The sequence below is a fragment of the Amycolatopsis sp. NPDC051102 genome, assembly GCF_040682815.1.
Taxonomy (GTDB): Bacteria; Actinomycetota; Actinomycetes; order Mycobacteriales; family Pseudonocardiaceae; genus Amycolatopsis.
Genome location: NZ_JBFBBT010000009.1, coordinates 165,856 through 279,772, shown reverse-complemented (window position 1 = coordinate 279,772; position 113,917 = coordinate 165,856). Strand labels below are relative to the sequence as shown.

Below are 113,917 nucleotides of genomic sequence, written 5' to 3'. Positions count from 1 at the left end.
AACGAGGCGCGGAAAGGAGTTCCCTCGGTGTCGCGGAACCAACCGCCGCCGGCGTGGGCGGCCGAGAACTCGGCCATGACGCCCTTGGCGGGCAACCGGTCGTTGCCTTGCTTGCCGCCGTAGGCGTAGGTGATCGCCGAGAGCTTTTCGAGATCGCTCTTCTTGTAGCCGATGGTGATCCACGGCGCCAGGATGGCGGCCAGAGCCGCGGCGTCGGCTCCGCTGACCGAGAGACCGAGCAGGTTCTTGTGGCCGTCCGGCTTCGGATTGGTCCAGTGGTGACCGTGGATCCCGAGGTCCGCGAGCATCGCGTAGACCTGCCGGATCAAAGCCTCGCTCGTGCTCACGTAAACGAGCTCGCGGTGGTTCTTGCGGATGTGGCCGTCGCCGTCGAAGATGCCCGCGAGGAACGGCGCCCAGCTCGAACGGTCCGCGAGAACCTCCGCCGGGACGACCTTCGCGTCGCTGAGCGGGCTTCCCGCCGCGAGAAGGCCGTCGTGCCGGGCGAAGGTGAGGATGTGCTGATCACGCCAACCCGGCTTCGCCGCGGTACGGGTTCCCCGGGACACGCCCAAGCCGTGGGCCGTTGCCCATTCGTACACCGAGTCGAGCGGCTCCACGTCGCACATGTGGATCCGGACCCGGCCGTCCGCGTCGCGGTTGCGGTCGACCGCGAAGCCTTCGGCCGTGATCAGGCCGAGAAGGTAGGCGTAGCGGTCTCCGCCCGCCGGCCGGTTCTCGCGGCGGGCTGCCCCGTAGGCGACGGTCCGGCGCCCGGTGAGGTCGCGGGCGTCCGTCCACGTCAGACTCGAGTCTTCCGCCACGGTCCGGAACCGCTGGCCCGGCGTCACGAGCATGGTGTGCCCGTTGGCCCAGGTGACGCGCACCAGTTCGGAGACCGGGTTCTCGTAGACCTCGGTGACCGGCACGGAGGCACCGCGACGGTCGAGCACGCGGTCGCCGACCTCGATCTCTTCGATCGGCCGCAGCCCCTCCGGGGTCGAGACCAGCGCCCCGCGGACGAAGCAGTCACCGACGACGCGGGACGACTTCACATACGCGTGCGTGGGCCGGTAACCCTGCTCGTGCATGGAAAACAGGATCCGGCGGTGCACCGGCTTCAGCCCGTCCCGCGCGTCCGGGAGGGCGCGCGAGTGGATGACCGAATACGCGTACTCCAGGTACGAGTCTTCGATCTCCGTCTTCAGCGAGTTGTCGAAGACGTTCGCGCCGGCGCGGTCGAACGCGCTGGGATCGACCTTGGTGGTGGTGCCCTTGCGGCGTGCCACGGCAGAACTCCTTGGTAGCTGAGAAAATTAAGCGTCGATGGCGTCGCGGTCGATCCGGTCCGAAGAGGCGACCAGCCAGTTCCGCCGGGGCTCGACCTTCTCGCCCATCAGCAGCTCCAGCGCGCCCTCGGCGGCCTCGGCGTCGTCCATGGTGATCCGGCGGACCGAGCGCGTGGCCGGGTTCATCGTGGTCTCCCACAGCTCGTCGGCGTCCATCTCGCCGAGACCCTTGAACCGCGGCACCGGCGTGACGATGCTCTTGCCCGCCCGCTCCAGCTCGGCGAACTTCGTCTCCATCTCCTGCTGGGTGTACGTGAAGTACGTCTCCGAGTTGCGGCCCTTGGTGACGAGCTTGTGCAGCGGCGGCATCGCCGCGTACAGCCGGCCGTCCTCGATCACCGGGCGCATGTACTTCGCGAACAGCGTGATCAGCAGCGTGCGGATGTGCGAACCGTCGACGTCCGCGTCCGCCATCAGGATCACCCGGCCGTAGCGCATGGTCGTCAGGTCGAACGTGCGCCCGGTGCCCGCGCCCAGCACCTGCACGATCGACGCGATCTCGGCGTTCTTCAGGGTGTCGCCGAGCGACGCCTTCTGGACGTTCAGGATCTTGCCGCGCAGCGGGAGCAGCGCCTGGTACTCCGAGACGCGCGCCATCCGCGCCGACCCCAGCGCGCTGTCGCCCTCGACGAGGAACAGTTCGCTGCGGGCGACGCCGGTGGTGCGGCAGTCGACCAGCTTCGGCGGCATCGCCGCGCCCTCCAGCGCGGTCTTGCGCCGGGCGGCGTCCTTCTGCTGCTTCTGGGTGAGCCGGACGCGGGAGGCGTCGACCACCTTCTGCAGCACGACCTTGGCCTCGGACTTCGTCTTGCGGTCCTCGGTCCACGCCTTGACGTGCTTGTCGACGATGCCCTGCAGGACGCGGGTGATCCCGGCGGTGGACAGCTCGTCCTTCGTCTGCGAGGTGAACTGCGGCTCCGGCAGCCGGACGTGCACCACGGCCGTCATGCCCTCGAGGACGTCCTCGATCGTCGGCATGTCCTCCTTGGGCTTGAGCAGCCCGCGGGTCTTGGAGATGGCCTCCTGCAACGCCTTCGTCACCGCGCGGTCGAAGCCGCGGCGGTGGGTGCCCCCGTGGACGTTGCGGATCGTGTTGGTGAAGCACTCGACCGTGCGCTCGTAGCCGGTGCCCCAGCGCATCGCCACCTCGACCTCGGCGTGGCGCTCCACATTGGACTGCATGACGCCGGCGGCGTCGGCCGCGTTCTCCTTGTACGTGCCTTCGCCGGTGATCAGCAGGGTGCCGCAGACCGGCTTCTCGCCCGAGGGCGTCAGGAAGTCGACCATGTCGACGAGGCCGTTCGGGAAGTGGAACGTCTCTTCGTTGATCGTGTCTTCGATCGCCGTGCGCAGCACGTACGTGACGCCCGGGACGAGGAACGCGGTGTTGCGCAGCTTCGTCCGGACGCCTTCGACGTCGAGCGCCGCGCCGGACTCGAAGTAGCGCGCGTCGTACCAGTAGCGGATCGAGGTGCCGCTGCGCTCGCCGCGCTTCATCTTGCCGGTGACGTTCAGCCCGGAGCGGCGGGTGAACTTCGCCTTGGGGCCGGGCGCGTCGAACGTGCCGGGGATGCCGTGCTTGAACGACATCTGGTGGACTTTGCCCTCTTGCTTCACCGTGACGTCGAAGCGGTGTGACAGGGCGTTGACCGCCGAAGCGCCGACGCCGTGCAGGCCGCCGGAGGTCTTGTAGCCGGAGCCGCCGAACTTGCCGCCGGCGTGCAGGCGCGTCAGCACCAGCTCGACGCCGGACAAACCGGACTTGGCGTGGGTGCCGGTCGGGATGCCGCGGCCGTCGTCGTCCACCTGGACGCTGCCGTCGGCGTGCAGCGTGACGACGATCTTCGTCGCGTAGCCGGCGACACCCTCGTCCGTGGAGTTGTCCACGACTTCGGAGAAGAGGTGGTTGATGCCCCGGCTGTCGGTGGAGCCGATGTACATCCCGGGTCGTTTGCGGACGGCTTCGAGACCCTCGAGATGCGTCAGGTCGTCGGCCCCGTACAAGGTCTCGGCAGTCACAGGGTCGTTCTCCCGGATCGTGGCTCGCGAAAGTGCTGGTGGTGGTGCGGACTCGCCTGCACCGTAGTGCAGGATATCCGCCGACCCCGACAACTTTCGCGCGCTGCCCTCCCCGGAGTGGCGAGCACCGCCCCCTAGCGGGGGTCGTAGCCCAGGTCGGGCCACAGGCCCAGCAGGGCTTCGATCTTCCGCGGGACCTGGAAGCTGTTCCGGAAGTTCGGCTTCTCGCCGATCGCGGCGAGGGCCTTGCGGAGGTCGCCGAAGGACGGCCGGGCGGCCGACTGCCGGGTCAGGACGTAGCAGTAGGTGCGCCGGGGGTAGGCGAACTCGTCGATGTACGCCTGCAGGACCAGGCCGGGGGCCTCGATCCGCGATCCGACGAGGGGCCGGCCCTGCTTCTGGCTGTAGACGGGGATCACGTGCACGCCCTGGCGGAGCGTGCGCGGCGGGTCCTGGCCCTGGCCGTCGTCGGCCCACAACAGCTCGACGCGGAACGGTGATTCGCCGTTCTCGCCGGGGTGGGTGTACTCGCGCTGCAGCTCTTCGAGCCGGTACGCGGCTTCGGCGTTCGGTTCGCCGCCTTCGACGAGGCTGACCAGGTACAGCTCGGCCGGCCGCGGCCAGGACGGGCGGGGCACGTCGGTGGCCTCGGTGGCTTCCGACGCTTCGGTGGCTTCGGGCTCGGCCGCAACCGGTTCCGGGGTTTCCGCTGCCACGGTGGCGGCCGGCGTGGTCGTCTCCGGGGTCTCGGGCTGCTCCGCGGGTGCGGCGGCCTCCGCCGGGCGCTCCGGAGCCGCGGCAGGCACGGGCGCCGGGGCCGGGGTGGCCGGGCGGACCGGCGACGGCGCGGGGGCCGCGGGCCGCACCGGGGACGGCGGCGGCGCCACGGCCGCGGGCCGCACCGGTGTCGGCGGGCGGCTGGTCACCACCGGCCGGGCGGGCGCGGCGGCGGGCCGGGCGGGCGCCGGCGGGCGGGCCGTGACCGGCTTGCCGGCGCCGTACTGCTCCAGCAGCGGCTCCAGGTCACCGGCGGTCAGCGACGGGCCCGCGAGGTCACACCACTCGAGCCAGGCTTCCTGAGCCTCTTCGACGGTGTGCCGCTCGTGGGAGAGCGTGACTGCCTCGAACAGCTGCCGCGGGCCGGCGGCGGTGACGTCGGCCGAGCCGACCACCACGAACGACGGGTCGTCCTCGGCGATCACCAGCTTCGCGTTCAGGCCGCGCAGCGAGTGCACGATCACGCCGGCCTTCACCCAGTGCAGCAGTGCGTGCGGGCTCGTCGCCCCGGACAGCACGGTGTCCAGGCTCGCGTCCGTGATCAGCGTGTCGCCGGGTTCCAGCGGCAGCAGGGCAGCCGCGCCGGGACCGACGTGGCCGAAGGCGGCCACCAGGTTCCGGCGCGGGGCGAGCAGGGGGGTGATCGAGGCCCAGATGTCGCGACCGGCGAGTAGTCGTACCGAACGTTCTGCCAAACCCAGCCGAGCGAGCTCCGCGTCCATGCCCAAAACCTTAGCCGGTGCCCCTGAGGGGCCTGACGGCCGGAATATCTCTTGCTTGGAAGTAGTTGAACGCGCATGTAAGATGGTGCTCGCGAAGGGAGCAGGTCATGCAGTTCGGAATCTTCACGGTGGGCGACGTCACGACCGATCCCACGAACGGAACCACGCCGACGGAACACGAGCGGATCAAGGCGATGGTCCGGATCGCGCTCAAGGCCGAAGAGGTCGGCCTCGACGTCTTCGCGACCGGCGAGCACCACAACCCGCCGTTCGTCCCGTCGTCGCCCACGACGATGCTGGGTCACATCGCGGCGCGGACGTCGAAGCTGATCCTGTCGACGTCGACGACGCTGATCACCACGAACGACCCGGTGAAGATCGCCGAGGACTTCGCGATGCTGCAGCACCTCGCCGACGGCCGGGTCGACCTGATGATGGGCCGCGGCAACACCGGCCCGGTCTACCCGTGGTTCGGCCAGGACATCCGCCAGGGCATCCCGCTGGCGATCGAGAACTACGCGCTGCTGCACAAGCTGTGGCGCGAGGACGTCGTCGACTGGTCCGGCAAGTTCCGCACCCCGCTGCAGGGCTTCACGTCGACCCCGCGGCCCCTGGACGGCGTCCCGCCGTTCGTCTGGCACGGTTCCATCCGCAGCCCGGAGATCGCCGAGCAGGCCGCGTACTACGGCGACGGCTTCTTCGCCAACCACATCTTCTGGCCCAAGGAGCACTTCCAGCAGCTGATCTCCTTCTACCGCCAGCGGTTCGAGCACTACGGCCACGGATCGGCCGACCAGGCGATCGTCGGCCTCGGCGGCCAGGCGTTCATCCGGCCGAAGTCGCAGGACGCGTGGAACGAGTTCCGGCCGTACTTCGACAACGCGCCGGTGTACGGGCACGGCCCGTCGCTGGAGGAGTTCACCGAGCAGACGCCGCTGACCGTCGGCAGCCCGCAGGAGGTCATCGACAAGACGCTGACCTTCCGCGAGCACTTCGGCGACTACCAGCGCCAGCTGTTCCTGATGGACCACGCCGGCCTGCCGCTGAAGACGGTGCTGGAGCAGCTCGACCTGCTCGGCGAGCAGGTGATCCCGGTGCTGCGCAAGGAACTCGACGCGCTGCGCCCGGCGCACGTGCCGGACGCGCCGACCCACGAATCCCTGAAGGCCGCGGCGCTGGTCGGGAGTGAAGCATGAAACTCGCAGTGGTGACAGCGGGGTTGTCGGTTCCTTCGTCGACCCGCCTGCTGGCCGACCGGCTGGCCGCGGCGACCGTCGCCGCGGCCGGGGAACCGGTCGAAGTCTCCGTGGTGGAGCTGCGGGACATCGCGTTGGACGTCACGAAGAACCTGCTGACCGGCTTCCCCGGCCCGGAGCTACGCGCGGCCATCGAGACGGTGACCGGTGCGGACGCGCTGATCGCGGTGACCCCGGTGTTCACCGCGGGCTACAGCGGGCTGTTCAAGTCGTTCTTCGACGTGCTCGACACGGATTCGCTGGCGGGCAAGCCGGTGCTGCTCGCCGCGACCGGCGGCACCGAGCGGCACTCCCTGGTCCTCGACTACCAGCTGCGGCCGCTGTTCGGGTACCTGAAGGCGGATCCGGTCGCGACGGGCGTGTACGCGGCTTCGTCCGACTGGGGCAGTGGTGAGGCTTCGGGGGCGTTGCAGCGGCGGATCGAGAAGGCGGGCGCGGAACTGGCTTCGCTGACGGCGGGCCGGCCCGCCGCGTCCGGGGGACCGGCGTTCGTGCCGTTCGAACAGCTGCTGGCGCAGTAGTCCCTCGTCAGCGGTAGTGAACGCGGTACCGCAGGTGGGTCACGCCGGCCCCGGCGACGACCTCCGCCTGTTCCAGTTCGGCTGAGCAGGCACCGAGGTCGTCGAAGTACCGCACGCCTTCCCCGAGGAAGACCGGCACCAGGTCGATCCGCACCTCGTCCAGCAGGCCGAGGTTCAGGCACTGCTGGGCGACGGCCGGCCCGGAGACGCCCACGGTGCCGTCTCCGGCCGCCTTGGCCTGCTCGATCGCGCTCCCCACGTCGGGGCAGAAAGTGAAGGGCGCCTTGTCGACACGGTGCCGAAAGTAGGGGGTGGCACCCGTCGTCCGGCAGCAGTCACCGAGCGTGCCCGCCGCCTACTTTCACCGGCATGACCAGGCTTTTCCTCCTCCTCGCGGCCCTGCTGCTCGCCACGGCGACGCCGGCGCACGCGGCGCCGCGGGACGTCGACGGCTACGTCCGTGCCTTCCTCGACCGCACCGGCCTGCCCGGTGCGGCCGTCGCGATCACCCACGGCGACGACGTCGTCCGCGTCGCCGGCTACGGCCACGACGCCGCGGGCCGGCCCCTCACCGCGTCGAGCCGGCTGCCGATCGCGTCGCTGAGCAAGTCCATGACCGCCTTCGCCCTGCTGCAGCTCACCGAAGCCGGCCGGATCGGGCTCGACGAGCCGGTGACGCGGTACCTGCCCGGCTTCCGGCTCGCGGACCCCCGCGGCACGCGGATCACCGTCCGGATGCTGCTGGACCAGACGTCCGGGATGGCCGATTCGGCGTTCCCCGATCTGAAGCTGCCGCAGCCGCACACCCTCGCCGAGGCCGTCACCCGGCTGCGGGACGCGCCGCTGGCGAGCGAGCCCGGCACCGAATTCCACTACCACAACCCGAACTACGAAGTGGCCGCGCGGATCGTCGAAGTCGTGGCCGGGCAGCCGTTCGCCGAATATCTGAAGGCGAAGCTGTTCACCCCGCTCGGGATGACCGCGAGCACCACCGTGGACACCCCGCCTGCCGGGACCGAGGGGTACGTCCGGGCCTTCGGGATCGAGGTGCCGGTGTCCGAACCGGACTGGTTCACCGGCGGCAGCCACGGCGTCCTCAGCACCGCGGAAGACCTGGCGAGGTGGCTGCGAGCCCAGCAGGACGGCGGCGGCGTGCTGTCCCCGGCGTCGGTCCGGCAGGCGCACACGCCCGCGCCCGGACGTGACTACGCGCTGGGCTGGCGCGTCCGGGACGGGCGGACGTCGCACACCGGCGAGCTGTTCACCCACACCGCGGCGCAGGTGCTGCTGCCCGGCGGCTACGGCGTCGCCGTGCTGGCGAACACCGGGATGGCGCTGGACAACGACGCCGAGCTGCTGGCTCAGGACCTCGCGAGCCTGCTGGAGGGCGGTACGCCCGAGCCGGCCCGGTCCGCCGGGGTGGTCGCGGACTGGGTGCTCGGCGCGCTGGCGCTGGTCGCGGTGGGCCTGGCGATCCTCGGTGTCCGGCGAGCCCGCCGGAAGCCGCGGTGGTGGCGGATCGGGCCGCCGCTGCTGCCGCTCCTGCCGCTGGTGTTCCTGCCGCAGCTGCTCGGGTGGGTATTCGCCGGACGGCGGGGTACCTACGGCCAGGTGCTCTACGTCTGGCCGGGGCTCGTGGCCGCGCTCGGCGTGGCCGCGCTGGCCGGCCTGACGGTGACCGTGGCCAGGGCGCGGGCGCTCGCGAGTGGCACGCGAGGGCGTGACCGGGAAGAATCGGACGAAACGAGGGGAGACGCCCAGTGGGCCTCGGCAAACAGGCGAAGCGGATCCTGATCACGGTGGCCGGTGCCATCTTGCTGGTGGTCGGGGTGCTGCTGCTCGTCCTGCCCGGCCCCGGGCTGCTGCTCGTGCTCGCCGGGTTGCTGCTGCTGGCGTCGGAGTTCCCGGCGCTCGAGAAGTACGTCGACCCGGTGCGCGACCGCGCGATGAAGGCGGCCGAGGAAAGCGTGTCGTCGCCGCTGCGGATCGCCGGCTCGGTGCTGGCCGGGCTGGCGCTGCTGGCCGCGGGGATCGTCTGGGGCACGGTGAAGTCGCTGCCGTTCAGCGGCTGGAGCACCGGGTCGAGCCTGATCCTGTCGTCGGTGGTGCTGTTCGCGCTGCTGGGCTGGAGCTACCACCGGGTCCGGTCGCGCCGCGAGTCCGGGACGAAGGCGTCCACGGATCGGTAGCCTCGGCGCCATGAGCGCTGGATTCCAGCGCGCCCGCCGTCCCGAGCAGGTCGAGGCGCGCCGGAGCGCGATCCTCGCCGCCGCGCGCGAACTGCTCGCGCAACGGCCGGTCGCCGAAATCAGCCTCCGGGAGCTCAGCTGCCGGGTCGGGCTGGCGAAGTCCAATGTGCTCCGCTACTTCGACAGCCGCGAGGCGGTCTTCCTCGAGGTCCTCGACAGCGCGTGGACGGCCTGGCTCGACGACCTGGAGGAAGCGCTCGGATCCGCGCGCGAGGAAGACGTCGCCGGCACGATCGCGGCGACGCTCGCCGGACGGCGAGAGCTGTGCGAACTGATCAGCGTGCGGGCGCCGGTGCTGGAACGCAACATCTCCGCGGACTACGCCCGCAGCTTCCACCGCCGCGCTTCGGCGAACACCGGACGGCTCGCCGAGCTGGTCCGGGGCCGGGTGCCGGAGCTGCCGCCGGAGGCGGTCCGGCACTTCGCGGGTGACGTGCTGGCGCTGGTGGCGGGCTCGTGGCCGGCCGCGAACCCGACGGCGGCCGTCGCGGCCGCGGGGGAGCCGCCGTCGTTCGCGGCGGGGCTGGCGGAGAGCCTCACGAACCTGCTGGCGGGGCTGGTCGCGCGGCAGCTGTGACCGGGAGCAGACCGCGCTCGGCGAAGACCTTCTTGGCCGCCGAGGTCGCGTTGAGCGCCTTCGGGAATCCACAGTAGACAGCCGAGTGCAGCAGGGCCTCGACGATCTCCGCCGGGGTCAGCCCGACGTTCAGCGACGCGTTGACGTGCCACTCCAGCTGCGGCTCGCACCCGCCGAGCGCGGTGAGCATGCCCAGGGTGACGAGCTGGCGGTCGCGCGGCGGCAGTTCCGGCCGCGCGTAGACCTCGCCGTAGCCCCACGAGACGACCGCTTCGGCCAGCGCGGGCGAGACGTCGGCGAGGCTCTCGAGCACGCGGCCGCCGTCGCTGTCGATCCCGGTCAGGGTCTTCAGGCCACGTTCGAAGCGTTCGTCGGTCATTGCGGGTCCTTTCCCCAGTGCGTCCGGAATCCGACGCTAGGGGCTGGAGCGCGCTCCAGGGCAACCGTGACGGCCACCACGGCGGGCTGCCGCGGTGGCCGTCACGCCGGAACTCAGACCGCCGTCGCCGTGCCGCGGGCCGACGCGCCCGTGTTCACGTAGACGTAGAAGCTCGTGCCCGCCTCGTCCGACCTGGTGCCGGCCGTGTTCGTGCTCCACGCCCGCAGCTGGACGTACGAGCCGCTGTTCCGGTCCGCGGGCACGTCGAAGCCGAACGTCGCCGTGCCGTCCGGGCCCGGCGCCAACGTCGTCTCCGGGCCGGAGTCCACCCGGTAGCCGTAGGCCGCCAGGTTCGCCTGGACCGGCGACAGGGTGCACTGGATGTGCTGCCCCGGTGCCACCGACCAGCCGGTCGCGTCACACGCCAGGCGCGGCGACGAGTACGCCACGTAGAACGTGTAGCCGCCCTGTTCGGACGTCGTTCCGTCGGCGAACTTCGTCGTCACCGAGATGCCGTTGATGTAGCTCTGCGTCGGGGTGAAGACCACGCTCGCCGTGCCGTCCGGGCCCGCGGGCACCGTGCCGTGCACGCCGGCGCCGAAGTCGTAGGTGTAGCTGACCGCACCCGGGACCGGCGAGGAGAACACGAACGTGCCCGGCGTGCCCACCGCGCCGCTGGTCTGGCCCTCGGGGTACTCCGCGCTGGTCACCTTCGGCTTGTTCGACGCCACCGGGACGTTGAGGCCGCCCCAGCCGGACTGCACGCCCGACGCGGTCGTCGTGTAGCCGTACAGCGAACCGTACGACGACGTCGCAGGCGTGACCGTGACGATCGCCGTGCCGTCCGCGTCGAGCGGCACCGTGATCAGGTCCTCCTGGTTCCAGTGGTAGGTGAACGAGACCGAGCCGGGCAGCACGGCGTGCACCCGGAACTGCACCGGCAGGCTCTGCGTCGGGTTCGCGGTGAGCTGCTCGACCTCGGGCTCGCCGGGCTCGCTGATCAGCTCGGTCGAGTGCTCCGCGGTCAGGTACCCGGTCGCGAGCCGGGACCGCACGGCCACCTGGACGTAGCCGAGCTGCGGGTCGGACGGCGTCACCGTCACCGTCGCCGTCCCGTCCGGGCCGGCCGGCACGGTCTCGTCCGGCTGGTTGGTCAGGTGGTAGACGTAGCCGGTGACCGGGGTGGTGCCGTACGGCGTGAAGGTGCACGTCCGGGTCACGCCGACGTAGTCGTCGAACGGCGTGCAGGTCACCCCGGGCTGGTTGTCCGCGACCCAGAACCGGTAGGAGCCGGTCGGCCCCTGGTTGCCCGCCGCGTCGACGGGTGTCGCGCTGATGCTCACCGGACCGTTCCACGTCGGCGCGTACCGCACGGTCGCCTTGCCGCCGCGGCGGTCGGCCGCCGCGTAGCCGCCGTCCCACTTGAAGCCGACGACGTCCGTGTCACCCTTCGCGTCGAAGACGAACGTCCCCGGCACGCCGGTGCCGCCGGACCCGGGCGGCGCTTCGGCGGTGTAGTCGGGGGAGGTGATCGCCGGCTCCGCCTTGGGCGCGGTGAAGTCGGTGGTGAACTTGCAGGTCGCGCTCCACGGTCCGAAGAGGCCGCTGTCGTCCTTGCCCCGCGCCTGCCAGGCGTAGGTGACGCCTTCGCTGACGCGCGAAGTGATCTCGACCCACGTCAGGCCGGTGCCGGCCAGGGTCGTGCGCTGGTCCGGGTGGTCGGCGGGCCAGAACGCGAACTCCGTGCCGGGGTAGTCGTCGTCGGGGTCCGTGACGTCGGCGCCCAGCACCACCTGCCGGGACACCACGAGCGGCTTCGCGGTGCACGCCTGGTACGTGACCTTCAGCCCGGTCGGCTTGGCCGGCGGCCGGTCGTAGTTGAGGAACAGCTTCGCCTTCGGGTCGTACTCGCGGCCGAACTCCGGGTCGCTTAGCTGGTCCTCCGGCAGCCGCAGGACGAACGTCGCCGTCGTGCGCCCGGCGTCGAGCGCGTTCTGGATCGCCGCGGTGGCCGTCCAGGTCAGCCGGTCCGACGGGCACGACGAGTCGAGGTACGGCCCGTTGACCTTGAGCAGCTCGGCCGGCTGGGTGTTCCACGTCGGCTTCTTCGCCGGGGCGGTCAGCCAGAGTTCCGTCGAGCGCGCGTTGGCGCAGTCGGTGACGGCGGTTTCGCCGGTGCTCACGTACGCCGACTGCAGGCGGTTCCCGCGCACCGCCGAGAGGTCGAACGTGACGTAGGACTTGGACACGTGGTTCGTGCCGCCGGCGTAGGTGTGCGCGCCGACCGGCGCGTCCCCGGCCTGGTCGACGAAGCTGGCCTTCGGCACGGCCGAGTCGATGTAGGCCCACGACGAGGCCGCGATCTCGGTGCTCGATTCCGCCGCGGCCGGGGCCGCGGTGAGGACCGCGGTGCCGGCCGCGACCACGGCCGTGACGAGTGTGAGAACGCCCGCTCTCGCGGGCAGGTTCGATCTTCCGGAGCCCAAAACGGCTCACCCCCTGTGCGTGTGCACCCGATGGCCGTGGAGTACGGCCATACCGCTATCGCACACGCACAGGGGGTGTTACCGGTTGCCCTACTTACCGCTGGAATACAGCGCGCTCACGTCCGCATCGGACAGAGCGCGGTCGTAGACGTGCACCTGGTCGACGGCTCCGTTCAGGTAGTCGACCGGGCCGCCGCCGTACTTGCCGCGGCCGATCACCGTGTGCCCGGTGGACGCTTCGCCGAGGCAGACGCTCTTCGTCGCGGCCAGCTGGCCGTCCACATAGAGCTTGAGCGTCCCCGCGGCCGCGTCACGGACGCCGACCACGTGGTACCAGCGGTTCGCTTCCGGAGCCGTGGGCGCCAGGGCCCGCGTGCCCACGAAGCTCATCGCCAGCCGGTGGTCCGCGCCCGAGTACTGCAGGAAGAACGCGCTGTTGCTGTCGCCGTCCTGGCTCACCACGGTCTGGAAGCCGTCACCGACGGCGTTGAACTTCACCCACGCCGCCGCGCTGTAGCTGCCTTCGGTGTTCAGCAGCGCCGCGCCGGTGTCGGCGAACTGGCCGGAACCGTTGGTGGCCAACGCCGAACCGCTCTTGCCCGCGGTCCAGGACGCGCCGCCGACGAGGGTGGCGTCGTGGCTGCCGGCGACGTCCTTCGCCACCGTGCCCGCGTTCTCGTCGAACGGGTACGCCGCGATGCCGTCGATTCCGGGCGTTCCGGCGGGAACGGACGGACCGGACACCGGGACGCCGGTGGCGCCCTTGATCACCGCGAGGTTCGCCGCGCGGACCGCCGCGAAGTCCATCTTCTTCACCTGCCGGTCGTAGGTGAAGAAGCCGTTGACCTCCTTCTCGACGTCGGTGGTCTGCGTGTAGACGCCGGCCGAGACGCCGCACCGCTGGGCGACCAGCAGCAGGCGCTGCTGGAGTTCGCCGTAGCGCCGGGTCAGCGTCGCGCTGTCGGGCTCCATTTCGTACGCGAAGCTGCCTGCCGGGTCGAACTGGTGGCCGTCGACCTTGAGGCCGAGGCCGCCGTACTCGCCGTCGACGGCCGCGCGGGTGCCGGTCTGCGCCGGCGTGCCCGGCCCGGTGTAGGAGTGGTCGTCGTAGATGTCACCGCGGCCGCTGTCCGGTTCGGACCGGCAGCAGTTGACGCCCGACTCGGCGTTCACCAGCCGGGAGGGATCCCACGCCTTGACCTCGTCGGCGATCCGGCCGACTTCGTAGTCGCCCCAGCCCTCGTTGAACGGCACCCAGGTGACGATCGACGGGAAGCTGCGGTGCTGGTCGATCATCCGGTGCAGCTCGGACTCGAAGTTGACGCGCGAAGCCGCGGACGGCTCGACGTCGTCCTTCATCGCCGGCATGTCCTGCCAGACCATGAGCCCGAGCTTGTCGGCGTAGTAGTACCAGCGGTCCGGCTCGACCTTGATGTGCTTGCGGACCATGTTGAAGCCGAGCGCCTTCTCCTGCTCCAGGTCGAACTTCAGGGCCGCGTCGGTCGGCGCGGTGTAGATGCCGTCCGGCCAGAAGCCCTGGTCGAGCGGGCCGACCTGCATGACGAACTTGCCGTTGAGCAGCATCCGCTGCTTGCCGTCGGCGGTCTTGCCGACGCTGATCGACCGGATGCCGAAGTAGGAGCCGACCTCGTCGCCCGAGGGGACGAGCCGCACGCGCAGGTCGTAGAGGAACGGGTCGTCCGGCGACCACAGGTGCGGCCGGTCGACCTTCAGCTTCAACGGCTTGTTCGCGTCCCCGGACACGCGCCCGACCGGGCGGCCGTGGTCGTAGGCGACGGCTTCGACGCGCTGCTTCACCGGCCCGCCGACCACGGCGTTCACCGTGACCGAACCGCTCGCCACGTCCGGCGTGATGTCCAGGCGGTCGATGCGCGCGGACGCCACCGGCTCCATCCAGACGGTCTGCCAGATGCCCGACGTCGGCGTGTAGAAGATGCCGTCACCGGGTTGGCGCTGCTTGCCGATCGGTTGCCCGCCCTGGTCGTTCGGGTCGGCGACGCCGACGATCAGTTCCTGGTCGCGCGCGGTGGTCAGCGCATCGGTGACGTCGACCGAGAAGGCGTCGTAGCCGCCGGTGTGGCGGCTGACGGTCTTGCCGTTGACGATGACCGTCGTGTCGTAGTCGACGGCCTGGAAGTGCAGCAGGATGCGCTGCCCCCGCCAGTCGCGCGGCAGCTGGAACGTCCGCCGGTACCACATGTTCGTCTCGTGGCGCATGATCCCGGACAGCGCGGACTCGACCGGGTACGGCACGAGAATGCGCTCTCCCAGGGAACGGCCGATCGGGGCGGCCTCACCGGGCTTGGCCGAGGAGAACTCCCAGACGCCGTTGAGGTTCTGCCACTTGTCGCGGGTCAGCTGCGGTCTCGGGTAGTCCGGCAGGGCATTGGCGGGGGAGACGTCGTTCGTCCACGGGGTGGACAGCGGCGGGGTGAGCCGCTGCCACTGGGGCGGGGACTCGGCGTGCGCGGCGGGGACCGCGAGTCCGGTGAGGGCCAGCGCCAGTACGGCGGCCAGCCGGGCGGGGCGGAACATCGTTGAACCTCCTGGTGGGGGAGCAGGGTTCAGCGGGTACGAGAGCGCGCGAGCAGGCGCTGGATGACCACGACGACGAGCAGGAAGGCGCCGCTCACCACCGTCTGGTAGTTGGAGTCGAGGGTGCCGATCTGGTTGATGACGTTCTGGATCAGCGTGCGCAGCAGCACGCCGACGAGGGTGCCGATGATGGTGCCGGCGCCGCCGGTGAGCAGTGTGCCGCCGATGACGACGACGGAGATCGCGTCGAGTTCGGTGCCGACGCCGATCACCGTGACGCCGGACTGCAGGTACGCGGCGGTCAGGACACCGGCGAACCCGGCCAGCGCGCCGCTGAGCGTGTAGAGGCTGATCTTGGTGCGGGCCACCGGAAGTCCCATGAGCAGCGCGGACTGCTCGGCACCGCCGATGGCGAACACCGACTGGCCGAACCGCGTGCGGCGCAGCAGCAGCCCGCCGAGCGCGAACAGGACCAGCGTCAGGTACACCGGGACGCCGACGCCGAAGATCGTGCCCTGGCCGAGCCAGAGGAACGCCGAGCCGGGGTCCACTTTGTACGTCGTCGCCCCTTCGGACGTCAGGGCCAGCAGCAGGCCCCTGGCGAACAGCAGCGACGCGAGCGTCACGATGAACGGGGCCATCCCGGTGCGCGCGATGAGCACGCCGTTGACGAACCCGATCAGCGAACACACCGCCAGGGGCAACAGGATCGCCACGACCAGGCCGTACTGGGCGCCGTACGCGGCGAGGACACCGCCGAGCGCGTAGTTCGAGCCGACCGAGAGGTCGATGCCGCCGGAGATGATCACGAACGTCATGCCGAGCGCGATCACCGCGAGGAACGAGCCCTGCAGCACCAGGCTGCGCAGGTTGTCCGCGCTGCCGAAGTGCGGGAACGCGAACCACGAAGCGAAGATGCCGAGCACGAGCACGACGGCCGCACCCTGGCGCTGCAACACGCCGGCGAACGCGGCGTTGCGCGCTGTGGTCTGGGTGGCTGTCATCGGCTGCTCCGCTCGCGCGCGACGTACACCGCGACGATGATGATGGCCGCCTGGACCATCTGCGCGGTGGAGTCCGGCAGGTTGTGCTTGATCAGGGTCGCCTGGACGAGCTGCATGAGCAGGGCGCCGAAGACCGTGCCGAGCACCCGGACCCGGCCGCCGGTCAGCGGGGTGCCGCCGACGACGACCGCGGTGATCGCGGACAGCTCCATGAGCAGGCCGACGTCGCTCGGGTCGCTGGCGGCCAGCCGGGACGTCGCCAGTACGCCGGCCACCGCGGCCAGTGCCCCGGAGATGACGTAGACACTGATGAGCACGCGCTTGACCGGCAGGCCGGCCAGCGTGCTCGCGGCGCGGTTGCCGCCGACCGCCACCAGGTGCCGGCCGAACGTCGTGCGCTGCACGACCAGCCCGGCCAGCACCGCGAGCACGCCCGCGACGATGACCATGATCGGCACGCCCAGGAAGTCGCCGGTACCCAGCTCCAGGAACTCCTGGTTGTGCAGCTGGACGAGCTGGCCGTGGGCGATGACCAGCGCGAGCCCGCGCCCGCCGACGAGCAGCGCCAGCGTCGCGATGATCGGCTGGATCCCCAGATAGGCCACCAGGTATCCGCTGAACAGGCCGGAAACCACGCCGGCGATGACGGCGACGATGATCGCCATCAGCGGGCCCGCGCCCAGGTAGAGCGGGATGAGCGCGGCGGCGATCGCCATCACCGAGCCGACCGACAGGTCGATGCCCTCGGTGCCGATCACCAGCGCCATGCCGAGCGCGACGATGCAGACCGGCGCCGCCTGCACCAGCTGGGTGCGGAAGTTGGCCGCGGACAGGAAGTTCTCGGTGAACGCGATGTTGAACAGCAGCAGCACGACGACGGCCAGGTAGACGCCGTAGTTCTGCAGCCACGCGGTGACTTTCGCGCGGTCCGGGGTCTTGGTCAGGGTGGCGCTAGACATCGTTGTCACCCCCGGGTGCTTCGGCTGCGATCGCGGTCAAGACGTTCTCCTCGGTGATGCGGTCGCCGGTCAGCTCGCCGACGACCGAGCCGTCGCGCAGCACGACCACGCGGTCGGACCCGTCGATCAGCTCTTCCAGCTCGGACGAGATGAGCAGCACGCCGAGCCCCTCCTGCGCGAGTTCGTCGATCAGCGACTGCACCTCGGCCTTCGCGCCGACGTCGATGCCGCGGGTGGGTTCGTCCAGGAGCAGGATCTTCGGGCCGGTGGCGAGCCAGCGGGCGAGCAGCACCTTCTGCTGGTTGCCGCCCGAGAGCTCGGACACCTTCTGCTCGGGGCTCGAGGCCTTGATCCGCAGGCGCTCCATGAAGATCTTGACGACCTTGTCCTGCTTGGCCTTGCTGACCAGGCCGAACGGCGAGAGCGTCGGCAGTGCGGCCAGCACGATGTTCTCGCGGACCGACAGGTTCGGGATGATCCCGTCGGTCTTGCGGTCCTCGGCCAGCAGCGCGATCCCCGCCCGCATGGCTGCCTTGATCTTGCCTTTCTTCAGCGGTTTCCCGGCCAGCAGCACCGATCCGCCGTCCAGGGGAAAGGCCCCGACGATGGCCCGCGCGGTCTCGCTGCGGCCCGAGCCGAGCAGGCCGGCCAGGCCGACGACCTCGCCGGGCCGGATGCTCACCGAGACGTCGTGCAGCCTCCGCAGGCCGCTCAGGTTTTCCGCCTTGAGCAGCGGCTCGCGCTCGACGTCGTGCTCCTCGCCGAACGCCGTGACGCCCTCCTCGCGGATCTGCTTGATCTCCCGGCCGAGCATCTTCGACACCAGTTCGATGCGCGGCAGGGCCTTCAGCGGTCCACTGTGGACGACCCGGCCGTCGCGCAGCACGGTGACGCTGTCGCACACCCGGTACAGCTCGTCCATCCGGTGGCTGACGTAGACGATCGCGATGCCTTCGGCGTGCAGCCGGTTCAGCACCTCGAACAGCGTCTCGACCTCGCGCGGCTCGAGCGACGACGTCGGTTCGTCCATGATGACGACCTTGGCGTCGGTCGAGACCGCGCGGGCCAGGGCGACCATCTGCTGCGCGCCCACGCCGAGGGTGTGCAGCGGGCGCTTGACGTCGTCGTCGATGCCGTAGCCCTTGAGCAGCTCGCGGGCGTCGGCGTACATCTTCGACCAGTCGACGAGGCCGGCCTTCGTGCGGGGTTCGCGGCCGAGGAAGACGTTGCCGGCGATGCTCATCAGCGGGACGAGGTTGACCTCCTGGTAGATCGTGGAGATCCCGGCGCGCTGCGCGTCGATCGGCCGCTTGAACGTCACCGGCTCGCCGAGGTGGCGGACTTCGCCTTCGTCGGGCTGGTAGACGCCGGTGAGCACCTTGATCAGCGTGGACTTGCCGGCCCCGTTCTCGCCGACCAGCGCGTGCACTTCACCCGGGGCCAGCGCGAAGCTGACGTCGTCGAGCGCGAGGGTGCCGGGGAACCGCTTGGTCACCCCGGCCACCTCGAGCACCGGTGCGGTCGTCATGGCGACGTCCTCTTCGGTGGCTGCGGTCATTTGTAGGAGTTCCCGACCTTCTGCGCGGCGTTGGTCTCGTCGTACTGGTCGTCGGTGATCACGATGCTCGCCGGGATCGGCTCGCCGTTCTCGAACTTCTGCAGCGTCTGGAAGGCCAGCGGGCCGAAGCGCGGGTTCGACTCGACCACGGCGTTGTAGCTGCCGTCGACGATGAGCTGCACGGCGTTGCGGGTGCCGTCGATGGAGATGATCTTGACGTCCTTGCCCGGCGCCTTGCCTGCCGTCTTGAGCGCGTTGACCGCGCCGACGCCCATTTCGTCGTTCTCGGCGTAGACGGCGGTGATGTCGGGGTGGCTCTGGATGAGCTGCTCCATCACGGCCTGGCCCTTGGAGCGGTCGAACTCGCCGGTCTGCTCGGCGACCACGGACAGCCCCGGGGTTTTCGCGAGCTCGTCCTTGAAGCCCTTGGTGCGGTCGGTTGTCACGTTGTTGCCGGACGAGCCGAGCAGGATCGCGACCTTGCCGGTGCCGCCGGTGACCCGCGCGGTCTCCTGGGCGGCACGCTTGCCCTGTTCGACGAAGTTGGAGCCGATGAAGGTCAGGTAGTCGCTGCACGGCTGCGACGTCACCTTGCGGTCGATGGTGACGACCGGGACCTTCTTGGCCTTCGCCGCGTCGAGGGCGGGCTGGAGGCCGTCGGAGTTCAGCGGCGCGACGATCAGCAGCTGGGCGCCGCGGTCGAGCATCGACTTGATGTCGCTGATCTGCCGGTTCAGGTCGCTCTGGGCGTTGGTGACCAGCAGTTTGTCACTCGCGATGCCGAGCTTGGCGGCTTCGTCGCGAATGGACTGCGTCTCGGTGATCCGGAAGGGGTTGGCCTCCTTTTCGGACTGTGAGAAACCGACCACCGCGGTCTTGAGGTCGACCTTGGGGTAACCGGTTTTCTCGAGCGTGCAGCCGTCGGCGGACGGGGCGGCGGACTGCGCGCTGGCGGCCGGTCCGCCGCCGCTCGACGGGGCCGCGGGGGATTCCTCCCTGCTCGTGCAGGAGGTGAGGGTCAGTGCGGCGGCGGCCGCGGTGACCAGAACCAGTCGGGGACGGGAGGACAAGAGCACGGCGACTCCAAGGGCAGCGTCGTTGGTGGCCCGCTCGCCGGGGTGATCGGAGTCACCGCGGGAGCCTTGGGGTACTTTTTACATCGTTGGAACAACGTTGTAAACCGGCAGCGGCTCGCTACACTTCGTGCTCACTCTCTGAAGGGACCGCCCGTGACCGTGACGCTCAAAGACGTCGCCACGCTCGCCGGAGTGTCGGTGAAGACGGTGTCGAACGTCGTGAACGGCTACGCCTTCGTCAAGCCGGAGAACCGCCGGCGCGTCGAGGAAGCCCTGGCGGCGACCGGGTACCGGCCGAACGTCGGGGCGCGCAACCTCCGCCGCGGCCGCACCGGCTTCCTGGCGCTGATGGTGCCGGAACTGTCGATCCCGTACTTCGGCGAGCTGGCCGGCCTGGTGATCACGGCGGCGCAGAAGCGCGGCTGGAGCGTCCTGATCGAACAGACGCAGGGCACGCGGCCGCGGGAGCGGGAGACGCTGTCGTCGCTGGGGCCGCACCTGGTCGACGGCGCCCTGGTGCACCCGGAAGCGTTGGAGGCGGCGGACTTCCCGGCCGAGCCGGGCGGGATCCCGCTGGTCATGCTGGGCGAGCACGCGGTGGACGTGCCGATCGACCACGTGGCGATCGACAACGTCCTGGCGGCGCGCACGGCGGTGTCCCACCTGACCGCACTGGGCCGGAAGCGGATCGCGGCGATCGGGCGGAACCCGGCGCGCGGGACGTCGTCGCAGCGCCTGGCGGGGTACCGGTCGGCGCTGACCGAAGCCGGTTTGTCCTATTCGGACGCTTTGGTGGCGCCGGCGGAGAAGTGGCACCGGTCGGTCGGGGCGGCGGCGATGAAGTCGTTGCTGGCCCTGCCGTCGCCGCCGGACGCGGTGTTCTGCTTCAACGACCTGCTGGCCATCGGCGCGCTGCGCGCGGTGGCCGAGCTGGGCCTGCGGGTCCCGGAGGACGTGGCGATCGTCGGGTTCGACAACAACGAAGAGAGCGCATTCTCCCTGCCGTCGCTGACGACGATCGCCCCGGACAAGACGGCACTGGCCGAGGCGGCGGTGGACCTCGTCCACCGCCGCATCACAGGCGACACGACGTCACCCCCGCAGGACATCCAGACCCCGTTCGCCTTGGAGATCCGCGAAAGCACCCGCGGCCGCTGACTCACCCGGCTGGGTACCGGTCAGCGGGCGGGCCAGTGCCAGGACGGGCGGTCCAGTCGGCCCTGGCCGGCGACCTTCGTCTCGCCGTACTCCTTCTCCAGTTCCACCGTGCCCACATCGGTCACCGCGGCCAGGGCGCGGATCAGGGGCTGGGCGTGGGAGACGACCACCAGCTGGGTTTCCTTGGCCGCCGTCGCGATCAGCGTCGCCAGGGCCGGGAGGAGGTCCGGGTGGAGGCTCGTCTCCGGCTCGTTCAGCACCAGCAGCTCCGGCGGGCGCGGGGTCAGCAGGGCCGCCACCCACAGCAGGAAGCGCAGCGTCCCGTCCGACAGCTCCGCCGCCGACAACGGCCGCAGCAGGCCGTGCTGGCGGAACTCGACCGACAGCAGGCCGTCCTCGGAGCGCCGCACCTCCACGGTCGAGCCCGGGAACGCCGCGTCGACCACGTCCGCGAGTTCCGCAGCGTGGCCCACCTCGATGATCGTCTGCAGGGCCGCCGCCAGGTCGGCGCCGTCGTGGGACAGCACCGGCGTGCGGGTGCCGATGCGGGACTGGCGGGCCGGGGCGCCGGCGTCGGTGCGGAAGTGGTCGTAGAACCGCCACGACCGGATGCGCTCGCGCAGCACCACCAGCTCCGGGCACGCCCGCGGGTCCGCGAACTCGCTCAGCATGCTGTCCGTCGACCGGATCTTGAACCGGTCCTCGCCCCAGGCCCCGGACGAGACGCGCGTGCGGACCGACGGGCCCGCCCGGTCCGCCAGCAGGGCGGCCGGCCGCAGGTAGGGCCCCGACCACACCGCTTCCCGCTTGAACTCCGGGTCGAGGTTGAACAGCGTCGCGCCCGGTACCGGCAGTCCCAGGTCGAGCGCGTAGCCGAACTCGTCGCCCGCGAAGCCGAGCCGCAGCCCGACGGCTTTCGTGTGCACCTTGCCCTGAACCCGCGTGGTGCCCCGCCGCACGCCGTTCTCCGGGCCGGCCCACAGCGTCGACGGCAGGCCGCCCTCCCGCGCCAGCGCCGCCACGGCGCCGTTGCGTGACGCGTCCGCCAGGAGCCGCAGCGCCCGGTACAGGCTCGACTTGCCGCTCCCGTTCGGGCCGGTGACGACGGTCAGCCCGGACAGCGGCAACACCAGGTCGCGCAGCGAACGGTAGTTCTCGACGGCCAGCGTGGTGAGCATGGCCAGAACCTAGTCGCCGCAAATTCGTCCGATCTCTGTCCGGTCCAAGTCGTTGACACCGTCGAGCCGCAGCAGTCAGGATCAGCAAATCCTATAGGATCCACGGTTTGTCCGGACCTCGAAGGAGTGGTCATGGCAGCACGGGCTCTCGGTGCCCTCGCCGGGCTCGCGGTCGTCGCGGGCCTGCTCACCGCCCCGGTGGCGGCGGCGGAAGAACCCCAGCTCATAGCGCAGAAACCCTACATGGGCTGGAGCAGCTGGAGCCTCGAGTCGACCAACTACCCCGGCGTCAACCCCACGGGCACGGCCAGCTGGCTCACCGAGCAACACGTCCTCCAGCAGGCCGACGTGCTCGCCGCGAAGTTCAAGCAGCACGGCTACACCTACGTCAACATCGACGCCGGCTGGGCGAATTCATTCGATGAATACGCCCGCCCCGTGGTCAACCCGGCGACCTTCCCGGACGGCATGGAGTACGTCGCCGACTACGTCCACCGCAAGGGCCTCAAGCTGGGCTCCTACCTCGCCGTCGGCCTGGACGTCAAGGCCTACAACGACGGCAATTCGCCCATCGCGGGCACCACGGGCTGCCACACCCGGGACCTCGTCTACCCCGACCTGCGCAAGACCAACGGCTGGGACTCCGCTTACAAGATCGACTTCGCCAACCCCTGCGCCCAGTCCTATGTGGACTCGCTGGCGCGGCTGCTGGCCGGCTGGGGCGTCGACTTCCTCAAGCTCGACGGCGTCGGCCCCGGCTCCTTCAAGGGCGGCGACGACCACACCAACACCGCCGACGTCGAGGCGTGGCACCGGGCGATCGCCAAGACCGGCCGCCCGATGGAGTTCGTCGTCTCCTGGGCGCTGAGCCACCGCCAAGCCGGCGTCTGGAAGGCCAACACGAACGGCTGGCGCGTCGACACCGACGTCGAGTGCTACTGCGACACCCTCGTCACCTGGAACGCCTCGGTCAAGCAGCGCTGGAACGACGTCGTGCAGTGGATCCCCGACGCCGGCCCCGGCCACTGGAACAACCTCGACTCCCTCGACGTCGGCAGCGGCAAGATGGACGGCCTCACCGAAGCCGAACGGCAGAGTTACATGACGCTGTGGGCGATCGAAGCCGCGCCGCTCTACCTCGGCGACGACCTGACCCGGCTCGACGACTACGGCGTCAAGCTGCTGACCAACGACGAGGTCATCGCCCTCGACCAGGCCGGGATCCCGGCCAAGCCGGTGAGCCAGACGACCGACCAGCAGGTCTGGTACAACCGCAACGCCGACGGCAGCTACACCGTCGCCCTGTTCAACCTCGCCGCCGTCCCCGCCCGCGTGACCGCGGACCTCGCGCAGCTCGGCATCGCCGGCCCGGTGCAGATCCGCGACCTCTGGGCCCACAAGGACGTCGGCGACACGACGGCGGACCTGCCGGTGCACGGCTCGCGGCTGTTCAGGGTCACCCCGCGTGACCGCAACGCCCTCGCCGCGCCCGCTGTCGTGCACGGCACCGCGGCCACCGGCACCAGCGTCTCCCTGGCCTGGGACGCCTCGAAGGGCGCGCAGAGCTACGACGTCTACGCGAACGGCCGCAAGGTCGCCGGCACCGGTGGAAGCACCGTGACGGTCACCGGTCTCAAGCCGTCGACGTCGTACGACTTCACCGTGGTGGCGAACCAGCGCTCCGGCCGCCCGTCCGCCCCGAGCCGGAAGATCAGCCTGACGACCCCCGCGGCCGACGGTCCCCGGACGTACGAAGCCGAGAACGGCAGCCCGCAGGGCGGGGCGACGGTCTACGACTGCGCGTGCTCGGGCGGCAAGAAGGTCGGCTACCTCGGCGGCAGCGGTTACGTGGTGCTGCCCACCGTGACGGCGGCCAAGGCGGGCACCTACCTCATGCAGCTGTCCTATGTGGACGGCGATTCCAGCCGGACCGGCATCGTCACGGTCAACGGGACGTCGTTCCCGCTGCCGGTCGCCGGGAGCAACGACGATGACTGGAACACCCCGCAGACGGTGACCGTCCCGGTGTACCTGCAGGCCGGGGCGAACACCGTCCAGGTCGGCAACCAGGCCGGTTACGTCTACGACGTCGACAAGATCACGGTCTAGTGGCGGATCTCCTGCTCTCCTGGCCGCGCCCGGCGGCCGACTGGACCGAGGCCCTGCCGGTCGGCAACGGCCGGCTCGGCGCGATGGTCTTCGGCGGCGCCGGCCGCACCCGGCTCCAGGTCAACGACGCGTCCGTCTGGTCCGGCACCCCGGACGGCCCGGCCGCCGCCCTGGCCGGCATCGACGCCGGCCCGGACCGGCTCGCCGAGGTGCGCGAGGCGGTGTTCGCCAAGGACTTCCGGCGTGCCGAAGCCCTGCTGATGACGTTCGAAGGCCCGTACAGCCAGGAGTTCCTGCCCTACGTGGACCTCTGGCTGACGCTGCCCGAGGGCACCTCGCACGGCCGCACGCTCAACCTGGACAACGGGGTCGTCACCGAGCGGCTGACCATCGGCGGCCACGACGTCGAGCGGACGACCTGGGTGAGCCGGCCCGCGCAGGTCGTCTGCGTCGCCGTGACGTCGTCCGGCCCGCTCGACGTCGGTGTCGACATAACGACACCGCTGCGGGAAGTGGGGCGGAACGGCTTGGACCTGGGCATCGAGCTCCCGGTCGACGGCGCCCCGCGGCACGAGCCGCAGGTCGAAGAGCCGCTGCGGTACGGGACCGCGGACGGGTACGACCCGTTCGGGGCGGTCGCCGTCCGTGTCGCGCGCAACGGCACGCGGACCCTGATCGTGCTGGCCAGTTCGACCGGCGCACACGACGCCTGGACCGGCGAGCGGCCGCGCACCCGCGACGAGCACCGGCGACGCGCGGCCGACCTCGCCGAACGGGCTGTCGCGGCCGGTGCCGAGGAGCTGCGGCGGGCGCACGAGGCAGACCTGCGGCCGCTGCTCAGCACCTGCAGCCTCCGGATCGGCGACCGCCGCGGCGGCACCCACGACGTCGCCGGGCTGCCGGCCGGAACCGACGAACGGCTGATGGCGACGGTGCTCTTCCAGTACGGCCGGTACCTGCTGGCGAGCGCGTCCCGGCCCGGCGCGCCCCCGGCGAACCTGCAGGGCATCTGGAACGACGACCCGCGCCCGGCCTGGTCGTCGAACTACACGATCAACATCAACACGCAGATGAACTACTGGGCCGCCGAGACGACCGGGCTCGGCGAGTGCCACGAGCCGCTGTTCGACCTGCTCGGCAAGCTCGCGGTCACCGGCACGGACGTGGCGCGCGAACTGTACGGCGCCCGCGGGTGGGTCACCCACCACAACACCGACCCGTGGGGCTGGGCGCTGCCGGCCGGGATGGGGCACGGCAACCCGTCGTGGGCGAGCTGGCCGATGGGCGGCGCGTGGCTGGTCCAGCACGCCTGGGAGCACTACGACTTCACCCGCGACCGCGGTTTCCTCGCGTCGACGGCCTGGCCGCTGCTGCGCGGCTGCGCCGAGTTCTGCCTGGACTGGCTGGTCGAACGGGACGGCCACCTCGACACGTGCCCGTCGACGTCACCGGAGAACCTCTTCCGCTCCGAAACGGGGAGCAAGGAGTCGCTGACGTACTCGTCCACAATGGACGTCTCGTTGATCCGGGCGGTGTTCGAGCGCAGCCTCGCCGCGGCGGCCGCGCTCGGCGTCGACGACCCGCTGTGCGCCGAGATCGCGGCCGCGCTGCCGAAGCTGCGTCCGCTGCCCGTCCTGCCGGACGGCCGGCTGGGGGAGTGGGCCGAGGACCTGCCCGAGGAGGACCCGCTCCACCGGCACCTCTCGCCCCTGGTCGCCGTCTACCCGCTCGGCCAGGTCGGCTTGCCGGCCCCGGGCCCGCTCGCCGTCGCCGCCGAGCGGACGCTCGACCGGCGCGGCCCGGGCGCGATGGGCTGGTCCTGGGCGTGGAAGATCGCGCTGCGCGCCCGTCTCGGCGACGGCGAGGCCGCGCGCTCCCTCCTGCGTGAGGCGTCCCAGCCGTTCACCGGCGACCGCCACCGCGACGCCCCGGTCGACGGCTCGGAGTGGGGTGGCCTGCTGCCCAACCTGTTCAGCACGCACCCGCCGTTCCAGATCGACGGCAACCTCGGTTTCCCGGCCGGCATCGCGGAACTGCTGGTGCAGAGTCATTCCGGCACGATCGTGCTGCTCCCGGCGCTGCCCGTGGCCTGGCCGGACGGCGAGTTGCGCGGGCTGCGCTGCCGCGGCGGCGTCACCGTGGACCTGGTGTGGCGCGACGGCGAACCGGACCTCGTCCGGCTGAAGCGGACCGGCGGGGACCCGCACGAGCCCGTCCGCGTCCGGTTCCGCTGCGCCACCGCGGAAGCCCGGCTCGCGGTGGGGGAGTCCACCGTCCTGAAAGGACTGTGATGCTGACGGACCTCGGCCGGGACGCGCTGTGGGAGTACCGCAGCGATTACGCGGCGCCGGCCGACTTCGACACCTTCTGGGCGTCGACGCTGACCGAAGCGCGGGCGCACGAGATCGGCGTCCGGCTCACCCCCGTCGAAACCCCGTTGCGCCTGATCGACGTCTTCGACGTCACGTTCGCGGGCTTCGGCGGCCATCCGGTCCGCGGCTGGCTGAAACTGCCCCGGGGTGTCGAGGGGCCGCTGCCGGCGATCGTCCAGTTCCACGGCTACGGCGGCAGCCGGGGCAGCGAGCTCGAGCAGCTGCACTGGGCGGCCGCGGGTTACGCGCACCTGCAGGTCGACGTGCGTGGCCAGGGTGGCGTGACACCCGACCCGGCCGGCAGCGGACCGGCGTATCCCGGCCACCTCACCCGGGGCATCGAGAGCCGCGAAACCTACGTCTACCGGCGGATCTTCACCGACGCGGCCAGGGCGGTCGACGCGGTCCGGGCGATCAGCTGCGTCGACCCCGCCCGGGTGGCCGTGGTGGGCAACAGCCAGGGCGGCGGGATCGCGCTGGCCGCGGCGGCCCTGGTCCCGGACGTCGCCGCGGTGCACGCCCAGGCGCCGTTCCTCTGCGACTTCCGGCGCGCGAGCCTCGTCGCGGGGCAGCGGCCGTACACGGAACTGACCGGTTACCTGGCCATGCACCGGACCCAGTCGCGGAGCGTCTTCACCGTGCTGTCCTATTTCGACGGTGTCGGGTTCGCGAGCCGCGCGGCGGCGCCCGCGTGGTTCTCGGTGGGGCTGATGGACGATATCGTGCCGCCGTCGACGGTCTTCGGTGCCTACCACGCCTACCGCGGGCCGAAGGAGATCGCCGTCTGGGACTACAGCGCCCACGAGGCCGGCGGGGAAGACGACCTGCGTGCGGTGCTCGACGCGTTCGGCCCGGTGCTGGCCGAGCAGTAGCCTGGAGGGACGAACCGAGAGGGGACCGATGACAGGCGGACGGCGCCTCGAGGCCCTGCCGGGCAGGCAGGTGCTCGCCGACGGCGTCTACGAGCAGATCCGGGCGCTGATCATGAACGACGGCATCGCCCCCGGTGCGCGGATGAACATCGACGAGATCGCCCGCGAGCTCGGCGTCTCGGGCACGCCGGTGCGCGAGGCGCTGGCGCGGCTGGAGTCGGAGGAGCTCGTCAGCCGGCTGCCGCTGCGCGGCTACCGCGTCACGGAACTGCTCGACCGCAAGGAAGTCGACGACATGTACGCGCTGCGGCTGCTGCTGGAGCCGCCGTCCGCGGCGCTGGCGGCCGCGGCGATGTCGGAGGCGAACGTGGCGCTGCTGGAGGCCGAGCTGGCGACGTGCCCGGCGGCCCCGGCGGAGGACGCCTACAGCGACTACAAGGCGTTGACCGCGCACGACGCCCGCCTGCACGAGCTGATCCTGCGCCTGGCGGGCAACGCGGCGGTCGAGCAGGCGTTCGCCCGCACCCACTGCCACCTGCACTTCTTCCGGTTGAACTACAACCAGCCGTTCGGCGAGCAGACGATCACCGAGCACCGGGCGATCGTGGACGCCCTCATCGCGGGCAACCCGGCGGGCGCCCGCCAGGCGATGACCGACCACCTCGAGGTGGCCCGGGACCGTCTGCTCGACCGGCTCTGACGGTCCTGCCTGCCGGAATTTCCAGGTCTGCGCGCGCCGGGTCAGCCGACCGGATCGGCCAGCGGGATCTCGCCCTCGCCGAGCCATGATCCGCGCCACGCCAGATCGCCCCTGACCAGCGGCTTCCCGCAGGCGTCGCACTTCGCGCCGGGCCGGGTGAGCCGGCCGCAGCGGGTGTGGACCAGCGTCATCGGGCCGGGCCCGGCTTCCGACGAAGTGTGGGCGTCGCCCCACGCGCCGAGGGCGTGCAGCACCGGCAGCGCGTCCGAGCCGGCCTGCGTCAGGCGGTACTCGTGGCGGGTGCGGCCGCCGTCGCGGTAGGGGAGCTTCGTCAGCAGGCCGCGGTCGACCAGCTTGGCCAGCCGGGTGGTCAGCACGTTGTCGGCGATGCCGAGCTGGGCGCGGAAGTCCTCGAACCGGGTGGTGCCGGCGGTGGCGTTGCGCAGGATCAGCAACGTCCACGGCTCGCCGAGGACGTCGGCGGCGCGGGCGATCGGGCAGGCGGCGTCCGCCCAGGTGATGCGACGGCTCATCGTGTGATCCCTTCGAGCTGACTTGCTAGGAGAAAGTTTACGCCGTACCGTCGTCCTCAGCTAGCTTGCAACGAGCAAGCCAGGTGCGAGAGGAGTTCGTCATGGACATCACGGGTGCGGTGGCGCTGGTCACCGGAGCGAACCGGGGCCTCGGCCGGCGGTTCGCCGCGGAACTGCTGGCGCGGGGTGCGGCCAAGGTCTACGCCGCGGCGCGCAACCCCGACTCGATTCTTGCGGGGGTCCGGGTGGCGGAGCCCCCGGCCCGGGGCGCAGCCCCGGATGTCGCCGTCGACCTGCCGGGGGTCGTCCCGCTGCGGCTGGACGTGACCGACCCGGAGTCGATCCGGGCGGCGGCCGCGCAGGCGGGCGACGTCACGCTGCTGGTCAACAACGCCGGCTCGTCGACCGGGGCGTCCCTGCTCGGCGGGTCCCTCGAGGACATCCGGCTGGAGATGGACACGCACTACTTCGGCACCCTGGCGGTCACGCGCGAGTTCGCGCCGGTCCTCGAGCGCAACGGCGGCGGCGCCGTGCTCAACGTCCTGTCGGTGCTGTCCTGGTTCACCGCCCCGCGGGTGGCGGCGTACTCCGCGGCGAAGTCGGCGGCCTGGTCGCTGACCAACGCGCTGCGCCTGGAACTGGCGCCGCAGAAGACCCAGGTGACCGCGCTGCACGTCGGGTACATGGACACCGACATGGCCAAGGACGTCGACGGCCCGAAGATCGACCCGGCGGTCGTGGCCGGGCTCGCGCTCGACGGTGTCGAGCAGGGCCGGTTCGAAGTGCTCGCCGACGACGTCAGCCGGAACGTGCGGGCCGGGCTCGCCGGTGATCTCGCCGGGCTGTACCCCGCACTGGTTTCCTGAAGACGCTTTCGCCGACCCCGGAATACCGGGGTGATCGCCGCGGGCGTATGAATGGGCGGGTGGCGGAACGCGTCGAAGCGGGAATGGGCCGAACGAGGAACCGCTGGGGCGAAGGTGAACGGTTGCGCGGCGAGATCCTGGCCGCGGCCGGCCGCCTGCTCGCCGAGCTCGGCGGCGAGGACGGGCTGACGATCCGCGGCGTCGCCCGCGCCGTCGGGATCGCCCCGGCGAGCATCTACCAGCATTTTTCCGATCGTGCGGAATTGGTGCGCGGGCTGCTCGACCACGAATACGCGCGGCTGGCCGAATCGATGCGCGCGGCGGAGGAGTCGCTTGGCGAAACCGACGTCGTCGGCCGGATCCGCGCGCAGATTCACGCCTACTGCGCCTTCGCTATGCAGAATCCGGGGCATTACCGGCTGATGCTCGCGAACGGCGCGTCCGATCTGGAGCCGGGCAGCCGGCCGGAAGGCCCGCTCCTGGACGTGATCGACCGGCTGACGGCGGGGTTCGAGCGTTGCGTGGAGGCGGGTCACCGGTTGCGCGTGACGCCGGGCCGCGCGGCGGCGGTGGTGTTCGTCGGCGCGCACGGGCGGGTCGCGCTGTTCCACAGCGCCCTGAACCGGACCGGGGCCGAGCTGGTGGAGCCGTTCGTCGACGAGCTCGTGTCGCTGGTATTCGCCTGATCGGCGGGGTGGCGTGCCGGCCGGACGATGCTTAGCATAGCTATGTAAATTTCCGGCAGCTCCGAAAGGTATCCGGTGGACGGCGTGCCCGCGTTTCCGATGACCCGGCGGTGTCCCTTCGACCCGCCCGCCGAACTCGCCGAGCTGCCCCCGGTGTCCCGGGTGCGGCTGTGGAACGGCAGCACGCCGTGGCTGGTGACGCGCTACGGCGACGTCCGCGCGCTGCTGCGCGACCCGCGGGTCAGCGCCGACTCGGACCACCCGGGCTACCCGCACCAGAGCGCGGCTTCGGCGGCCCGCCGTCACCGCGCGAAGTCGTTCATCACCATGGACGGCGCCGAGCACGCCGCCCAGCGCCGGCTGCTGACCGGCGACTTCCTGGTCAAGAAGATGGAGGCGCTGCGCCCGGTGATCCAGCGCATCGTCGACGACCTGGTCGACACGCTGCTGGCCGGTCCGAAGCCGGTCGACCTGGTGACGGCGTTCGCGCTGCCGGTGCCGTCGCTGGTGATCTGCGAGCTGCTCGGCGTCCCGTACGAAGACCGTGCGCTGTTCCAGGACATCACGAAGGTGATGGTGTCCCGGACGGCGACGCCGGAAGAAGCGGTGCAGGCCACCGAAGAGCTGCTGGCCTACCTCGGCGGCCTGGTGGAGCGCAAGGTGTCCGACCCGGGTGACGACGTGCTGAGCAAGCTGGCGGTCATGCAGTACGCGACCGGCAAGCTGACCGCCGAAGAGGTGGCTTCGATGGGCCAGCTGCTGCTGGTGGCCGGCCACGAAACGACGGCGAACATGATCGCCCTCGGCACGGTGGCGTTGCTGGAGCACCCGGCGCAGCTGGAGCTGGTGCGCACCGGCGACGCCGGCCTGCTGCGCCGCGCGGTCGAGGAGCTGTTGCGCTACCTGAACATCACGCACACGGGCCGCCGCCGCGTGGCCACGGCGGACATCGAGGTCGGCGGCGAGACCATCCGCGCGGGCGAGGGCATCATCGCGGCGGGCGACGCGGCCAACCGCGACCCGGCGGCGTTCGAGGACCCCGACCGCCTCGACGTGACACGCGAGGCCCGCCACCACGTGGCGTTCGGATACGGCGTGCACCAGTGCCTCGGCCAGACACTGGCCCGGGTCGAGCTGCAGGTGGTGTACGGAACGCTGTACCGCCGCATCCCGGGCCTGCGGCTCGCGGTGCCGGTGGGCGAGCTGGCGTTCAAGGACGACATGCTGGTGTACGGGGTGCACAGCCTGCCGGTCACGTGGTGATCACACCGTCCGCTGGGCCGCGTCCAGGTGCTCCGCCAGCCACGCCGAGACGAACCGCCGCCGGTCCGCGTTCGTGTCCTTCCGGGGCACCATCTCCACCAGCATGATCAAGCCCAGGTACACCCGGTACAGCGTCAGCCGGCGGCGGGCCGGGGCGTCGAAGAGCGCCGGGCCGTAACCCTCCAGCAGGGGTGCGTCCAGGTCGTGGAACAGGGTCAGCGAGACAAACTCCGCCACCGGGTCGCCCCAGAACGCCCGTTCCGCGTCGATGATGCCCGACACCCGTCCGTCCTGCACCAGGATGTTGCCCGGCCACAGGTCGAAGTGGACCAGGACCGGCGTCGTGACCAGCGCCAGCAGCGGCTCGTGGCGGCGCACCAGGTGCGCGATCTCCGCCGCCGGGCGCGGCAGGCGCACGCGATAGCGGACCGCGTCGGCCAGGATCGCGTCCACCATGGCCGTGAACGCCGCAGGCCACGTCGGGTGCAGCGGGTCCTGGAGGTAGCCGAACCCGTCGCCGGTCGTCCCGTGCAGGTCCGCCACGATCTTGCCGAGCTCCGTGCGCAGGTGCGGGCCGGTGCCGGGCGCGCGGTTCCACGGCGTTCCCGGCACCTCCGTCATCAGCAGGAACCCCGGCCCGGCGCCGACCACCGAGGGCAGCGGCCCGGACGCCAGGCGGTAGTACTCCGCCTCCGTGGCCAGCAGGTCGTGTTCGTACGTCAGGCCGGGGGCAGCCGGCGCGATCTTGAGCACCAGCCGCCGCCCGTCCGCGAGCTCCACCCGGACCGCCCGGTTGTACGTTCCGCCGCCGAGGTCCTCGGCCGCCACCACCGAAGCCGGGTCGATGCCCGATGCCGTCAGCTCCCGTTCCACCCGGCCGAGTCTCCCAGCTTTTCCGCCGCGTCGGCCAGGTCCTCCGGGGTCGGGGCGTCGTCCTGGGCCAGTTTCCGCCGCCAATAGCCGGTGAACTCGATGTCGCTCTTGGCGAACCCGCGCTCGCCGACCAGGTGACGGCGCAACGCGCGGACCGTCGACGCCTCCCCGGCCAGCCACGCCGCCACCGAACCGGCCGGCAGGGCCGCTCCGCGCACCGCCTCCAGGAGACGGCTGCCGTGCTCGGCGCCGTCCCGGTGCAGCCAGTGCACCCCGGGCAGCGGCTGCTCCTCCGCCGCGTCCGCGACCTCGAGGAACACCAGTGCATTGTCCACTTCGGACAGAAGAGAGGCGACGGCGGGGATCGCCGTCTCGTCGCCCGCGCAGAGCAGGGTGTCCGCTGTGGGCAGTGGACGGCGGTAGGCCGGGTCCGGGCCGTACCGGCCGAGGACGTCACCCACCGCCGCCCGCGCCGCCCACGCCGTGGCCGGGCCCGCCGGGCCGGTGTGCAGCACGAAGTCCACGTCGATCGTGTCGCCATTCCGGGAGCGCACGGTGTAGCTGCGCATCACCGGGCGCTCGGCCTCGGGGATCGCGAGGTACGCCTGGTACCAGCGCAGCACGTCGTCCTCGGCGGCCGGCAGCCGGACCGGGTGACCCGGCGGCGGAAACAGGAGCTTGAGCTGCTGGTCGGGCCACGGCTCCAGCTCGGCCAACCCGTCGCCGGTGAACGTGACCCGCACCGTCCGCGGCGTCACCCGCCGCACCGCCGTCACTTCGAGCAGACCGGCCGGGTTCACGGCTTCCCCAGGTATTCGCGCAGGTGCCGGGCCGTCAACGTCGAGGCGTCCGCGACCAGCGCGGCCGGGGTGCCTTCGAAGACGACGCGGCCGCCGTCGTGGCCGGCGCCCGGGCCGAGGTCGATCAGCCAGTCGGCGTGGGCCATCACGGCCTGGTGGTGCTCGATCACGATCACCGTGTTGCCCGCGTCGACGATCCGGTCCAGCAGGGCCAGCAGCTGGTCGACGTCGGCCAGGTGCAGCCCGGTCGTCGGTTCGTCGAGGATGTACGTCGAGCCCTTCTCGGCCATCCGGATCGCCAGCTTGAGCCGCTGCCGCTCGCCGCCGGACAGCGTCGTCAGCGGCTGCCCGAGCGTCAGGTAGCCGAGGCCGACGTCGGCGAGGCGGTCGAGCACGGCCCGCGCGGTGCCGCCTGGGAAGAACTCGCGCGCTTCGGCGACGGACATCGCCAGTACTTCGCTGATGTTCTTGCCGCGCAGCTCGTAGGTCAGCACCTTCGGCGTGAACCGCCTGCCCTCGCACTCCTCGCAGACGGACGCCACCCCGGCCATCATCGCCAGGTCGGTGTAGATCACGCCGAGGCCCTTGCAGCGCGGGCACGCACCCTCGGAGTTGGCGCTGAACAGGCTCGCCTTGACGCCGTTGGCCTTGGCGAACGCCGTCCGGATCGGGTCGAGCAGGCCGGTGTAGGTCGCCGGGTTGGACCGCCGGGACCCGCGGATCGCCGACTGGTCGACCACGACGACGTCGTCGCGCCTGCCCAGCGAGCCGTGGATCAGCGACGACTTCCCGGACCCGGCCACCCCGGTGACCACGGTCAGCACGCCGAGCGGGACGTCGACGCTGACGTCCCGCAGGTTGTGCAGGCGAGCGCCGGTGATCGAGACGTGCCCGGTCGGCGTGCGAACCTCCTCCCGCAGGGTCACGCGGTGGTCGAGGTGGCGGCCGGTGAGCGTGCCGGACGCGCGCAGGCCGTCGACGCTGCCGGTGTAGCAGAGCCGCCCGCCCGCGGTGCCCGCGCCGGGACCGAGGTCGACGACGTGGTCGGCGATCCGGATGGTCTCCGGCTTGTGCTCGACCACCAGGATCGTGTTCCCCTTGTCCCGCAGGCAGAGCAGCAGGTTGTTCATCCGCTCGATGTCGTGCGGGTGCAGCCCGACGGTCGGCTCGTCGAAGACGTAGGTGACGTCGGTGAGGCTGGATCCCAGGTGCCGCACCATCTTCACGCGCTGCGCCTCGCCGCCCGAGAGCGTCGCGGATTCGCGGTCGAGCGACAGGTAGCCGAGGCCGATCTCGACGAGCGAGTCCAGGGTGTCGCGCAGGGTGCCCAGCAGCGGCCGGATCGACGGCGCGTCGAGGTTCCGGACGAACTCGGCGAGGTCGCTGATCTGCATGGCGGCGCAGTCGGCGATGTTCTTCCCGTCGATCTTCGCCGACAGCGCGGCCTGGTTGAGCCGCGCGCCGCCGCACTCGCCGCAGGTGGCGAAGGTGGCGGCCCGCTCGATGAACCCCCGGATGTGCGGCTGCAGCGACTCGGTGTCCTTCTGCAGGTAGAGCCGCTTGACCTTCACCGCCAGGCCCTCGTAGGTGAGGTTCTGCTTGCCCACCTTGACCTTGCAGGGGCCCTTGTGCAGCAGTTCGTCGAGCTGTTCCGGGCTGTAGTCGCGGATCTTCGCGTCGGGGTCGAAGAAGCCGGACGCCGCGTAGATCTGGACGTACCAGTTGTCGGGCGCCCAGCCGGGCACGAGGACCGCGCCTTCGCTGAGCGAGCGGTCGAAGTCGAGCAGCGCGTGCACGTCCAGGTCGGACACCCGGCCGAGGCCCTCGCAGGCCGGGCACATGCCCTCGGGCAGGTTGAAGCTGAACGCGCCGGACGTGCCGACGTACGGATCGCCGAGCCGCGAGAAGGCGATCCGCAGCATCGCGTAGGCGTCGGTCGCGGTGCCGACCGTGGAGCGCGAGTTGGCGCCCATCCGCTCCTGGTCGACGACGATGGCGGCGCTGAGGTTCTCCAGCAGGTCGACGTCCGGGCGTGACAGGCTCGGCATGAACGACTGGAGGAAGGCGCTGTAGGTCTCGTTGATCAGCCGCTGCGACTCGGCCGCGATGGTGCCGAAGACCAGGGACGACTTGCCGGAGCCGGAGACACCCGTGAACACCGTGAGCCGGCGCTTCGGGATGTCCAGGTCGAGACCGGTGAGGTTGTTCTCCCGGGCGCCCCGGACCTGGATCACGTCGTGGGTGTCGGCGGCCCGCCTGGGTGAGGTCATACCGTCCTTCTTGATAGTTTAGGCTGTAAAGTGATTGTCCAGCGTACATTACTTTAGGGTGTAAGGAGTCGGCAAGGTGGTCGTCTTCGCGGGTCAGGGCGACGCCCGGCGGTCCATGGAGCTGCTGTGGGGGCCTCGCGTGGTCGCGCCGCGCACGGGCCCGGGCCCCAAGCCGGGCCTGTCCGTCGAGGCGATCGTCGCGGCGGCGGTCGACATCGCCGACGCCGAGGGCATGGCGGCGCTGTCGATGCGTTCGGTGGGCGAGCGCCTCGGCCGGACGGCGATGGCGCTCTACACGTACGTCCCGGGCAAGACCGAGCTGGTCGACCTCATGTACGACCGGACGCTGGGCGAGCTGCCGTCGTCGTTTTCCACCTCGGACGGGTGGCGCCCGGCCGCGCTGGCCCTGGCCGACGCGTTGTGGGACCTGCACCTGCGGCACCCCTGGCTGCTGCAGGTCTCACCGGCCCGGCCGGTGCTGGGGCCGGGGGAGTTCCACGTCCAGGAGACGCTGCTGTCGGTGCTGGCGGCAACGGGCCTGCCCTTGTGGCGGGTCCGCTGGGTGGTGGCGGCGCTGTTCAACATCGTCCGCGGCTCGGTCCAGGCGGCGGCGGAGTCCCGGCAGGCCGCCACCGAGACGGGACAGTCCGAAGAGGACTGGTGGTTCGCGCGGTCGGCGCTGCTCGGCGAGCTGGTGCCGGATCTGGCCGCGCGGTTCCCGACGGTGGCGAAGCTGGGCCCTTCGGTCGAGGAATCCGACGAGCCCTACCTGGAGCGCGAAGCCCGGCTGTCGTTCGAAGCGGGCGTGGAGCTGCTGCTGGACGGCGTCGAAGCGGCGATCGTCAAGGCTTCCGGGCCTCGATGAGGAACCGGGTCGAGTGGGCGACGAACGGGCCGTCGCGCTCGATCCGCTCGTGCAGCTCCCGCAGCTTGCCGCGGTACTGCGCGACCGTGAACCCCGGGACCATCCAGATGACCTTGCGCAGGAAGTAGACCACCGCGCCGATGTCGGAGAACTCGGTGCGGAGCTTCTCGTGGCGCAGGTCGACCACCGTCAAGCCCGCCGCTTCGGCTGCTCGGACGGCTCGGTCCGGGTGCCGGCTGTTGCGTCCCTCCGCCGGCTGCGGGCCGAGGAAGAACTCGACCAGCTCGAACACGCTCGCCGGGCCGACCTGCTGCGAGAAGTACGTGCCGCCCGGCCGCAGGACGCGGGCGATCTCGCGCCAATCGGTCGTCACGGGGTGGCGGCTGGAGACCAGGTCGAAGACGTCGTCGCGAAAGGGGAAGCCTGTGGTGGCCACGACGTCGGCTCCGCGCGGCCGGAGCCGGGCCGAGGCGCGCGCGAGGTTCGGCGGCCACGACTCGGTCGCCACCATTAGCGGTGGCAGGGACGGGCAGCCGTCGAGGACTTCGCCGCCGCCGGTCTCCAGATCGAGCGCCGCCTGCGCCGAACGCAGGCGCTCGCCCAGCAGGCGTTGGTAGCCCCACGACGGCCGGGCCTCGGTAGCGCGGCCGTCCAGCCACGAGAAGTCCCAGCCGTCGACTGAGACCGCCGAGGCTTCGGCCATCAACGCGTCGAACATGGCTTCGATCGTCACAAAGCCGGCGGCGGGCCGCCACCCGATTTCCGCGCCGGCGGCGGGGGCACCGGCTTGGCGAGCGCGATCGCGGAGAACGCCACCACGACCGGCCCGCGCCGGGTCTGCACCGTGCAGGAGACGTCGTCGCGCGCCACCAGGTCGCCCAGTGCGTCGGTGAAACCGTCCTCGATGCGGTAGCGGACCACCACCCGGGTGCCGAGCGGCAGCTCCCGCAGCAGCTTCACAGGCGCGCGCTCAGCTCGTCGTCCGACGGCTCGACCAGGAACGTTCCGTCCTCCCAGACGATCGTCGGGATCCGGCGGGCGCCGTCCTGCAGCTCGCGGACCCGCCGCTCGGCGGCCTCGTCCGCCTCGACGTCCACATAGGAGTATTCGACGCCTTCGCGGTCGAGCAGCGCGCGGCTGCGCTTCACGTCCGGGCACCAGCTCGCGCCGTACACCGTCAGCTTCACGAAACTACCTCCGTAACCGGGGTTTCCGCCGGGGCGTGCCCCAGCTCTGCCAGCCAGCCGCGGAACACCCGGTGCAGGGCCTCCGCGCCGACGACCTCGCCCGGGACCGCGAACTCGCGCGGGTGCACGACGAAGCCGCGCTGCTGCGGCCCGCCCAGCCCGCCGTGCGAGCCCACGTGCGTCTCGAACGGGGACGCCTGGTCCGAATCCGGGTCGTAGCGGCTGTTGATCATCACATCCGCGCAGTGCGGGAACGTGTCGACCCGCCGGATCAGGTCCGCGGCGTGCGGGCCGTACGGCGTCAGCGGGTCCTCGCCGACGACGACCCCCGTCGCCAGCCGGTGCAGGCCGTCGCGGCCCAGCACCACCGGGCCGAATTCGCGGCTGCGCACCAGCAGGAACCCGACGCCCGGGTGGTCCACCAGCGACGGCAGCAGGTCGGGGTGCTCGCGCTCGATCGTCTCCAGCTCGACCCGGCCTTCGTGCTCGGTGAACGACACCATCGCGATGTGCCCCGACACGACCACCACCACGCCGGGCGCCACCCGGGTGACCGCGCCGGGCGAGCCGGACGTCGTGCGCGGCCGGTCTTCGGCGCACTCCGCGTCCTCCACCCGGGCGCGCAGCCGGCGCGCGATCGGGCCGCCGCTCGTCGTCGCCTCCGCCAGCGCCGCGTTGATCTGCCAGCTTTCGGCTTGGCGGCGCTTGCCCGCCGACGGCGACGGCGTGCCACCGCACAGCCGGCCGACGTACGCCTCGATCGTCTCGCCGAACCGCTGCGAGAACGCCTGCCCCTGGGTCTGGCCGTGGTCCGACAGCGCCACCACGTGGTAGCGGCGCGGCGCCAGCCGGCTCGCCCGGTGCAGCCGCGCGATCTGCTGGTCGATCGAGCGCAGCACCGCCAGCGTGTCGAACCGCTCGATGCCGGAGTGGTGCGCGACTTCGTCGTAACCGAGGAAGTCCGCGTACACCACCGGCCGCCCGGCGAGCATGTCGCCGAGGATCGCCGACACGACGACGTCCCGCGCGATCACCGTCGTGCCCGGCCGGGCCAGCGGGTACCAGCCGCCGCGCGGGACTCGCGGCACCACACCGGCGCGGCGCTGGCGCACGGACGCGTTGATCTCGCGGAAGACGTCGGCCAGGGCGACGGCGAACGTGCGCAGCGCGTTGACCGGGTTCGCGAAGTAGGCGTAGTAGCCCGCGCCGAGCCGGTCGCGGTGCCGGCGCAGCAGCTTCTTCGGCACCAGCACCGGGATCGAGCTCATGGTGAGGCTGACGTGGTCCGCGTCGCCGGAGAACAGGTTGCCGCGGCTCGCGCCGTCGCCGGACAGCAGCCCGCGCCCGTCCGAGTGCCGCCGCTCGATCTCCGCCGCGTCGGCCGGGTGCGCGCACGCCATCACGTGGTCGCGGTCCTTTTCGTACCAGCGGAAGCCGAGGATGTCGTGGTTGGAGCCGTGCAGGATACCGCAGACGCTCGCGCCGGTCTGCGAGCTCCAGTCGGTGTGCCACCGGGTCAGCGCGTGACTGCCTTCGGCGAGCCACGTGGCGAACGTCGGCATGTCGCCGTCGCGGATCGCGCGGCGGACGGTGTCGAAGCCGAGGCCGTCGATCTGCAGGAACAGCACGCCGGGCGGCTGGTCCGCCGCACCGGCGGCGGGGGCGTGCCGACGGCGGCGGCGCGCGGCCCGCCGGAAGAAGATTTCGTCCTCGTCGATGGCGAGCAGGCCGGAGATGAGCACGCCGACCGCGGCCATGCCGAGCGTGACGATCACCGCCGTCCGGAAGCCGGCGACCTCGACCCCGGGCACCGTGCGGAACACCGCCAGCGTGCCGGCGCCGAGCAGCAGGAACCCGAAGAGACCGAAGGTGAAGAACGCCAGCGGGTAGGCGATCCGCATGACCAGCGGCCAGCCGACGGCGGCGAGCAGGCCGAGCAGCAGCGCGCAGACCGTCGGCTGCCACCAGTGCGTCATCCGGAAGCCGGGCAGGAGCACGTCGAGCAGGCGCAGCGCCCCGGTCACCGCCACCCACACCAGCAGCGCGCGGGCGACGGCCCGGCCGCCGCGCAGCAGCCGGCCCTTCGGCGCCGCCGCCGTCACACCTGCTCCTTGGTCTTGCGCCGCCAGCGGGCGATCACGTTCGTCAGGACGGTGACCAGCAGGACCAGCACCGTCGCCAGCAGGGTGGCGACGAGCGGCGAGTCGAAGATGCCGCCGCTGACGATGCCGAGCACGGCGTACGCGCACGCCCAGAGCAGGCACGCGCCGAGCGCGGCGGGCAGCAGGCGCCGCCACGGGTAGCTCAGCGCGGCCGCCGCGAGCAGCACCGGGATGCGGCCGGCCGGGACGAGCCTGCCGATCACGACGAGCTGCCAGCCGCGCCGGGCGAACTGGTCGCGGGCCTTCTCCAGGCGTTCGGCCGGCTGGCGGCGGCTGATCCAGCGGAACGCGGCTTCGCTGCCCAGGCGCGGGATCCCGAACGTCACGACGTCGCCGAGGTACGCGCCGAGCGTGGCGAGGACGATCACGAGCGGCAGGGACAGGTGGCCGGTCGTCGTCGCGACGGCGGCCCCGGCGCCGACGACCGCGCCGGTGGGCACGATCGGGACGATCGAGCCGAGCAGCACGCCGCCGAACACCGCCGGGTACCCGACGGCGGCCGGGTCCGTCCAGTTCACGCGCGGTCCGTCGAAGCGGGGAGCACGACGCCGTCGCCGGGCTCGGTGAACAGCACTTCGGTGGTTCCCCCGGCGGCTTTCACCTCGGCGGCGAACACCCGCGGCGGATCGGCCAGCAGCCGCCGCATCCGCGCGGTGCGCCGGACGCCGGGGAGGGCGAGCGTGCCCCAGTGGACCGGGACGGCCGCCCGGGCCCGGACCAGCGCGGCGGCCTGGGCGGCGCGGGCGGGATCGAGGTGCCCGGGGCCGAGGTTCGGCCCCCAGCCCCAGACGGGCAACAGGGCGACGTCGACCGGGCCGAACCCGGCCATGCCGTCGAAGAGGTCGGTGTCGCCGGCGTGGTAGACCTTCCGGCCGTCGCCTTCCAGCAGGTGCCCGAGGGCGGGACTCTGCGGGCCGTGGGTGAGCCGCGGCCCCCACCGGTGTCCGGAGTGGACGGCTTCGGTGGCGGTGACGGTGAGCCCGCCGTCGGTGAGCGTCTCGCCGGGCGCGATCTCCTCGACGCGCTCGAAGCCCTTCTTGGCCAGCCAGGAACCGGCCCCGCGCGGCACGACGATCCGGGTGCGCGTGCCGAGCAGCCGCAGCGACGGCAGGTGCAGGTGGTCGCCGTGCAGGTGCGAGAGCAGGACGAGGTCGACGCCGGCGTAGCTCGCGGGCGCCGGCGTCGGAACGACCCGGACCAGCCCGCCGACGCGCGCGGTGAGCACGGGATCGGTCAGCACGACCCGGCCACCGAGTTCCAGGCGGACGGTCGAATGGCCGAGGAAACGCAGGTTGAAGCCGCTCACGCCCCGAGTATCACCTTCGCCGGAGCCGGACGCCCGGCGGAGTGGCCAGGGCAACGCCGTTCAGCGACCCCGAGGGGTCAACTCGCGTGATTGAAGGGCCGACACGGCGGGCGTGCGGTGTGTCGACCCTCTAATCACGCGTGTCGGCTTCCGGATCACGTGTGTTGACCTGCTGATCACAGGTCAGGGGGTGGGCAGCAGGGCCGAGATGCGCAGCGAGGAAGTGCCGATGCCGGTCGGGCCTCCGAAGGCCGGGGCCGGGGCCGGGGTCGGGTGGTAGCCCAGCTCCGGTTCCGCGTAGCGGGCCGAGTTCTCGTGCCAGTGCAGCGTTCCCGCCATCCGGTCGCGCAGCCCTTGGACGAACCCGAGCAGCGCCTCCTCGGTGGCGTCGTCGCGGTAGAGGGCCGGCAGCTCGGTCGCCACCGAGTGCTCGAACTCCGCCACGCGGGCGTGGACCAGGTCCGTCACCACCTCGAAGGCGCGCTCCTCCGTGCAGTTCAGGAAGTTCCGCACCACCAGCACCGCGTTGTGCAGCTCGCCCTCGTACTGGATCTCCTTGCGGTAGGAGTACAGGTCGTTGACCAGCCAGGTCACGTCCGTGGCCGTGTGCTCGATCGTCTGCACCGGCCGGGTGCGGTACAGCTCGGGTGGCACCGCGTGGCCGCGCGAAAGGCTCGTCGTGAGGTCCGCGCCGGACGTGTGGCGTCGCATCCCGACGTAGTCGATCGGGTCCGGGATGCGGTTCTGGGCCTGGTTCGCCAGCTCCCAGAGCCAGCTCGACGTCATCGTCTCGACCGCCCGGCGCACGGCGGGCCTGCGCTCCGCCGCGGTCCGGGGCCAGAGGTCGGCCAGGCCGGCTTCCAGCGGTGTCGCCGGCGCCGGCATCGGCGCGCCCTCCGCCGGCATGAACGCCGGCAGGCGGAAGGTGGCCGCCTTCGCGCCCGCGAGGTCGCGGGTCGCGCCGAACACCAGCGGGTAGTAGTCGTCGGCGTAGCTGCGCCAAGTCAGCCAGTCGCTCGTGACGTCGAGAGCGTCGGCCGTCGCGTCCGGGTGGGTGCCCGCCGCGCACAGCGGCAGGTCGGCGGCCCGCAGCTTCCGCTCGTCCCACACCACGCCGTCGAGCAGGCCGGTGCGCCGCGCCCAGTCGACATTGCGGCGGCGGCAGGACTCCAGGTGCGGGCTGAGCCGCAGGGGCACCGGCAGTTCGAGCGACGGCCGCGGCACATCGGCCATGGAAAACGGCGTCGAGTGGTAGGCCCGCAGCCGTTGCGGGGCGGTCGCGAGCACCGACCCGAAGATCCGCGCCGCGGAGGTGCCGAACCCCTGTCGGCCGGTCACGGCGTCGTCGTTCATGTACCGGCTGGACCGCAAGTGCCATTCGTGCCCGCCGGCCTGCCAGTCCTGCAGACCCTTCACGTAGGCGAACGTCGCCGCGCGGGCGGCCGCGTCGACGCAGTGCTCGTCGAACAGCGCGGGCACCTCGGTGAGCGCCGTGTGCTCGAACTGGTGCAGCCGCGAGGTGATCAGGTCGTTGACCGCGTCGGCCGCCTGCTGGGTGCTCAGCCCGAGGAACTTCTCGAACACGAGCACACCGTTGGACAGCTCGCCCTCGTCTTGGACTTCGCGCTGGTAGGAGAACAGGTCGTTGCGCAGGTGGACGCTGTCGGCGAAGCAGTCGCGCAGGACCTCCATCGGCCGGGACGCGGCGATCGCGTCCGGCACCTCGGCGTGCACCGAGTGCTCGACCAGGTTCGCCGACCACGGCGCGCCGCCGACCTTCCGCCGCATCTCGACGTACTCGATCGGGTTGGCCAGCCGGCCTTCGTTGATGTTGGCCAGCTCCCACAGCGACTCGTCCAGCAGCGCCTTCGTGCTGTCGGCGAACCGGCGCCGCCAGCCGGCCGACCGGTGCGGGACCGTCCGGTTCCACAGGTCGGCGAGGCCGCGCTCCACCGGGTTCTCCGGCGTCGCGGTGATTTCCCCTTCGACCGGCATGAACTGCTCGAGCCGGTCGAGGTAGGTGCGTGCGCTGTCGATGTCGCCGGTGCGCTTGTAGAGCTCGAGGAAGTGGTCGTCGAAGTAGAAGACCCAGACGTACCAGTCGGTGATCAGGTCGAGCTCGTCGGCGCCGGCGTCCGGGTGGGTGTACGCGCAGAGCAGCGCGTAGTCGTGGGAGTCGAGGTCGCGCTCGGTCCAGATCACCGTGCCGTGCTGCGGCACGTCGATCATGTCCAGTTCGCGCGCCCACGCCTTGCTGTGCTCGCGGGCACGGTCCAGGTGCGGGTTCAGGCGCGCCGGGTAGGGCAGGTAGAACTCGGGGAGGAGGAACGGCTGCTCGGGCACACCGCGAGGCAACCAGCCGGGCGCGGTGTCCGCCAAGGGGAACAGCCGCGAAGCACACGAACGGGACGGCCGCTTCCCCCGGCCGGCCCAGCGGCGTTCCGGCCCGATCGGCGCGCCGTGGCGGGCCGTCGCACGATGGTGGGTGTCCCCGAGCGAGGAGAGCTGATGACCGACGAAAACCGGGTGGTCGACAACCCGGACGAGGACCGCTACGAGCTGTGGGCGGGGGAGAAGCTGGCCGGGATCGCGCAGTACGACGTGCGCGGCGACCTCACGGTGTTCACCCACACGGAGATCGACGACGCGTTCTCCGGGCAGGGCCTCGGCAAGGTGCTGGCGGCGGGCGCGCTCGACGACGTCGTCGCCCACGGCCGGACGATCGTGCCGGTCTGCCCGTTCATCGCCGGGTACCTGAAGAAGCACCCGGGGTACGAGGACCACGTCCGCTGGCCGCGGGAGTAGGCCGGAAGCCGCACCGGCACTGGGCCGTCCGGGTGATCTGAGCGGTATGTCCGGTTCCCTTGGTTATTAACCAACCTTCGTCGGTGGTGCGTTGGTTGCCTGGCAACGAAAGTGTCGGCACAGGCTTCAACGGCACCCCTGGAGGAAGTTGATGACTCCCCGGAAGACCGCCCTCAAGACCCTCGCCGTCTTGTCGGCCGCCGCGCTGACCAGCGGCGTTTGCGCCTCGGCGGCCACCGCGTCCCCCCTGGCCTTCGCCGGACTGCAGGCCCGCGCGATCGCCAGCGCCACCCAGGTGGCGAACGCGCTCGGCGACGCGTCCGGCGGCGTCTACCTGGAAAACGGCAAGGCCGTCGTGAACGTCGTCGACGACGCCGCGCTGCAGCGGGTGCAGGCCGCCGGCCTGACCGCGAAGAAGGTCAAGCACACCTTCGCCGCGCTCACCGGCGTCAAGAACCAGCTGGACGCGGTGAAGAACGTGCCGCAGACCGCGTGGGGCATCGACACCAGGACCAACCAGGTCGTGGTGAAGGTCTACGACGCGGCCAGCAAAGAAACCGCCGAAAAGGTCTCCGCGGCCGCCGCGAAGTACGGCGACAGCGTCCGCGTCGAGCACCGCACCGGCAAGCTGTCGCTGTACATCGCCGACGGCGACGCGATCCAGAACAGCCAGGGCCGCTGCTCGCTCGGCTTCAACGTGACGCGCGGCGGATCGCCGTTCCTGCTCACCGCGGGTCACTGCACCAACCTCGGCGGCACCTGGTCCGGCGGCGACGTCTCCGGCGCGCAGGTCGTCGAAAGCGACTGCCCCGGCGCCGACTCCGGCCTGCTGACCCGCCCGAACGGCACCGGGCCGGGCGAGATCAACACCGGCCAGCCGATCACGAGCGCGGCCGCCCCGACCGTCGGCGAGCAGATGCAGAAGCAGGGCTCGACCACCGGCGGCGGCAGCGGCGAGGTCACCTCGGTCGACGAGTCGGTCAACTTCGACGTCGGCGTGCTCAACCACGAGTTCGGCACCACCGCGCACACCGACCACGGTGACTCCGGCGGCCCGGCGTACGACGGCTCCACCGGCCTGGGCACGCTGTCCGGCGGCGACACCGTGACCAGCTACTTCTACCCGCTCACCCTCGAGCTGCAGGCCTACGGCCTCGAGCTCGCCTGAGCCCGGGCGAGGGCCCGCTCACCGCCGTCGGGGGAGGTGAGCGGGCCCTCGCTCCGTCACGCTTCGAGCCGCCGCGCGCGGTAGACGGCGTCGGTGTGGTGGCCCTCCCCGCGCGTCTCGCACGTCTCGACCAGCCACTGCCACGCGTCACCGAGGTAGGTGGTGATCTCTTCGGGCTCGAAGTACAGCTCCTCCGGCGGCTTCTGGCCGTCGAACTGCCGCATGGCCTTCGGCGAGTGCCCGACGACCAGCAGCGAACCGCCGGGCCGGATCGCCGCCGCGGCCGCGGTGAACACCTTGCGGCGAAGGTCCGGCGGCAGGTGCATGTACTGCGCCGAAACCAGGTCGTACTGCGCTTCCGGCTGCCATTCGAGGATGTTGCGGTGCAGCCAGTTCACCGTCACGCCCGCCTCGGCGGCGGCTTCCGCCGCGCGGGCGAGCGCGGTGGTCGAGATGTCGACGCCGTCGACCGTCCAGCCCTGCTTGGCCAGCCAGATCGCGTCGCCGCCCTCGCCGCTGCCGAGGTCGAGGGCGTGCCCGGGTTTCAGCCCTTCGGCCTCGGTGCGCAGGTTGACGTTGACGTTCCCGCTCCAGATCCGGTGTTCGTCACGCTGGTACATCGCTTCCCAGAAGTCCTGCTTGAGCATGGCGTCGACGGTCATCGGGTGGTCGTGGGGCATGGTTCCTCCTCGGGGACGTCCTCCGAGCATGCGGACGACGTCCCCGAGAAGGCAAACTTCGTTGCCGGTTCGGCAACTCAGGCCGTGCCGTACACCTGCATTTCATACAGCGAGTAGCCGTACGACGTGCCGCGCGTGACGCCGTTCATCCGCACGTACCGGCCGGTGCCGGACAGGCCGGTGAGGTCGTCCGTGCCGCCGTTGCCGGTCGTCGTGCTGTAGATCGTCGTCCAGCTCGTGCCGTCGGCGGACGTCTGGAGGCTGTACGCCTTCCCGTACGCGGCTTCCCAGCTCAGCTTGACGTGCGAGACGGACTTCGTGGCGCCGAGGTCGACGCGCAGCCACTCCGCGTTGCTCCCTTCCTTGGACGCCCAGCGCGTGCTCGTCAGGTTGCCGTCGAAGGCCGCGCCCGCCGGGTAGGACGACGACTCGGTCGACGACGCCGTCGCGGTCTTGCCCTGCGAGAGCAGGGTTTCCGAGTCGCCGGTGCCGGTCACCGTGACGCCCAGCGACGCCGTCTTCGTCCCGCCGGTGAGGGTGATCGTCGCCGTGCCGGGGGACGCGGTCGCGGCGGCGCTGACGGTGACGGTGGACGTCCCGCCGGCCGGGACCGACGCGGGAGCGAAGGTCACCGTGACCCCCGCCGGGGCGCCGCTCGCGGACAGCGTGACGGCGTCGGCCGAGGTCACCGTGGCCGTCGCCGAAGCACCCGGCGCGACCGACACCGACGACGGCGTCACGCTCAGGCCGGCCGCGCTCGCCGCGGTGAACGTCCAGCGGGCGGCGGTGCCCGAGCAGCTGCCCGCGGTGAGCGTGCTGCCCGACGCGCGGAAGCACTTCTTGCTCGTCTGGATGTCGGAGATGGTGCCGTCGGGGTTGATCGACCACTGCTGGGCCGGCCCGCCGGTGCAGGTCTGCAGCACGATCGAGCTGCCGGAGATGCCCGCGCACTTGCCGTTGATCACGAGGAAGGCGCCGTGGAAGGTGAACCGCTGCGCGTCGCCGCCGGTGCAGGCCGCGACTTTCAGCGTGGTGCCGCTGCTCGGCGCTTCGAGGCAGGTGCCGGTGGAGTCGTTGCGGTACTGGCCGACCGTGGTGTTCGGCTGCGCGCCGCCCCAGCACTCACCGGTGCTGGTGTTGAAGATCGGCGTGGCGTCGTAGGGCTCGTCGGACGGCGGGTCGACGACGACCGGCTCCATGACCGGGGTGTTGTCGGGGTTGTAGTGCGTGAGCGCGTCTTCGCAGTCGATCGCGTCGAAGGCGCTGCCGCCCTTGCCGCCGAGCCAGAGGTCGATGTGCCGCAGGCCGGGACCGCCGTTCGGGCCGTGGCTGTTCCAGTCGTCGGAACACTCGTCGCAGCCGTCCTCCATGATGAAGTACTTCTTCACCCGCGGCACCCACACCTTGGTGCCGGGCTTGAGTTCGTCGCTGCTGCTGGCGAAGGTGATCGGGTCGGCGTAGCTGCCCTTGCCGCCCGCCGTGCCGTGGATCTGCGGGTACGAGATGTCCCCGCCGGGCGGGGTGTTGTCCCACCAGCCGTAGAAGGTGAGGAAGGTCGGCTGCGTGGTGGCCGCGCTCGCCGCGGACGCGCCGGCGAGCGCGGCGGTCACGGCGAGGAACAGGGTCACGACGAGCACGAGCGCGCGCCGGGTCATGCTGCCTCCGGGGGATCGGGCGGACGATGACTGCGGCGTGGGTCCAGGTTCGCCGGGCGCCGTCGCGCCGTCAAGACTTATTCGTAAAGTTTCCTAACGAACCGGGTCGGATGTTCCGCTGCGCGGGAAATCACTCCTGGCCAAGGCTTCCCTCGGCCAGGATGGCGGCATGAGCGAACAGCGGGAAATCGTGGTGACCGGCGGCGGCACGGGCATCGGGCTGGCGATCGCCGCCCGGTTCACGGCGGCGGGCGAGCGGGTCACCGTCACCGGCCGCCGCAAGGACGTCCTCGAAGCGGCGGCGGAGAAGATCGGCGCGCGGGCGGTGGCCTTCGACGCGAGCGACCCGGCGGCCGTGCAGGCGGCCCTGGCCGAGCTGCCCGGGCGGGTCGACGTCCTGGTCAACAACGCCGGCGGCAACACCGACCGGGTCCGCGAGGCGCCCGCGCCCGGCGACCTGGCGGGCCTCGCCGACGCGTGGCGGGCGAACTTCGACGCCAACGTCCTGTCCGCCGTGCTCGTCACGGCGGCGCTGAAGCCGCGGTTCGCGGACGACGTGCGTGTCGTGACACTCGGCTCGATCGCGGCGAAGCAGGGCTCGGGCTCCTACGGCGCGGCGAAGGCGGCGATCGAGGCGTGGAACACCGACCTCGCGCGGCAGCTGGGCCCGGCCGGCGGAACGGCCAACGTCGTGGCGCCCGGCGTCATCCTCGACACCGAGTTCTTCCACGGCACGCTCACCGAAGAATGGCTGAGCTCCCGGATCTCCGTGGCGTTCAACCGGCGTGCCGACCGCCCGGAGGAGGTCGCGGACGCGGTCCGGTTCCTCGCCGAGCCGGGGGCGGGGCACATCACCGGCCAGGTCGTGCCGGTCAACGGCGGCGCGCACGGCGCCCGCTAGGCCATCCGGGTCGAAGGGGCGGCGCGCGGCGGCGGTCGTCTCCAAGGTGGAAGTGTCCACACCACCGGAAAAGAGAGTGTGATCCGCCGTGACGGCAGCACCCGCAACCCCGGCCCTCCCGACGACCCGACCGGCCGGCTGCCCGTTCGACCCGCCCGAGGACTACGCCACCCGCCGGGAAACCGCGCCGACGTCGAAGGTGCGGTGCCCGGCGGGGATGGACGCGCTCCTGGTGACGCGCTACGCCGACGTCCGCGCGGTGCTCGCCGACCGCACGATGAGCTCGCGCGGCGCGTCGTCGGTGCACGTGAACCCGGACGCCGACCTCGACGAGGAGGTCAGCCCCGGCTCGATCATCCAGCTCGACGGCGCGGCCCATTCGCGGCTGCGGAAGAAGGTGATGGCCGAGTTCACCGTGCGGCGCGTCGAAGCGCTGCGCGGGTACGTCCAGGAGCTGGTGGAGAGCCACCTCGACGCGATGCTCGCGAAGCCGGGCCGGGCGGACCTGGTGGCGGACTTCGCGTTGCCGATCCCGTCGCTGGTGATCTGCGAGCTGCTCGGCGTCCCGTACGCGGACCGCGGGCGGTTCCAGTCACAGAGCACCACGCTGGTCAGCACCGACGCCACGCGTGAGGAGAAGCAGCAGGCGTACGACGAGCTTTCCGGGTACCTGGCGGAGTTGTTCGCGGAGAAGCAGCAGAATCCGCAGTCCGACCTGTTCAGCAGGCTGATTTCGGCCGGGGCCGGCGACCCGCTGACGATGGAGGAGCTGGTCGTGCTCGGCCTCAGCCTGCTGGTGGCGGGCCACGAGACGACGGCGAACATGATCGCGCTGAGCACCCTGGTCCTGCTGGAGCACCCGGGGGAGCGGGACGCGGTGCTCGCGGCGCCCGAGCGGGCCGTGGAGGAGCTGCTGCGGTACCTGTCGGTGGTGCAGTTCGGGGTGCTGCGGTACGCGACCGCGGACGTCCGGGTCGGGACGCAGGAGGTGCGCGCGGGGGAGTGGCTCGTGGCGGCGTTGAACTCGGCCAACCGCGACGAGGAGGTGTTCCCGGGCGCGGACAAGCTCGACTTCGGCCGCGAGTCACCGCGCACGCACGTCGCCTTCGGGTTCGGGGCGCACCAGTGCATCGGGCAGCAGCTGGCCCGCGTCGAGCTGCAGGAGGCGTTGACGCGGTTGTTCCGGCGGGTGCCTAGGCTGCGGCTGGCGGTGCCCCGGGAGACGTTGGTGTACAAGCACAACACGCTGGTGTACGGGCTCCGGGAGCTGCCGGTGGCCTGGGATTAATGTGGACCGGTGAGGATCGAACGCCGGCTCTGGGCGGCCGTGGAACCGTTGCACGCCGTCGTCTACTTCGCGCCGGAGACGGCCGAAGCGGCGAAGGCCGTCGGCTTGCGCGGGTACTGGATGGGGTACTTCGCGGGACGGCTGGCGCCGCTCGGCCCGATCGGCCCGGAGCCGGCGACGGCGGTGCTGTTCGGGTTCGCGCCGGCGATGGTGGCGCGCGCCCTGCCGGACGCGTGGACGTTCGCTGCTCCGGCCGACGTCGTCGCGTCCCGGCTGGCGGCGGTGTCGGCGGCGTTGCGGCGGGTGCTGGGCGACGGGCACGAGGAGCCGGCCGCCCTCCTGGAGCGGGCGGCGGACGCGTGCCGGTTCGACGGCCGGCCGCTGGCCGCGGCCTGGGCGGCGGTGCCGAAGCCCGCGGACCCGCTCGCCCGGCTGTGGCGGGCGGCCACGATCCTGCGCGAGCACCGCGGCGACGGGCACGTCCTCGCGGCGGTCCACGCGGGCCTCGGCGGCCTGGAGACCACCCTCACCCACATCGGTGACGGAGTGCTCGGTCAGGCGGACATCCAACCTCATCGCGGCTGGTCGGCGGCGGACTGGACGGCGGCGGCTGGGGGCCTGCGCGACCGCGGCCTCCTCGACGACGACGGCCGCCTGACGGAGTCCGGGACGGCCGTGCGCAGGCGCATCGAGGAGGACACGGACCGCTTGGCGGCGGCACCGGCGGAGGCACTGGGCAGCGAGCTCGAGCGGCTGCTGGAGCTGGCGGAGCCGCTCAGCCGGGCCGTGATCGACGCGGGTGCCGTGCCGGTGCCGAACCCGATGGGGGTCTCCCGGCCGTAGCGGTCGACGACTGCGGGAATGGCGAGGCGTTGACGAGGCACAGTCAGCGGCGCAAGTTCTTTCGCGCCCAGGCTTCAACTTGCTTGAGGGCGTGGTACCACGCGAGGTCGGGCCCCAATCGGCTCGGTGCGGCCGCCCACGGCGGGCCGGCGGGAGCTGCGATCAGCCGGCCGCTCACGGGGTCCTTGAGATCCCCGGGCCCTTGCTGGCCTTCCTTGATCGGGTAGAAAGACTGACTGATGTACTCGCCTTCGGCGCTGAACAGCACCGGCGGTCGGGGACCGGCCTGCGAATCGACAACGTAGGCGCCGCAGATCGTCCTCTGCGAAAATCCGTCAGGGGAAGGGCGCAGGTCGGGCATCGGGCCGCCGTGTCGCAGCACGACGTGCCACCGGGCGCTGTCGATCTCGCCGCGACGGACACCTCCTCGTTCCAGCGCCAGGGAATCGGCGATGCCGTGGTTCTGGAGCAGCGACTCGGCCAGCTCGACCAGCAGCGGGTAGGGGTGACTGAGCCAGAACAGGTGCTCCGCGCTTGCTTCGAACGTCGCGACCTGCTGCCGTTCCGCTGAAGGGACCGAGGAAATCCATGCCTCTTCGTCGCGGAGCAGCTGTGGCATCTCCTTCTCGTAGCGGATCCAGCGCCGGATGAGCCACTCGATCAGCGGCATCTTGTGGAGATCGTCGACGAAGTGGTTTTCGACCTGATCGATCCGCAGGATGGCCAGCGTTGCCTTCGCGCAGATGCGGTTCTTCTTGATATCCCGGGCGCGCTGCTTCGGGTCTTGGTGTCCAGGCCCGTCGAACTCGACTGCGCAGAGCGGATGCCTGCGCCGCTGACTGTGAATGGTGAAGTCGAAGTGCGCGAACGGTGACCTCAGGAAATCGACGGCTTCCTTGTCGTTTCGCTCATCGTCCAGATCGGTCTCGAACACCTCGGACAGGTGGGTTTTGCTGTTGATCCAGTAGTCCTCTATGACATAGTCCGGGCGGGTGCTGACCGCCCGGCTCAGCACTCGATGCAGCTGGGACTCGGGCTGGTTGTGGAACGGCTTGAATCGCACCGCCCAGTCTAACCAAGGCAGGGGCAACTGTGGCCGCGGTCCGTGTCGAATCCGGGCGCGCCCGTTCGACGCAAGGGTGAACGGCACTCGGGAGGACTTCATGACGTTGCTCAACGGCAAGAACGCGATCATCTACGGCGGAGGCGGGCGGATCGGCGCGGCGGTGGCCGCCGGTTTGGCGGCGGAAGGCGCGCGGGTGTTCCTGGCCGGCCGCACGCGCGGGCGCCTGGACGAGGTGGCGGCCCGCCTCCGCGCGGCCGGCGGCCGCGCCGAGACGGCGGAGGTCGACGCCCTGGACGAGCGGGCGGTGGACGAGCACGCGGACGCGGTCGCCGCCGAGGGTGGCGTGGACATCTCGGTCAACCTGATCGCCCACGGCGACGTCCAGGGCACACCGCTGGTGGAGATGGCGCTCGCGGACTACGAGCGCCCGGTGGTGACGGCGGTCCGCACCCAGTTCCTGACGGCCCGGGCGGCGGCTCGCCACATGATCCGGCAGCGGTCCGGGGTGATCCTGTTCTTCGGCGGCGCGGCCGACCCGGTGCGCGAGTTCACGGTCGGCGGGCTGCAGGTGGCGTTCCACGCGCTCGAGGCGATGCGCCGCCAGCTGGCGGCGGAGCTGGGGCCGCACGGGATCCGCACGGTGACGCTGCGGACGGGCGGGGTACCGGAGACGCTGCCGGCGGACTTCCCGGGCCGGGCGGAGCTGGAGGAGAACATCGCGGGCAAGACAATGCTGGGCCGCGCGGCGACGTTGTCGGACGTGGGCGAGGTGGCGGCCTTCGTGGCGTCGGACAAGGCCCGCACGATGACGGCGGCAACGGTCAACGTCAGCTGCGGCGCACTGGTCGACTAGCGCGGCCGCGGGGTTCCGGCCCGGCCTTGCGCACCGGCCGGAACCCGTTAGCGCGAACCATCGCGTTGTTCCACCACCAGCCGCTGATGCCGCGCCGCCCGGACCCGATCCCCGCAGGTCGTCGAACACCAGCGGCGTCTCGCGTGCTCACGGACGAAATACCGCACACACCCGTGCGCCTCGCAAGCCCGCACCAACAGCCCGAGCTCTCCGCCCACCACATCGATCGCGTCACGCGCCAGCGCCGCCAGAGCCGCGTCGAAACTCCCCGGCCGGGCGCTCTGCCACTCGACAAGCGGCCCATCCCCCCAGACGAGCTGCGGTGCCGCCGCATCGGCGCGAGCCGCCGCGTTCACCGTCTCCACCGCGCCCACCTCCGGGGCCCGCTCCTCCGCCAGCGCGCCCAGCAGCTCGCGGACCGCCGCACGCAGTTCCGTCAAGCGACCCAGCTCGTGAGCGTCGACCGCAGCCACCCTCAGCCACGAGGCCGCCCCGGCCGGTGAGGCCAGGTCGTCCACCTGGCCGCCCGCCGTCAGGCGCCACGTGTTGACCAGCGCCAATGCCGGTGACCGGTCCTCGCCCGGTGCTGCTGTGACCACCCTTGCCTCCCGGAATCCGGCCCCCAGTGTCCCCGAACGTTGACAGCCTACCGCGTCTCATGGATAAATGACCAAATAACCATGAGAGGAGAAATCATGCACCACCGCTACGCCACCGTCGACGGGCATCGGCTCTTCTACCGGGAGGCCGGCCCCGCCGACGCGCCCACCGTCGTGCTGCTGCACGGGTTCCCGACGAGTTCGCACATGTTCCGGCACCTCATCCCGGCGCTCGCCGACCGCTACCACGTCGTCGCGCCGGACTACCTCGGTTCGGGCGCCTCGGACGCGCCGCCCGTCGGCGAGTTCACCTACACCTTCGACGCGCTCGCCGAACTCACCCTCGGCCTGCTCGACCGGATCGGCGTCGGCCGCTTTTCGCTCTACATCCAGGACTTCGGCGCGCCCGTCGGCCTGCGCATCGCCTCCGCCAACCCCGGACGGGTGAGCGCGATCGTCACCCAGAACGGCAACGCCTACGTCGAGGGCCTGGGCGCCGGGCTGCCGCAGAAGCTCGCCGCCGGCACGCTGACCGGCGACGACCTGCGCGGCATGGTCACCCTCGAAGCCACCAAGGCGCAGTACCTCGACGGCGTGCCCGACCCGACGCTGGTCAGCCCGGACGTCTGGATCCACGACCAGGCGCTGCTCGACCGGCCCGGTGCCGCCGAAATCCAGATGGCGCTGCTCGCCGACTATCACCACAACATCGGCCTGTACCCGAAGTTCCACGAGTACTTCCGGACCAGCCAGGTTCCGCTGCTGGCCGTCTGGGGCGGCAACGACGAGATCTTCGTCGCCGACGGCGCCCGGGCCTACGCCCGCGACCTGCCCGACGCCGAAATCCACCTGCTGGATTCCGGGCACTTCGCGCTGGAGACGCACCTTGACGCCATCGCCGGGTACATCCGGGGCTTCCTCGGGCGGGTCCTGCCCGTTGACCGGGACGCCGGTTGACCACCGGGCGGGCGCGCTCGTAGGGTCGGTCCGAACTCCGCCGTCGTCATCAGCCATGGAGGACGGTATGAGTCGACTGATTCGGGCGGGGGCGATCGCGCTCCTGCTCGCCGCCGGGACGATCACCCCGGCGGCGGCCGCGGATCCCCTGCTGTCGCAGGGAAAACCCGTCACTGCCTCGTCGTCGGGCGGTTGCTGCCCGGCGGCGAACGCGGTCGACGGCGACCCGGCGACCCGCTGGGCGAGCGCGGCCGGAGTCGATCCACAGTGGATTTACGTCGACCTCGGCGCGCCCGTGCACGTCAGCCGGGTCCGGTTGCAGTGGGACGCGTCGTGCGCCACGGCCTACGAGATCGACACCTCCGCCGACCACGGCACCTGGACCAAGATCTACGCGACCACCACCGGCAAGGGCGGCGTCGAAGACCTGACCTCGCTGGACGGCACCGGCCGGTACGTCCGCGTGTACGGCACCAAACGCTGCCGCACCGACGCGTCGAAAGGCTACTCGCTGCAGGAGTTCGGCGTGTACGGGTCGGCCGGGGACGTCGTGCCGCCGTCGCCGCCCGGCACGCCGACCCTGACCGGGGTCACCCCGACCAGCGCGACCATCGCGTGGACCGCGGCCACCGACGACGTCGGCGTCGCGGGCTACGACGTCTACCGCGACGGCCAGCTCTGCGCGAGCACGACCGGTGCCCTGACGGCGACCTGCGGCAACCTCAGCCCCAACGGCAGCTACGGCTTCTACGTCAACGCGCGGGACGCGGCCGGGAACGTGTCGCAGGCCAGCGGCACCCTGATCGTGAAGACGCCGCCGTCCGACGACCACACGCCGCCGTCCGCGCCGTCGAACGTGCACACGACCGCGGTCAACAGCACGTCGATCGGCCTGGCGTGGACCGCCTCGACCGACGAGGTGGGCGTCGCCGGCTACCGGATCTACAACTCCGGCACGCAGATCGGGACGTCCGATTCGGCGAGCACCACGCTCGGCGGCCTGACCCCGAACACCGCCTACCACCTGCAGGTGCGTGCGTTCGACGTGAACGGCAACCTGAGCGACCCGAGCACGCCGGTCCTGGACGTCACGACCACCGGCGGGTCGAGCTGCACGCCGTCGCAGGGCGTCTGCGGCGCCACGCAGGTCGGCACCGACGACGACGTCGTGTGGGGCCTGGTGACCCTGCCCGACGGCACGATCCTCTACAACCAGCGCGACGCGCACGCCATCGTCCACCTGAACCCGAAGACCGGCGCGAAGAAGACGATCGGGACCGTGCCGAACGTGCAGAGCACCGACGGCGAAGGCGGCCTGACCGGGCTGGAGATCAACCCGGTGTCGTTCGCCTCCGACCACTGGCTCTACATCATGCACACCTCGCCGAACGACAACCGGATCGTCCGGATCAAGTACGACCCGGCCGGCGACTCGCTGACCACGAGCACCGAGCAGGTCCTGCTGACCGGCATCGCGCGCAACAAGTTCCACAACGGCGGCCGGCTGCGGTTCAGCCCGGACGGCCGGTACCTGTTCGCGGGCACCGGGGACGCGCAGAACGGCGCCAACGCGTCGAACACCAGCAGCCCCAACGGGAAGGTGCTGCGGATCAACCCGGACGGCTCGATCCCGGCGGACAACCCGTTCCACAACGCGGTGTGGAGCTACGGCCACCGGAACGTCCAGGGCCTGGCGTTCGACTCGCAGGGCCGGCTGTGGGAGCAGGAGTTCGGCAACAGCATCATGGACGAGACGAACCTGATCGTGAAGGGCGGCAACTACGGCTGGCCTTCGTGTGAAGGGACGTCGGGTTCGTGCGACGGGTTCATCGCGCCGAAGAAGACCTACCCGGTGGCGCAGGGCTCGTGCAGCGGCATCACGATCATCCACGACGCGCTGTACGTGGCGTGCCAGCGCGGCACGCGGCTGTACCGCGCGGTGATCAGCGGCAGCTCGCTGACGAACTTCCAGACGTTCTTCAACGGCACGTACGGCCGGCTCCGCACGGTCGAACCGGCGCCGGACGGCCAGATGTGGCTGGCGACCAGTGTGGACGGTGACAAGGACAGCACGCCGCACAACAGCCACAACAAGATCCTGCGGGTGGCGGTGGCGTGAGACCGCACTGACCGGGGGCGCTGACCGGGGACCGGTCCCCGGTCAGCGCCAGGTGTCGTCGCCGAAGCCGAGCGTCACCGGGCCGCGGCGGATGCCCGCCACGGTCTCCGACGGCAGGACCTCGTCGAGGAACGCGTAGTCCGGGCTGCGGGTTCGCGCGTGCCACTGGGCGATCTCGTGCCAGCCCGGGGCCGCCAGCGCACCGCCGAAGTGCTGGACCGACAGGCTCGCCGTCAGGCAGGCGAAGCGGAGGCGTTCGATCAGCGGCCAGCCCGTCAGCGTCGCGGCCACGAAACCCGCGCCGAACACGTCACCCGCCCCGGTCGCGTCCAGCACGTCCACCGGCAGCGCCGGCACCGCCGCCGTCTCGCCGGTGGTTTCGTCGACGGCCAGCACGCCGTCGCCGCCGCGGGTGATCACCGCGATCGGGACCAGCTCCGCGAGCCGGGCCAGCGCCGCCTCGGGCGTGTCCGTGCGGGTGTAGCGCATCGCTTCGACCTCGTTCGGCAGGAACGCGTGGCAGCACGCCAGCTGCTCCAGCAACGCCGCCGACCAGGCTTCGGACGGGTCCCAGCCGACGTCGGCGAAGACGAGGCTGCCGGCCTGGTGCGCGGTGTGGACCCACTCGGCGGTGTCGAGGCCGATGTGCGCGACGGTCGCTCGGCTCGGGGGCGGGGAGCCGGCCAGCTCCGCCACCGGGACGGGCGGCGGGTGGCCGTGGGTCACCATCGCGCGGTCACCGGCGTAGGCCAGCGAGACCGTCACGGGCGAGTGCCACTCCGGGAACCGCCGCGACCGGGACAGGTCGATGTGCTCCTGGCGGGCCAGCACGTCCCAGCAGTAGCGCCCGTAGACGTCGGTGCCGAACGCCGCCGCCAGCGACGTCCGCAGGCCCAGGCGGCTCAGCGCGACCGCGAAGTTGGCGATCCCGCCCGGCCCCGAGCCCATGCCGCCCGTCCACACCTCCGTGCCCGGCGCCGGCGGGTGTTCGAGCCCGGTGAACACCAGGTCGAAGAACAGCAGGCCGGACAGGAAGACGTCGACTTCGGGGGTGGGCTCAGCCGGCACGGGCGCCTCCACGTCGATCACTCGGGCGGTCGGCCCGAGCCTGCGTCAGCCGCGCGAGATCCGCAAGAGGGGCGCCGTTCGGGCCGCGGATTGCGTGCTGACGGCTGCTAGGGTCGGCGGATGCGGCTGGCGATCCTGGGCGGCGGCGGGTTCCGCGTGCCGCTCGTGCACGGCGCGTTGCTGGACGGCGGCGGCGTCACCGAGCTCGTGTTGCACGACGTCGACGCCGGCCGCCTCGCCGCGATCGAGCGGGTCCTGGCCGAGCAGGGCACAGGTCCCCGGGTGCGCACGACGACCGACCTGGCCACCGCCCTGTCCGATGTGGACTTCGTGTTCTCGGCCATCCGGGTCGGCGGGCTGGCCGGGCGGCGGCTGGACGAGCAGATCGCGCACGCGGAAGGCGTGCTGGGCCAGGAAACCGTCGGCGCGGGCGGGATCGCCTACGGGCTGAGGACGGTCCCGGTTGCCGTCCGGCTCGCCCGGACGATCGGCGAGCTGGCGCCGCGGGCGTGGGTCATCAACTTCACCAACCCGGCCGGGATGGTCACCGAAGCGATGGCCACGCACCTCGGCGGCCGGGTGATCGGCATCTGCGACTCCCCGGCCGGGCTGTGCCGCCGCGTCGCCCGCGCCCTGGACGTCGACCCGGCGACGGCACGGTTCGACTACGCCGGGCTCAACCACCTGGGCTGGCTGCGCGCGGTCGAGGTCGGCGGCGCCGACGTCCTGCCACGGCTGCTCGACGACCCGGTGGCGTGCGGGTCGTTCGAGGAGGGAGCGCTGTTCGGTGCGGACTGGCTGCGTGCCCTCGGCTCGGTACCGAACGAGTACCTGCACTATTACTACTTCGCCCGCGAGGCCAGGGGTTCCGCGTCACGCGGTGCGTTCCTGCTGGAGCAGCAACGTGGTTTCTACGCGGAACCTTCGCTGGAGTCCTGGGAGCGTACGCGCCTGGAGCGTGAAGCGACGTACATGGCCGAGACGCGCGAGCGAGACGACCTCGAGGGCGGCGGATACGAGAAGATCGCGCTGGCCCTGATGCGTGCGATCGCGTACGGCGAGCGAACGACGCTGATCCTCAACGTCCGCAACGGTTCGGCGCTCCCTGGTCTGCCGGCCGACGCGGTCGTCGAGGTGCCGTGCGTGGTCGACACGAACGGCGCCCACCCGATCGCGACGGCGCCGCTGCCGGACCACGCACTGGGCCTGGCGACGGCGGTGAAGGCGGTCGAGCGGGCGACGATCGAAGCGGCGACGACGGGTTCGCGGGCGGCGGCGTTGCGGGCGTTCGCGCTGCACCCGCTGGTGGATTCGGTTTTGGTGGCCCGGCGGCTGCTGGACGCCTACGTTGCCGCGCACCCGGGACTCGCCTACCTCGCTTAGACCGCGGCCATCGCGTTGAACTCCGCTTCGGCCCGGTCCCGCTCGACGTGCAGTGCCCACGCCTGCTCCGCGATGTCGTCCGGGTCGAGCGTTCCCGGTGTGAACCCGCGGTCCTGCGCGGTGAACACGCGGTGGATGTCGCCGCGCTCGATGAGGCCGCCGATCGTCAGGATTCCGGCGTAGACGCCCGTTTCGCGCAGGGCCGCGTGCAGTGTCAGCACGTACATGCGCAGCGCCGCCGACGCCGGGGCGAGGCTGCCCAGCATCGGCATCGGGTACTTGCCGCTCAGGCCGCCCGCGAACAGCAGGGAACCCGAGCCGCGTGCCAGCATGTCCGGCAGCACGGCTCCCGCGAGCCGCGCCGCCGGGAGCACGAAGGACTCGAACGGCGCGCGCAGTGCTTCCGCGCCGGCTTCGGTGAGGGGTGCGATACCCGGCCCGGCCGTCGCGTCGGCCGGGCCGAAGTACACCGTGTCGATCTCGCCCGCGTCCGCGGTGATGCGGGCGAGGACGTCGTGGAGCTGGGCTTCGTCGGTGACGTCGGCCGTGTAGGTGCGGGCGTCGATCCCGGCCAGCGACGCGCGGTACGTCGCGTGGCGGGTGTCGGAGCGGGAAACCAGCGCGGTGGTGAAGCCTTCGCGGCCGAAGCGGCGGGCGATCGACAGGCCGAGCCCGGGGCCGACCCCCAGGACGGCGAGCACTTTCGGCAAGGGAATCTCCTTCTCGGATTAACTTGAGGCTGTCCTCAACTTAGTCTCAAACTGAGGGTGTCGTCAACTTCTGCGCGGTGTCCACAGGGGAGGGTCGGCTGCGCCCGAATGCCGCGTCCGGTTGGCGCCACCGGGCGAGCGGGGTGGGCGGCCACTGCTCCACTCGGGTAGAACCTGTTCCAGTTTCGCGGCGCTGCGGAGACCATGGCCTCGCCGTTCCGCGAGCGAGGAGTGCGCCATGGATGCCGACCTGACCCGCCGTCAGCTCCTTCGCGGCACCGCCGCCGGCGTGGGCCTCGCCGTCACAGCCGGCCTCGCGGCCTCGGCCTCGGCGGCGGCGCCGGGGGAGTACGACGTCGTCGTGGTCGGCTCCGGTGCGGCGGGCATGACCGCCGCGCTCACCGCCGCCAAACGCGGGCTGAGCGTCGTCGTGCTCGAGAAGGCGCCGACCTTCGGCGGGTCCGCCGCCCGGTCCGGTGCCGGCATCTGGATCCCCAACAACCAGGTGCTGCTCGCCGCCGGGGTGCCGGACACGCCCGCGAAAGCCGCGCAGTACCTCGCCGCCGTCGTCGGCCCGGACGTGCCCGCGGCACGGCAGGAAGCCTTCCTGCGCAACGGCTCGGCGATGATCTCGTTCGTGCTGGCGAACAGCCCGCTGCGGTTCCGGTGGATGGAGGGCTACAGCGACTACTACCCGGAGCTGCCGGGCGGCCTGCCGAACGGCCGGTCGATCGAACCGGACCAGTTCGATGGCAACCTGCTCGGCGCGGAGCTCGCGAACCTCAACCCGCCGTACCTGGCGACGCCGCCCGGGCTCGTCGTGTTCAGCGCCGACTACAAGTGGCTGAACCTCGCCTTGGTGAACGCCAAGGGCGCCGCCGTGGCCGCCGAGTGCCTCGCCCGCGGCACCGCCGCCGCGCTGGCCGGGCAGAAGCCGCTCACCATGGGGCAGTCGCTCGCCGCCGGCCTGCGCGTGGGCCTGCAGCGGGCGAACGTCCCGGTGTTGCTGAACACCCCGCTCGTCGACCTCAACGTCGAAAACGGCGCGGTGACCGGGGTTCTGACGCCCAACGGCCTGGTGCGGGCGCGCCGCGGCGTGATCGTCGGCTCGGGCGGGTTCGAACACAACGCGGCGATGCGCGCGCAGTACCAGCGGCAGCCCATCGGCACCGACTGGACGGTCGGCGCGAAGGAGAACACCGGCGACGGCCACCGTGCCGGGCAGCGCGCCGGGGCCGCACTCGACCTGATGGACGACGCGTGGTGGGGCCCGGCCATCCCGACGCCCGGCGACCCGTACTTCTGCCTGGCCGAACGGACGTTGCCCGGCGGGCTGATCGTCAACCAGGCCGGGCAGCGGTTCGTCAACGAAGCCGCGCCCTACAGCGACGTCGTGCACACGATGTACGACAAGAACCCGTCGGCGCCGGACATCCCGGCGTGGCTGATCGTCGACCAGAACTACCGCAACCGGTACCTGTTCCGCGACATCGCGCCGCTGCTGTCGTTCCCGGACGCCTGGTACGCCGCCGGCGCGGTCTTCAAGGCGTCGACCGTCCAGGACCTCGGCGCGAAGATCGGCGTACCGCCCGCGGTGTTGAAGTCCACTGTGGACCGCTTCAACGGGTTCGCCCGCTCCGGCACCGATCCCGAGTTCCACCGCGGCGCCAGCGCGTACGACCACTACTACACGGACCCGTCGGTGCTGCCGAACTCCTGTCTGGCGCCGCTGTGGGCGGCGCCGTACTACGCGCTGCGGCTCGTCCCCGGCGACCTCGGCACGAAGGGCGGCATGCGCACGGACGCCCGGGCGCGCGTGCTCCGCCCGGACGGGTCCGTGATCCCCGGCCTGTACGCGGCCGGCAACGCGAGCGCGGCGGTGATGGGCCACAGCTACGCCGGCGCCGGGTCGACCATCGGCCCGGCGATGACGTTCGGCTACATCGCCGGCAACGACGTCTAGAACTCCTTTTCCACCAACGGGAGCACCTCGGTGCCGAGCAGCTCGATCGCCCGCATGACGTCGGCGTGCGGGACGCCGGACCAGTCCATCTGCATCGCGTACCGGTCCGCGCCGGTGAGCTTGCCGACCTCGATCAGCCGCTCGGCGATCTGCTGGGGGCTGCCGACGAACAGCGCCTGTGCGTCGCGGGTGTACTCGTCGTACTCCGCGCGCGTCGGGACCGCCCAGCCGCGGGCGCGAGCGCCGTACTTCATCGTCTCGAGCCAGTAGGGGTAGAACTTTTCCTTGGCGTCCTGGGAGTTTTCGGCGAGGAAGCCGATTGCGCCCATGGTGACGTGCAGGTCCGCGGGGTCCTGTTCGCCCGCCTCGCCGGCTTGGCGGTAGAGGTCGACGAGCGGGGCGAAGCGCTCGGGCTGTCCGCCGATCACGGCGTACACCACGGGCAGGCCGAGCAGCCCGGCGCGGATCGACGACTCGGGGTTGCCGCCGGTGCCGATCGAGATGCGCAGGCGCCTGCCGTACGGCCGGGGCAGGATCCGCGCGTTCTCCAGCGGCGGGCGGAACTTGCCGGACCACGTCAGCGGGTCCTCGCGGTCGATCCGCAGGAGCAGGGCGAGCTTCTCCTCGAAGAGCTCGTCGTAGTCGCCGAGGTCGTGGCCGAACAGCGGGAACGACTCGGTGAACGACCCGCGCCCTGCGAGCAGCTCGGCGCGGCCGTGGCTGAGCTGGTCGAGCGTGGTGAACTGCTGGTAGACGCGGACCGGGTCCTCGGTGCTCAGCACGGTGACGGCGGAGCTGAGGGTGATCTGGTTCGTGACGCTCGCGGCGGCGGCCAGCACCGTGCCCGGGTTGGAGATCGCGTACTGGTCGAGGTGGTGTTCGCCGAGGCCGTAGAAGCCGAGGCCCAGCTCGTCGGCGAGCTTGATCCGCTCCAGCGTGTCGGCCAGCGTCTGCGCGACGGTGGGCTGCTCGCCGGTGTGCGGGTCCGGCGCGCGGTCCCCGAAGCTGTAGATGCCGAGTTTCATACAACGTTCAACTATCTCGGGGGCGGATTCGTTCCCCGTGTCCCCGGCCCTCAGCCGAACCGGGCCTGGATGGCTTCGAGGTTCTTCTGCGACAGCTGCAGCGCGGCGGCGCGCAGGCTCAGGCCGTCCAGGGTGGCGACCTCGAACATGCTGGTCACCAGGGCGCGCATCCGGGCCCGGACCTTGCCGAAGGCTTCTTCGGCGTCCGCGCCGACGTCGCCGAACAGCGTCCACCACCACCACGAGTTGGTCGCCGAGTTGGCGACGAAGTCCGGCACCACGCGGATGCCCCGCGCGTCGAGCAGCTCTCCGGCGTCCGGGGTGAGGGGCAGGTTCGCGGCCTCGACGATGAGCTTCGCGCCGATCTTGGCCTGGTTGTCGGCGTCGACGCAGTAGGAGATCGCGGCCGGCACCAGCACCTCGGCCGGCACGTCCAGCCACGCTTCCGGCGGCAGCAGCTCGTCGCCGGGTTTCAGGTTGTCGCGGTCGATGCCGCCGAAGCGGTCACGGTGCCGGAGCAGGTTTTCGACGTCGAGGCCGTCCGGGTTGGCGACGACTCCCCGGACGTCCGAGACACCGACGACGAGCAGCCCGGCGTCGGCGAGGAACCGCGCGGTGGCACCCCCCAGCGCGCCGAAGCCCTGCAGCACGACCCGGTTGGGCTGGTGCTCGAGCCCCAGCATCTCGAGCCCGGTGAGCGTGGCCTGCGCGACGCCGAGGCCGCCGACGAGTTCGTCGAGCCCCAGCCCGCCGACCTCGATCCGGAACGCCTCGGCCAGCCGGGCGGTCGCGGCCTCGCGGTCTTCGAGCAGCGGGTAGATCGCCTGCACCGGGCTGAGCAGCCCGATTTCGGCGATGACGCCGTCGATGACGTCCCGCCGCAGGCCCAGGTCCTCGCCCATGGTCCAGTACTGCTCGATGAGCGGCCGCATGGCGTGCAGGTACCGGGCGACGACGTCCCGGGCGCGCTCGTCGTAGGGGTCGAAGTCGATGCCGCCCTTGGCGCCGCCGAGCGGGACGTACCGGCCGTCGGGGTCGTAGTTGAGGCCCTCCTTGAGCGTCATGCCCCTGGCCAGGCCGCGGACCTCGAAGAGCGAGCAGCCGCGGCGCATCCGCAGGCCCCCGCTGGCGACGCCGCGCACGAGCCGGTCGATCACCAGGTAGCCGCGGCACCCGGTGACCGGGTCGGTCCACGCCACTTCGAGCAAGGCTGCTTCGGTCATCGCCCCTCCTGATCCCCCGGTCGGCACCCGAGCTCGTGCGCCACCGCCTGCGCGACCCACCGCTCGCAGTCCCCGGCGGTGACGGTCCCGTCCCGCGCAACGACCTGAACGGCGAGCCCGTCGAGCAGAGCGGTCAGCCGCCAGGCGGCCCCGCGCGGATCGGGGCAGCGGAACAGCCCCGCCCCGACACTCTCGACGATCAGCGCGACGACGGCATCCCGCCACCGCAGATCGAGCCGCTGCAGCACGGCCCGCAGCGCGGAGTCCCGCATCGCGGCAGCGCCGGCTTCGATCCACAGCGGCCAGTTGTCGTGGTTCGACGGCCCGTACAGGCTCAACACGGCCCGCAGCCGCTGGTCGGCGGGGCCGCCCTTGCCGAGCTCGCGGTTCAGCTTGCCGAGTTCGTTCTCGGCGGCCTGCCGGAAGGCTTCGATGACCAGCGTTTCGAGGGTCCCGAAGTGGTAGAAGATCAGCGCGGTGCTGACATCGAGGGCGCCGGCGACATCGGCGGCCCGGACACCGCAGATCCCCCGCACCCGGATCTGCCCAAGCGCGGCCACCACGATTTCTTCCCGCCGCACGGCCACCGCCTTGCGCATCATCCGGCCACCGTACCGACCGGTCGGCCGCGGCGGCAGGCGCCGAATGTGGGTGCATCTTCCTGTGCGGAGAGTCAGGATCGCAGGTGGGAGCGGGTTTCCGGCGGTTTGCGGGCGAGGCTCAGGCGGGGTGGGCCGGTGCCCTCGGTCCAGCTCGGCCATGCGGAGGTTCGGCGCCGGCGGCCGGGGACGGAAGGCCGGCCGAGGGGAAGGTCGCGGAGTGACCGGCGGCTGGGATGGCGCGTGCCCCAGGTCAAGGCTCCTGCGACGAGGTCGGGTCGCGGGTCGCTGCCGGGTGTGGCCGGGGGCGACCCTGCGGCGGCTGCCGCAGGCAAGCTCGCCGGAGCACCGCCACCGCGGCTCCCGACGAACCCGCCGCCCTCACACCTCATGCGGTCCACTTCGGGTCGCGGCCCAGGTAGCGCAGCAGCGTCGACACCTCGTCGTCGTCGGAGGCCGGCTCCAGGGCCGGGGCGTACGCGAAGCCGCGCAAGGGCTCCACCAGCTGCTTGGCCACCGGCAGCAGCTCCGCCGCCAGTTTCGGGGTCACCGGCGATGGCCGGCCCGTCGCCACCGCGATGTCCCATGCGTGGACCGCCGCGTCCAGCGCTGCCGCTCCGGCCGCCACCGGGGCCGGGAGCGCGCCCTGCGGCAACGGTGTCGGGACCTCCGTTGCGGTGCGGGGCACCGTGGCGAACGCGGCCGCTGCCGCCGACAACGTCGGCTCCAGGAAGTCCGCCGGTGAACCCGACAGGGCGCCCGACGGGGCGAACGGGTCGAAGTCCGGGCCACCCGAACCCGTGATGAAGGCCGCGTAGCCCAGCTGGTCGCCCGCCGCGTGCTGGAGGACCTGCGTTGCGTTCCAGGTCGAGCACGGTGTCGGCACGGACCAGTCCGGTACCCCCGCCACCACCGAGCGCAGAGCCTCGTGAGCCGATGCCAGGACGGGCCAGGACGTCAGGCCGGCGAAGAACCGGCGGATGTCCCCCACCAGGACCTCCGGGGCTTCGTGCGCCGCGTAGTGGCCCGCCGCGTCGCGGGGGCCGCCCGAGCCCGTTGTGGCGTCGTAGGAGTTCCAGCTGACGATGTTCGCGTGGTCGCGCTCCGCGAAGCGCCTGATGGACTGGAAGTCGCCCGCGAACATCGCCAGGGCCGTCGGGACCGTTGTCGGGCCCTCCGGGTGCGACGTCGTGTGGGCATCCTCGTAGTAGAAGCGGATCGACGAGCCGCCCGTGCGGGTCAGCCAGTACAGGGCCACGTTCGCCAGCACGAACTCCGGGTCCAGGTGCTCGCCGAACAGCTGCGCGTTCCACGCCAGCAGGCCCAGCGGGGAGTCCGCCAGCGCGAACGCCAGCGTGTGCGGCTGCTGGCTGTGCAGCGTGTTGAACGAAAACATGTTCTCGTAGAACCACTGCAGGTGCGCGAGCGCCGCCTGGTCGGCTTCGCTCAGGTCCGCCAGTTCGGCCGGGTCGCCCGACGGGAACGAGAACAGCTGCGTCACGTGCACGCCGACGACCTTCTCCGGCGCGAGCCGGCCGATCTCCGGCGAGATCATCGACCCCGCGTCGTTGCCCACCGCGCCGTACGACTCGTAACCGAGGCGGCTCATCAGCTCGGCCAACGCCGCCGCCGTGCGGTGCGTGCCCCAGCCCGCCGACTTCGTCGGGCCCGAGAAGCCGAAGCCCGGCAGCGACGGGATGACCAGGTGGAAGGCCGGGTCGCCGAGCGACTCCGGCTCGGTCAGCGGGCCGATCACGTCGAGGTACTCCACGACCGAGCCCGGCCAGCCGTGCGTCAGCACCAGCGGGGTCGCGTCCGCCCGGGACGACCGGACGTGCAGGAAGTGGACGGTCTCGCCGTCGATCTCCGTCAGGAACTGCGGATACGCGTTGAGCCGCGCCTCGAACGCCCGCCAGTCGAACTTCTCCAGCCAGTACTCGGCCAGGGCACGCACCCGCTCGTTCGTGACGCCGTACTCCGCGGGCAGCTCCTCCGGCCACAGCGCCCCGCGCAGGCGGTTCTGCAGGTCGTCGAGGGCGGGCTGCGGGATCTCGGCGCGGAACGGGCGGAGGGCGGGGACCGTCATAGCTGGCTCCTTCGGTCGGGAACGGAATGCTTCGTTCCGAAGAATAGCAGACCGGAATGATCCGTTCCAGTGGTAATCTCGGTCCATGCGTGAGACAGACGGGATCGAAGTCGTCGCCCTGCCCGGCCGCCGCGGTCAAGCCGCCCGCAACAACGTCGTCATCCTCGACGCCGCCCGCCACGTCTTCCTCGGCGACCCGAAGGCGCCGATCTCGCAGGTCGCCGAGCGTGCCGGGGTCGGCATCAGCGCGCTCTACCGCCGGTACCCGAGCAAGGAGGCCCTGCTCTGCCGCCTCTGCCACGACGGGCTGCTCACCTACATCGAAGAAGCCGAGAGCGCCGCGGAGGAGCCGGACGGCTGGGCGGCGCTGACCCGGTTCCTGGCCCGGGTCGTCGAGCTCGACGTCCACTCCCTGACCGTCCACCTCGCCGGCACGTTCACCCCGACCGACGAGATGGGCCGGGACGCGCGGCGAGCGGGCGAGCTGACGAAGAACCTCGTCGAACGCGCGCGCGAAACCGGCCGCCTGCGCCCGGACGCCGTCGCCGAGGACATCGGCATGATCCTCGAATGCTGCGCGGCGATCCGCGTCGAAGACCGGGAGCGCACGGCGCAGCTGCGTCACCGGTACCTCGCGCTGCTCGTCGAAGGGCTGTCGGCGCACGGCTCGGAGCTGCCGGGCCCGCCGCCGCGCCCGGGTGAGATGAACGGCCGCTGGCGTCCGGCCTGACGGCGGTGTCCCGGCGCGTCCGGATGGCGGTAACGAATTCCGGGAGTGCGACGACTGATCAACGTCGGCTGTCCCCACCAAACCACGCGCTCTCTGTCAGAGCGGCATTCCCCGGACTGGAACAGCGAGATGACGACTATGCAAAGAAGCTGGCGACGGACCACGATCCTGTCCGCGGTGGCCGCACTGGCCACGGCCTTCATCGCAATCTCCCCTGCCGCGCAGGCGGACACGCCGACCAGTGCCGTCGAAGTCAGTCCCACCACCGTGCTGCCGGGACAGACATTCACGGTCACGCAAACCATTCACAATCCCACCGATTTCACGGTGACTTTCGCGAAGGGCGCCATTTACGGTTCGCCCACCGCGATCACCGACGTCGTCGACGTCGTGTCCTGCACCAACACCACGGCGGTCGGCTGTTTCCAGGCCGGGAGCAGTTACCGTGCCGCGTTCGGCGATCTCGAAGCGGGCGGCACGAGGACCACGGTGTGGACCTTGCGCGTCAAGGCCACCGCGGCACCGGGGCAGTTCACGCTGCAGCACCAGTTCGTCGGTGACAACTACGCCTTCGACATCCTCGACGGCCCGGTGATCACCATCGCCGACCCGTCCGCGCAGGCCGACGTCAAGGTCGGGCTCGGCGCCACCGGGCACGGCGGGCTGAACGCGCGCATCGACTACACGCTCACCGTGACGAACAGCGGCCCGTCCGCGGCGACCGGAATCCGGGTCGTGGCCACGTATCCGGCCGGCCTGACGTTCGCCAGCGGTAGTGGCTGCGTCCGCGTCGGCACCACCCGCACCGTGAACTGCGACGTCGCTTCGCTGGCCAGTGGCGCGTCCGTGACGCCGAAGTTCTCCGTGAACGGCGGCCTGCTCGCGCTCGGCTCGTACACCACGACGGCGGTGCGGACGGCGAGTTCGCCGACGGATCCCAACGCCGCCAACGACAGCGCGTCGAAGACCTGCTCGGCGCTCACCGGGCTCATCGTGACCTGCTGAGGGTTCGCGAGAGGTGAACCGGGCTCGTGTCCTCCGCCAGGGACGCGGGCCCGATTCGCGTTTTCAGCCGGCGACCGACGCGTACAGCTTCGCGATGTCGTCGTCGAAATACGCGCTGTAGGAAACGTCCGGCGTGTCCCCGCCGAGCTCGAAGCCGCCGATCACGCCGATGACTTCGCCGCCGGTCACCCACGGCCCGCCGCTGGTTCCGTCGGGGAAACCGGGGCACGCCACGCGTTGCTGGTACTTGTCGGACTGCGTGGTGTTCCCTTCGCAGACGACCGGGGAATCGGCGGTGTCGGGGTAGCCCGTGAGGGTGATCCGGTGCACGAATCCGCGGTCGGTGCCCAGCGTGTTCGCGCCGGTGAGGCTTTCCAGCGACGCGGTGTTCCCGGGCTGCTGGACGGTGAGGAACGCGAAATCGAGGTCCGGGTCCGCCGAAGTGGTCCAGCCGTCGGCGACGGCCACCCCGGTCACCGTCCACATGCCGAACGGCGCGACGCCGTCGTGGTAGCCCGGGGCGAAGGTCATGCCGTCCTTGACGCAGTGCGCGGCGGTCAGGACGAGGTCACCGCCGCCGGAGTGCACGACGCTCGCCGTGCAGAAGTGGCTGCCGTTCGCGAACAACGCCCCAACGGGTGACGCCGCCGCGGCCGCTGCCGGCGCGGCGGCCGCCGGGGGAGCGGCCGGGGTGGCGACCGGCGCGCCCGCGGCGTAGGCGTCGTCGGCGGCCGTGTCGGTGCCGACGACCAGGCCGGTCCCGAGGACCAGCATGGTCGCCGCGGCCGTCAGCGCGGGCCGGAGGAACTTGATCGCCACCCATTCAGATCACCACAGCACTGCCGGATCCGCAGCGCACGAACCCGGATGCACAGCGACTTCACAGTGCCGGGCCGGATACACAGCGTCCACACAGCGGCGGACGGCTGGGCGGGCGTCGTGCCCCGCCTAGCCGAGGTCCTTGGGCAGCAGGGCGGTCGCGGGGTCCGGGGTGGCGACCGCCTTCGGCCGCCGGTCGCGGAAGAGCCAGCCGCCGATGATGCCGCCGGCGAACCCGAACAGGTGACCCTGCCAGCTGACGCGCTCGTCGGTGGGCAGCAGCGAGGTGAACTGGTAGGCGAAGCACAACGCCATCACCAGCCCGATCACGATGTCGATCGGGTGCCGGTCGAACAGCCCGCGCACGATGACGTAGCCGAAGTAGCCGAACAGCAGGCCGCTGGCGCCGACGGTGACCGTGTTCGACGGCGCGGTGAACCACACGCCGAGGCCGCTGGCGACGATGATCAGCAGGCTCACGCCGAACCACTTCTTCACGCCGCGGTAGGCGGCGAGGAAGCCGAAGATGAACAGCGGCCCCGAGTTGGCTTCGAGGTGGCCCCAGCCGTAGTGCATGAACGGCGAGGTCAGCACGTCCGGCAGCGACGCCGGGTCCCGCGGCATGATCCCGAGGTCCCGGCCGATGTCGTAGTCGTCGACGGCGTTGACGATCTGCACCAGCCACAGCACGGCCAGCAGGCCCACCATCACCCACAGGGCCTTCTTGGCCTCGGCGATCATCGTTTCGGCTTCGCTGCGGCTCGCGTCCTCGCTCATTTCGTCCCCCCTGATCGGTTCGCGCGCCCGAGGATAACCGGCGGCGGGCCCCGGACGCGGCGTTCCGGACCCACCCGTGACCTGGCAGTGTTGGGCCCATGACGTCACACCGGCCGGAGACGGTCTTCCGCGGCCGCCGCATACCCGGCGACCGAGCCCTGGTCATGGCCATCGTCAACCGCACCCCGGACTCGTTCTACGACAAGGGCGCAACCTTCGCCGACACGGCGGCCGTGCAAGCGGTGGACCGGGCGGTCGCCGCGGGCGCCGACATCGTGGACATCGGCGGGGTGAAGGCGGGCGAGGGCCCCGAGGTCGACGTCGAGGAGGAGAGCCGCCGGGTGGTGCCGTTCGTGGCGGAGGTCCGCCGCCGCCACCCGGACCTGGTGATCAGCGTCGACACGTGGCGCCACGAGGTCGGCCGCCAGGTCTGCGAAGCGGGCGCCGACCTGCTGAACGACACGTGGGCGGGCGCGGACCCGAAGCTGGTGGAGATCGCCGCGGAGTTCGGCGCGGGCTACGTGTGTTCCCACGTGGGAGGCATGCCGGTCCGCACGGACCCGTACCCCGAACCAACACCGGAGCGCCCGTTCTGGCCGCACTACGACGACGTCGTCGCGGACGTGGTGGCCGAGCTGACAGCGGCGGCCGAGAGGACGGTCGAGGCGGGGGTACCGAGGGGCGGCGTACTGATCGACCCGACGTTCGACTTCGGCAAGAGCACCCGCCACGGCTTGGAACTGCTGAGACACTTCGACCGCCTGGTGGCAACGGGCTGGCCGGTCCTGGTGGCCCTGTCGAACAAGGACCTGATCGGCGAAACCCTGGACGTCGAACCCCCCGACCGCCTGGCGGGCACCCTGGCGGCAACGGCAATAGCGGCGCACGCAGGCGCAGCGGCGTTCCGGGCACACAATGTCAGGGAGACGCGGGAGGCCGTGGAGGCGGTAGCGGCGCTGTAATGAAGGAGCAGGGTGGTCATCCCGTCGCCTGAGGCCGTCAAATCACTTTGAGCCGGGCCCGCAACACACAGCGCAACGCGAGAGGGCGGCGCAAGATTGCGGGCCCGGCTCAAAGTGATAGGCCTCGATCAGGCGACGGGATGACCACCCTGCGGGCCACCTCTCGAACGGGAGATGACAGCGGCGAGAGTGGTCATCCCGGAGCCTGCCCGTCCGGCGAGGACATGCTTTTGTCTTTTGCCACGGCAGAAACGCTGCCGCAGGTTAGCTCTGCCGCGGCCAAGCAGCGGGTCTGGTGACGTCGTGGTCTTCTTGCGTTGCCGGCCGCCGGTTCGTCTGTGGGATGAGGGGCTGGGGGGTTGTTGCCACTGCGCCGGATCCCCTGCCATGGCGTACAAAGGACGGAAGAGGTGATGCCGGATGACACCCTCGCCCGTGCGGTGGGAAAGACGGCGCCGCTGGGCGGTCGTTGCCGCCTTGGCCGTCGTTCTTGTTTCCGCTCCTTCCGTCTTTGCCGCGCTTGCTCCGGGTGGGGCCGGTTCCGATCCTTCCCGGCTGCGCAGTCTCGTGCTCGGCTCCGCCGGACGGCCGTACCAGGGTTACGCCGAAAGCGCCGGCTCCCTTGCCCTGCCGGAACTGCCCAACCTCGGGGCCGTCACCGCGCTCTTCTCCATGCGGACGCCGATGCGTGTGTGGTACGCCGGGCCCGATCGGTATCGGGTCGACATCCTCGGCACCGCCGGTGAGCACGATGTCTACCGGCTGCCCGATGGGGAATACACCTGGGACTACGGGGACAACACCCTCACCGAGCTGATCGGTGATCCCGGTGTCCGGCTGCCGCGGGGCGCGGACCTGTTGCCGCCCGAGCTTGCGCGGCGGGTCCTGCGCGCCGCGCAGGGGGATCCGGTGAGTGCGCTTCCCGGGCGGAACGTCGCCGGTGTCGCCGCTTCGGGGTTCCGGCTCGTTCCCGCCGATCCGGACACCACCATCGGTCGCGTCGACGTCTGGGCGGATCCGGTCACCGGGGTGGCCGTGCGGGTCGAGCTCACCGCTCGGGGGCAGGACGCGCCGATTCTGGTCACCGAGTTCGGGCAGCTCGACCAGACTGCTCCCGTCGTCGAGGCGCCGCGGCCGGTGCTCGGGTCCGGGTTCACCGTGGCGAGCGCTCCGGATGTTGCCGACACGCTCGGTGCGTACAGCCAGGTGCCGCTGCCGTCGCGGCTCGCCGGGCGTTCGGTGACGTCGTCGGACTTCGGGGGCGTTCAGGGCGCCGCGCTGTACGGCGCCGGGCTGGCCTCCTTCGCCGTCATCGCCGTGCCGCGGACCGTGGCCAACGCGGCGAGCGATGCCGCCGGGAAAGCCGGTGCGGTGCAGGTCAGGCTGGCCGCCGGCAGTGTCGTGCAGCTGTCGATCACCCCGCTGTCGCTGGGCATCGTGCGGTCGTCGGTGTCCCGCCGCTCCTACCTGCTGGCCGGGACCGTGACGCCGGCCGTGCTGAAGTCCGTGGCGGACGAGCTGTCCCGGCTGCGCCGGAGCGGCCCGTGATCGTCACGCGCGCGCTGACCAAGCGCTACGGCCGCACCGTGGCCGTCGACGCCGTCGACCTCGACGTCCGCGAGGGCGACCGCTACGGCTTCCTCGGGCCCAACGGCTCGGGCAAGACCACCCTGGTCCGGATGCTGCTCGGGCTCGTCTACGCGACGGCCGGGGAGATCGAGGTGCTCGGGAAGCCGGTGCCGAAACGGGTCGCCGAGGTGCTGCCCCAGGTCGGCGCGCTCGTCGAGGGGCCGGCCGCCTACCCGCACCTGTCCGGGCGGCGGAACCTGGCGCTGCTCGACGCCGCCGGGCGCGGCGGTGGCCGGCGGACGCGCCGGCGTCGCATCGGCGAAGCCCTCGAACAGGTCGGGCTGGGCGGGGTCGACCAGCGGCCCGTCAAGGCGTACTCGCTGGGGATGCGGCAACGGCTCGGGCTCGCCGGCGCGCTGCTGCGGCGGCCGCGGCTGCTCATCCTCGACGAGCCGACGAACGGGTTGGACCCGCAGGGCATCAAGGAGATCCGCGAGCTGCTGGTGGAGCTGAACGCGGGCGGCACCACGGTGTTCCTGTCCAGCCACCTGCTGGCCGAGGTGGAACAGCTGTGCACGCGCGTCGGCGTCGTCGACCGCGGCCGGCTGGTGCTGGAGGAGGACCTGGGCACGCTGCGGGCGGCGACCGGCCGGGTGCTGGTCGGCACGCCGGACCCCGCGGCGGCGGCCGCGGTCCTCGACGGGCAGCTCGAAGCCCGCGACGGCGACCGGCTCGTCATCCGGCACGACGACCCGGCGGCGCTGAACGCCCTGCTCGTCGAAGCGGGTGTGCGCGTGACGTCCATCCACGCCGAGCAGCGGACGCTGGAACAGGTCGTCCTCGACGTGACGGGTCCGGGCTCGGACCGGTTCGGGGCGGCCGGGTGATCGGCGTCGAACTGCGGAAGCTCGCGCTGCGGCCGCGGGTGTGGGTCAGCGTGCTGCTGCTGTGCCTGCTGCCGGCCATCGTCGGCGTCTTCCTGGCGACGGCCGACTTCGCGCCGCCGCCCGGGCAGGGCGGGGCGTTCCTCTCAGCAGTCGTCAACGACGGCGCGCTGTACCCGGCGGCCGCGCTCGCACTGGTGCTGCCGCTGTTCCTGCCGATCGCGGTCGCGGTGGTCGCGGGCGACGCGATCGCGGGCGAGGCGTCCAGCGGCACGCTGCGGTACCTGCTCGTGCGTCCGGTCGGCCGGACCCGGTTGCTGGCCGCGAAGATGGTGGCGCTGGCCGTGTACGTGACCGCGGCGATCGTCATCGTCGTGCTGACGTCCCTGGTGCTGGGGGTGTTCCTGTTCGGCACCGGCGGCACCCCGGGTGTCGCGGGTCCGGGCGGCCAGCCGTCCGGCGTGACGTCGTTGTCGGGGCAGTCGCTCAGTTCGTCGGCGCTCGGCCTGCGGCTGCTGGGCGCGGTGACCTACATCGTGGTGTCGATGCTGGGCTTCGCCGCGATCACGGTGTTCCTTTCGACGGTCACCGACTCGGCGCTGGGGGCCGCGCTGGGCGGGCTGGCCGCGTTGATCATCAGCTCGGTGCTGGAAACGCTGGACGCGGCCGCGTCCGTGAAGCCGTACCTGCCGACGCACTACTGGCTGTCGTGGATCGACTTCTTCCGCGATCCGGTGCTGTGGCGCAACATCGACCACGGGCTGCTGCTGCAGGCCGGCTACATCGTGGTGTTCTTCGGGGCCGCGTGGGCGAACTTCGCGACGAAGGACGTCACGAGCTGAGGCACTCCGCGGGCGGTTCGAGCGGGGTGGTGCCGAGCGCCTGCAGAACGATTTCGGTGACGGCGGGATCGGTGGGCAGGTCGCCGTGGCCGGCGGAGTTGCCGGGGCAGACCTGCTGCAGCTCGACGTTGACGGCGCCGTCGACCCGGGCGGAGTCCGGCGGCGTCACCGTCTCGTCCCGGTCCGTCCAGAGGGACAGCCACGGCAGGGACGGCGGGACCGGCTGCTTGGCCAGCTCCTGCAGGAGGCTGCTGCCCGGCGCCAGCTGCACGCACGCGGTGGGGCACGCGCCGGGGACCAGCGCCCCGCCCGCCGTGGCCAGCCCGGTGCCGTGCATCGGCGCACCGAGCGTCACGACCCGCCGTGCCTGGTGCAGGCCGCCTTCCCGGCTGACCCACAGCCGTGCGACGACACCGCCGGCGGAGTACCCGACGACGTCGACCGAGGGGGCGCCCTGTTCGTACGCCTTCTCGACGGCTTCGGCGAGGACGCCGGCCTGTTCGACGAGGTCACCGGTGCCGTCGCCGGCCAGGGTGAGCACTTCGGCGGACCGGCCGGTGGCCTGCCGGATCCGCTCGGCGAGGGTCTCGAGGGCGTCCCGGCCGCCGCCGTACCCGGGTACGAGGAGCACGGGACCGGGCTTGCCCTGGTCCGGAACCCCGGTTTCCGGCGCGGCCTTCGCCCCGGAGGCGACGACGAAGCCGGCGACGACGACAGCGGCGATGACGCCGGCGACGCTGCTCAGCATCAACCGCCGCCGCGGGCTGATACCGCGCCACCAGGCCGTGATCCGCACCCCTCCATGATGACCCGTCCCACGCTCGGCCGCCGTGATCCAGCGGGCATCACGCGTGATTGAAGAGGCATCACGCGTGACTGAAGAGGCATCATGCGTGATTGAAGAGGCATCACGCGTGATTGAAGAGGCATCACGGTGATGCCCCGCCAGTCACGGGTGATGCCTCTTTGCACGGGTTTCCGGGTCAACCGGCGCCGTAGCAGACGTAGCTGGCGGCCGCGGGGGAGTCCGGGAGCTCCGCCTGGGCCCGGGCCAGCGCCGCGGCCGGGGTCAGGCCGGAGGCCAGGTGGCGGTGGTGGCGGAGCATCAGGGCGCGGCCCGCGTCGTCCGGGATCGGGAGGACCGTGGCCACCAGGCTCGTCGTGCCCAGGGCGAGCAGGGCCGAGGCCAGGCCCAGCAGCTCGTCGCCCGCGTGGATCGCCGAGCGGCCCGAGTCGCAGCCCGACAGCACCACCTGGCGCGGCGGGCGGGCCAGGCGCTCCAGGTCGTACACCGTCAGCGGGCCGTCGGCGAGACTCAGCGCCGAGAACAGCGGGTTGTCCGTGCGGAACACCCCGTGCGCCGCGATGTGGCCGAGCGCCGCGCCGTCGAGAGCCGCGAGCACCGGCTCGACCCGCGCGGTGCGGCCGGTGAACCGCCGGGCGCCCGGGTAGCGGCGGGCCAGCGCGGCGGCCTCCGCGGCGGCGTGCGGCAGCCCCGGGCCGGCCACGACGACGTGGTCGCCGTTCTCACCGCGGGGTGCGGTTGCCGCGCGGTGCCACAGTGCCGCCGACGGCGTCAGTGACACCGGCCGTCCGTGACAGCCCGGCAGCGCCGGCCACGGCAGCTCGTGCAGCCGCCCGGTCGGGACGATCACCAGCGGGCCGTCGCCGAGCGGGAGCGGGGCGAGCAGCAGGTCGTCGAGGCGGCGGGCCGTCCGGGCGGCCAGCTCCGCGAACGAGCCGAGGCCGAACGCCGACCGCCGCAGCGCGAAGCGCAGCTCGTCCAGGCGTTCCGCGGCTTCGGTCGCCGGGCCGAGCTCGCACCGCCGCAGCCGGCCGCCGGTGACGACGAGCGCGGACAGCCGTCCGTCCAGCTCCAGGTATTCCACCAGCGTGGCCGGGCCCAGCGCCGCGGCGAGCTCCGCGCGGCCCGGCACCGGAGTGTCCGATGTGGACACTCCGCCGGCGTGCCGGGCCCGGTCGCGCACCGCCTTCTCCAGCCGGGCTTGGCGACGCAGCAGGGTCCGTGCCTGGCCGGTTCCGGCCGCGAGGTCGACGGCGATCTGGCGCACCGCGGCGAGGTCCGCGGCCAGGCCCTCGTCGTCCGGCGGCCGGGCCGGCCGCAGCCGCAACGCGCCGGCGTGGCGCAGCTCCGCCCAGCGCAGCACGGCTTCGGCGTGCCCCCGTTCGACAGCGAGCCGCAGCCCCAGCGCGGTCAGCTCGCTCGCGTGGCCCGACGCGTGGGCACGCAGCTCGCTCGCCCCGAGGCCGGCGCGGAACCGCTCGATCACCCGGACACCGGCGCGAACGGCGGCGTCCGCGCCCCGGCGGTCGCCGTGGACCAGCCGCAGCAACGCCGTCGCGTGCCAGGCCCGGGCCCGCAACTCGGCCGGGCCACCGCGGCCGGCCCGGCCGACGACCGTCAGCTCCGCCTCCGCGACCGCCGGCCGGTCGAGGGCCAGGGCCAGCGACGCGACGATCAGCCGCGCGTCCAGGGCCGCGACCACCCAGCCCGCGTCGGTGAGCGCCGCGACCGTGCGCTGTCCGGACCGGAGCATCGCGGTCGTCCGGAGCCCGCTGTCACGACGGGCGCGCAGGGCCAGGTAGCCGCCGAGCGCGGCCCAGCCCGGACGGCGCTGCCGGGCCGCCGACCGCTGCGCCAGCGTGGCTTCACGCAACGCCGTCGCCGGGTCGCCGTCAAGCAGGGCGACCTTCGCCAGCACGAGCCGTGCCTGGACGAGGTCGACGGCGTTGCGACGGCGTTCGTACGCCGCGACGGCGTCCGTAGCGGCTTCGCGCGCTTCGGCGATCAGGCGGACGGAGAGCAGCGTCTCGGCGCGTTCGATCGGCAGCAACCCCGGGTCGGTCCCGGCCTCCTCGTACCGCGCGGCGGCTTCGTCGTAGGCGGTGAGCGCGGCCGGGACGTTACCGCGGACGGTGGCGGCGAGCCCGCGGTTCTGCCACACCATCGCCGTCCGTCCGATGTGGCCGGTCGCGGCGAAGCCGGCTTCGGCGCGGCGCAGGTCGTCCTCGGCGCCCCGCCAGTCACCGAGCCGGGCCAGCACGATGCTGCGGTTGGTGCGGATCGTCGCCTCGATCAGGGCGTCTCCGCCCGCCGCGCGCAACGTGGCGAGCGCGGCCGCGAACTCCGCGGCGGCGTCCCCGAACCGGCTGATCTCGGTGAGCACGACGGCCCGCTGCATCCGCAGCCGCGCGGCCGCCGGCCCGGTCAGCTCGGGCATCGCGCGGTCGAGCTCGCGCAACGCCTCGGCGGTGCGGCCGGTCAGCGTCAGCACGTACCCGAGCACCCCGCGCGTCTGGGCGGCCCGCTCGCGCAACCCGGCGCCGTCGGCCAGCCGGACCGCTGCTCGCAGCCGGGTTTCGGCGTCGGCGAGCCGGCCCGTGGACACCCCGGCGAGGCCGAGCGCGTGCTCGGCGACCGCGGCCGCCTCGGCGTGCCCGTTCGCTTCGGCGAGCGCCGCTTCGGCCAGCGCCCGCGCCTTGGCCGGGGCGGTGAACGCGAGGTCCGCGGCGGCGACGGCCTTCGCCAGGGCGCCGGTCATCGCCGCTTGTGCCCGCTTCGGCCGGTGGGTACCAATTCGGCCAAAAGCAGGCCGGCCCCTGCGCGGCACGTAACCATCGTTGCGAAGTCATCCGGCCGTGGCTGTGGCCGGATTGGTACCGATCGGCGCAGTATCAGTTGTAAGGGCTCGCGGATCGGGTTGCCGACCCGTTCAGCCATGACCGGTCCCGGAGGGGGACACATGACCCGATACCGCCATCGAGCCGGCGAACTGCTGGTCCATGCCGACGATTGTGCCGCGCTGCGCCCTGAACTGGCAGCGTTCGGCTACCACCCGGCCGGGGGTGCCGGCCCGCTGCGCCGCTTCACCGGCACGCGCCCGGTCCCCGAAGTGCTCGCCGCGCTGGGCGGCCGCGGCGCGAGCCCGAACCACGTCTTCGGCCTCGACCGCATCATCTGGGGCGACCTGCGGCCGCGGCCCACCAACAACAAGCTGACCCCGGTGCCCGCGGCCGGACACATCGAGGTGCGCGCCGGCGTCATCGACACCGGCATCGTGCTCAAGGACGGCGAACCGCACGAGTTCCTCGGCACGCGCGTCCGCTTCGACCCGGAGGACACCGTCCGGGTCGTCCGCGGCGAAGACGGCAACCCGGTCGGCTCCGCCGGGCACGGGACGTTCGTCGCGGGGGTGGTGCTGGCGCACGCCGGGCCGGCCGTGGGCGTCCGGATGAAGGGCGTGATCGACGAGCAGAGCGGCGACGCCGAAGACCTGGCCGTGGCGAACGCGATCGACGACCTCCGCGAGGAGGGCGTCACCCTGATCAACCTGTCCTTCTCGGGCCAGACCTACGAAGACCAGCCGCCGAAGGCGATCGAGGCCGCGCTGGCCCGGTTGTCCCCGGAAACGGTCGTGGTCGCCTCGGCCGGGAACCGGGGACTGCGGCAGCGGGTCTACCCGGCCGGGATCAAGCTCGGGCCCACGGTCGCCGGGCAGGTCGACGACAAGCACGCCCTGGTCCTGCCGATCGGCTCGGCCGACGTCACGCTCACCCCGCGCGTCGCGGACTTCAGCAACTTCGGGCCGTGGATCGCTGCCTACGCCGACGGGGTCGACGTGCTCGGGCCGTACTTCCACCCCGGCTACCCGGCGCAGCCGCCGGACGAGGTGCCGAGGTTCAACGGCTACGCGGTCTGGAGCGGCACTTCGTTCTCGGCCGCGATCGTCACCGGCAGGATCGCCGCGCTGATGTCCCCGGACGTCACGGCCCGGGACGCGGCCGGGAAGGTGCTCGCGGCCGCCGGGTCGCTCACCGTGTCCGACGTGAACGGCAGCGGCGAGGTGCCGTTCGTGAGCTAGAGGCTCGCCCAGCCGGTGGTGACCGTCGTGCCGTCCGCGGCGGTCACCGCGACCCGGGTCGCTCCGCGCGGCAGGCCCGCCGCCGTGAACCAGCCTTCCGCGCCGATCGGGCGGACGTGCCGTTCGCCCGCCACTTCGATGACCGCGTCGCCGGTGGCCCCGGTGATCAGGCCGCGCAAGGAGACCCGGCCGTCCGCGTACTCCACCTGCAGTTCCACCGACACCCGCGCCGACTCGAACGACAGCAGCCGGACGTCTTCGCCGTCCGCGCGGACCGCGCCGGCTTCGGCCAGGTCCGAGTCGAAGGCCAGGTTCGCCAGCTCGGCGTCGAGGTCGCGGGTGGTCAGCGCGGCGCGGGCCTGGCGCAGCACGAGGTCCGGCACCGGGTCGGCCCGGCCGGCCGCCGCGCGCAGGGTCTCCATGAGCTCGTCGTCTTCGGTCACGTCCGGTCCTCCGTCCCGAGCCCGGCCTGGCCGGCCCGCTCGCGCAGCCGGCCCAGGCAGCGCTGCCGGGTCGGGCCGATGCTGCCGACCGGTATGTCGAGGGCGGCCGACACCTCCGCGTACGACGGCGGGGGCGTGGCCATGAGCACGCGCAGCAGCTGACGGCACTGGTCCGACAGCTTTTCCAGGGCCTGCCACAGCGTGGCGTCGCGCTCGTCGAGCAGCAGGGCGGCATCGACGGCCGCGCCGGGCGCCGGCTCGCTTTGCCAGACCTCGTCGTCGGTGGGGCGCTCCCGGCAGGCGCGGCGGATCTGGCGGAGGCACTCGTGCCGGGCGGTGGTGGCCAGCCAGCCGGGCAGCCGTTCCGGGTCCTTGATCCGGCCCAGGTTTTCGACGAGCTTCAGCCACGTCGTCTGGACGGCGTCGGCCGCGTCGGCGTCGGAAAGGCGATGGGCGCGGGCGATCGACCAGAGCAGGCTCGCGTACCGGTCGACGAGGGCGTCCCAGGCCGCCTGGTCGCCGCGCGCCGCCGCCTCGAGCAGGGTCGTGGTGTCCACTTCGCCTCCCGTTGCCCCGCTCAGCCTAACCAGGAGCGGCCCTTCGGACCGGTACGCCATCGGGGGACTCCTTCCCGTCTTCCCCCCGCTCAGCCGATCCGGTGAGAGCGCGGGAAATACCTGAACCCGCGCCCGGCGGCCGTCGTGTGCCCGGTGGGAGTGGTGGAGACGGATCGGGGTGAGGGTCGTGCGGACCGTCGTGCTCGTGCTGCTGGTGGTGGACCTGGTCGCGTGCGGACAGCCGGTGACGGAGGTGAAGGGCACCGCGGTGCCGGTGCCGGTGCGCACCAGCGCGCCCGCGGGCGCGCTGCTCGGGGACACGCCGGTGGCGTCAGGTACGCCGTTGCCTGAAGCTGTTCAGACCATTTCCGCGTCGGCGTCCCGGTCGGTGGTTGTCGGAGGCTGATACTCCTCAGCCCGCTTCCGGCGCACCGGTTTCAGCTGCGCGACCACGACGGCGGCGAGCACGATCGCCGCGCCGAGCAGCTGCCACGGCGTCAGCCGCTGGCCGAGCACGAGCCAGCCGAGCAGGGTCGCCACGACCGGGCTGAGCAGACCGAGGAACGTCACGTGCGTCGCGGACAGCGCGCGGATGCCGCGGAACCACAGCGCGTACGCGAACGCGGCGCCGACCAGTGCCAGGTAGGCGTAGCCGGCGAGGTTCGCGCCGGACAGCGACGCGGGCGGCGGGCCTTCGACGGCCAGGGTGACCGGCACGAGCACCAGCCCGCCGGCGACGAGCTGCCAGCCGGTGGTGGCCAGCAGGGGCGCGGGGGAGGTCCAGCGCTTGCTCAGCACGACGCCGGTGGCCATCACGACCGCCCCGCCGGCGGCGGCGGCGACGCCGAGCGCGTCGAGCCGGGCGGTGGACTGCAGGACCAGGAGGCTGACGCCGGCGACCCCGGCGACGCCGGCGAGCACGATCCGCCGGGTCAGGCGTTCGCCGAGCAGGCCCGTGGCCAAGCCCGCGACGATCAGCGGCTGCAGGGCGCCGAGGGTGGCGGCGACCCCGCCGGGCAGCCGGTAGGCGGCGACGAACAGCAGCGCGAGGAAGGCGCCGATGTTCAGCGTGCCGAGCACGAGCGAGCGCCACCACCAGTCGCCCTTCGGCAGCCGCCGGGTGAGCGCGACCAGCAGCAGCCCGGCGGGCAGGGCGCGGATGACGGCGGCGAGCAGCGGGCGGCCGGGCGGCAGGAACTCGGTGGTGACGAGGTAGGTGGTGCCCCAGATGGCCGGCGCCAGTGCGGTCACGAGCAGGAGAGAGAGTCGATTGTTTAGCACTAAGGTAGATTACCTCAGCACTAAGGTATCTCGCTACCAGCTCACTTACCGCTAAGGCATCCGTTACGCTGTGCCGATGGCCGACCACGTGGACCGGGTCCTCGAGCAGTGGCACGCCGAGCGCCCCGACCTCGACGTCTCCCCGATGGCGGTGATCGGCCGGCTGTCCCGGCTCGGTGCGCTGGTGGACGCCGAGCTGCGCCGCACGTTCGCCCGGCACGGCCTCGACCGCGCATCCTTCGACGTCCTCGCGACCCTGCGCCGCAGCGGGCCGCCCTACCGGCTGACCCCGACGGAGCTGATGCGCTCGGCGATGGTGACGTCGGGGGCGATCACCCAGCGCCTCGACAAGCTGGAGGCGAACGGCCTGGTCGAGCGCACCCCGGACGAGACGGACGGCCGCGCGGTCCGGGTGGCCCTGACCGACGCGGGCGGCGAGCTGATCGACCGCGCGCTGCCGGACCACGTGGAGACCGAGCACCGCATCCTGGCCGCGTTGAGCACGGGGGAGCGGGAGGAGCTGGCCGCGACCCTGCGGACCCTGCTGGAGAGCCTGGGCGGCGCGGGGTCCTAGGAGATCCGGCGCACCGGTTCGCCACCCAGCAGGGAGTCGAGGTCGATGCGGCCGCCCGCGGCCGCCAGGACCGCGTCGATCGCCAGGTCGACGTCCAGCTTGCGGCCGTGCTGGTCGGCGTACGCGCGCATCAGGTTGCCGATGTGCCGTTCCGGGTTGCGCCACGTCGGCCAGCGAAGGGACGCCTGCTTCGCCAGCTTGGTGAAGTTGGACTGGCGCGTCGTCGCCTCCAGCAGCCACTCCAGGTAGACGCGCATCGCGTGGAACGCTGTGTGCCCCGGCATCGCCACCGGGCCGTGGCCCGGGACCAGCGTGCGCGGGCGGAACGTGTCCTGCAGCCAGTCGAGCGCGTCGAGCCAGCCGGGGATCGAGCCGTGCACCGCCAGCGGGGTGTCGCCGATGAACACCAGGTCGCCGGTGAACAGCGTGCCCGAACGCGGCTCGTGCACCACCAGGTCGCCCGCCGTGTGGGCGGCGCCCGGCACGGCCACGACGTCGATCGCCGCGCCGCCGAGGTCCAGCCGGTGCCAGCCCGTCACCGGCCGGACCGCCTCCGGCTCCGGCGGCTCGAGCACGCCCCAGCTCGTGTACGTGAAGACGTTGCCGTAGGTCTGCGGCCCGGCCTTGACCAGGTCGATGCTGCCGGGCGCGGCCAGCGCCGTGCCGCCGTCGCGCAGGGCGACGCCGAGGCCGTTGTGGTGCTCGCCGTGGGCGTGCGTGATGACGACCGTGAGCTCCTGGTCGCCCGCGTACTTGCGGACGTCGCGCAGCAGCTCCAGCGTCGCCTGCTCGGTGCCGCAGGTGTCGATCAGCGCGACGCCCTCGCTGCCCTGGATCCAGCCGCTGTTCGCGACGAACCACCCGGCCGGGCTCTTCACGTACGCCACCACACCCGGCCGCGCGTGCCGGAGCGGGACGATGTTCGATCTGACGGCCGGCATGCTTTCCTCCCCTGAACGGACGAAGCGGTTAACGACGGTGGCCGGACCAGGTTGCGCGGATCCTCCGGGAATGTGCGGCCGTCCCCCAGGTGGCGGTCTAGACCAATGGGGATATTAGGAGCGGGCCCGGCGGGCTGTCACTGACAGAATCGGACACTGACGGGTGAACTTTTGCCGGGCATTCCGGGTGAATTTCGGTCGGCCGACCGGCCGAGAATTTTTCGGATTTCGCTGTGGCCAGGGTCTTGACAGTCGATCACGACCGTCCATACTGGTATATACCTTTATGGGAGGGTCCGGGCCGAAAAAAGAGGGGGACTTCGCGCTCACGGGCCGACGGAAGGTCTGAGGGGTCCTTCCGTCGGCCGCGCGAAGGCCGGTGACCGGCAGTTGACACAGATACTGGTACGAACCAGTATGTCTCCTGCCGTCCGGGAGGAGAAACATGACGGGGGAACACGTCCGGATCGACAACCGGCTGATCCACGGGCAGGTCACCGTCGCGTGGACCCGCCGCCTCGGGGTCCGGCGGCTGGTCGTCTGCAACGACGACGTCGCCGCCGACGAGCTCCAGCGGATGCTGCTCCCGCAGGCCGCCCGCGGGCTGCCCACCGACGTCCTGTCCGTCGAAGCCACGCTCGCCGCCGAGCCCGGCGCGGACGCCATGATCATCGCGAAGGACCCCGCGGACGTCTTCCGCCTCGTCGAAGGCGGGCTGCGGCCCGAGGTCGTCAACGTCGGCAACGTCGCCCCCCGTCCGGGTGAAAAGAGCACCATGGTCACCCGCTCGGTCGCGGTCACCGCGGACGAGGCCGACGCCTACCGCAAGCTCGCCGCCGCGGGCGTCCCGCTGGTCACGCAGCTGCTGCCGCAGGACAAACCCGCCGAATTCGTCTCGTTGCTCGACCGGAAAGGGCTCTAGCTCCGGATGCTCGTCGCGTTGGCCCTGACCCTGTGGGCGATCTACTGCACGTACGACGGCCTCGGGCCGTTCCTCATCTACGCCCAGCGGCCGCTGATCGCCGGCTCGGTCGCCGGGCTGATCACCGGCCACCCGCTGCTCGGCCTGCTGATCGGCGCGACGCTGGAGCTGGCCGCGCTCGGCGTCTACACCTACGGCGGGGCGACGATCCCGGACTACCAGACCGGCGCGATCGTCGGCACCGCGCTGGCCGCGGGCGCCACCGGCGACGCCGCCGCGCAGGCGGCGATCGGGATCGGCGTGGGGCTGCCCGCGGCGATCCTGCTCTCGGCGCTGGACCCGGTCGGCAAGATGGTGACGACCGCCCTGGTGCACCGGGCCGACGGCTACGCCGCCGACGGCAACGCGCGCGGCCTGGCGATGATCCACTGGGTGAGCCTGATCCCGTGGGTGGCGGTGCGCGCGATCCCGACGTTCCTGGCCGCGCTCGCCGCGTCCGGCGGGCTGGTCAAGGACATCACCGCGAGCATCCCGGCCGGGTTCGTGCAGGGCATGACGCTCGCCGGGTCGCTGCTGCCGGCGGTCGGCTTCGCGCTGCTGCTCGGCATGATGGAGCTGTCGCGGTACTGGTACCTGCTGCTGATCGGCTTCGTCGGGTTCGCCTACCTGCACCTGCCGGTGTTCGGGATCGCGCTCGTCGGCGTCGCGGTCGCGATGCTGTTCGTGACGCTGAAACGCGACGAACCCGTGCTCGCCGTCCCCGAGGCCGCCGCCGAGGAGCCCGCCGCGGACCCGCGGCTGACGAAGCAGGACCTGCGCCGCGCGTTCCGCCGGTACTTCTGGTCCAGCCAGATCTCCTGGAACTACGAGCGGATGCAGGCGCTCGGCTTCGCGTATTCGATGGAGCCGGTGCTGCGCCGGCTGTACCCCGAGAAGGCCGACTACGTCGCCGGCCTGCAGCGGCACCTGCAGTTCTTCAACACCTCCGTGCTCGTCGGCGGCCCGCTGATCCTCGGCTCCAGCGTCGCGCTGGAGGAGGCGGGGACGCCGAAGTCGGCGGCGAGCACCAAGGTCGCGCTGATGGGGCCGATGGCCGGCATCGGCGACACCGTCGTCTTCGCGCTGTACAACAGCATCGTGTTCACCATGGGCGCGTCGTGGGCGCTGCAGGGCAACTGGCTCGGCCCGGCCTTCGCCGCGGTGATGGTGCTCGTGCCGTACGCGCTGGTGCGGCGCTGGCAGTTCTCCTTCGCCTACCGCGAGGGCAAGCGGCTGGCCGGGCACCTCGCCGCCGGCGCGCTCGCGCGCGTCGCGCAGGGGGCGACCGTGCTCGGGTTCGTCGTCCTCGGCGGCTTCATCCCGTCGATCGTCAAGGTCGTCACGACGCTCACCTACCGGCAGACCACCACGGTCCAGGGGCAGCCGGTGACGCAGGCCGTGGCGATCCAGGACCGGCTCGACGAGCTGCTCCCGTTCCTGCTGCCGGCGCTCGTCACCGCCGGGGTTTACCTGCTGACGGTCAAGGCGCGGCTGCGGCCGGTCTGGGTCATCGGCATCGTCGTCGTCGCCGGGGTGGTTCTGGGGTGGCTCGGCTGGTTCGCGCCGTCGGCCCCGGCGAAGAGTTAGGGGTCGTCATGAGTGTTCCGATCATCCTGGCCGGTCACGGCCGCCTGCCGTCGGGCGTCGGGGAAGCCGCCGAGATGATCCTCGGCCCGCAGGCGCGGCTGAAGGTGTGCGAGCTGAGCCCGCGTGACAGCCCCGAGGAGTTCGGCCGCCGGGTGCTCGCGCTGGCCCACGACGCCGCCGGCGTGCTCGTGCTCGCCGACCTGCACGGCGGCTCGCCGTTCAACGCCGTCCGCGCGCTCGCCGCCGGTCCCGGCCCGCGCATCGAGCTGGTCTCCGGGCTGAACCTGCCGATGCTGCTGGAAGTCCTGCTGCACACGACCGACGACGTCACCGAGCTCGCCGGGGTGGCCCGCGCCGCCGGCCGCGACGGCGTCGTCGACGTCCTGGAATCGACCTGGTGACCGCCGCGCTCCTGCTCGCCGCGCAGGACGTCCGGATCACGCCGGGGCCCGGGCACCGGCTCGGCGGGTACCTGGCCCGGCACGGCGTCGCGACCGGCACGCACGACGACCTCGAGGCGTCGCTGATCTGGCTGTCCACCGAGGACGACCCCGGCGTGGTGTGGGTGGCGCTGGACGCCCTCGCCGTCGACGCCGGGCTGACCCGCATCCTGGCCGACGCGGTCGCCGCGGCGGTGGACATCGACCCGGACCGGGTGCTGGTCTGCGCGTCGCACACGCATTCCGGGCCCGAGGGCTGGACCGGCCAGCTGCACCCCGGGCTGCCGGGGCAGCGCGACGCCGGGCTGGTCGGCCGGATGGCGGAGAAGGTCACCGGCGCCGCGCTGCGGCTGCGGGCCTGCCGCGGCCGGGTCCGCGCGCGCTGGCACGCGGGCGAGACGGAGGCCGTCGGCGGCAACCGCTACCGGCCCGACGGGCCGCACGACACGTCGTTCGGCGTGCTCGAACTGCGTCGCGACGACGGCAGCCCGGCCGCGCTGCTGTTCGACTACGCGAGCCACCCCACGGTGCTCGGCCCGGACAACCTCGCCTGGTCGGCGGACTGGCCGGGCGCGACCCGCCGCGAGCTGGCCACGCTGGTCGGGCAGCCGGTCGCGGCGTTCCTGCAGGGCGCGGCGGGCGACGCGAGCTCCCGGTTCGTCCGCCGCGGCCGCGACCACGCCGAGGTCCGCACGCTCGGCGGCCACCTGGCGACGTCGATCGCGCGCACGCTCGCGGCGGTGTCGTCGCCGGCGGCGGCCGGCGGCCCGGTGCGGCTGACCCGGTCCACGCTGCACCTGCCCTACCGCGAGGTGCCGTCGCTCGAGGACAGCGTCGAGCTGCGCGAAGAGGCCGAAGCCGAGTGGCAGCGCGAGCTGGCCCGCCACGGCGAGGACCACCCGGCGGTCCGGATCGCGCAGACCCGGTACGAGGGCTGCGCGATGCTCGCGACGATGGCGGCGGGCGGCCGGCCCACCGGCTGCGCCGAGGTGCCGGTCAGCGTGGTGTCGCTGGGGGAGATCGCGTGGCTGCACACGCCGTTCGAGCTGTTCGCGTCCCTCGGCCTGCGCATCCGCCGCGGCAGCCCGTTCCGCCACACGCGGGTGATCGGCTACACCGACGGGTACCTGGGCTACCTGCCGGACGCGGAAGGTCACCGCGACGGGATCTACGAGTCGTACGTGACGCTGTTCGGCCCGGAGTCCGCGGACGTGCTGGTGGAGCACTGCCTGAAGGTGCTGCGGGCGCACCAGCTCGGCTGAAGCCCGGTCAGGAGGCCGGGCTGCGCCGCGCCTGCGTGAAGACGGTGTAGCGGTCGGCCCGGTACAGCGACCGGCCCGCTTCGATGACGCCGCCGCTCTGGTCGTGCAGGGTGCCCTCGATGATCAGGCAGGGCTGGGTGGCTTCGATGCCGAGCAGGGCCGCGTCGTGGCTGTTCGGCAGCACCGCGGAGATCGCCGTGTCGTTCCACTCGGCCCGCACGCCCCAGCGTTCCTCGATGGTGCGGTGCAGGGACTGGGTCTCCCAGTCGAACAGCTCGATGTCCGGGAACCGGTCGACGGACAGGTTGGTGCGCTCGACGGCGAACGGCTCGTCCTCGACGTACCGGAGCCGTTCGAGCCGGAACACCCGCGCGCCCGGCGGCACGTTGAGCCGTCCGGCGATGCGCGGGCCCGCGCTTTCGACCTCGGCGTGCAGCACCTTCGTCTTCGGGACCACGCCGCGGGCCTGCATGTCCTCGGTGAACGAGGTCAGCATGTCGATGTGCGCCGCCTGCCGGTCGGCGGTGAAGGTCGCGGTGCCGTGCTGGCGGTAGAGGACGCCGTCCGCGACGAGCCGGTTGATCTCCTGCCGCACGGTGCCGCGCGCCACCTGGAAGTGCTCGGCGAGGAACCGTTCCGACGGCATCAGCCGTCCGGGCCCGGCTTCGGCCGCGACGCTTTCCAGGATTTCCCGCAGCTGCTCGCCCTTCGGCCGCCCCGGCTGCAGCGCGTCCGGAAGGCGCAGATCGCTCGCGGCGACGTGTTTCGGACGGGGCATGGGTTCAGTATGTCGCGCGGCGCCCACGGAGGTAACACCCGGAGCGGCTCGGCGGCAGCGGGATGGACGAGCGGCGCACGCAGTCCAGCTGGTGATGCGCCCGCTCCGGCTCGGCCGGAAAGCCGCGGCGGGGCCCTTTCGGCCGCCGCCGTATACGCCTCAGCGAGGCGGCGGAATCCGGTGGCTAGGTCCGCGGCGGAAGCCTTGCGCGGCGGTGCGGCTTGCGCCGCGGCACGCCTGGGCCTCGGCGGCGGCCTCCGCCGCTGTTCGCGCTCCGGTGCGGCCGGCGCAGCGGAATCCGGTGAAAAGTCCGCCGTGGAAGCCTTTGCCAGCGGCGCGGGCGGCCGGTGGGGCTCGTGCGGGATGTCGCGGCGGCCGCCGCTGTGCGCGCCCCGGCGCGGCTCGTGCGGTGGCGCGAGCCGGAAAGCCGCGGCGGCCACCTCGCCGCCGCCGTCGACACCCCGCGCGGCTCAACCGGTGGCGCACAGGTCGTGAGTGGCAAGGAGAGTTCTAACTCCCCTCACCACTCACGACCGGCCGCGGCGGACCGCCGGAACTGTCGGTCCCCGCCGGTAAGCTGGAGACCGGGGGCCGGAGGCCTCGCCGCTCAGCCCGTCGCCCGGCCGCCGAGCCTGGTCAGGAACTCCGCCGCGGCCGCTTCCCCGGTCACGTGGCCCACCGCCCGGTACAGCCCCTCGGCCTCCCGGGCCGTTCCCTCGGCCAGCATCGACCGGCCCGCCGCCGCCTGGACCGCCGCCAAGCCCAGCAACGCCTCCGCCTCCACCACGCGGAACCCGCCCGCGCGGGCCGCGTCGAGGGCCGTTCGCGCGTGCTCGCCCGCTTCGCCCGGGCGGCCGGCCGCCGCCAAGACCCGGGCCAGCGTCGCGGCCGCTTCGGCCAGCTGGCCGCGGAGGCCCGACTCCGCCGTCAGGGACCGGGCCTCGCGCAGGACACCCTCCGCCGCGTCGAGGTCGCCGCGGCCCTCCTCCGCCCTGCCCAGTGCGATCAGGGCCGCCGCCTCGACCTGGCGGTCGCCGTCGCGGCGGACGCACTCCAGGGCCGCCTCCGCCGTGGCCACCGCCGCCGCGTGGTCGCCGCGGGCGATCTGCACCGCGCTCACCACGTTCAGCGCCGTGGCCTCGCCGAAGCTGGACCCCACCTCCCGGAACGCCGCCAACGCCTGGTCGAGGACCTCCCCGGCCTCCGCCAGCCGGCCCGTGGCGAGCAGGATCGAGCCCAGGTCGGCGAGGTTGGCCGCCTCCCAGAACGCCAGATCCTCCTTGCGGGCCAGCGCGATCGCCTCGACCAGGCAGTCCTCCGCCTGCTCCAGCCGGCCGAGCTGGCGGTAGTGGCAGCTCAGCGAGTTCAGCGCGAGCGCCTCGCCCGACCGGTTGGCCAGCTCGCGGAACAGCTGGATCGCCCGGCGGCTGTGCTCCACCGCCTCCGACAGCCGGCCGGTCCACTCCAGCATCGCGCCCAGGTTCGCCACCGCCGTCGCCTCGCACTGGCGCCAGCCGCACGCGCGGCTCGCCAGCACCGCCTTCTCCGAGTGCCGGATGCCCGCTTCGTGCTGGCCTTCGCGGAAGTACGCGCCGCCGATCGACAGCTGCACCAGCGCCTCCGCGGGCTGCGCGCCGTGGTCCTGCGCCGCGCGCAGCACGATCGGGGCCAGCTCGAGCCACTCCGCGCGACGGCCGTGGTCGTGGAAGAACCGCCGCAACGCGTCGGCGAGGTACCAGGCGCCGGGGTACGGCCCGCGCGCCGCGGCCTGCCGCAGCGCCGCCGACAGGTTGGGCACCTCGACGTCCAGCCAGGCGACGGCCGCGGCCGCGTCGGTGAAGGCAACGGGGCTTGGCGCCGACGGCGCGTCTTCGCGGGGGAGCGCCACGATCCGCGCGCCCAGGAGCGCCACCGCGGCGTCCGCGGCCGCGCAGTAACCGGTGAACAACCGCTCCCACGCCCGGTCGCGCGCCGGTTCGTCCTCCTCCGCCCGGACGCACTGCTCGGCGTAGCGGCGGGCGAGGTCGTGGAAGCGGTAGCGGCGGGGCGCGTGCGCCTCGAGGAGGTTCGCGGCGGTCAGCCCGCGCAGCCGGCGGGTCGCCTCCTCGGGCGGCGCGGCCAGCAGCGCCGCCGCGTCGACCGCCGTGAAGTCGGTCCCCGGCACCAGCGCGAGCAGCCGGAACGCCTGCCGCAGCCCGGGCGGCAACGCCTGGTACGACACCGAAAACGCCTTGGCGACCGCGCTTTCGCCGTCCCCGTCGAAGCTGAGCTGGGCCAGGGGGTCGCCACGCAGCTCGTCGACCAGCTCGCCGATGCTGGCGACACCGGTGTTCGCCGCGGCGATCCGCAGCGCCAGCGGGTGGTGGCCGCAGAGGCGGGCCAGTTCGGCGGCCGCCTCCGGTTCGGCCGCCGTCCGGTCGCCGAGCAACGCGGTCAGCAGCGCCCGGGAGTCGTCCTCGCGCAGCTGCGCCAGCCCCAGCGACCGCGCGCCGACGCGGGCGACCAGCTCGTCGAGCCGGTGCCGGCTGGTCACCAGCACCCGGCCCGACGACGGCAGCAGCGGCAGCACCTGCGCGGTGTCGCGGGCGTTGTCCAGCACCACCAGGGCCTGCCGGTCGGCCAGCAGCGACCGGTAGAGCTTGCTCTGGTCGTCGACGCCCGGCGGCACGTCCCGCAGGTCGACGCCGAGGGTGCGCAGCAGCTGCGCGAGCGCGGCGGCGGGGGTGAGCGGCTCGTCGTCGGCGTCGAAGCCGCGCAGGTTCACGTACAGCTGGCCGTCGGGGAAGCGCGTCCGCGCGGTGTGCGCCCAGTGCACGGCCAGCGCCGTCTTGCCGACGCCCGCGGTGCCGGTGATCACCCAGACGTCCCCGGGTTCGTCGAGCGCGGCCAGTTCCGGCGCGCGGCCGGCGAACCCGCGGACGTCCAGCGGCAGTTCGGCGGGCCGCGGCGCGACCGGGGCGGCGGGCGGCGCCGGCTCGCCCTCGCCGCGCAGGATCCGCATCCGCAGGTCCTGCAGCGCCTGGCCGGGTTCGATGCCCAGCTCGTCGACCAGCAGCTCGTGCGCCCGCGTGTACGTCTCGAGCGCTTCCGGGGTCCGGCCGCAGCGGTGCAGCGCCAGCATCAGCGCGGCCCGCAGGCGTTCGCGGAACGGGTGTTCGCCGACGAGCCGCCGCAGTTCCCCGACGACCTCGCCGTGCCGCCCTGACACGAGTTCCTGCTCGTACAGCTCCTCCAGCACGACCAGCCGGCGTTCGGCCAGCGCCGGGCCTTCGTGCGCGGCCAGTTCCTCGCTGACCCCGCCGAGCGGGGTGCCCTCCCACAGGGCGAGCGCGGCCCGCAGGTGCGCGACGGCGTCCGGCCCGGACGTGGCCCTGGCCTGCGCGACCTCGTCGTCGAACACGTCGAGGTCGCGCTCGCCGGGCGCGACCTCGATGAGGTAGCCGGACGCGTGCCGCACGATGACGTCCCGGCCGAGCAGCTTCCGCAGTTCCGAGATGTGCACCTGCAGCCGCCCGCGCACGCTCGGCGGCGCGTCTTCGCCCCAGGTCAGGTCGATGAGCCGGTCTTCGGTGACCACCCGGTTGGGGTTGAGCAGCAGCGCGGCCAGCACGGACGTCTGCTTCCGGCCACCGGGCCGCACCAGGCCGGTCTCGCCGAGAACGGTGATCGGCCCCAGCAGGCGGTAGCGCACGTGATACCCCCGGGAAGGCGGACCGAAGCGGAACGGAAGTGCCGTGATCGACCCTACTGTGCCGGTGGTTGCCGATCCGACCACAGCCACGGCCGGACGGCTTCGTGGCGACGGCGGCAACGGTAGACAGGACGGAAGGGAGGCCACGAGTGGATCGAGACGACGCGGAGCGGCTGCTGTTCGTGTGCTTCCCGGAAGGGGGCGAAGCGGCCGGGCGCTACCGGGCCTGGCGCGATCCCCGGATCGCGGTGCACGTCGTCGAGCTGCCCGGCCGCGGCGGGCGCCGCGAGGAGCACCCGTACCGGGACATGTGGCTGCTGGTCGAGTCACTGGCCGCCGAGCTGGCGGGGTCGCTGGGCCGCCCGCACGTGCTGTTCGGGGCGGGACTCGGCGCGCTCGTCGCCTACCGGCTGGCCCAGCGGCGGGTGGCCGCGGGACTGGGGGTCCCGCGGGCACTCGTCGTGGCGCACCAGGCACCGCCGGACCGGGCGGCGCGGGCGGTGCCGGACCAGGCGGAGCCCGCCGACGTCAGCCTGCTGGTCAGCGACGGGCACGTACCCGTCGCGCCACCGCTGCCGTGCCCGATCCGCGGGTTCGGCGAGCCGCAGGTGATGACGGGCTGGGGTGAGCACACCAGCGCGGGGTTCGTGCTCACCCCGGCGCGGGCGCAGGACAGCGCGGCCCTGCTGCGTGACGCGGTGCTGCGGGCGGGCTACCTGATCTCGGCGCTGGCCGGGCCGCCGCCGGGGCTGCCGGAGGCATAGCCCGACGCGCGGGCGGTGGCCGGCCCGGGATAAGCACGCCGGCGCGGGGTGCTCATCCCGGCGCGGGCGCGGGGCGGCTTCGCCCGGGCTGACCGAACCCGCGAATGCATAAGCACTGTTACAATTGGTGCGTGATCCGGCCGTGCTGACCCGCGCCCTCGTCGACCTGACGCCGCTGCGCACGTCACCGCCGTTCCGGCGGCTCTGGCTGGGCCGGGTCTGCTCCGGCTTCGGCGCCCAGATGACCCTCGTCGCCGTGATGTTCCAGGTGTGGGAGCAGACCCGGAGCACCGTGTGGACCGGCGCCGTCGGGCTCGCGCAGGCCCTGCCCGTCATCGTCTTCGGCTTGTTCGCCGGGTCGCTCGTCGACCGCGTCGACCGGCGGAAGTTCGCCCTCGTCACCACGGCCGGGCAGGCCGGCTGCTCGGTGCTGCTCGCCGTGCAGGGGTTCCTCGCGGACGTGCCGGTGCTCGCCGTGCTCGGCCTGGTCGCCGCCCAGTCGTGTTTCGTCGCGGGCGGCGGGCCGGCCGCGCGCACGTTCGTCCCGCGGCTGCTGCCGCCGGAGCAGCTGCCCGCCGGGCTGGCGCTGAACCGGATCGCCTTCCAGGGCTCGATGCTGCTCGGTCCGGCGCTCGGCGGCCTCGTCCTCGGGCGCTTCGGCGTCGGCGGCTGCTACGTCGTCGACGCGCTCACCTTCGGCATGGCCTTCTACGGCCTGTTCGGCCTGCCGGAGATGCGGCCCGGCGGCGAACCGGCGCGGCCGGGGGTGCGCGGAGTGCTCGACGGCCTCGCCTTCCTCGTGCGGACGCCTGTCGTGCGGGGTGCGCTGCTCACCGACCTCGCCGCCACCGTCCTGTCCATGCCGATCAGCCTCTTCCCGCTGGTCAACGCCGAGCGCTTCGACGGCGACCCGCGCACCCTCGGCCTGTTCCTCTCGGCCGTCGCCGCGGGCGGGGTCGCGGCGTCGGTGTTCTCCGGGACGTTCACCCGGCTGCCGCGGCCGGGCCGGGTGATGCTTGCGGGGTCGGCCGTGTGGGGCGTCGCGCTCAGCGGTTTCGGCCTGGCGTCCAGTCCGTGGCCGGCGCTCGCGTGCCTCGTCGTCGCGGGCGCGGCCGACACGGTTTCGGTGGTCACGCGCGGCGCGCTCGTGCAGCTGGCCACCCCGGACGCGCTGCTGGGCCGGGTCGCCGCGGCCGAACAGATCGTCGGCCAGGCCGGGCCGGACGTCGGCAACCTGCGCGGCGGTCTCGTCGCCGGTGCCACCTCCGGGACGTTCGCGCTGGTCAGTGGCGGGGTGCTGTGCGTCGCCGCGGTGATGGCGGTCGGCGCGGCCACGCCCGGCCTGCGCCGCTTCGTCACGCCCGCGAGCTGAATTGCGGTGCGGGCACCGGGGTTTCGCGTCCCATTCACCGGCCGGCCCGGTGGCGGCTGCGAGGAATCGGTCTCCCGGACCTCGGCGCCGCCGGGGAGCGCCTATTGGGCCGATCGGCCGCTCTCGCCTTCACCCGTCCGGACCTGTCGGACAACCGGCCCCGAGCAGGGCATCCGTCGCCCTGGCTTCCCCGCCGACGGCGCACGCGACCCCATTCTCGATCAATTCGGCGAAGTGTCCATAAATTGTCCGAGAATGGGAATCGCCCTCGTTTTCTTCGGAAAAATTTCGGAACGATCGAGTTGTGTGGACTATCGAAGCGTGACGGCCGGGGTCTCGTTTCCCGCCGCCGATCGGTGTCCTCGGACCGTTCCGGCCTGGTCGTGACGGCCACCACCTGCGGTGGCGAGATCACGAAACCCGACGTCTTGCCGTGGGTTTGTTCCCCTCGTATGGACTGACCCTGTCAGTGGGTAACCTGATCGCCCGCTTGTCACTCTTTCGCGTGAACGTGACATGACATATTTCTCGGCAACGCAATTGCGGCCCGGGAAATCGTCATCTACAGTCCGGCTGATCCCGGCCGAACGAGCCGTATTCCGTGATCCGCAGAATCTTCCCCGAGGAGTGGCATGCCCCAACGCCCCTCGACGCGCCGGCTCGCCGTGCTCGCCCTGATCGCCGTCCTGGTGACCGGGTGCAGCCAGCTGAAGGGCTCCACCACCGCCGGTGCCGTCGAAAAGCCGTCGATCCGGGTCGCGATCCTCACCACCGTCGACCTCGCCACCCTGTGGCTGGCGCAGGAGGGCGGGTACTTCAAGGCCGAGGGCCTCGAGGTGCAGACCGACGTCGGCGCCAGCGGCCAGGAAACGCTGACCCGGATGGTGAGCGGCCAGGACGACCTCGCGCTGTCCACCTACCCGCTGTTCTTCCTCGCCAAGAACAGCGGCACCGCCGACATCAAGCTGGTGGCCGACGGCACGTCGGCGAGCCCGCGCAGCAACGAGGTCGTCACCGTGCCGAACTCGCCGGTCAAGACCGTGAACGACCTCACCGGCAAGCGCATCGCCATCAGCTCGAAGAACGCGGCTTCGGACGTGCTGACCCGGTCGGTGATGCACGACCACGGCATCGACGTGAGCAAGGTGCAGTGGGTGCCGATGCCGCTGCCGGAGATGGGCGCCGCGCTGGCGCAGGGCCGGGTCGACGCGGCCTACCAGCCCGAACCGTTCCTGACCCAGGCCGCCAAGACCGCCGGTGCCTACCCGGTGGTCGACGCGGCCAGCGGCAGCACCCAGGCGTTCCCCCTCACCGGCTACGGCGCCACCGCCAAGTGGGTCCAGGACCACCCGAAGACGGTGCAGGCGTTCCAGCGCGCGATGGTCAACGCCACGCGCGCGGCGGTGGACCGGTCCCGGATCGAACCGCTCGTCGTCCGCAACGCCCACGTCGACCAGGACATCGCCAGCCTGATGGTGATGCCGGCCTTCGGGTCCACCTTGGACGCCCGCCGCATCCAGCGGGTCCCGGACCTGCTGCAGCAGCTGGGCGTCGTCCAGACGAAGATCGACGCCTCCTCGATGATCGCCCCGCAGGCCGGCACCGGCTGAGCCGGGGACGGGCCGCGAAGGGCGGGTGCGCGAGATCGCGCACCCGCCCTTTTTTCGTGCGGCCGGACTTTTCCCGATGGGCGGGCATCGTGAGATTTTCGGACCGCCGCCGACGAGTCCGGTTTCGGTGGTTCGCACCTTGACACGATCGCCGCCGCACCCCACCCTCTTCATACCGACCGCGCGGTACGTCGGTGTCCACATGGTGAGAGGGTCAAGGATGACGCTTCCCGGCGAGGGCCTCCTCGTGGCCGACGGCCTGACCGTGCGCTTCGGCGGCCTCACCGCCCTGCACGACGTCCGGCTCAGCGTCGAGGCGGGCACCGTGGTCGGGGTGATCGGGCCCAACGGCGCGGGCAAGACGACGCTGTTCAACGTCATCTGCGGATTCGTCCGGCCACAGGCGGGCCGCGTTCTGTGGCGCGGGAAGCCGCTCGTCCGGCACCGGCCGGACCACCTCGCCGGGCTCGGCATCGTCCGGACGCTGCAGGGCCTGGGCCTGTTCCCCGGCCTGACCGTGCTCGAGAACGTGCTGACGGGCGCGAGCCGCCACGCCCGGACCGGCGTGCTCCCGGCCCTCGCCGGCGCCGGCCGGTCGGCCCGCGACGAAGCCGCGCTGGCCGACCGCGCCCGTGCGGCCCTGGGCGAGCTGGGCATCGCCGACCTGGCCGACCGGCTGCCCGGCGTCCTGCCCTACGGCGTGCGCAAGCGCGTCGCGCTCGCCAGGGCCCTGGTGGCCGAGCCGGACCTGCTGCTGCTCGACGAGCCGGCGAGCGGGCTCTCGGCCGCCGAGCTCCTCGAGCTCTCGACGCTGATCGTGTCGTTGCGCCGGCAGATGGCCGTGGTGCTCGTCGAGCACCACATGGACCTGGTGATGGAGGTCTGCGACCGGGTGGTGGTGCTCAACTTCGGCGAGGTGATCGCGGCGGGCACCCCGGCCGAGATCCAGGCCGACCCCCGCGTGGCCGAGGCCTACCTCGGTGACCCCGCCGAGGAGGCGCCCGGTGCTTGAGATCGAAGACCTTTCCGTGGCCTACGGCGCCGTCCGGGCCCTCGACGGCGTCGGCGTCACCGTCGAACGCGGGGGGATCACCGCCGTGCTCGGCGCGAACGGGGCCGGGAAGACCACGCTGCTGCGGACCATCAGCGGCCTGCAGCCCGCCCGTGCCGGCCGGATCACCTGGGACGGGCGGGAACTCACCGGGCTCGCGCCGGACCGCATCGCGCGCGGCGGGGTGGCGCTCGTGCCCGAAGGCGGCGGGGTGATCACCGAACTGACCGTCGACGAGAACCTCCGGCTGGGTGCGCTGTGGCGGCGTGACCGCGCCGACCGCGCCGCCGCGCGCAAGGAGGTCTACGAACTCTTCCCCGCCCTGGACGAACGTTCGGCGAAACCCGCCTCGACGCTCTCCGGCGGGGAACGGCAGATGCTCGCCATCGGGCGCGCCCTGATGAGCCGGCCCGGGTTGCTGCTGCTCGACGAACCGTCGCTCGGGCTCGCGCCGCTGATCACCGCGCGGATCATGGGCATCCTGCGCGACCTGCGCGCGTCCACCGGGCTCACCGTCGTGCTCGTCGAGCAGAACGCGCACAGCGCCCTGTCCATCGCCGACCGCGGGTACGTCCTCGCGCTCGGGCGGGTGGTGGCCGTCGACACCGCGGCGGAACTGCTGGCCGACGACGGCCTCCGCCACGCCTACCTCGGTTTCTGACCCACTCACCAGGAGGTGAACGGTCCGGTATGCAGGACTTCTTCGACCTGACCCTCGGCGGGATCTCGGCCGGCGCGGTGTACGCGGCGCTCGGGCTCGCCCTGGTCATCATCTACCGGGCCACCCGGGTGGTGAACTTCGCGCAACCCGCCCTCGCCCTGATCTCGACCTACCTCGCGTACTCGGTGACGAAGGCGACGGGCAGCTACTGGCTCGGGTTCGCCGTCGCCATCGTCGCCGGGACCGTGCTGGGCGTGGCCACCGAACGGCTGCTGATCCGGCCGCTGCGGCACCGCTCCGAGCTGAGCTCGATCATCGTCACCCTCGGGCTGCTGCTCGTGCTGCAGGCGGTCGCGGGCATGATCTGGTCCAACGAACCGCTGGCGTTCCCGTACGCCTTCGACTTCCGCGGCCGGTTCTCCGCCAACGACCTGTTCGTCGTCCTGGTCGTGCTCGCCATCGCCGCCCTCGTGCTGGTGCTGTTCAAGTACACGCCGCTGGGCCTGCGGATGCGCGCGGCCGCGTTCGCCCCGGAAGTCGCGCGCACGCTCGGCGTGCGGGTCGGGCTGATGCTCACCGCCGGCTGGGGACTGGCCGCGGGCGTCGGCTCGCTGGCCGGGCTGCTCGCGACACCGCCGTTCCTCTTCCCGAACGTGCTGGACGGCGTCTTCGTCTACGCGCTCACCGCGGCCGTGCTCGGCGGCCTCGACAACCCGCTGGGCACCATCGCCGGCGGGTTCGTCCTCGGCGTCGGGCTGTCCTATGTGTCCGGCTACCTGGGACCGGAGATGGTGACGATCGCCGCGCTGGCCATCCTCGTGGTGGTGCTGACCCTGCGGCCCAGCGGGCTGTTCGGCCGGGCCAAGGTGAGGCGGGTATGACCGTGCGCACCAAGACACCGCAGGTCCGGGCGGCGCCGGTGAAGCAGCGTCGCGGGCTGCCGCCGCTGCTCGTCCACGCGCTGGCCGCACTCGGGGCGCTCGCGGTGGTCGTGCTGCTGACCCTGGTCACCGACGAGTTCACCAACCTGCGGATCGCGACGATCGGCTACTACCTCGTCGCGGTGGCCGGGCTGACCCTGCTCACCGGCCTCACCGGCCAGGTTTCGCTGGGGCACGGCGCGTTCATGTTCATCGGCGCCTACACGGTGGCGCTGCTCGTGCGGCGCGTCCCGGCTTTCCCGCTGTGGGCCGACCTGCTGCTGGCCTCGGCCGCCGGCGGGCTGGCCGGGCTGCTGGCGGGCGCCGCCGCGGCCCGGCTGCGCGGCCCGTACCTCGCCGGGGCGACCCTGGCACTGGCCGTCGGGCTGCCCGCGCTGACCCGGAAGTTCCCCGACTTCCTGGGCGGCAGCAACGGGTTGAGCTTCACCGTCCACAGCAGACCGGCCGGGATCGGCGTCCCCGAACTGCGCTGGCAGACCTGGATCGTCTGGCTCAGCGTGCTGCTGGCGCTGGTGCTGGTGGTGAACATCGTCCGCGGCCGGCTCGGGCGGGACTTCCGCGCGGTCCGCGACGACGAGGTCGCCGCCGCGCTGAGCGGGATCGCCGTCGGCCGCACGAAGATCCTCGCGTTCCTGGTCAGCGCGGTCTGCGGCGGGCTCGCCGGTGGCCTGCAGGCGTTTCTGCTCGGCACCGCCGCCCCCGGCTCGTTCACGCCGGCGCTGTCGCTCAGCCTGCTGGCGGCGGTCGTGCTGGGCGGGCTCGGCTCCCTGTGGGGCGCGCTGTGGGGCGCGGTCGCGCTCGTCTACTTCCAGGCGTGGTCGGAGGACCTCGCCGACGCGCTGCACCTGAACACCGACGTGGCCAACAACCTCCCGCTCGCGGTGTACGGCGTGATCCTCATCGTCGTCGTGCTCGCCTTCCCGCGTGGCATCCAGGGCGGTTTCCAGTGGCTCCGCACCCGCCAGACGTCGTTCCGCCGAGCAAAGGAGAACCATGAGAACCACTAGGTACGGCGCGGGTTTCCTGGCCCTCGCCCTGACGCTGACCGCGTGCGGCGGGGCGGGGGAGAGCGACGGCGGTGGCGGGAAGGCCGCCGATTCGGCCGTCGGCGTCACGAAGGACACCGTCGTCATCGGCACCCACCAGCCGCTCACCGGCCCGGCCGCGCCGGGCTACAGCAGGATCTCCGTCGGCGCCCGCGCGGTGTACCAGTCGATCAACGACGGCGGCGGCATCAACGGCCGCAAGATCGACTACCACGTCGAGGACGACGGCTACAACCCGACCAAGACCGTCGAGGTCGTGAAGAAACTCGTGTTGCAGGACAAGGTGTTCGCGATCGTCGGCGGCCTCGGCACGCCGACGCACTCGAAGGTCGTCGACTACCTGAACTCCGAAGGCGTGCCGGACCTGCTCGTGTCGTCGGGCGCGCTCGCCTGGGACAACCCGCAGAAGGCGCCGATGACCTTCGGGTACCAGGTGGACTACACGCGGGAAGGCAAGATCCAGGGCAAGTACGTCAAGGAGAACTTCGCGGGCAAGAAGGTCGGGTACTTCACGCAGAACGACGACGTCGGCCGCGACACCCAGGCCGGGCTCGACCAGTTCGTCAAGGACCAGACCGTCGTCCGGCAGGGCTACGACAGCGCGAACACCGACGTCACACCCCAGCTGTCCGCGCTGAAGGGCGCCGGCGCGGAGGTCGTGGTCTGCGCGTGCATCCCGGCGTTCACCGCGCTGGCCATCCTGGCCGCGGCGAAGATCGGCTACCACCCGCAGTTCGTGGTCAGCAGCATCGGCGCGGACCCGGCGACGCTGTCCGGGCTGCTGCAGGACTTCGCCAAGCGCGGCGGCGCGAGCGTGTCCAGCGGGCAGCTGCTGGCCGGTCTGATCGGCACCGGCTACCTGCCGGACGTCGCCCAGACGTCGGACCCGTGGGTCGCCTACTTCAAGGGCATCCACGACAAGTACATCGCGAAGGAGCCGTTCACCAACACCGTGCTGTTCGGCATGGTGCAGGCGTACACGTTCGCGCAGGCGCTCAAAGCGGCCGGGCCGGACCCGACGCGGCAGAAGGTCGTCGACGCGATGAGCTCCGGCGCGCTGAAGGGCCCGGGCCTGACACCGTTCGGGTTCTCGAAGGAGTCGCACTCCGGCTACACCGGCGCGTACGTGTTCAAGATCAACCCGGACGTCACGACGACGGTGATCCGGCCGCCGGCCGTCACCGATCGCGGCGCCGGGGCGATCACGCCGTACACCGGCGAGCGGGCGACCCCGGAGCAGGTGAACCTGGTGAGCAAGTGAGGGAGGGGCCGGGCTGTCACGCGGCCCGGCCCACCCGCTCGCCTAGGGTGGCGCCATGACGGTCAGGGAGAAGGTGGTGCGGGCGGCGGTGCGCCTGTTCGCCGAGAAGGGCTTCGAGGCGACGACGGTCCGCGAGATCGTCGAGGCCGCCGGGGTCACGAAGGGCGGGCTCTACCACTACTTCGAGTCCAAGGACGACCTGCTCTTCGAGATCTACGTCGCGATGCTGCGGATGCAGACGCGGCGGATGGAGACGATCGCCGAGTCGGACCTGCCGCTGCCGGAGCGGCTGCACGCGATCATCGCCGACGTCGTCGTCACGAGCATCGCCGACCTCGACGCGGCGACGGTGTTCTTCCAGTCGTTCCCGCAGCTGGAGAAGTCCAAGCAGGTCCAGGTCCGGGCCGAGCGGCGCACCTACCACGAGCGGGTGCGCGACCTGGTCGCCGAGGGGCAGCGCACCGGCGTCTTCCGCGCCGACGTCCCGCCCGACCTGGTGATCAACTACCACTTCGGCGCCATCCACCGGCTGGGCATGTGGTACCACGCCGAGGGCGAGCTGTCGGGCGAGCAGGTGGGCGAGCACTTCGCCGGCCTGATGCTGCGCAGCCTCCGTCCTTAGTGGAATGAGGGCCGCGGCCGGAACCGGGCCCGTTTGACTTCGCCGCGTCCGTGGTACTGACCGGAATCAACGCTTTCCCGCTTTGGAGGGTGCTCGTGCAGATCCAGGTCAACACCGACCACAACATCCACGGTGGCGAAGGACTGGCCACCTACGTGACGACCGACCTGGAGCAGAGCCTGTCCCGGTTCGGCACGTGGTTGACCGGGGTGGAAGTGCACTTCAGCGAAGACAGCGGCGGCAAGCCCACGGACAAGAAGTGCGTGATCGAGGCGCGGCCGGGCGGCAAGCAGCCGGTGGCGGTCACCCACCACGCGGCCACTGTGGACGACGCCTTCGCCGGGGCGACGCACAAACTGGTGCGGGTGCTGGATTCCCGGTACAACCGCGCCTACGACCACAAGGGCAGCGACAGCATCCGGCACATGCCCCCGCCCGAGAACCCCGATGAGGTCGGGGTGCTCGAGGACGGCGGGAACTCCCGGGACACCACGCCGGACATCGGCTGACCTCGAGCCGCGACTGTGCGGGGCCCGCAGCGGTCACCGGCGGCGGCGGACGTGGTGCACGACCAGCAGGGCGATCATCGCCAGCGCGATCACGCCGGCCACCATCCGGGGCACCCAGCCCAGGCCCACCAGGGGACCGGCCGCGTTGACCGTGCCGCTGAGCACCAGGCCCACCCACAGGAGGACCGGGCTCGGAGTACGCGTGGAAACGTTGTCGTTGTTCATGCCGAGAACGCTAGGGAACCGCGGGGACGGCGGAAATGCCGCGCGCACCCGGATGCGGGGTAGTGCCTGCGCTACCCGCATCCCGGCCGAGGTAGGCCAGCACGGCGAGGACCCGGCGGTGCCCGGCGCCTTCGTCGGAGGGCAGGCCGAGCTTCGCGAAGATGTTCCGGATGTGCTTGAGCACCGCGCCGTCGCTGACCACCAGCAGCTCGGCGATCGTGCTGTTGTTGTAGCCCTCCGCCATCAGCCCCAGCACCTCGCGCTCGCGGGCGGTCAACGCCTCCAGGGGGTCCGCGGTGCGGCGGCGGGCCATCAGCTGGCCGATCACCTCGGGGTCCATCGCCGTGCCGCCCTTCGCGACCCGCTGCAGCGCGTCCAGGAACCGCTCGACCTTGCCGACGCGCTCCTTGAGCAGGTAGCCGACCCCGCCGACGCCGTCGGCCAGCAGCTCGACCGCGTAGCTCGTCTCCACGTGCGCCGAGAGCACCAGCACCGGCAGCGCCGGGTGGATCTCGCGGGCGCGGACGGCGGCGCGCAGGCCCTCGTCGCGGTGGGTCGGCGGCATCCGCACGTCCATCACGACCGCGTCGGGGCGCTCCTTCTCGACGAACGCCAGGAAGTCCTCGGCGTTGTCGACCGCCGCCGCCACCTCGATGCCCGCCGTCTTCAGCAGCAGGGAGAGGCCTTCGCGCAGCAAAGCGTCGTCCTCGGCGATCACGACCCGCATGGCAGCTCCACTCGCAGCACGGTCGGCCCACCGGGTGGGCTGGTCAGGGTGAGGGTTCCGTCGAAGGCTTCGGCGCGGCGGCGGATGCCGGCCAGCCCGCTGCCTCGGGACTCGTCCGCGCCGCCGCGGCCGTCGTCGCGGATTTCCAGCGTCAGCACCGACGCCGTGCCGCCGAGCACGATGTCCACTTCGGACGCGTCGGCGTGCTTGGTCACGTTGGCCAGCACCTCGGCGACGACGAAGTACGCGGCCGCCTCGACCGCGGCCGGGCGGCCCGTCTCGTACTCGACGTCGACGACGGCCGGCACCGGGCTGCGCTCGGCGAGCGCGCGCACCGCCCCGGCCAGGCCGCGTTCGCTCAGCAGCGGCGGGTAGATGCTGCGGACGACCGTGCGCAGCTCGGCCAGCGCGTCGGTCGCGGTGTCCTGCGCCTTGCCCAGCAGGTCGCGCGCCATCGCGGGGTCGCGGTCGTACAGCTGACCGGCGATCCCCAGCTGCAGCACGACCGCCGCGATCCGCGCCTGCGTGCCGTCGTGCAGGTCACGCTCGATGCGCCGCAGCTCGGCGCCGTGCGCCTCCAGCGCCGCCGCCCGCGTCGCGGTCAGCTCGGCGACCCGGTCCGCCAGCACGACGCCGGGGGCGGGGGCGAGCAGCTTCCGGGCGGTGCGGGCCTGCCACCGGGCGACGCGGGGCAGCTGCAGCGTCGCCACGACCATGGCGGCGGCGACCAGCAGGTCCAGCGCGGCCTTCGGCCAGGAGTCGACGACGATCCCGAGCGAGCCCTCGATCCCGCCCGGTACCAGCGGCCAGACGAAGCTCGTGATGACCTGCTGGACCGCGCCCAGCGGCAGGCCGAACGCGAGCACGCCGATGATCGTCCCGGTCGCCGCGTGGATCGCGAGCCAGGCGAGGTCGCGGCGGGTGGCCGGGTCCTTCAGCGGGGAGCCGGCGCGGTAGGGCTCGGGGATCGGCTCGCCGAGCTTCCGCGCGGCCCGGCGGCGGTCGACCCCGACCGGCCACCGGGCCAGCCGGATCATCGGGGCCAAGGACGGGATGCCGACGCCGAACGGGCACAGCAGCAGCACGGCGAACAGCCCGGCGAGGGCGAACAGCGACAGCAGCGAGGTGCCGGCGCCGACCACGAGGTAGCGAACCGCCGACCAGCACTCGCGCAGGCGGGTCGTCACCCGCACAGTGTCCCACCCCACCGCGGTGGTGGTGCTGGCGCTACCCCCGATCCACCTCTCCACGGGATCGAACCCGGGGCCCCGCCGACCTAGGTTTCCTTACATCGCAGAAAACAGTCTTAAGGGGACAGACAGATGACCACAGCGAGCGCGTACGCGCTGGAGCTGAGCGGGGTGCGGAAGGTGTACGGCTCCGGCGACGGCGCGGTCACCGCGCTGGACGGGGTGTCGGCGGGGGTGGCGCGGGGGACGTTCACCGCCGTGATGGGACCGTCCGGCTCGGGCAAGAGCACCTTCCTGCACTGCGCGGCCGGCCTCGACCGGCCGACGTCGGGGCGGGTGCTGCTGGGCGGCACCGAGATCGGCCGGCTGAAGGAACGCGAGCTGACCGAGCTGCGGCGCACCCGGATCGGGTTCGTCTTCCAGGCATACAACCTGCTGCCATCGCTGAACGTGCTGCAGAACATCACGCTGCCGACGCGGCTCGCGGGCACCAAGCCGGACCCGCAGTGGCTGCGGCAGGTCGTCGACGGCGTCGGGATCGCGAACCGGCTGGAGCACCGCCCGGCGGAGCTGTCCGGCGGCCAGCAGCAGCGCGTCGCGATCGCACGGGCGCTCGTCACCCGGCCCGAGGTGGTGCTGGCCGACGAGCCGACCGGCGCCCTCGACACGCGCACCGGGCGGCAGGTGCTGGACCTGCTCCGCGCCATCGTCGAGGGCATGGGGCAGACCGTCCTGATGGTCACCCACGACCCGGTCGCCGCCTCCGCCGCGCACGGCGTGCTCTTCCTGGCCGACGGCAAGCTGGCCGGCCACCTCCCGCACCCCACCCCCGAGCGGGTGGCGGAGCGGATGACGCACCTCGGGGAGTGGTGACCGTGCTGACGCTCGCCTGGCAGACGATCCGGACCCGGCTCGGCGGCTTCGCCGGTGCCTTCATCGCCGTCCTGTGCGGCACCGCCCTCGTGGCGGCCTGCGGGATCCTCATGGAGTCCGGCCTGCGCGCCGGTGTCCCCACCCAGCGGTACGCCGCCGCGGCCGTCGTCGTCGGCGGCACCCAGTCGGTGCGCCCGCCCGGCGCCGACGCGTTGTCCTCCGAGCAGGTCGGCGAGCAGCCGTCGGTCCCGGCGGCGCTGGCCGGCCGGATCGCCGCCGTGCCCGGTGTCCGGGCCGCCGTCGCGGAGCAGAGCTTCCCGGCGCAGGTCGTCACCCGTGACGGTCAGGTGCTCGGCGGCCGGGAGTCGCTCGGCCACAACTGGGACGCAGCGGTCCTGGCGCCGTTCACCCTGCGCGGCGGCGACGCACCCGTGGCGGCCGACGAGGTCGTGCTGGACGCCGACCTGGCGCGCCGGGCCGACGTCGGCATCGGCGGGCAGGTGCGGATCATGACCCGGTCGCTGCCGGTGACGTTCAAGGTCAGCGGCGTCGTCGACGGCACTTCACGCCAGTCGGCGATGTTCTTCACCCCGGACCGGGCCGCGGAGCTGGCCGGACGGCCCGGCCGGGTGCACGCGATCGGCGTCCTCGCCGACCCCGGCGTGGCGTCGGAAACCCTCGCCGACCGGGTGCGTGCCGTCGCCGGCGGCGCCGAGGTGACCACCGGCGTCGAACGCAGCAGCATCGAATTCCTCGACGTCAGCCAGACGCGGGTGCTGCTGCTGGCGATCGCCGGCTCGTTCGGCGGCTTCGCGCTGCTGGTCGCGGTGTTCGTGGTGGCGAGCACCCTGGCCCTGACCATCAACCAGCGACGCCGGGAGTTCGCGCTGCTGCGTGCGGTCGCCGCCACCCCGCGGCAGATCCGCAAGCTCATCGGCACCGAGACGACGCTGGTCGCGCTGGTCGCCGGGGTGCTGGGCAGCGTGCTGGGCCTGGCGGTCGCGTCCGGCCTGCGTGACGCCTTCGCCGCGATCGGCGTGATCCCGGCCGACTTCGGGCTGGCGATCAGCCCGCTCCCGTTGCTGGCCGCGGTCCTGCTCGGCCTGGGTGCGGCCCGGCTGGCGGCCTGGGCGGCGTCGCGGCGGCCGTCGTCGATCCGGCCCGTCGAGGCGCTGGGCGAGGCCGCGGTGGAACGCCGGGAGCTCGGCCGGGTCCGCCTGCTCACCGGCTGGGGCCTGGTGCTGGCCGGCGTCGGCGGCGCGCTCGTCCCGCTGTTCCTGCGCGGCGACATCGCCGCAGCGACCTCGACGATGTCCACCCTGGTGGTCGTCATCGGGCTGGCCGTGGTCGGCCCGCAGGTGACCGGGCTGGTGATGCGGTTCCTGGTCCCCGTGCTCGCGCGGCTCTGGCGGATCAGCGGATACCTGGCGGGGGCGAACGCCCACGCCAACGCCCGGCGCGTCGCGGCGGCGGTGACCCCGTTGATGCTGGCGGTGGCGTTCGCGCTGGCCACGTTCTACGGGCCGACGGCCACCACCGCGGCGGCCCAGCAGGAGACGGCCCGGTCGACGACCGCCGACTACGTGCTGACCGCGCCCGGCGGGGTCTCGCCCGAGGTGGCCGAGGCGGCCGGCCGGGTGCCGGGGGTCGCGGCGGCGACGCCGGTGGTCCGCACCTCCGTCGTCACCGCGACGACGGTGGGCGACAGCGTGGAAGTCCAGCGGACGCCCGCGCAGGGCCTGGCGGGCGACCGGGCGGGGGCCGCCCTCGAGCTGGGCGTCGAGGCCGGGCGGCTCACCGACCTCACCGGGGACACGGTGGCGCTCAGCCGGTCGGAAGCGGACTGGCTGGACAAGAAGCTCGGCGACGAGGTCGAGTTCTACTTCGGCGACGGCGTGCCGGCGAAGCTGCGGCTGGTCGCCACGTACACGCACGACCTGGCGTTCGGCGACTTCGTGCTGCCGGTCGCGCTGGCCCGCGAGCACATCGGCGGCCGGCTGGACGACTCGGTGCTGATCCGGCGGCAGCCCGGCGCCGACGCGGGCGCGGTGGCTTCGGGGCTGAGTGCCCTGCCGTACCCGGGTCTGGTGGTGGCGCCGGCGTCGGTCATCGCCGCCCCGGAAGGCGGGGACCGGCAGGCGCAGTTCTACCTCAACCTGGTCGCGGCCGGCGTGATCGTCGGGTACCTCGCGATTTCGGTGGCCAACACGCTGGTCCTGACGACCGCGCAGCGCGGCCGCGAGTTCGCGCTGCTGCGGCTGATCGGCACGACCCGCCGTCAGGTGACCCGGATGATGCGGCTGGAGGCTCTGGCGACCGTCGGGATCGCGGTCGTGCTGGGGACGCTGGTGGCCGTGGTTCCGTTGGCCGTGCTGAACTTCGGGCTGCGGGGGAACCCGGTGCCGGCCGGGGGGTTGTCCGTCTACTTGGGAATCATCGGTGGGGCGGTGGTGCTCGGGATGGTGGCGATCGGGGTGGCTACGTCGGTGGCGCTGCGGGCGCGGCCGATCGACGCCATCGGGCTGCGGGAGTAATTTCCACGGGATCGAAACTTTCCGAAAGTTATTGCCCCACCAGTGGTTGCGCTCGCATGCTTTGGCCATCCTGGCTTGCCTGCCAGCCTCGACGAGGAGGAAGCATGCTCACCAAGAAACGCGGCCGCAGCAGGATGTTCGTCGGCGGCGCCGTCCTTGCGGTGATCGCCGCATTCCTGCCCGGGACCGCCTGGGCCGACACCGTCGTCACGTCCAACCAGACGGGCTACAACAACGGGTACTACTACTCGTTCTGGAGCGCCGGTGGTGGCTCGGTCTCCATGACGCTCGGGTCCGGGGGGAACTACCGGACGAACTGGAGCAACGTCAACAACTTCGTCGCCGGCAAGGGCTGGGGCAACGGCGGCCGCCGGACCGTGAACTACTCCGGCAGCTTCAACCCCTCCGGCAACAGCTACCTGTCGCTCTACGGCTGGACGTCCAACCCGCTCGTCGAGTACTACATCGTCGACAACTGGGGCAGCTGGCGGCCGACGGGGACCTACAAGGGCAGCGTGACCAGCGACGGCGGCACCTACGACATCTACGAGACGACCCGCTACAACGCGCCGTCCGTCGAAGGCAACAAGACCTTCAACCAGTACTGGAGCGTCCGGCAGCAGCGGCGGACCGGCGGCAGCATCACCACCGGCAACCACTTCGACGCCTGGGGCCGTGCCGGGATGCCGCTCGGCAGCTTCAACTACTACATGATCCTCGCCACCGAGGGTTACCAGAGCAGCGGCAACTCGAACATCAACGTGGGGTGACCATGCGCCGGCTGAGCACTTTCCTGGCCACGGCGGCCATCGCCGTGGCGAGCGCAGTTGCCGTCACGCCGGCGCACGCCGCCGCGTGCGGCGGGTACGTCGGCCTGACCTTCGACGACGGGCCGTCGGACGCCCACACCCCGGCCATCCTGAACGCGTTGCGGCAGAACGGGTTGCGGGCGACGATGTTCAACGAGGGCCAGTACGCGGCGGCGTACCCGGCCCAGGTCCGCGCGGAGGTGAGCGCGGGGATGTGGGTGGGCAACCACAGCTACACGCACCCGCACCTCACCCAGCAGAGCCAGGCCCAGGTGGACTCGGAGATCTCCCGCACCCAGCAGGCGATCGCGGCGGCGGGCGGCGGCACGCCCCGGCTGTTCCGGCCGCCCTACGGGGAAACCAACGCGACGGTCCAGTCGGTCGAGGCCAAGTACGGCCTGCGGCAGATCATCTGGGACGTCGATTCGGGCGACTGGAACAACGCGAGCGTCGACGCGATCGTCGCGGCGAACGGCCGCCTCCAGAACGGCCAGATCATCCTGATGCACGAATGGCCGGCCAACACCCTGTCCGCGATTCCGCGGATCGCCCAGAACCTGGCGAGCCGCGGGCTGTGCGCGGGCATGATCTCACCGCAGACCGGCCGGGCGGTCGCGCCGGGCTGAGGACCGGTGGCGCGGCGGTTGCACCCCGCCGCGCCACCTCCTACTCGACGTACCACTCCACGCGCGCCGAGTCCGCCGCGAGCGGCCGGACCCGCACGCACACCTGGTGGTTCACCAGGAGGCCGGTGGTCCGGCAGAAGAGCGGCACGCCGTGGGACTCCGGCGCGGCGGTGAAGTTGCGGGCCGACAGGTAGTCCCGCCACGCCCCGGCGGCGTCGTCGCCGGTGGCCACCGCGGCCCGCCAGCAGCCGCCGGAGCCACAGTCGATCTCCTCGGCCATCCGCAGCTGCGCGGGGCCGGGCGCCACGCCTTCGTCCCCCGGTGCCTGCTGCCACCCGAAGACCAGCACCCCGGCGGTGACGACGAACCCGGCGGGCACCAGCAGCAGCCACGGCCCGAACCGCCGGGAGCCGATCGCGCAGACCACCGCCGCCAGCGTGGTGTGCAGCCAGTAGACCTCGATCGCGGCCGGCACCCACGGCCCGGCCAGGTCCAGTTCCCGCGGCAGCACGAACCACGCCAGCAGCGCGAGCAGGACCAGCCCGGTCACCACCGCGGCGCGGCCGGCCCGCGCCGTCCCGCACCAGAGGAGGACCGGGACCAGGCCGAACAGCCCGGCGAACGGGTCGTTCCGCGAAAACGCGGCGACGGCCACCGCCGCCACCGCGAGAGCCACCCGCCACCCATGTGTCTTCACTCGCTCTGCAGTCAGCACCAGGCCATTGTTCCCGGCGTGATCACCGGACGGCCGGTTTTCTTGTGGAGGATTCGTGGAGATTCACTCGGCGACGCGCGTGCGGCCGCACCAGGCGAACACGGGGACCTGGTCGCCGCTGCTCGTGGTGGTGAATTCGCCGTCGTGCGAGAAATGCTCGTAACCGGCGCCGAAGCTGACCTTCGCGACCTCGCCGATGCTGCCGACCGTCCATTCGCGATGCCGCTCGGCCAGCTCGGCCGGACCACCGGAAAGCGTCACCTTGATCTTCGCCATGATTCCTTCTCCGTGGGTTCGTTCACGCGGGAAGAAGAACCGGAAATGTGGCCTTCGTCTCTCGACGATGCCGGACCGCGGAACGCCGTGTCAAGATGACCGGCTCCTATGTCGAAATGGCGGAAAATAGGGGTTGACGCAATTCCGGCAAGGGTTTTTCCGGGTGCTGGGACAGGGGTTGCCCGCCCGGCGAAGGCAAGCGGCCGGTTAACTCGGACATTTCACCGGCACGGCGATGGCCGGTCGGCTGCCGTTCCCGGAGCGTTCACTTCCCGCGCGTGCCCCCGTCATTTGCGGTGCCTAAGTTTCTCCGCGCACGGCGGGAACGGAAGGGACCCATGGACGCACCCCTGGCAGTGAGAGCGCGCGGGATCACCAAGAGCTTCGGTGACGTCGTCGCGCTGGACGGCGTCGACTTCGACGTGGCGCCGGGCCGGATCCACGGCCTGGTGGGCCCGAACGGCGCCGGCAAGACGACGCTGCTCGGCCTGCTGCTGGGCCTGGCCGTCGCCGACGAAGGCGAGCTGGAAGTCTTCGGCACGCCCGTCGGCCGGGCGCCCGCCGGCGTCGCCGGGTTCGTGGACGGTCCCGGCCTCTACCCCTCGTTGACCGCACGGCAGAACCTCGCGGCCCTGGCCGCGCTCGGCGGCCACTCCGCGGACCCCGGTGCCGTCCTCGACGAGGTCGGGCTGGCCGACGTCGCCGACGACCGGGTCCGGGGCTTCTCGCTGGGCATGCGTCAGCGGCTCGGCCTGGCGGCGGCGCTGCTCACCGAGCCGCGGCTGCTTGTGCTCGACGAGCCGGCCAACGGCCTGGACCCGGCGGGCAAGAAGCACGTCCACGGCGTCCTCGACCGCTTGGTGGCGGCCGGCACCACGGTGGTGCTGTCCAGCCACCGGATGGACGACCTCGAGGCGCTGTGCGCGGAGGTGACGATCCTCGCCACCGGCCGCGTGGTGTTCACGGGCCCGCCGGCGAAGCTGACGGCGGAGAACGCCGAACTCGCCTACCGCCTGCGGACGTCCGACCCGGCCGCGGCCCGGCGCGTGCTCGCGCAGACGCGGGGGATCACGCAGGAGCAGGCGGCCCGCCACGACACGGACGTCCTGGTGATCCGGGCGCGGATCCCGGCGCTGGACGAACTCGTCCGGCGCCTGGTGCAGGACGGCGTGGCGGTGCGGGAGCTCGCACCGGTCGTGTCGCCGCTGGAGGCCGCGTTCCTCGCCTTGACCGAGCAGGGGAGCACCCGATGACCGCCGGAACGCCCGCCCGCCCGGTCCCCACCACCCGCGCCTACCGCTTCGAGCTCGTCAAGCTCTTCTCCACCTGGCGCATCCGCCTGCTCGTCCTCGCCTGCTGGCTCGCCCCGGCCGTCTTCGTCGCCGCCGTCAGCCGGCAGAGCTCGCTGCCCGTCGACACCCTCTTCGGCCGCTGGATGAACGTCACCGGGTGGGCCGGCCCGCTCGTCATGCTCGGCTTCGCCGGCACCTATGCCCTGCCCCTCCTCACGTCCGTCGTGGCCGGAGACGTCTTCGCCGCCGAAGACCGGCTCGGGACCTGGCGGCACCTGCTCGTGGCCGTCCGGTCCGCGCGGCGGATCTTCGTGGCGAAAGCGCTGGCCAGCGTCACCGTCATCCTGCTGCTCGTCGCCGGGATGGCCGTCTCCAGCACCGCCGGCGGGCTCCTCGCGGTCGGCAACCGGGCCCTCGTCGGCTTCGACGGCCACCTCCTCGGCCCCGGCGACGCCGCCGCGAAGGTGCTGCTCGCCTGGGTGAGCGTGCTCGCCCCGACGCTCGCCCTCGCCGCGATCGGGCTGCTCGGGTCCGTCCTCTGGGGACGGTCGCCGATGGGGCTGCTGCTGCCCGCCGTCGTCGCGCTCGCGATGGCGCTGGCCCAGCTGCTGCCGCTGCCCGTCGCCGTGCGGCTCGCGCTGCCCAGCTACGCCTTCGTCGCGTGGAACGGCCTGTTCACCGGCCCGGTCCAGCTCGCCCCGCTGCTGACCGGCGTCGGCGCCGGCCTCGCGTGGGCCGTGGCGGCGACCGCGTTGGCGTACCTGCTGTTCGTGCGCCGCGACTTCACCAACGCCGCCCACGACGGCTCCGGACGCCGGGCGCTGGCGGTCCTGCCCCTGGTCGCGCTCTTCGCTGCCACCGCCGGGATCATCGCCGTGGCGACGCCCGCGCTGGGCTCCGGGATCGGCCGGGACAAGGTGCAGCAGTCGGTCGCCACGGCGTTCGCGCACCTCTACCGCCTGCAGACCGCGCAGCTGCACCGCCCCGACGTCACCGAAGCGCAGCTGGCGGCCACCGCCGCGTGCACCAAAGGCGACGGCCTCGTCGAGGCCGACGGACCCGGCAACGACTGGCGGTGCGTCGTCACCTGGCACCTGCCCGGCGTCGCCACCACCGGCTCGGCCGTCTACCAGCTGGACGTCACCTCGGACGGGCGGTACGTCGCCGACGGCGACGGGCCGAAGGAAGTGAACGGCTACTTCCAGGTGCGGACCCCGGACGGGGACCAGCCCAACCCGCTCTGGCAGTTCGACGCCAACGTCGAGCTGCTCTCCTCCACCCCGAAGGGATAACCGATGCAGGTAACCCGCCGCAGACGGCCTACCAGGAAGGGCGGGTCCGGCCGCCGGTTCCGCTTCGCGACGGCCGGGTCGATCACGCTCGTGCTCGTCGCCACCGGCACCGGGGTCGGCGTCGCGTCGACGCGGCAGTTCGGCGAGGACCAGGTCGGCCAGGTCACCGGCCAGGGCCAGGTCGTCGCCGCCGACCAGTACCTCGACCCGATCGGCGACCGGCTGGTCGTGAACAACGGCAAGATCATGGCCTCCTCGGTCAGCCCGGACGGCAGCCACCTCGCCGCCCTGACCACCGACGGCGGGATCGCGCTCACCGTCGTCGACCTCAAGAGCTGGCAGGTGCAGCAGCTCGTCGGCAACTCGGCGACGGCGAACCTGCGCATCGCCGGCAACGACGTCGGCCAGGAAGGCCCGTCGTACTCCCCGGACGGGAAGTCGTTGTGGCTGGCCCAGACCGACGGCTACACCAAGTTCACGGTGAACCCGGACGGCACGGTCGCGGCTCCGGTGTCCGTCAAGATCCCGGCGGACGGTGCGAAGCACGCACTGGTGGCGCAGGCGGTCTTCTCGCCGGACGGGTCCACTGTGTACTCCGCGGTCAACGGCCAGAACCGGGTCGTCGCCCTCGACGCGGCGACCGGGGCGATCAAGCAGAGCTGGGCCGTCGGCAATGCCCCGCGTGACCTGGTCCGCGTCGGCGGCAAGCTGTACGTCAGCAACGAAGGCGGCCGCCCGGCACAGCCCGGCGAGCCGACGCTGAACTCCTACAACACCCAGGTGCCGGCCAGCCGGTTCACCGGCGCCACCACCAGCGGCACGGTCAGCGTCATCGACCTGGCGAAGCCGGCCGCCGCGCCGAAGAGCATCGACGTCGGCCTGCACCCGACCGCGGTGTACGCCAAGGACGGCGCGCTGTTCGTCACCAACACCGCGAGCAACACCGTCTCGGTCGTCGACACCTCCCGCGACCAGGTCGTGCAGACCATCGCGACGCAGCCGTGGCCGGAGGCGAGCGTCGGCTACGAGCCGGACGGCGTCACCCTCACCGGCGACGGGCACCTGCTCGTGACGCTCGGCCGCGCCAACGCGGTCGCCGTCTACCGCTACCACCGGGCGCAGGAGCCGGTGGGTTACGTGGGCCTGCTGCCGACGGACTACTTCCCGACGGCGATCACCACGGTCGGCCCGGACGTCCTCGTCTCCAACACCCGCGGCATCGACGCCCGCCGCCCGACCACCGCGGCCGGGCACGGCACGCACGACACGACGTCGAGCCTGCAGAAGTTCCGGCTGCCGGACGATCCGGCGATCCGTGGCTACACGGCCAAGGTGTTCCGGCAGAACGGCTGGACGCCCGGCTCGGTCCAGGTGGCCCACGACAACGGCCACCGCAACCCGGTGCCGGTCCCGGCGCGGCTCGGCGACCCGTCGACGATCAAGCACGTCTTCCTGCTGGTCAAGGAGAACCGGACCTACGACCAGGTCTTCGGCGACGACACGCGCGGCAACGGCGACCCGGCGGTGACGCAGTTCGGCGAGAACGTCACGCCGAACCAGCACGCGCTCGCGCGGCAGTTCGGGTTGTACGACAACACCTACGACATCGGCACGAACTCCGCCGAGGGCCACAACTGGCTGATGCAGGCCGACAACCCCGAGTACACCGAGTCTTCGGCGGGGGAGTACCTGCGCAGCTACGACACCGAAGACGACGCGCTCGGCCACCAGAGCAGCGGGTTCCTCTGGACCGGCGCGCAGGCGGCCGGGAAGTCGGTGCGCGACTTCGGCGAGTTCCAGCAGTTCCTGACCAAGCCGGCCGGGGCGAGCTGGCAGAACCTGTACTGCGACGCCAAGAACATGGCGAACACCGGCGAACCGACGGCCTACCCGCTCGTGTCGTCGTCGCCGATCCCGTCGCTGAACGACGTTTCGGTGCCGGGCTTCCCGAAGTTCGACACCTCGGTCCCGGACGTCTACCGCTACCAGATCTGGAAGGACGACTTCGAGAAGCACGGGCCGGCGAACCTGAACATGTTCTGGCTCTCCAGCGACCACACCGGCGGCCCACCGAACGCGGCCGCCCAGGTCGCCGACAACGACCTCGCCGTCGGCCGGATCGTCGACGAGATCTCGCACAGCCAGTACTGGAAGGACTCGGCGATCTTCGTCGTCGAGGACGACTCGCAGGCCGGCCTGGACCACGTCGACGGCCACCGCGCGCCGGTGCAGATCATCAGCCCGTACGCCCGGCACGGCGTCGTCGACAGCCACTACTACTCGCAGATCACGATGATCCGCACGATCGAGCAGATCCTCGGCGTCCACCCGATGAACCAGAAGGACAGCGCGGCGACGCCGATGAGCGCGGCCTTCCAGCAGAAGCCGGACCTCACGCCGTTCACCGCGCTGCCGAACCGGACGTCGCTGACGGACGGGTTGAAGACCCAGCCGTCCTGCGGCCCGGACACCCCGGCCGCGCCGAACCCGGCCGCCGCGCCGGTGCCGTCGTCGGCGGTGCCCGCGGACAAGAAGCAGGTGGCGGCGCAGTGGCAGGAGTGGACGACGCACCAGCGTCTGACCGGCCCGGACGCCGTCGCGGACTACGCCAACCCGGCGCAGATGAACCACTTCACGTGGTACCAGACGCACGGCTGGCAGCTGCCCTACCCGGGTGAGCACCAGGTGTACGCCCCGGACCAGGTGCCGGGGGCCTTCATCCCGGCCGCCGAGTCGGACGGCTGAGCACCCTGCCGCAGCTCGTCGTGGGGGGGTTTGGGGGGTTGTTAAAGGCAGACAACAACACCCACCAGTACGGTCACGCCCGGGGTTAAGCGGGCGGGGGGCGGGGTTTGC

The 113,917-nt window shown here is 72.1% G+C and carries 102 protein-coding genes (1 of these 102 cut by a window edge); 54 read left to right on the top strand and 48 right to left on the bottom strand.

What is annotated here, in order from left to right:
- From AB0M93_RS25735 to AB0M93_RS25725, 3 genes are all read right to left on the bottom strand, one after another.
- Positions 1–1,289, bottom strand: the beginning of a protein-coding gene (locus tag AB0M93_RS25735) for a DNA topoisomerase (ATP-hydrolyzing) (protein WP_364276941.1). 2,500 nt of this gene lie to the left of the window's left edge; the window shows 1,289 of its 3,789 coding nt (coding positions 1–1,289); its start codon is at positions 1,287–1,289; its stop codon lies beyond the left edge, outside the window.
- 27 nt (positions 1,290–1,316) lie between these two features.
- A complete protein-coding gene (locus AB0M93_RS25730; protein WP_364276939.1) occupies positions 1,317–3,368 on the bottom strand; it encodes a DNA topoisomerase IV subunit B in 2,052 nt (683 codons plus the stop codon).
- Between the two features lie 134 nt (positions 3,369–3,502).
- Positions 3,503–4,867: a hypothetical protein gene (locus AB0M93_RS25725; protein WP_364276937.1), complete on the bottom strand. Its 1,365-nt coding sequence runs from the start codon at positions 4,865–4,867 to the stop codon at positions 3,503–3,505.
- 107 nt (positions 4,868–4,974) lie between these two features.
- Here AB0M93_RS25725 and AB0M93_RS25720 point away from each other — a divergent pair, with 107 nt between their 5' ends.
- Both AB0M93_RS25720 and AB0M93_RS25715 read left to right on the top strand, forming a co-directional pair.
- Positions 4,975–6,063: an LLM class flavin-dependent oxidoreductase gene (locus tag AB0M93_RS25720; RefSeq protein ID WP_364276936.1), complete on the top strand. Its 1,089-nt coding sequence runs from the start codon at positions 4,975–4,977 to the stop codon at positions 6,061–6,063.
- Entirely contained in the window at positions 6,060–6,644 is a 585-nt protein-coding gene (locus AB0M93_RS25715; RefSeq protein ID WP_364276934.1) for an FMN reductase, read from the top strand. Before AB0M93_RS25720 ends, AB0M93_RS25715 begins: the two co-directional genes overlap by 4 nt.
- Positions 6,645–6,651: 7 nt before the next feature.
- Here the strand turns inward: AB0M93_RS25715 and AB0M93_RS25710 are convergent, their stop codons facing one another.
- The gene (locus AB0M93_RS25710; protein ID WP_364276933.1) at positions 6,652–6,903 is read right to left on the bottom strand and encodes a dihydrofolate reductase family protein; all 252 of its coding nucleotides are present in this window, start codon (positions 6,901–6,903) and stop codon (positions 6,652–6,654) included.
- A gap of 110 nt (positions 6,904–7,013) precedes the next feature.
- On the opposite strand from AB0M93_RS25710, the gene AB0M93_RS25705 reads away from it, so the two are divergent.
- From AB0M93_RS25705 to AB0M93_RS25695, 3 genes are read left to right on the top strand one after another with little or no spacing between them, the layout of a single operon-like run.
- Entirely contained in the window at positions 7,014–8,438 is a 1,425-nt protein-coding gene (locus AB0M93_RS25705) for a serine hydrolase domain-containing protein (RefSeq protein WP_364276931.1), read from the top strand.
- Positions 8,405–8,833: a PGPGW domain-containing protein gene (locus AB0M93_RS25700; protein WP_364276929.1), complete on the top strand. Its 429-nt coding sequence runs from the start codon at positions 8,405–8,407 to the stop codon at positions 8,831–8,833. The genes AB0M93_RS25705 and AB0M93_RS25700 overlap by 34 nt, the downstream gene beginning before the upstream one ends.
- Before the next feature lie 10 nt (positions 8,834–8,843).
- Positions 8,844–9,470, top strand: a complete 627-nt coding sequence (locus AB0M93_RS25695) for a TetR family transcriptional regulator (protein ID WP_364276927.1) — start codon at positions 8,844–8,846, stop codon at positions 9,468–9,470.
- Here the strand turns inward: AB0M93_RS25695 and AB0M93_RS25690 are convergent.
- The 7 genes from AB0M93_RS25690 to AB0M93_RS25660 form a co-directional block, all read right to left on the bottom strand.
- Entirely contained in the window at positions 9,430–9,849 is a 420-nt protein-coding gene (locus AB0M93_RS25690) for a carboxymuconolactone decarboxylase family protein (RefSeq protein ID WP_364276926.1), read from the bottom strand. The genes AB0M93_RS25695 and AB0M93_RS25690 overlap by 41 nt on opposite strands.
- Positions 9,850–9,962: 113 nt before the next feature.
- The gene (locus AB0M93_RS25685; protein WP_364276924.1) at positions 9,963–12,275 is read right to left on the bottom strand and encodes a hypothetical protein; all 2,313 of its coding nucleotides are present in this window, start codon (positions 12,273–12,275) and stop codon (positions 9,963–9,965) included.
- Positions 12,276–12,425: 150 nt separating this feature from the next.
- Entirely contained in the window at positions 12,426–14,891 is a 2,466-nt protein-coding gene (locus AB0M93_RS25680) for a LamG-like jellyroll fold domain-containing protein (protein ID WP_364276922.1), read from the bottom strand.
- Between the two features lie 29 nt (positions 14,892–14,920).
- Entirely contained in the window at positions 14,921–15,895 is a 975-nt protein-coding gene (locus AB0M93_RS25675; protein WP_364276920.1) for an ABC transporter permease, read from the bottom strand.
- The gene (locus AB0M93_RS25670; RefSeq protein WP_364276918.1) at positions 15,892–16,854 is read right to left on the bottom strand and encodes an ABC transporter permease; all 963 of its coding nucleotides are present in this window, start codon (positions 16,852–16,854) and stop codon (positions 15,892–15,894) included. Before AB0M93_RS25670 ends, AB0M93_RS25675 begins: the two co-directional genes overlap by 4 nt.
- Positions 16,847–18,412, bottom strand: coding sequence for a sugar ABC transporter ATP-binding protein (locus tag AB0M93_RS25665; protein WP_364276916.1), 1,566 nt, complete (start codon positions 18,410–18,412; stop codon positions 16,847–16,849). Before AB0M93_RS25665 ends, AB0M93_RS25670 begins: the two co-directional genes overlap by 8 nt.
- Entirely contained in the window at positions 18,409–19,488 is a 1,080-nt protein-coding gene (locus AB0M93_RS25660; RefSeq protein ID WP_364276914.1) for an ABC transporter substrate-binding protein, read from the bottom strand. The genes AB0M93_RS25665 and AB0M93_RS25660 overlap by 4 nt, the downstream gene beginning before the upstream one ends.
- Positions 19,489–19,641: 153 nt before the next feature.
- On the opposite strand from AB0M93_RS25660, the gene AB0M93_RS25655 reads away from it, so the two are divergent.
- Positions 19,642–20,646, top strand: coding sequence for a LacI family DNA-binding transcriptional regulator (locus AB0M93_RS25655; protein ID WP_364276912.1), 1,005 nt, complete (start codon positions 19,642–19,644; stop codon positions 20,644–20,646).
- Between the two features lie 20 nt (positions 20,647–20,666).
- Here AB0M93_RS25655 and AB0M93_RS25650 read toward each other — a convergent pair whose 3' ends face one another.
- The gene (locus tag AB0M93_RS25650; RefSeq protein ID WP_364276910.1) at positions 20,667–21,824 is read right to left on the bottom strand and encodes an AAA family ATPase; all 1,158 of its coding nucleotides are present in this window, start codon (positions 21,822–21,824) and stop codon (positions 20,667–20,669) included.
- Between the two features lie 132 nt (positions 21,825–21,956).
- Here AB0M93_RS25650 and AB0M93_RS25645 point away from each other — a divergent pair, with 132 nt between their 5' ends.
- From AB0M93_RS25645 to AB0M93_RS25630, 4 genes are read left to right on the top strand one after another with little or no spacing between them, the layout of a single operon-like run.
- Positions 21,957–23,933: a CBM35 domain-containing protein gene (locus AB0M93_RS25645; RefSeq protein ID WP_364276909.1), complete on the top strand. Its 1,977-nt coding sequence runs from the start codon at positions 21,957–21,959 to the stop codon at positions 23,931–23,933.
- On the top strand, positions 23,933–26,224 hold the full coding sequence (locus AB0M93_RS25640; RefSeq protein ID WP_364276907.1) for a glycoside hydrolase N-terminal domain-containing protein: 2,292 nt from the start codon (positions 23,933–23,935) through the stop codon (positions 26,222–26,224). Before AB0M93_RS25645 ends, AB0M93_RS25640 begins: the two co-directional genes overlap by 1 nt.
- Positions 26,224–27,177 carry an alpha/beta fold hydrolase gene (locus tag AB0M93_RS25635; protein WP_364276905.1) on the top strand — a complete coding sequence of 318 codons (954 nt, stop codon included), beginning with the start codon at positions 26,224–26,226 and terminating at the stop codon, positions 27,175–27,177. The genes AB0M93_RS25640 and AB0M93_RS25635 overlap by 1 nt, the downstream gene beginning before the upstream one ends.
- Before the next feature lie 28 nt (positions 27,178–27,205).
- Positions 27,206–27,877, top strand: coding sequence for a GntR family transcriptional regulator (locus AB0M93_RS25630; RefSeq protein ID WP_364276903.1), 672 nt, complete (start codon positions 27,206–27,208; stop codon positions 27,875–27,877).
- Between the two features lie 41 nt (positions 27,878–27,918).
- Here AB0M93_RS25630 and AB0M93_RS25625 read toward each other — a convergent pair whose 3' ends face one another.
- Positions 27,919–28,410: a helix-turn-helix domain-containing protein gene (locus tag AB0M93_RS25625; protein WP_364276902.1), complete on the bottom strand. Its 492-nt coding sequence runs from the start codon at positions 28,408–28,410 to the stop codon at positions 27,919–27,921.
- Positions 28,411–28,511: 101 nt separating this feature from the next.
- Between AB0M93_RS25625 and AB0M93_RS25620 the strand changes: the two genes are divergently transcribed.
- The 3 genes from AB0M93_RS25620 to AB0M93_RS25610 all read left to right on the top strand — a co-directional run bounded on the left by AB0M93_RS25620 (position 28,512) and on the right by AB0M93_RS25610 (position 31,225).
- Positions 28,512–29,276, top strand: coding sequence for an SDR family oxidoreductase (locus AB0M93_RS25620; RefSeq protein WP_364276900.1), 765 nt, complete (start codon positions 28,512–28,514; stop codon positions 29,274–29,276).
- Between the two features lie 122 nt (positions 29,277–29,398).
- Positions 29,399–29,962, top strand: a complete 564-nt coding sequence (locus AB0M93_RS25615) for a TetR/AcrR family transcriptional regulator (RefSeq protein WP_364276898.1) — start codon at positions 29,399–29,401, stop codon at positions 29,960–29,962.
- 99 nt (positions 29,963–30,061) lie between these two features.
- A complete protein-coding gene (locus AB0M93_RS25610) occupies positions 30,062–31,225 on the top strand; it encodes a cytochrome P450 (protein ID WP_364277081.1) in 1,164 nt (387 codons plus the stop codon).
- Here the strand turns inward: AB0M93_RS25610 and AB0M93_RS25605 are convergent, their stop codons facing one another.
- Genes AB0M93_RS25605 through AB0M93_RS25595 form a run of 3 tightly spaced genes read right to left on the bottom strand, consistent with a single transcriptional unit; the run spans position 31,226 to position 35,168 of the window.
- Positions 31,226–32,098, bottom strand: a complete 873-nt coding sequence (locus AB0M93_RS25605; protein ID WP_364276896.1) for an aminoglycoside phosphotransferase family protein — start codon at positions 32,096–32,098, stop codon at positions 31,226–31,228. It lies immediately after the preceding gene.
- Positions 32,083–32,898 (bottom strand): siderophore-interacting protein, encoded by an 816-nt coding sequence (locus AB0M93_RS25600; protein ID WP_364276894.1) that lies wholly within the window; start codon positions 32,896–32,898, stop codon positions 32,083–32,085. The genes AB0M93_RS25605 and AB0M93_RS25600 overlap by 16 nt, the downstream gene beginning before the upstream one ends.
- The gene (locus AB0M93_RS25595) at positions 32,895–35,168 is read right to left on the bottom strand and encodes an excinuclease ABC subunit UvrA (RefSeq protein WP_364276892.1); all 2,274 of its coding nucleotides are present in this window, start codon (positions 35,166–35,168) and stop codon (positions 32,895–32,897) included. Before AB0M93_RS25595 ends, AB0M93_RS25600 begins: the two co-directional genes overlap by 4 nt.
- 76 nt (positions 35,169–35,244) lie before the next feature.
- Here AB0M93_RS25595 and AB0M93_RS25590 point away from each other — a divergent pair, with 76 nt between their 5' ends.
- Positions 35,245–36,033, top strand: a complete 789-nt coding sequence (locus tag AB0M93_RS25590; RefSeq protein WP_364276890.1) for a TetR/AcrR family transcriptional regulator C-terminal domain-containing protein — start codon at positions 35,245–35,247, stop codon at positions 36,031–36,033.
- Here the strand turns inward: AB0M93_RS25590 and AB0M93_RS25585 are convergent.
- The 7 genes from AB0M93_RS25585 to AB0M93_RS25555 all read right to left on the bottom strand — a co-directional run bounded on the left by AB0M93_RS25585 (position 36,011) and on the right by AB0M93_RS25555 (position 43,031).
- A complete protein-coding gene (locus AB0M93_RS25585; RefSeq protein ID WP_364276888.1) occupies positions 36,011–36,751 on the bottom strand; it encodes a methyltransferase domain-containing protein in 741 nt (246 codons plus the stop codon). The two genes, AB0M93_RS25590 and AB0M93_RS25585, sit on opposite strands and share 23 nt — an antisense overlap.
- A gap of 11 nt (positions 36,752–36,762) precedes the next feature.
- Positions 36,763–36,993, bottom strand: a complete 231-nt coding sequence (locus AB0M93_RS25580; RefSeq protein ID WP_364276886.1) for a ferrous iron transport protein A — start codon at positions 36,991–36,993, stop codon at positions 36,763–36,765.
- Positions 36,990–37,220 (bottom strand): glutaredoxin domain-containing protein, encoded by a 231-nt coding sequence (locus tag AB0M93_RS25575; protein ID WP_364276885.1) that lies wholly within the window; start codon positions 37,218–37,220, stop codon positions 36,990–36,992. The genes AB0M93_RS25580 and AB0M93_RS25575 overlap by 4 nt, the downstream gene beginning before the upstream one ends.
- On the bottom strand, positions 37,217–39,322 hold the full coding sequence (locus AB0M93_RS25570; RefSeq protein ID WP_364276884.1) for a phage holin family protein: 2,106 nt from the start codon (positions 39,320–39,322) through the stop codon (positions 37,217–37,219). Before AB0M93_RS25570 ends, AB0M93_RS25575 begins: the two co-directional genes overlap by 4 nt.
- Positions 39,319–39,900: a VTT domain-containing protein gene (locus AB0M93_RS25565; RefSeq protein ID WP_364276882.1), complete on the bottom strand. Its 582-nt coding sequence runs from the start codon at positions 39,898–39,900 to the stop codon at positions 39,319–39,321. The genes AB0M93_RS25570 and AB0M93_RS25565 overlap by 4 nt, the downstream gene beginning before the upstream one ends.
- Positions 39,897–40,688, bottom strand: coding sequence for an MBL fold metallo-hydrolase (locus tag AB0M93_RS25560; protein WP_364276880.1), 792 nt, complete (start codon positions 40,686–40,688; stop codon positions 39,897–39,899). Before AB0M93_RS25560 ends, AB0M93_RS25565 begins: the two co-directional genes overlap by 4 nt.
- Before the next feature lie 183 nt (positions 40,689–40,871).
- Positions 40,872–43,031: a germacradienol/geosmin synthase gene (locus AB0M93_RS25555; RefSeq protein ID WP_364276878.1), complete on the bottom strand. Its 2,160-nt coding sequence runs from the start codon at positions 43,029–43,031 to the stop codon at positions 40,872–40,874.
- A 165-nt stretch (positions 43,032–43,196) separates the two neighbouring features.
- Between AB0M93_RS25555 and AB0M93_RS25550 the strand changes: the two genes are divergently transcribed.
- Together AB0M93_RS25550 and AB0M93_RS25545 are read left to right on the top strand one after the other, a co-directional pair.
- Positions 43,197–43,493: a GNAT family N-acetyltransferase gene (locus AB0M93_RS25550; RefSeq protein WP_364276876.1), complete on the top strand. Its 297-nt coding sequence runs from the start codon at positions 43,197–43,199 to the stop codon at positions 43,491–43,493.
- 151 nt (positions 43,494–43,644) lie between these two features.
- Complete coding sequence (locus tag AB0M93_RS25545) at positions 43,645–44,661, top strand: S1 family peptidase (RefSeq protein WP_364276874.1); 1,017 nt, start codon at positions 43,645–43,647, stop codon at positions 44,659–44,661.
- Between the two features lie 56 nt (positions 44,662–44,717).
- Here AB0M93_RS25545 and AB0M93_RS25540 read toward each other — a convergent pair whose 3' ends face one another.
- Positions 44,718–45,341 carry a class I SAM-dependent methyltransferase gene (locus AB0M93_RS25540; protein WP_364276872.1) on the bottom strand — a complete coding sequence of 208 codons (624 nt, stop codon included), beginning with the start codon at positions 45,339–45,341 and terminating at the stop codon, positions 44,718–44,720.
- Between the two features lie 77 nt (positions 45,342–45,418).
- A complete protein-coding gene (locus tag AB0M93_RS25535) occupies positions 45,419–46,996 on the bottom strand; it encodes a discoidin domain-containing protein (RefSeq protein ID WP_364276870.1) in 1,578 nt (525 codons plus the stop codon).
- A 169-nt stretch (positions 46,997–47,165) separates the two neighbouring features.
- Between AB0M93_RS25535 and AB0M93_RS25530 the strand changes: the two genes are divergently transcribed.
- The 3 genes from AB0M93_RS25530 (at position 47,166) to AB0M93_RS25520 (ending at position 50,028) form a co-directional block, all read left to right on the top strand.
- The gene (locus tag AB0M93_RS25530) at positions 47,166–47,897 is read left to right on the top strand and encodes an SDR family oxidoreductase (RefSeq protein WP_364276869.1); all 732 of its coding nucleotides are present in this window, start codon (positions 47,166–47,168) and stop codon (positions 47,895–47,897) included.
- Between the two features lie 88 nt (positions 47,898–47,985).
- The gene (locus AB0M93_RS25525) at positions 47,986–49,185 is read left to right on the top strand and encodes a cytochrome P450 (protein ID WP_364276867.1); all 1,200 of its coding nucleotides are present in this window, start codon (positions 47,986–47,988) and stop codon (positions 49,183–49,185) included.
- Between the two features lie 9 nt (positions 49,186–49,194).
- Positions 49,195–50,028, top strand: a complete 834-nt coding sequence (locus tag AB0M93_RS25520; RefSeq protein WP_364276865.1) for a hypothetical protein — start codon at positions 49,195–49,197, stop codon at positions 50,026–50,028.
- A 43-nt stretch (positions 50,029–50,071) separates the two neighbouring features.
- Here the strand turns inward: AB0M93_RS25520 and AB0M93_RS25515 are convergent, their stop codons facing one another.
- Positions 50,072–51,091, bottom strand: a complete 1,020-nt coding sequence (locus tag AB0M93_RS25515) for a DUF2726 domain-containing protein (protein WP_364276864.1) — start codon at positions 51,089–51,091, stop codon at positions 50,072–50,074.
- A 100-nt stretch (positions 51,092–51,191) separates the two neighbouring features.
- On the opposite strand from AB0M93_RS25515, the gene AB0M93_RS25510 reads away from it, so the two are divergent.
- The gene (locus AB0M93_RS25510; protein ID WP_364276862.1) at positions 51,192–51,947 is read left to right on the top strand and encodes an SDR family oxidoreductase; all 756 of its coding nucleotides are present in this window, start codon (positions 51,192–51,194) and stop codon (positions 51,945–51,947) included.
- A 47-nt stretch (positions 51,948–51,994) separates the two neighbouring features.
- Here the strand turns inward: AB0M93_RS25510 and AB0M93_RS25505 are convergent, their stop codons facing one another.
- Positions 51,995–52,546, bottom strand: coding sequence for a CGNR zinc finger domain-containing protein (locus AB0M93_RS25505; RefSeq protein WP_364276860.1), 552 nt, complete (start codon positions 52,544–52,546; stop codon positions 51,995–51,997).
- Positions 52,547–52,642: 96 nt separating this feature from the next.
- Here AB0M93_RS25505 and AB0M93_RS25500 point away from each other — a divergent pair, with 96 nt between their 5' ends.
- Positions 52,643–53,503, top strand: coding sequence for an alpha/beta hydrolase (locus AB0M93_RS25500; RefSeq protein ID WP_364276858.1), 861 nt, complete (start codon positions 52,643–52,645; stop codon positions 53,501–53,503).
- Positions 53,504–53,570: 67 nt separating this feature from the next.
- Positions 53,571–55,622 carry a PQQ-dependent sugar dehydrogenase gene (locus AB0M93_RS25495; RefSeq protein ID WP_364276856.1) on the top strand — a complete coding sequence of 684 codons (2,052 nt, stop codon included), beginning with the start codon at positions 53,571–53,573 and terminating at the stop codon, positions 55,620–55,622.
- A 42-nt stretch (positions 55,623–55,664) separates the two neighbouring features.
- On the opposite strand, the gene AB0M93_RS25490 is transcribed toward AB0M93_RS25495, so the two are convergent.
- Positions 55,665–56,690 carry a carbohydrate kinase family protein gene (locus AB0M93_RS25490; RefSeq protein WP_364276855.1) on the bottom strand — a complete coding sequence of 342 codons (1,026 nt, stop codon included), beginning with the start codon at positions 56,688–56,690 and terminating at the stop codon, positions 55,665–55,667.
- Between the two features lie 120 nt (positions 56,691–56,810).
- Here AB0M93_RS25490 and AB0M93_RS25485 point away from each other — a divergent pair, with 120 nt between their 5' ends.
- Positions 56,811–58,073: a 6-phospho-beta-glucosidase gene (locus AB0M93_RS25485; protein ID WP_364276853.1), complete on the top strand. Its 1,263-nt coding sequence runs from the start codon at positions 56,811–56,813 to the stop codon at positions 58,071–58,073.
- Here the strand turns inward: AB0M93_RS25485 and AB0M93_RS25480 are convergent.
- A complete protein-coding gene (locus AB0M93_RS25480; RefSeq protein ID WP_364277079.1) occupies positions 58,070–58,774 on the bottom strand; it encodes an SDR family NAD(P)-dependent oxidoreductase in 705 nt (234 codons plus the stop codon). The two genes, AB0M93_RS25485 and AB0M93_RS25480, sit on opposite strands and share 4 nt — an antisense overlap.
- 247 nt (positions 58,775–59,021) lie before the next feature.
- On the opposite strand from AB0M93_RS25480, the gene kstD reads away from it, so the two are divergent.
- Complete coding sequence (kstD, locus tag AB0M93_RS25475) at positions 59,022–60,746, top strand: 3-oxosteroid 1-dehydrogenase (RefSeq protein WP_364276851.1); 1,725 nt, start codon at positions 59,022–59,024, stop codon at positions 60,744–60,746.
- Here the strand turns inward: kstD and AB0M93_RS25470 are convergent.
- The 4 genes from AB0M93_RS25470 to AB0M93_RS25455 form a co-directional block, all read right to left on the bottom strand.
- On the bottom strand, positions 60,743–61,771 hold the full coding sequence (locus AB0M93_RS25470; RefSeq protein ID WP_364276849.1) for an LLM class flavin-dependent oxidoreductase: 1,029 nt from the start codon (positions 61,769–61,771) through the stop codon (positions 60,743–60,745). The two genes, kstD and AB0M93_RS25470, sit on opposite strands and share 4 nt — an antisense overlap.
- Before the next feature lie 50 nt (positions 61,772–61,821).
- Positions 61,822–62,994: a Glu/Leu/Phe/Val dehydrogenase dimerization domain-containing protein gene (locus AB0M93_RS25465; protein ID WP_364276847.1), complete on the bottom strand. Its 1,173-nt coding sequence runs from the start codon at positions 62,992–62,994 to the stop codon at positions 61,822–61,824.
- Positions 62,991–63,596 carry a TetR family transcriptional regulator C-terminal domain-containing protein gene (locus AB0M93_RS25460; protein WP_364276846.1) on the bottom strand — a complete coding sequence of 202 codons (606 nt, stop codon included), beginning with the start codon at positions 63,594–63,596 and terminating at the stop codon, positions 62,991–62,993. The genes AB0M93_RS25465 and AB0M93_RS25460 overlap by 4 nt, the downstream gene beginning before the upstream one ends.
- Positions 63,597–63,981: 385 nt before the next feature.
- On the bottom strand, positions 63,982–65,679 hold the full coding sequence (locus AB0M93_RS25455; RefSeq protein ID WP_364276844.1) for a TIGR03086 family metal-binding protein: 1,698 nt from the start codon (positions 65,677–65,679) through the stop codon (positions 63,982–63,984).
- An 85-nt stretch (positions 65,680–65,764) separates the two neighbouring features.
- Here AB0M93_RS25455 and AB0M93_RS25450 point away from each other — a divergent pair, with 85 nt between their 5' ends.
- Entirely contained in the window at positions 65,765–66,409 is a 645-nt protein-coding gene (locus tag AB0M93_RS25450; protein ID WP_364276842.1) for a helix-turn-helix domain-containing protein, read from the top strand.
- Between the two features lie 177 nt (positions 66,410–66,586).
- Positions 66,587–67,414: a DUF11 domain-containing protein gene (locus AB0M93_RS25445; RefSeq protein WP_364277078.1), complete on the top strand. Its 828-nt coding sequence runs from the start codon at positions 66,587–66,589 to the stop codon at positions 67,412–67,414.
- 63 nt (positions 67,415–67,477) lie between these two features.
- On the opposite strand, the gene AB0M93_RS25440 is transcribed toward AB0M93_RS25445, so the two are convergent.
- A complete protein-coding gene (locus AB0M93_RS25440; protein ID WP_364276840.1) occupies positions 67,478–68,233 on the bottom strand; it encodes a serine protease in 756 nt (251 codons plus the stop codon).
- 129 nt (positions 68,234–68,362) lie between these two features.
- Complete coding sequence (locus AB0M93_RS25435; RefSeq protein ID WP_364276838.1) at positions 68,363–69,010, bottom strand: rhomboid family intramembrane serine protease; 648 nt, start codon at positions 69,008–69,010, stop codon at positions 68,363–68,365.
- A gap of 98 nt (positions 69,011–69,108) precedes the next feature.
- Between AB0M93_RS25435 and folP the strand changes: the two genes are divergently transcribed.
- The 4 genes from folP to AB0M93_RS25415 all read left to right on the top strand — a co-directional run bounded on the left by folP (position 69,109) and on the right by AB0M93_RS25415 (position 73,267).
- A complete protein-coding gene (gene folP, locus AB0M93_RS25430) occupies positions 69,109–69,972 on the top strand; it encodes a dihydropteroate synthase (protein WP_364276836.1) in 864 nt (287 codons plus the stop codon).
- Positions 69,973–70,539: 567 nt separating this feature from the next.
- Positions 70,540–71,520, top strand: coding sequence for a hypothetical protein (locus AB0M93_RS25425; RefSeq protein ID WP_364276835.1), 981 nt, complete (start codon positions 70,540–70,542; stop codon positions 71,518–71,520).
- Positions 71,517–72,428 (top strand): ABC transporter ATP-binding protein, encoded by a 912-nt coding sequence (locus AB0M93_RS25420; RefSeq protein WP_364276833.1) that lies wholly within the window; start codon positions 71,517–71,519, stop codon positions 72,426–72,428. Before AB0M93_RS25425 ends, AB0M93_RS25420 begins: the two co-directional genes overlap by 4 nt.
- Entirely contained in the window at positions 72,425–73,267 is an 843-nt protein-coding gene (locus AB0M93_RS25415; RefSeq protein ID WP_364276831.1) for an ABC transporter permease, read from the top strand. Before AB0M93_RS25420 ends, AB0M93_RS25415 begins: the two co-directional genes overlap by 4 nt.
- Here the strand turns inward: AB0M93_RS25415 and AB0M93_RS25410 are convergent.
- Together AB0M93_RS25410 and AB0M93_RS25405 are read right to left on the bottom strand one after the other, a co-directional pair.
- Positions 73,257–74,063 carry a lipase gene (locus tag AB0M93_RS25410; protein WP_364276829.1) on the bottom strand — a complete coding sequence of 269 codons (807 nt, stop codon included), beginning with the start codon at positions 74,061–74,063 and terminating at the stop codon, positions 73,257–73,259. The two genes, AB0M93_RS25415 and AB0M93_RS25410, sit on opposite strands and share 11 nt — an antisense overlap.
- 187 nt (positions 74,064–74,250) lie before the next feature.
- A complete protein-coding gene (locus AB0M93_RS25405) occupies positions 74,251–76,830 on the bottom strand; it encodes a CHAT domain-containing protein (RefSeq protein WP_364276827.1) in 2,580 nt (859 codons plus the stop codon).
- A gap of 201 nt (positions 76,831–77,031) precedes the next feature.
- On the opposite strand from AB0M93_RS25405, the gene AB0M93_RS25400 reads away from it, so the two are divergent.
- Positions 77,032–78,150, top strand: a complete 1,119-nt coding sequence (locus tag AB0M93_RS25400) for a S8/S53 family peptidase (protein WP_364276826.1) — start codon at positions 77,032–77,034, stop codon at positions 78,148–78,150.
- Here AB0M93_RS25400 and AB0M93_RS25395 read toward each other — a convergent pair.
- Entirely contained in the window at positions 78,147–78,593 is a 447-nt protein-coding gene (locus tag AB0M93_RS25395) for a hypothetical protein (protein ID WP_364276824.1), read from the bottom strand. The genes AB0M93_RS25400 and AB0M93_RS25395 overlap by 4 nt on opposite strands.
- Positions 78,590–79,150: a sigma-70 family RNA polymerase sigma factor gene (locus AB0M93_RS25390; RefSeq protein ID WP_364276822.1), complete on the bottom strand. Its 561-nt coding sequence runs from the start codon at positions 79,148–79,150 to the stop codon at positions 78,590–78,592. The genes AB0M93_RS25395 and AB0M93_RS25390 overlap by 4 nt, the downstream gene beginning before the upstream one ends.
- Positions 79,151–79,337: 187 nt before the next feature.
- On the opposite strand from AB0M93_RS25390, the gene AB0M93_RS25385 reads away from it, so the two are divergent.
- Positions 79,338–79,556: a hypothetical protein gene (locus AB0M93_RS25385; protein ID WP_364276820.1), complete on the top strand. Its 219-nt coding sequence runs from the start codon at positions 79,338–79,340 to the stop codon at positions 79,554–79,556.
- Here the strand turns inward: AB0M93_RS25385 and AB0M93_RS25380 are convergent.
- Entirely contained in the window at positions 79,508–80,431 is a 924-nt protein-coding gene (locus tag AB0M93_RS25380; protein ID WP_364276818.1) for an EamA family transporter, read from the bottom strand. The genes AB0M93_RS25385 and AB0M93_RS25380 overlap by 49 nt on opposite strands.
- Positions 80,432–80,507: 76 nt before the next feature.
- Here AB0M93_RS25380 and AB0M93_RS25375 point away from each other — a divergent pair, with 76 nt between their 5' ends.
- Positions 80,508–81,005 carry a MarR family transcriptional regulator gene (locus AB0M93_RS25375; protein WP_364276816.1) on the top strand — a complete coding sequence of 166 codons (498 nt, stop codon included), beginning with the start codon at positions 80,508–80,510 and terminating at the stop codon, positions 81,003–81,005.
- Here AB0M93_RS25375 and AB0M93_RS25370 read toward each other — a convergent pair.
- Complete coding sequence (locus AB0M93_RS25370) at positions 81,002–81,946, bottom strand: MBL fold metallo-hydrolase (protein ID WP_364276814.1); 945 nt, start codon at positions 81,944–81,946, stop codon at positions 81,002–81,004. The two genes, AB0M93_RS25375 and AB0M93_RS25370, sit on opposite strands and share 4 nt — an antisense overlap.
- 445 nt (positions 81,947–82,391) lie before the next feature.
- Here AB0M93_RS25370 and AB0M93_RS25365 point away from each other — a divergent pair, with 445 nt between their 5' ends.
- Genes AB0M93_RS25365 through AB0M93_RS25350 form a run of 4 tightly spaced genes read left to right on the top strand, consistent with a single transcriptional unit; the run spans position 82,392 to position 86,196 of the window.
- Positions 82,392–82,868: a PTS sugar transporter subunit IIB gene (locus AB0M93_RS25365; protein WP_364276812.1), complete on the top strand. Its 477-nt coding sequence runs from the start codon at positions 82,392–82,394 to the stop codon at positions 82,866–82,868.
- A gap of 18 nt (positions 82,869–82,886) precedes the next feature.
- Entirely contained in the window at positions 82,887–84,494 is a 1,608-nt protein-coding gene (locus AB0M93_RS25360; protein ID WP_364276811.1) for a PTS system mannose/fructose/sorbose family transporter subunit IID, read from the top strand.
- A gap of 8 nt (positions 84,495–84,502) precedes the next feature.
- Positions 84,503–84,895, top strand: a complete 393-nt coding sequence (locus AB0M93_RS25355) for a PTS mannose transporter subunit IIAB (protein WP_364276809.1) — start codon at positions 84,503–84,505, stop codon at positions 84,893–84,895.
- Positions 84,892–86,196, top strand: a complete 1,305-nt coding sequence (locus AB0M93_RS25350; RefSeq protein WP_364276807.1) for a hypothetical protein — start codon at positions 84,892–84,894, stop codon at positions 86,194–86,196. The genes AB0M93_RS25355 and AB0M93_RS25350 overlap by 4 nt, the downstream gene beginning before the upstream one ends.
- Before the next feature lie 7 nt (positions 86,197–86,203).
- On the opposite strand, the gene AB0M93_RS25345 is transcribed toward AB0M93_RS25350, so the two are convergent.
- Entirely contained in the window at positions 86,204–86,974 is a 771-nt protein-coding gene (locus AB0M93_RS25345) for a GntR family transcriptional regulator (RefSeq protein ID WP_364276805.1), read from the bottom strand.
- 607 nt (positions 86,975–87,581) lie between these two features.
- Entirely contained in the window at positions 87,582–90,665 is a 3,084-nt protein-coding gene (locus AB0M93_RS25340) for a BTAD domain-containing putative transcriptional regulator (protein WP_364276803.1), read from the bottom strand.
- A 149-nt stretch (positions 90,666–90,814) separates the two neighbouring features.
- Between AB0M93_RS25340 and AB0M93_RS25335 the strand changes: the two genes are divergently transcribed.
- The 10 genes from AB0M93_RS25335 to AB0M93_RS25290 all read left to right on the top strand — a co-directional run bounded on the left by AB0M93_RS25335 (position 90,815) and on the right by AB0M93_RS25290 (position 100,502).
- On the top strand, positions 90,815–91,429 hold the full coding sequence (locus AB0M93_RS25335; protein ID WP_364276801.1) for a thioesterase domain-containing protein: 615 nt from the start codon (positions 90,815–90,817) through the stop codon (positions 91,427–91,429).
- A 127-nt stretch (positions 91,430–91,556) separates the two neighbouring features.
- Positions 91,557–92,801, top strand: coding sequence for an MFS transporter (locus tag AB0M93_RS25330; protein ID WP_364276799.1), 1,245 nt, complete (start codon positions 91,557–91,559; stop codon positions 92,799–92,801).
- 632 nt (positions 92,802–93,433) lie between these two features.
- Positions 93,434–94,411: an ABC transporter substrate-binding protein gene (locus AB0M93_RS25325; RefSeq protein ID WP_364276797.1), complete on the top strand. Its 978-nt coding sequence runs from the start codon at positions 93,434–93,436 to the stop codon at positions 94,409–94,411.
- Positions 94,412–94,631: 220 nt separating this feature from the next.
- On the top strand, positions 94,632–95,423 hold the full coding sequence (locus AB0M93_RS25320) for an ABC transporter ATP-binding protein (RefSeq protein WP_364276795.1): 792 nt from the start codon (positions 94,632–94,634) through the stop codon (positions 95,421–95,423).
- Positions 95,416–96,123, top strand: coding sequence for an ABC transporter ATP-binding protein (locus AB0M93_RS25315; RefSeq protein WP_364276793.1), 708 nt, complete (start codon positions 95,416–95,418; stop codon positions 96,121–96,123). The genes AB0M93_RS25320 and AB0M93_RS25315 overlap by 8 nt, the downstream gene beginning before the upstream one ends.
- A gap of 29 nt (positions 96,124–96,152) precedes the next feature.
- Entirely contained in the window at positions 96,153–97,004 is an 852-nt protein-coding gene (locus AB0M93_RS25310; RefSeq protein ID WP_364276791.1) for a branched-chain amino acid ABC transporter permease, read from the top strand.
- Positions 97,001–98,071: a branched-chain amino acid ABC transporter permease gene (locus AB0M93_RS25305; RefSeq protein ID WP_364276789.1), complete on the top strand. Its 1,071-nt coding sequence runs from the start codon at positions 97,001–97,003 to the stop codon at positions 98,069–98,071. Before AB0M93_RS25310 ends, AB0M93_RS25305 begins: the two co-directional genes overlap by 4 nt.
- Positions 98,058–99,371 carry an ABC transporter substrate-binding protein gene (locus AB0M93_RS25300; RefSeq protein ID WP_364276787.1) on the top strand — a complete coding sequence of 438 codons (1,314 nt, stop codon included), beginning with the start codon at positions 98,058–98,060 and terminating at the stop codon, positions 99,369–99,371. The genes AB0M93_RS25305 and AB0M93_RS25300 overlap by 14 nt, the downstream gene beginning before the upstream one ends.
- Positions 99,372–99,426: 55 nt before the next feature.
- On the top strand, positions 99,427–99,993 hold the full coding sequence (locus AB0M93_RS25295) for a TetR/AcrR family transcriptional regulator (RefSeq protein WP_364276785.1): 567 nt from the start codon (positions 99,427–99,429) through the stop codon (positions 99,991–99,993).
- A gap of 95 nt (positions 99,994–100,088) precedes the next feature.
- Positions 100,089–100,502 (top strand): HPF/RaiA family ribosome-associated protein, encoded by a 414-nt coding sequence (locus AB0M93_RS25290; RefSeq protein ID WP_364276783.1) that lies wholly within the window; start codon positions 100,089–100,091, stop codon positions 100,500–100,502.
- Between the two features lie 33 nt (positions 100,503–100,535).
- Here AB0M93_RS25290 and AB0M93_RS25285 read toward each other — a convergent pair whose 3' ends face one another.
- From AB0M93_RS25285 to AB0M93_RS25275, 3 genes are read right to left on the bottom strand one after another with little or no spacing between them, the layout of a single operon-like run.
- On the bottom strand, positions 100,536–100,727 hold the full coding sequence (locus AB0M93_RS25285) for a hypothetical protein (protein ID WP_364276781.1): 192 nt from the start codon (positions 100,725–100,727) through the stop codon (positions 100,536–100,538).
- A 10-nt stretch (positions 100,728–100,737) separates the two neighbouring features.
- The gene (locus AB0M93_RS25280) at positions 100,738–101,454 is read right to left on the bottom strand and encodes a response regulator transcription factor (RefSeq protein ID WP_364276779.1); all 717 of its coding nucleotides are present in this window, start codon (positions 101,452–101,454) and stop codon (positions 100,738–100,740) included.
- On the bottom strand, positions 101,442–102,641 hold the full coding sequence (locus AB0M93_RS25275) for a sensor histidine kinase (protein ID WP_364276777.1): 1,200 nt from the start codon (positions 102,639–102,641) through the stop codon (positions 101,442–101,444). Before AB0M93_RS25275 ends, AB0M93_RS25280 begins: the two co-directional genes overlap by 13 nt.
- Before the next feature lie 135 nt (positions 102,642–102,776).
- Between AB0M93_RS25275 and AB0M93_RS25270 the strand changes: the two genes are divergently transcribed.
- From AB0M93_RS25270 to AB0M93_RS25255, 4 genes are all read left to right on the top strand, one after another.
- Positions 102,777–103,517: an ABC transporter ATP-binding protein gene (locus AB0M93_RS25270; protein WP_364276775.1), complete on the top strand. Its 741-nt coding sequence runs from the start codon at positions 102,777–102,779 to the stop codon at positions 103,515–103,517.
- Complete coding sequence (locus AB0M93_RS25265; protein WP_364276773.1) at positions 103,511–106,051, top strand: ABC transporter permease; 2,541 nt, start codon at positions 103,511–103,513, stop codon at positions 106,049–106,051. The genes AB0M93_RS25270 and AB0M93_RS25265 overlap by 7 nt, the downstream gene beginning before the upstream one ends.
- 104 nt (positions 106,052–106,155) lie before the next feature.
- Positions 106,156–106,821, top strand: a complete 666-nt coding sequence (locus tag AB0M93_RS25260; protein WP_364276771.1) for a glycoside hydrolase family 11 protein — start codon at positions 106,156–106,158, stop codon at positions 106,819–106,821.
- A 2-nt stretch (positions 106,822–106,823) separates the two neighbouring features.
- A complete protein-coding gene (locus AB0M93_RS25255; RefSeq protein ID WP_364276769.1) occupies positions 106,824–107,486 on the top strand; it encodes a polysaccharide deacetylase family protein in 663 nt (220 codons plus the stop codon).
- 40 nt (positions 107,487–107,526) lie between these two features.
- On the opposite strand, the gene AB0M93_RS25250 is transcribed toward AB0M93_RS25255, so the two are convergent.
- Together AB0M93_RS25250 and AB0M93_RS25245 are read right to left on the bottom strand one after the other, a co-directional pair.
- Positions 107,527–108,162: a hypothetical protein gene (locus AB0M93_RS25250; RefSeq protein ID WP_364276767.1), complete on the bottom strand. Its 636-nt coding sequence runs from the start codon at positions 108,160–108,162 to the stop codon at positions 107,527–107,529.
- A gap of 102 nt (positions 108,163–108,264) precedes the next feature.
- Positions 108,265–108,477: a DUF5988 family protein gene (locus tag AB0M93_RS25245; protein ID WP_364276765.1), complete on the bottom strand. Its 213-nt coding sequence runs from the start codon at positions 108,475–108,477 to the stop codon at positions 108,265–108,267.
- Between the two features lie 338 nt (positions 108,478–108,815).
- On the opposite strand from AB0M93_RS25245, the gene AB0M93_RS25240 reads away from it, so the two are divergent.
- Genes AB0M93_RS25240 through AB0M93_RS25230 form a run of 3 tightly spaced genes read left to right on the top strand, consistent with a single transcriptional unit; the run spans position 108,816 to position 113,806 of the window.
- Positions 108,816–109,730 (top strand): ABC transporter ATP-binding protein, encoded by a 915-nt coding sequence (locus AB0M93_RS25240; protein WP_364276763.1) that lies wholly within the window; start codon positions 108,816–108,818, stop codon positions 109,728–109,730.
- Positions 109,727–111,061, top strand: a complete 1,335-nt coding sequence (locus AB0M93_RS25235) for an ABC transporter permease (protein WP_364276761.1) — start codon at positions 109,727–109,729, stop codon at positions 111,059–111,061. The genes AB0M93_RS25240 and AB0M93_RS25235 overlap by 4 nt, the downstream gene beginning before the upstream one ends.
- A gap of 3 nt (positions 111,062–111,064) precedes the next feature.
- Complete coding sequence (locus AB0M93_RS25230; RefSeq protein ID WP_364276759.1) at positions 111,065–113,806, top strand: bifunctional YncE family protein/alkaline phosphatase family protein; 2,742 nt, start codon at positions 111,065–111,067, stop codon at positions 113,804–113,806.
- Positions 113,807–113,917: the final 111 nt, after the last annotated feature.

Excerpts from the sequence above, each read along its gene's own strand:
- AB0M93_RS25725 (WP_364276937.1), bottom strand. The coding sequence starts at position 4,867 with ATGGACGCGGAGCTCGCTCGGCTGGGTTTGGCAGAACGTTCGGTACGA.
- AB0M93_RS25720 (WP_364276936.1), top strand. The coding sequence starts at position 4,975 with ATGCAGTTCGGAATCTTCACGGTGGGCGACGTCACGACCGATCCCACG.
- AB0M93_RS25715 (WP_364276934.1), top strand. The coding sequence starts at position 6,060 with ATGAAACTCGCAGTGGTGACAGCGGGGTTGTCGGTTCCTTCGTCGACC.
- AB0M93_RS25705 (WP_364276931.1), top strand. The coding sequence starts at position 7,014 with ATGACCAGGCTTTTCCTCCTCCTCGCGGCCCTGCTGCTCGCCACGGCG.
- AB0M93_RS25695 (WP_364276927.1), top strand. The coding sequence starts at position 8,844 with ATGAGCGCTGGATTCCAGCGCGCCCGCCGTCCCGAGCAGGTCGAGGCG.
- AB0M93_RS25690 (WP_364276926.1), bottom strand. The coding sequence starts at position 9,849 with ATGACCGACGAACGCTTCGAACGTGGCCTGAAGACCCTGACCGGGATC.
- AB0M93_RS25680 (WP_364276922.1), bottom strand. The coding sequence starts at position 14,891 with ATGTTCCGCCCCGCCCGGCTGGCCGCCGTACTGGCGCTGGCCCTCACC.
- AB0M93_RS25675 (WP_364276920.1), bottom strand. The coding sequence starts at position 15,895 with ATGACAGCCACCCAGACCACAGCGCGCAACGCCGCGTTCGCCGGCGTG.
- AB0M93_RS25670 (WP_364276918.1), bottom strand. The coding sequence starts at position 16,854 with ATGTCTAGCGCCACCCTGACCAAGACCCCGGACCGCGCGAAAGTCACC.
- AB0M93_RS25665 (WP_364276916.1), bottom strand. The coding sequence starts at position 18,412 with ATGACCGCAGCCACCGAAGAGGACGTCGCCATGACGACCGCACCGGTG.
- AB0M93_RS25650 (WP_364276910.1), bottom strand. The coding sequence starts at position 21,824 with ATGCTCACCACGCTGGCCGTCGAGAACTACCGTTCGCTGCGCGACCTG.
- AB0M93_RS25645 (WP_364276909.1), top strand. The coding sequence starts at position 21,957 with ATGGCAGCACGGGCTCTCGGTGCCCTCGCCGGGCTCGCGGTCGTCGCG.
- AB0M93_RS25635 (WP_364276905.1), top strand. The coding sequence starts at position 26,224 with ATGCTGACGGACCTCGGCCGGGACGCGCTGTGGGAGTACCGCAGCGAT.
- AB0M93_RS25630 (WP_364276903.1), top strand. The coding sequence starts at position 27,206 with ATGACAGGCGGACGGCGCCTCGAGGCCCTGCCGGGCAGGCAGGTGCTC.
- AB0M93_RS25625 (WP_364276902.1), bottom strand. The coding sequence starts at position 28,410 with ATGAGCCGTCGCATCACCTGGGCGGACGCCGCCTGCCCGATCGCCCGC.
- AB0M93_RS25620 (WP_364276900.1), top strand. The coding sequence starts at position 28,512 with ATGGACATCACGGGTGCGGTGGCGCTGGTCACCGGAGCGAACCGGGGC.
- AB0M93_RS25610 (WP_364277081.1), top strand. The coding sequence starts at position 30,062 with ATGACCCGGCGGTGTCCCTTCGACCCGCCCGCCGAACTCGCCGAGCTG.
- AB0M93_RS25595 (WP_364276892.1), bottom strand. The coding sequence starts at position 35,168 with ATGACCTCACCCAGGCGGGCCGCCGACACCCACGACGTGATCCAGGTC.
- AB0M93_RS25585 (WP_364276888.1), bottom strand. The coding sequence starts at position 36,751 with ATGTTCGACGCGTTGATGGCCGAAGCCTCGGCGGTCTCAGTCGACGGC.
- AB0M93_RS25550 (WP_364276876.1), top strand. The coding sequence starts at position 43,197 with ATGACCGACGAAAACCGGGTGGTCGACAACCCGGACGAGGACCGCTAC.
- AB0M93_RS25545 (WP_364276874.1), top strand. The coding sequence starts at position 43,645 with ATGACTCCCCGGAAGACCGCCCTCAAGACCCTCGCCGTCTTGTCGGCC.
- AB0M93_RS25540 (WP_364276872.1), bottom strand. The coding sequence starts at position 45,341 with ATGCCCCACGACCACCCGATGACCGTCGACGCCATGCTCAAGCAGGAC.
- AB0M93_RS25535 (WP_364276870.1), bottom strand. The coding sequence starts at position 46,996 with ATGACCCGGCGCGCGCTCGTGCTCGTCGTGACCCTGTTCCTCGCCGTG.
- AB0M93_RS25530 (WP_364276869.1), top strand. The coding sequence starts at position 47,166 with ATGAGCGAACAGCGGGAAATCGTGGTGACCGGCGGCGGCACGGGCATC.
- AB0M93_RS25510 (WP_364276862.1), top strand. The coding sequence starts at position 51,192 with ATGACGTTGCTCAACGGCAAGAACGCGATCATCTACGGCGGAGGCGGG.
- AB0M93_RS25500 (WP_364276858.1), top strand. The coding sequence starts at position 52,643 with ATGCACCACCGCTACGCCACCGTCGACGGGCATCGGCTCTTCTACCGG.
- AB0M93_RS25495 (WP_364276856.1), top strand. The coding sequence starts at position 53,571 with ATGAGTCGACTGATTCGGGCGGGGGCGATCGCGCTCCTGCTCGCCGCC.
- AB0M93_RS25485 (WP_364276853.1), top strand. The coding sequence starts at position 56,811 with ATGCGGCTGGCGATCCTGGGCGGCGGCGGGTTCCGCGTGCCGCTCGTG.
- kstD (WP_364276851.1), top strand. The coding sequence starts at position 59,022 with ATGGATGCCGACCTGACCCGCCGTCAGCTCCTTCGCGGCACCGCCGCC.
- AB0M93_RS25470 (WP_364276849.1), bottom strand. The coding sequence starts at position 61,771 with ATGAAACTCGGCATCTACAGCTTCGGGGACCGCGCGCCGGACCCGCAC.
- AB0M93_RS25465 (WP_364276847.1), bottom strand. The coding sequence starts at position 62,994 with ATGACCGAAGCAGCCTTGCTCGAAGTGGCGTGGACCGACCCGGTCACC.
- AB0M93_RS25460 (WP_364276846.1), bottom strand. The coding sequence starts at position 63,596 with ATGATGCGCAAGGCGGTGGCCGTGCGGCGGGAAGAAATCGTGGTGGCC.
- AB0M93_RS25455 (WP_364276844.1), bottom strand. The coding sequence starts at position 65,679 with ATGACGGTCCCCGCCCTCCGCCCGTTCCGCGCCGAGATCCCGCAGCCC.
- AB0M93_RS25450 (WP_364276842.1), top strand. The coding sequence starts at position 65,765 with ATGCGTGAGACAGACGGGATCGAAGTCGTCGCCCTGCCCGGCCGCCGC.
- AB0M93_RS25435 (WP_364276838.1), bottom strand. The coding sequence starts at position 69,010 with ATGAGCGAGGACGCGAGCCGCAGCGAAGCCGAAACGATGATCGCCGAG.
- folP (WP_364276836.1), top strand. The coding sequence starts at position 69,109 with ATGACGTCACACCGGCCGGAGACGGTCTTCCGCGGCCGCCGCATACCC.
- AB0M93_RS25405 (WP_364276827.1), bottom strand. The coding sequence starts at position 76,830 with ATGACCGGCGCCCTGGCGAAGGCCGTCGCCGCCGCGGACCTCGCGTTC.
- AB0M93_RS25400 (WP_364276826.1), top strand. The coding sequence starts at position 77,032 with ATGACCCGATACCGCCATCGAGCCGGCGAACTGCTGGTCCATGCCGAC.
- AB0M93_RS25375 (WP_364276816.1), top strand. The coding sequence starts at position 80,508 with ATGGCCGACCACGTGGACCGGGTCCTCGAGCAGTGGCACGCCGAGCGC.
- AB0M93_RS25370 (WP_364276814.1), bottom strand. The coding sequence starts at position 81,946 with ATGCCGGCCGTCAGATCGAACATCGTCCCGCTCCGGCACGCGCGGCCG.
- AB0M93_RS25365 (WP_364276812.1), top strand. The coding sequence starts at position 82,392 with ATGACGGGGGAACACGTCCGGATCGACAACCGGCTGATCCACGGGCAG.
- AB0M93_RS25355 (WP_364276809.1), top strand. The coding sequence starts at position 84,503 with ATGAGTGTTCCGATCATCCTGGCCGGTCACGGCCGCCTGCCGTCGGGC.
- AB0M93_RS25345 (WP_364276805.1), bottom strand. The coding sequence starts at position 86,974 with ATGCCCCGTCCGAAACACGTCGCCGCGAGCGATCTGCGCCTTCCGGAC.
- AB0M93_RS25325 (WP_364276797.1), top strand. The coding sequence starts at position 93,434 with ATGCCCCAACGCCCCTCGACGCGCCGGCTCGCCGTGCTCGCCCTGATC.
- AB0M93_RS25320 (WP_364276795.1), top strand. The coding sequence starts at position 94,632 with ATGACGCTTCCCGGCGAGGGCCTCCTCGTGGCCGACGGCCTGACCGTG.
- AB0M93_RS25310 (WP_364276791.1), top strand. The coding sequence starts at position 96,153 with ATGCAGGACTTCTTCGACCTGACCCTCGGCGGGATCTCGGCCGGCGCG.
- AB0M93_RS25305 (WP_364276789.1), top strand. The coding sequence starts at position 97,001 with ATGACCGTGCGCACCAAGACACCGCAGGTCCGGGCGGCGCCGGTGAAG.
- AB0M93_RS25300 (WP_364276787.1), top strand. The coding sequence starts at position 98,058 with ATGAGAACCACTAGGTACGGCGCGGGTTTCCTGGCCCTCGCCCTGACG.
- AB0M93_RS25295 (WP_364276785.1), top strand. The coding sequence starts at position 99,427 with ATGACGGTCAGGGAGAAGGTGGTGCGGGCGGCGGTGCGCCTGTTCGCC.
- AB0M93_RS25285 (WP_364276781.1), bottom strand. The coding sequence starts at position 100,727 with ATGAACAACGACAACGTTTCCACGCGTACTCCGAGCCCGGTCCTCCTG.
- AB0M93_RS25280 (WP_364276779.1), bottom strand. The coding sequence starts at position 101,454 with ATGCGGGTCGTGATCGCCGAGGACGACGCTTTGCTGCGCGAAGGCCTC.
- AB0M93_RS25270 (WP_364276775.1), top strand. The coding sequence starts at position 102,777 with ATGACCACAGCGAGCGCGTACGCGCTGGAGCTGAGCGGGGTGCGGAAG.
- AB0M93_RS25260 (WP_364276771.1), top strand. The coding sequence starts at position 106,156 with ATGCTCACCAAGAAACGCGGCCGCAGCAGGATGTTCGTCGGCGGCGCC.
- AB0M93_RS25255 (WP_364276769.1), top strand. The coding sequence starts at position 106,824 with ATGCGCCGGCTGAGCACTTTCCTGGCCACGGCGGCCATCGCCGTGGCG.
- AB0M93_RS25245 (WP_364276765.1), bottom strand. The coding sequence starts at position 108,477 with ATGGCGAAGATCAAGGTGACGCTTTCCGGTGGTCCGGCCGAGCTGGCC.
- AB0M93_RS25240 (WP_364276763.1), top strand. The coding sequence starts at position 108,816 with ATGGACGCACCCCTGGCAGTGAGAGCGCGCGGGATCACCAAGAGCTTC.
- AB0M93_RS25235 (WP_364276761.1), top strand. The coding sequence starts at position 109,727 with ATGACCGCCGGAACGCCCGCCCGCCCGGTCCCCACCACCCGCGCCTAC.
- AB0M93_RS25230 (WP_364276759.1), top strand. The coding sequence starts at position 111,065 with ATGCAGGTAACCCGCCGCAGACGGCCTACCAGGAAGGGCGGGTCCGGC.